The sequence below is a fragment of the Caldibacillus debilis DSM 16016 genome (assembly GCF_000383875.1).
Taxonomy (GTDB): domain Bacteria; phylum Bacillota; class Bacilli; order Bacillales; family Caldibacillaceae; genus Caldibacillus; species Caldibacillus debilis.
Genome location: NZ_KB912881.1, coordinates 1 through 105,737 on the forward strand (window position 1 = coordinate 1; position 105,737 = coordinate 105,737).

At 51.2% G+C, this 105,737-nt stretch carries 89 protein-coding genes and 1 pseudogene; 13 read left to right on the plus strand and 77 right to left on the minus strand.

Annotation, left to right across the window (positions count from 1 at the left end; translation table 11 throughout):
* The 6 genes from A3EQ_RS20640 to A3EQ_RS0104985 form a co-directional block, all read right to left on the minus strand.
* Positions 1–207 (minus strand): transposase (locus tag A3EQ_RS20640; protein ID WP_020154086.1); only part of this gene is annotated, 207 nt, incomplete at its 3' end.
* A gap of 114 nt (positions 208–321) precedes the next feature.
* Positions 322–1,725 carry a sugar phosphate nucleotidyltransferase gene (locus tag A3EQ_RS0104965; protein ID WP_020154087.1) on the minus strand — a complete coding sequence of 468 codons (1,404 nt, stop codon included), beginning with the start codon at positions 1,723–1,725 and terminating at the stop codon, positions 322–324.
* Between the two features lie 230 nt (positions 1,726–1,955).
* Positions 1,956–3,188 carry a glycosyltransferase family 4 protein gene (locus tag A3EQ_RS0104970; RefSeq protein WP_020154088.1) on the minus strand — a complete coding sequence of 411 codons (1,233 nt, stop codon included), beginning with the start codon at positions 3,186–3,188 and terminating at the stop codon, positions 1,956–1,958.
* The gene (locus A3EQ_RS23085) at positions 3,185–3,820 is read right to left on the minus strand and encodes a CatB-related O-acetyltransferase (RefSeq protein ID WP_020154089.1); all 636 of its coding nucleotides are present in this window, start codon (positions 3,818–3,820) and stop codon (positions 3,185–3,187) included. Before A3EQ_RS23085 ends, A3EQ_RS0104970 begins: the two co-directional genes overlap by 4 nt.
* On the minus strand, positions 3,810–4,739 hold the full coding sequence (locus A3EQ_RS0104980; RefSeq protein ID WP_020154090.1) for a glycosyltransferase family 2 protein: 930 nt from the start codon (positions 4,737–4,739) through the stop codon (positions 3,810–3,812). The genes A3EQ_RS23085 and A3EQ_RS0104980 overlap by 11 nt, the downstream gene beginning before the upstream one ends.
* Positions 4,739–5,893: an O-antigen ligase family protein gene (locus A3EQ_RS0104985; protein ID WP_020154091.1), complete on the minus strand. Its 1,155-nt coding sequence runs from the start codon at positions 5,891–5,893 to the stop codon at positions 4,739–4,741. The genes A3EQ_RS0104980 and A3EQ_RS0104985 overlap by 1 nt, the downstream gene beginning before the upstream one ends.
* 1,203 nt (positions 5,894–7,096) lie before the next feature.
* Between A3EQ_RS0104985 and A3EQ_RS20645 the strand changes: the two are divergent.
* A pseudogene (locus A3EQ_RS20645) lies at positions 7,097–8,083 on the plus strand (IS30 family transposase).
* 132 nt (positions 8,084–8,215) lie between these two features.
* On the opposite strand, the gene murJ reads toward A3EQ_RS20645, so the two are convergent.
* From murJ to A3EQ_RS0105040, 8 genes are all read right to left on the minus strand, one after another.
* Entirely contained in the window at positions 8,216–9,754 is a 1,539-nt protein-coding gene (gene murJ / locus A3EQ_RS0105000; RefSeq protein WP_020154092.1) for a murein biosynthesis integral membrane protein MurJ, read from the minus strand.
* 64 nt (positions 9,755–9,818) lie between these two features.
* The gene (locus A3EQ_RS0105005) at positions 9,819–10,841 is read right to left on the minus strand and encodes a glycosyltransferase family 4 protein (RefSeq protein ID WP_020154093.1); all 1,023 of its coding nucleotides are present in this window, start codon (positions 10,839–10,841) and stop codon (positions 9,819–9,821) included.
* 443 nt (positions 10,842–11,284) lie between these two features.
* Positions 11,285–12,364, minus strand: coding sequence for a GDP-mannose 4,6-dehydratase (gmd, locus tag A3EQ_RS0105010; protein ID WP_020154094.1), 1,080 nt, complete (start codon positions 12,362–12,364; stop codon positions 11,285–11,287).
* 16 nt (positions 12,365–12,380) lie between these two features.
* Positions 12,381–13,322 carry a GDP-L-fucose synthase gene (gene fcl, locus A3EQ_RS0105015; RefSeq protein WP_020154095.1) on the minus strand — a complete coding sequence of 314 codons (942 nt, stop codon included), beginning with the start codon at positions 13,320–13,322 and terminating at the stop codon, positions 12,381–12,383.
* Positions 13,323–13,334: 12 nt separating this feature from the next.
* Entirely contained in the window at positions 13,335–14,027 is a 693-nt protein-coding gene (locus A3EQ_RS0105020; RefSeq protein ID WP_020154096.1) for a sugar transferase, read from the minus strand.
* Positions 14,028–14,916: 889 nt separating this feature from the next.
* Positions 14,917–15,681 carry a tyrosine-protein phosphatase gene (locus tag A3EQ_RS0105030; RefSeq protein ID WP_020154097.1) on the minus strand — a complete coding sequence of 255 codons (765 nt, stop codon included), beginning with the start codon at positions 15,679–15,681 and terminating at the stop codon, positions 14,917–14,919.
* Between the two features lie 151 nt (positions 15,682–15,832).
* A complete protein-coding gene (locus A3EQ_RS0105035; protein ID WP_020154098.1) occupies positions 15,833–16,528 on the minus strand; it encodes a CpsD/CapB family tyrosine-protein kinase in 696 nt (231 codons plus the stop codon).
* A gap of 2 nt (positions 16,529–16,530) precedes the next feature.
* Positions 16,531–17,259, minus strand: a complete 729-nt coding sequence (locus A3EQ_RS0105040; RefSeq protein WP_020154099.1) for a YveK family protein — start codon at positions 17,257–17,259, stop codon at positions 16,531–16,533.
* A gap of 544 nt (positions 17,260–17,803) precedes the next feature.
* On the opposite strand from A3EQ_RS0105040, the gene A3EQ_RS20650 reads away from it, so the two are divergent.
* The 4 genes from A3EQ_RS20650 (at position 17,804) to A3EQ_RS21660 (ending at position 25,835) form a co-directional block, all read left to right on the plus strand.
* The gene (locus A3EQ_RS20650) at positions 17,804–18,631 is read left to right on the plus strand and encodes an SGNH/GDSL hydrolase family protein (protein WP_020154100.1); all 828 of its coding nucleotides are present in this window, start codon (positions 17,804–17,806) and stop codon (positions 18,629–18,631) included.
* A gap of 476 nt (positions 18,632–19,107) precedes the next feature.
* Positions 19,108–19,719, plus strand: a complete 612-nt coding sequence (locus A3EQ_RS20655; protein WP_020154102.1) for a stage II sporulation protein M — start codon at positions 19,108–19,110, stop codon at positions 19,717–19,719.
* A 760-nt stretch (positions 19,720–20,479) separates the two neighbouring features.
* Positions 20,480–22,099, plus strand: a complete 1,620-nt coding sequence (locus tag A3EQ_RS0105075) for an SWIM zinc finger family protein (RefSeq protein WP_020154105.1) — start codon at positions 20,480–20,482, stop codon at positions 22,097–22,099.
* Positions 22,089–25,835 carry a DEAD/DEAH box helicase gene (locus A3EQ_RS21660; protein WP_020154106.1) on the plus strand — a complete coding sequence of 1,249 codons (3,747 nt, stop codon included), beginning with the start codon at positions 22,089–22,091 and terminating at the stop codon, positions 25,833–25,835. The genes A3EQ_RS0105075 and A3EQ_RS21660 overlap by 11 nt, the downstream gene beginning before the upstream one ends.
* A gap of 1,074 nt (positions 25,836–26,909) precedes the next feature.
* On the opposite strand, the gene A3EQ_RS22430 is transcribed toward A3EQ_RS21660, so the two are convergent.
* Both A3EQ_RS22430 and A3EQ_RS0105110 read right to left on the minus strand, forming a co-directional pair.
* Positions 26,910–27,062, minus strand: a complete 153-nt coding sequence (locus tag A3EQ_RS22430; RefSeq protein ID WP_020154109.1) for a hypothetical protein — start codon at positions 27,060–27,062, stop codon at positions 26,910–26,912.
* 303 nt (positions 27,063–27,365) lie between these two features.
* On the minus strand, positions 27,366–27,755 hold the full coding sequence (locus A3EQ_RS0105110; protein ID WP_040369151.1) for a single-stranded DNA-binding protein: 390 nt from the start codon (positions 27,753–27,755) through the stop codon (positions 27,366–27,368).
* A gap of 1,079 nt (positions 27,756–28,834) precedes the next feature.
* Here A3EQ_RS0105110 and A3EQ_RS0105130 point away from each other — a divergent pair.
* Positions 28,835–29,269: a YwpF family protein gene (locus A3EQ_RS0105130; protein ID WP_020154114.1), complete on the plus strand. Its 435-nt coding sequence runs from the start codon at positions 28,835–28,837 to the stop codon at positions 29,267–29,269.
* Between the two features lie 273 nt (positions 29,270–29,542).
* Here A3EQ_RS0105130 and A3EQ_RS0105135 read toward each other — a convergent pair whose 3' ends face one another.
* The 8 genes from A3EQ_RS0105135 to A3EQ_RS0105205 all read right to left on the minus strand — a co-directional run bounded on the left by A3EQ_RS0105135 (position 29,543) and on the right by A3EQ_RS0105205 (position 36,715).
* On the minus strand, positions 29,543–29,923 hold the full coding sequence (locus tag A3EQ_RS0105135; RefSeq protein WP_061568668.1) for a hypothetical protein: 381 nt from the start codon (positions 29,921–29,923) through the stop codon (positions 29,543–29,545).
* 556 nt (positions 29,924–30,479) lie between these two features.
* Positions 30,480–30,905 (minus strand): 3-hydroxyacyl-ACP dehydratase FabZ, encoded by a 426-nt coding sequence (gene fabZ, locus A3EQ_RS0105145; protein WP_020154117.1) that lies wholly within the window; start codon positions 30,903–30,905, stop codon positions 30,480–30,482.
* A gap of 166 nt (positions 30,906–31,071) precedes the next feature.
* Positions 31,072–31,344, minus strand: a complete 273-nt coding sequence (locus tag A3EQ_RS0105155; RefSeq protein ID WP_020154119.1) for a DNA-directed RNA polymerase subunit beta — start codon at positions 31,342–31,344, stop codon at positions 31,072–31,074.
* A gap of 39 nt (positions 31,345–31,383) precedes the next feature.
* Positions 31,384–32,226 (minus strand): flagellar hook-basal body protein, encoded by an 843-nt coding sequence (locus A3EQ_RS0105160; RefSeq protein ID WP_020154120.1) that lies wholly within the window; start codon positions 32,224–32,226, stop codon positions 31,384–31,386.
* Positions 32,227–32,292: 66 nt separating this feature from the next.
* Complete coding sequence (locus tag A3EQ_RS0105165) at positions 32,293–33,126, minus strand: flagellar hook-basal body protein (RefSeq protein WP_026499755.1); 834 nt, start codon at positions 33,124–33,126, stop codon at positions 32,293–32,295.
* 302 nt (positions 33,127–33,428) lie between these two features.
* Positions 33,429–34,430 carry a rod shape-determining protein gene (gene mreB / locus A3EQ_RS0105180; RefSeq protein ID WP_020154123.1) on the minus strand — a complete coding sequence of 334 codons (1,002 nt, stop codon included), beginning with the start codon at positions 34,428–34,430 and terminating at the stop codon, positions 33,429–33,431.
* Positions 34,431–34,565: 135 nt separating this feature from the next.
* The gene (gene spoIIID, locus A3EQ_RS0105185) at positions 34,566–34,847 is read right to left on the minus strand and encodes a sporulation transcriptional regulator SpoIIID (protein WP_020154124.1); all 282 of its coding nucleotides are present in this window, start codon (positions 34,845–34,847) and stop codon (positions 34,566–34,568) included.
* Between the two features lie 1,055 nt (positions 34,848–35,902).
* On the minus strand, positions 35,903–36,715 hold the full coding sequence (locus A3EQ_RS0105205; RefSeq protein ID WP_020154128.1) for a M23 family metallopeptidase: 813 nt from the start codon (positions 36,713–36,715) through the stop codon (positions 35,903–35,905).
* Positions 36,716–37,517: 802 nt separating this feature from the next.
* On the opposite strand from A3EQ_RS0105205, the gene A3EQ_RS20670 reads away from it, so the two are divergent.
* Complete coding sequence (locus A3EQ_RS20670) at positions 37,518–37,949, plus strand: VanZ family protein (RefSeq protein ID WP_020154132.1); 432 nt, start codon at positions 37,518–37,520, stop codon at positions 37,947–37,949.
* 219 nt (positions 37,950–38,168) lie between these two features.
* Here A3EQ_RS20670 and spoIID read toward each other — a convergent pair whose 3' ends face one another.
* The 22 genes from spoIID to A3EQ_RS0105385 form a co-directional block, all read right to left on the minus strand.
* On the minus strand, positions 38,169–39,185 hold the full coding sequence (gene spoIID / locus A3EQ_RS0105235) for a stage II sporulation protein D (protein ID WP_020154134.1): 1,017 nt from the start codon (positions 39,183–39,185) through the stop codon (positions 38,169–38,171).
* Between the two features lie 323 nt (positions 39,186–39,508).
* Positions 39,509–40,807: a UDP-N-acetylglucosamine 1-carboxyvinyltransferase gene (gene murA / locus A3EQ_RS0105245; protein ID WP_020154136.1), complete on the minus strand. Its 1,299-nt coding sequence runs from the start codon at positions 40,805–40,807 to the stop codon at positions 39,509–39,511.
* A gap of 32 nt (positions 40,808–40,839) precedes the next feature.
* Positions 40,840–41,592 carry a YwmB family TATA-box binding protein gene (locus A3EQ_RS0105250; protein WP_020154137.1) on the minus strand — a complete coding sequence of 251 codons (753 nt, stop codon included), beginning with the start codon at positions 41,590–41,592 and terminating at the stop codon, positions 40,840–40,842.
* Between the two features lie 134 nt (positions 41,593–41,726).
* Positions 41,727–42,029 (minus strand): DUF1146 family protein, encoded by a 303-nt coding sequence (locus tag A3EQ_RS0105255; protein ID WP_020154138.1) that lies wholly within the window; start codon positions 42,027–42,029, stop codon positions 41,727–41,729.
* A 628-nt stretch (positions 42,030–42,657) separates the two neighbouring features.
* Entirely contained in the window at positions 42,658–43,068 is a 411-nt protein-coding gene (locus A3EQ_RS0105265; protein ID WP_020154140.1) for a F0F1 ATP synthase subunit epsilon, read from the minus strand.
* 21 nt (positions 43,069–43,089) lie between these two features.
* A complete protein-coding gene (gene atpD / locus A3EQ_RS0105270; RefSeq protein WP_020154141.1) occupies positions 43,090–44,511 on the minus strand; it encodes a F0F1 ATP synthase subunit beta in 1,422 nt (473 codons plus the stop codon).
* Between the two features lie 48 nt (positions 44,512–44,559).
* Positions 44,560–45,417 (minus strand): ATP synthase F1 subunit gamma, encoded by an 858-nt coding sequence (atpG, locus tag A3EQ_RS0105275; protein ID WP_020154142.1) that lies wholly within the window; start codon positions 45,415–45,417, stop codon positions 44,560–44,562.
* A gap of 36 nt (positions 45,418–45,453) precedes the next feature.
* Positions 45,454–46,962, minus strand: a complete 1,509-nt coding sequence (atpA, locus tag A3EQ_RS0105280) for a F0F1 ATP synthase subunit alpha (protein ID WP_020154143.1) — start codon at positions 46,960–46,962, stop codon at positions 45,454–45,456.
* A gap of 22 nt (positions 46,963–46,984) precedes the next feature.
* Positions 46,985–47,524 (minus strand): F0F1 ATP synthase subunit delta, encoded by a 540-nt coding sequence (locus A3EQ_RS0105285; RefSeq protein ID WP_020154144.1) that lies wholly within the window; start codon positions 47,522–47,524, stop codon positions 46,985–46,987.
* A complete protein-coding gene (gene atpF / locus A3EQ_RS0105290) occupies positions 47,521–48,033 on the minus strand; it encodes a F0F1 ATP synthase subunit B (RefSeq protein WP_020154145.1) in 513 nt (170 codons plus the stop codon). Before atpF ends, A3EQ_RS0105285 begins: the two co-directional genes overlap by 4 nt.
* A gap of 161 nt (positions 48,034–48,194) precedes the next feature.
* A complete protein-coding gene (gene atpE / locus A3EQ_RS0105295; RefSeq protein ID WP_020154146.1) occupies positions 48,195–48,407 on the minus strand; it encodes a F0F1 ATP synthase subunit C in 213 nt (70 codons plus the stop codon).
* Positions 48,408–48,478: 71 nt separating this feature from the next.
* Positions 48,479–49,189 carry a F0F1 ATP synthase subunit A gene (atpB, locus tag A3EQ_RS0105300; RefSeq protein WP_020154147.1) on the minus strand — a complete coding sequence of 237 codons (711 nt, stop codon included), beginning with the start codon at positions 49,187–49,189 and terminating at the stop codon, positions 48,479–48,481.
* Between the two features lie 5 nt (positions 49,190–49,194).
* Positions 49,195–49,584 (minus strand): ATP synthase subunit I, encoded by a 390-nt coding sequence (locus A3EQ_RS0105305; RefSeq protein ID WP_026499758.1) that lies wholly within the window; start codon positions 49,582–49,584, stop codon positions 49,195–49,197.
* A gap of 656 nt (positions 49,585–50,240) precedes the next feature.
* Positions 50,241–51,383, minus strand: coding sequence for a non-hydrolyzing UDP-N-acetylglucosamine 2-epimerase (gene wecB / locus A3EQ_RS0105320; protein ID WP_026499759.1), 1,143 nt, complete (start codon positions 51,381–51,383; stop codon positions 50,241–50,243).
* A 297-nt stretch (positions 51,384–51,680) separates the two neighbouring features.
* Entirely contained in the window at positions 51,681–52,310 is a 630-nt protein-coding gene (gene upp / locus A3EQ_RS0105330) for a uracil phosphoribosyltransferase (protein WP_020154152.1), read from the minus strand.
* Positions 52,311–52,742: 432 nt separating this feature from the next.
* A complete protein-coding gene (locus A3EQ_RS0105340; protein ID WP_020154154.1) occupies positions 52,743–53,978 on the minus strand; it encodes a serine hydroxymethyltransferase in 1,236 nt (411 codons plus the stop codon).
* A gap of 334 nt (positions 53,979–54,312) precedes the next feature.
* Complete coding sequence (locus A3EQ_RS0105350) at positions 54,313–54,873, minus strand: TIGR01440 family protein (RefSeq protein ID WP_020154156.1); 561 nt, start codon at positions 54,871–54,873, stop codon at positions 54,313–54,315.
* A 15-nt stretch (positions 54,874–54,888) separates the two neighbouring features.
* On the minus strand, positions 54,889–55,335 hold the full coding sequence (rpiB, locus tag A3EQ_RS0105355; protein ID WP_026499761.1) for a ribose 5-phosphate isomerase B: 447 nt from the start codon (positions 55,333–55,335) through the stop codon (positions 54,889–54,891).
* Between the two features lie 586 nt (positions 55,336–55,921).
* A complete protein-coding gene (locus A3EQ_RS0105360; RefSeq protein ID WP_040369142.1) occupies positions 55,922–57,214 on the minus strand; it encodes a methyl-accepting chemotaxis protein in 1,293 nt (430 codons plus the stop codon).
* 13 nt (positions 57,215–57,227) lie between these two features.
* Positions 57,228–57,677 carry a low molecular weight protein arginine phosphatase gene (locus A3EQ_RS0105365; RefSeq protein WP_020154159.1) on the minus strand — a complete coding sequence of 150 codons (450 nt, stop codon included), beginning with the start codon at positions 57,675–57,677 and terminating at the stop codon, positions 57,228–57,230.
* Between the two features lie 213 nt (positions 57,678–57,890).
* Positions 57,891–58,445: a manganese efflux pump MntP gene (locus A3EQ_RS0105375; protein ID WP_020154160.1), complete on the minus strand. Its 555-nt coding sequence runs from the start codon at positions 58,443–58,445 to the stop codon at positions 57,891–57,893.
* A 351-nt stretch (positions 58,446–58,796) separates the two neighbouring features.
* The gene (locus A3EQ_RS0105385) at positions 58,797–59,846 is read right to left on the minus strand and encodes an L-threonylcarbamoyladenylate synthase (protein WP_020154162.1); all 1,050 of its coding nucleotides are present in this window, start codon (positions 59,844–59,846) and stop codon (positions 58,797–58,799) included.
* A gap of 336 nt (positions 59,847–60,182) precedes the next feature.
* Here A3EQ_RS0105385 and spoIIR point away from each other — a divergent pair, with 336 nt between their 5' ends.
* Positions 60,183–60,848 carry a stage II sporulation protein R gene (gene spoIIR, locus A3EQ_RS0105395; RefSeq protein WP_020154164.1) on the plus strand — a complete coding sequence of 222 codons (666 nt, stop codon included), beginning with the start codon at positions 60,183–60,185 and terminating at the stop codon, positions 60,846–60,848.
* Positions 60,849–60,977: 129 nt separating this feature from the next.
* On the opposite strand, the gene prmC is transcribed toward spoIIR, so the two are convergent.
* From prmC to A3EQ_RS0105465, 10 genes are all read right to left on the minus strand, one after another.
* A complete protein-coding gene (prmC, locus tag A3EQ_RS0105400) occupies positions 60,978–61,841 on the minus strand; it encodes a peptide chain release factor N(5)-glutamine methyltransferase (RefSeq protein ID WP_020154165.1) in 864 nt (287 codons plus the stop codon).
* A 1-nt stretch (position 61,842) separates the two neighbouring features.
* The gene (gene prfA / locus A3EQ_RS0105405) at positions 61,843–62,916 is read right to left on the minus strand and encodes a peptide chain release factor 1 (protein ID WP_026499763.1); all 1,074 of its coding nucleotides are present in this window, start codon (positions 62,914–62,916) and stop codon (positions 61,843–61,845) included.
* A gap of 403 nt (positions 62,917–63,319) precedes the next feature.
* Positions 63,320–63,937 (minus strand): thymidine kinase, encoded by a 618-nt coding sequence (locus tag A3EQ_RS0105410; RefSeq protein ID WP_026499764.1) that lies wholly within the window; start codon positions 63,935–63,937, stop codon positions 63,320–63,322.
* A 203-nt stretch (positions 63,938–64,140) separates the two neighbouring features.
* Positions 64,141–64,341, minus strand: coding sequence for a 50S ribosomal protein L31 (rpmE, locus tag A3EQ_RS0105415; RefSeq protein WP_020154168.1), 201 nt, complete (start codon positions 64,339–64,341; stop codon positions 64,141–64,143).
* Between the two features lie 485 nt (positions 64,342–64,826).
* Positions 64,827–66,092: a transcription termination factor Rho gene (gene rho / locus A3EQ_RS0105425; protein WP_040369158.1), complete on the minus strand. Its 1,266-nt coding sequence runs from the start codon at positions 66,090–66,092 to the stop codon at positions 64,827–64,829.
* A 498-nt stretch (positions 66,093–66,590) separates the two neighbouring features.
* Positions 66,591–67,553 carry a class II fructose-bisphosphatase gene (gene glpX, locus A3EQ_RS0105440; protein WP_020154173.1) on the minus strand — a complete coding sequence of 321 codons (963 nt, stop codon included), beginning with the start codon at positions 67,551–67,553 and terminating at the stop codon, positions 66,591–66,593.
* 115 nt (positions 67,554–67,668) lie between these two features.
* Positions 67,669–68,955 carry a UDP-N-acetylglucosamine 1-carboxyvinyltransferase gene (locus tag A3EQ_RS0105445; protein WP_020154174.1) on the minus strand — a complete coding sequence of 429 codons (1,287 nt, stop codon included), beginning with the start codon at positions 68,953–68,955 and terminating at the stop codon, positions 67,669–67,671.
* 303 nt (positions 68,956–69,258) lie between these two features.
* Complete coding sequence (gene fsa, locus A3EQ_RS0105455; protein ID WP_020154176.1) at positions 69,259–69,903, minus strand: fructose-6-phosphate aldolase; 645 nt, start codon at positions 69,901–69,903, stop codon at positions 69,259–69,261.
* A gap of 82 nt (positions 69,904–69,985) precedes the next feature.
* A complete protein-coding gene (locus A3EQ_RS0105460; protein ID WP_020154177.1) occupies positions 69,986–70,846 on the minus strand; it encodes a class II fructose-bisphosphate aldolase in 861 nt (286 codons plus the stop codon).
* A 197-nt stretch (positions 70,847–71,043) separates the two neighbouring features.
* Entirely contained in the window at positions 71,044–71,406 is a 363-nt protein-coding gene (locus A3EQ_RS0105465) for a response regulator (RefSeq protein ID WP_020154178.1), read from the minus strand.
* Between the two features lie 169 nt (positions 71,407–71,575).
* On the opposite strand from A3EQ_RS0105465, the gene A3EQ_RS0105470 reads away from it, so the two are divergent.
* Complete coding sequence (locus A3EQ_RS0105470) at positions 71,576–72,115, plus strand: DUF2529 domain-containing protein (protein ID WP_020154179.1); 540 nt, start codon at positions 71,576–71,578, stop codon at positions 72,113–72,115.
* A 15-nt stretch (positions 72,116–72,130) separates the two neighbouring features.
* Positions 72,131–72,706 carry a GNAT family N-acetyltransferase gene (locus A3EQ_RS0105475; protein ID WP_020154180.1) on the plus strand — a complete coding sequence of 192 codons (576 nt, stop codon included), beginning with the start codon at positions 72,131–72,133 and terminating at the stop codon, positions 72,704–72,706.
* Positions 72,707–73,176: 470 nt separating this feature from the next.
* On the opposite strand, the gene A3EQ_RS0105485 is transcribed toward A3EQ_RS0105475, so the two are convergent.
* The 10 genes from A3EQ_RS0105485 to A3EQ_RS0105560 all read right to left on the minus strand — a co-directional run bounded on the left by A3EQ_RS0105485 (position 73,177) and on the right by A3EQ_RS0105560 (position 86,521).
* Entirely contained in the window at positions 73,177–74,079 is a 903-nt protein-coding gene (locus A3EQ_RS0105485) for a DUF4097 family beta strand repeat-containing protein (protein ID WP_020154182.1), read from the minus strand.
* 280 nt (positions 74,080–74,359) lie between these two features.
* Complete coding sequence (locus tag A3EQ_RS0105490; protein ID WP_020154183.1) at positions 74,360–75,979, minus strand: CTP synthase; 1,620 nt, start codon at positions 75,977–75,979, stop codon at positions 74,360–74,362.
* Positions 75,980–76,239: 260 nt separating this feature from the next.
* Positions 76,240–76,791 carry a DNA-directed RNA polymerase subunit delta gene (gene rpoE, locus A3EQ_RS0105500; protein ID WP_020154185.1) on the minus strand — a complete coding sequence of 184 codons (552 nt, stop codon included), beginning with the start codon at positions 76,789–76,791 and terminating at the stop codon, positions 76,240–76,242.
* Between the two features lie 110 nt (positions 76,792–76,901).
* Positions 76,902–77,096 carry a hypothetical protein gene (locus A3EQ_RS20675; RefSeq protein WP_026499767.1) on the minus strand — a complete coding sequence of 65 codons (195 nt, stop codon included), beginning with the start codon at positions 77,094–77,096 and terminating at the stop codon, positions 76,902–76,904.
* 483 nt (positions 77,097–77,579) lie between these two features.
* A complete protein-coding gene (gene icmF / locus A3EQ_RS0105520) occupies positions 77,580–80,864 on the minus strand; it encodes a fused isobutyryl-CoA mutase/GTPase IcmF (protein WP_020154188.1) in 3,285 nt (1,094 codons plus the stop codon).
* Between the two features lie 428 nt (positions 80,865–81,292).
* Entirely contained in the window at positions 81,293–81,934 is a 642-nt protein-coding gene (locus tag A3EQ_RS0105535; RefSeq protein WP_040369145.1) for a TetR/AcrR family transcriptional regulator, read from the minus strand.
* Positions 81,935–81,983: 49 nt separating this feature from the next.
* Positions 81,984–83,117 (minus strand): acyl-CoA dehydrogenase, encoded by a 1,134-nt coding sequence (locus A3EQ_RS0105540; protein WP_020154192.1) that lies wholly within the window; start codon positions 83,115–83,117, stop codon positions 81,984–81,986.
* Between the two features lie 22 nt (positions 83,118–83,139).
* Positions 83,140–84,282, minus strand: coding sequence for an acyl-CoA dehydrogenase (locus A3EQ_RS0105545; RefSeq protein WP_020154193.1), 1,143 nt, complete (start codon positions 84,280–84,282; stop codon positions 83,140–83,142).
* Positions 84,283–84,463: 181 nt separating this feature from the next.
* Complete coding sequence (locus A3EQ_RS0105555; RefSeq protein ID WP_020154195.1) at positions 84,464–85,315, minus strand: 3-hydroxybutyryl-CoA dehydrogenase; 852 nt, start codon at positions 85,313–85,315, stop codon at positions 84,464–84,466.
* A gap of 18 nt (positions 85,316–85,333) precedes the next feature.
* Complete coding sequence (locus A3EQ_RS0105560) at positions 85,334–86,521, minus strand: acetyl-CoA C-acetyltransferase (RefSeq protein ID WP_020154196.1); 1,188 nt, start codon at positions 86,519–86,521, stop codon at positions 85,334–85,336.
* 555 nt (positions 86,522–87,076) lie between these two features.
* Here A3EQ_RS0105560 and adhP point away from each other — a divergent pair.
* Positions 87,077–88,093 (plus strand): alcohol dehydrogenase AdhP, encoded by a 1,017-nt coding sequence (gene adhP / locus A3EQ_RS0105565; protein WP_020154197.1) that lies wholly within the window; start codon positions 87,077–87,079, stop codon positions 88,091–88,093.
* A 280-nt stretch (positions 88,094–88,373) separates the two neighbouring features.
* On the opposite strand, the gene A3EQ_RS0105570 is transcribed toward adhP, so the two are convergent.
* The 5 genes from A3EQ_RS0105570 to speE form a co-directional block, all read right to left on the minus strand.
* Positions 88,374–89,540: a TraB/GumN family protein gene (locus A3EQ_RS0105570; protein WP_026499768.1), complete on the minus strand. Its 1,167-nt coding sequence runs from the start codon at positions 89,538–89,540 to the stop codon at positions 88,374–88,376.
* A gap of 790 nt (positions 89,541–90,330) precedes the next feature.
* A complete protein-coding gene (locus A3EQ_RS0105585) occupies positions 90,331–92,445 on the minus strand; it encodes a (Fe-S)-binding protein (RefSeq protein WP_026499769.1) in 2,115 nt (704 codons plus the stop codon).
* Positions 92,446–92,689: 244 nt separating this feature from the next.
* Positions 92,690–93,130, minus strand: a complete 441-nt coding sequence (locus A3EQ_RS0105590) for a DUF1934 domain-containing protein (protein WP_020154202.1) — start codon at positions 93,128–93,130, stop codon at positions 92,690–92,692.
* A gap of 781 nt (positions 93,131–93,911) precedes the next feature.
* Complete coding sequence (speB, locus tag A3EQ_RS0105605; RefSeq protein WP_020154205.1) at positions 93,912–94,790, minus strand: agmatinase; 879 nt, start codon at positions 94,788–94,790, stop codon at positions 93,912–93,914.
* A gap of 35 nt (positions 94,791–94,825) precedes the next feature.
* Positions 94,826–95,656, minus strand: a complete 831-nt coding sequence (gene speE, locus A3EQ_RS0105610) for a polyamine aminopropyltransferase (protein WP_026499770.1) — start codon at positions 95,654–95,656, stop codon at positions 94,826–94,828.
* A gap of 1,122 nt (positions 95,657–96,778) precedes the next feature.
* Here speE and A3EQ_RS0105630 point away from each other — a divergent pair.
* Entirely contained in the window at positions 96,779–98,869 is a 2,091-nt protein-coding gene (locus A3EQ_RS0105630) for a transglycosylase domain-containing protein (protein WP_020154210.1), read from the plus strand.
* Between the two features lie 261 nt (positions 98,870–99,130).
* Here A3EQ_RS0105630 and A3EQ_RS0105640 read toward each other — a convergent pair whose 3' ends face one another.
* The 5 genes from A3EQ_RS0105640 to A3EQ_RS0105670 form a co-directional block, all read right to left on the minus strand.
* Positions 99,131–99,658: a YwhD family protein gene (locus tag A3EQ_RS0105640; protein WP_020154212.1), complete on the minus strand. Its 528-nt coding sequence runs from the start codon at positions 99,656–99,658 to the stop codon at positions 99,131–99,133.
* Between the two features lie 23 nt (positions 99,659–99,681).
* The gene (locus tag A3EQ_RS0105645; RefSeq protein WP_020154213.1) at positions 99,682–100,362 is read right to left on the minus strand and encodes a site-2 protease family protein; all 681 of its coding nucleotides are present in this window, start codon (positions 100,360–100,362) and stop codon (positions 99,682–99,684) included.
* Between the two features lie 184 nt (positions 100,363–100,546).
* Positions 100,547–101,089 (minus strand): YwgA family protein, encoded by a 543-nt coding sequence (locus tag A3EQ_RS20680; RefSeq protein WP_040369162.1) that lies wholly within the window; start codon positions 101,087–101,089, stop codon positions 100,547–100,549.
* Between the two features lie 32 nt (positions 101,090–101,121).
* Entirely contained in the window at positions 101,122–102,423 is a 1,302-nt protein-coding gene (locus A3EQ_RS0105660) for an HD domain-containing protein (RefSeq protein WP_020154215.1), read from the minus strand.
* A gap of 147 nt (positions 102,424–102,570) precedes the next feature.
* Positions 102,571–102,795, minus strand: coding sequence for a DUF1450 domain-containing protein (locus A3EQ_RS0105670; protein WP_026499772.1), 225 nt, complete (start codon positions 102,793–102,795; stop codon positions 102,571–102,573).
* Between the two features lie 317 nt (positions 102,796–103,112).
* Here A3EQ_RS0105670 and A3EQ_RS0105680 point away from each other — a divergent pair, with 317 nt between their 5' ends.
* Positions 103,113–103,817: an RsfA family transcriptional regulator gene (locus A3EQ_RS0105680; RefSeq protein ID WP_020154219.1), complete on the plus strand. Its 705-nt coding sequence runs from the start codon at positions 103,113–103,115 to the stop codon at positions 103,815–103,817.
* Between the two features lie 97 nt (positions 103,818–103,914).
* On the opposite strand, the gene ltrA is transcribed toward A3EQ_RS0105680, so the two are convergent.
* Positions 103,915–105,177 carry a group II intron reverse transcriptase/maturase gene (ltrA, locus tag A3EQ_RS0105685; RefSeq protein ID WP_020154220.1) on the minus strand — a complete coding sequence of 421 codons (1,263 nt, stop codon included), beginning with the start codon at positions 105,175–105,177 and terminating at the stop codon, positions 103,915–103,917.
* Positions 105,178–105,737 lie beyond the last annotated feature (560 nt).

The window sequence follows — 105,737 nt, forward strand, 5'->3', positions numbered from 1 at the left end:
TGTGTCAAAGCGTCGGACTCGATAACCTGATCGATACCCTTGACGTGAATCTGTCCGTTCTGACTTTTGCGCTTTAATTTTTGCCGATACCTCAGCTTCCATCAATTGCTCACAAAGCCATTGAAGCATGGACAACATGGGGTCTTGTTCAGACATAAACTGGAGTAGCATTTGTTCGAAAGATAAGGTAGAATTCTGGTAAGCCATCGGTTTCAACTCCTTTTGGTTTGCTGGACACTTACCTATTCGGAGTGACCGATGGCTTTTCCTCTTTTCACTTTTTGCGAACTTAATTATACGTGACCAATAAAAAACAGCGGTTCAAACTTCCCGCTTTTTTTTACAATATAGATTTGGATTTGATTTTTGTATATGACGAATCACATCATCCCAATCGAAATAAAGCCTCTCAAAATCTTCATCGCTAATACCAGAACCCGTCTGCACTTCAATAAACTCCAATTCTGTAATCGCCCGAATCCCATGTTTGCGGCCCGCCGGAAGGTGAATGATGTCTCCTGCTTTTACATGAGCAATCGATTCATCTAACGCCAACTCTCCTTCACCGCGGACAATCGTCCATACTTCATCCCGCAAATGATGGTAGTGGTAGCTTGAATTTTTCCCTTGATGAATACAAATGCGCTTCGTGACCATTTCCTGTCCATCTTCATATTTCGCATAGTCCAGAACGCGCGACCAGCCCCAAATCCGTTCCTCGTACATGGGCGGCTGATTAAACCCATTGATCAAATCTTTAATTTTCGGGCTGGAAGCTTTATCGGCGACCAAAATTCCATCCGGGCTTGCCGCGACGACAAGATCTTTGGTACCGATTACTGTCACAGGAATGTCTAATTCATTCACCAAGTGGGTATTTACCGTATCGTCCGCTAATACGCCCTTCCCAATCTGCCTCGTTGCCATTTCCTCCGTCAACGTATTCCATGTACCCAGGTCTTTCCAATACCCGTCATACGGGAGGACCACAATATGGTTCGCCTTTTCTACGACTTCATAGTCGAAACTAATTTTCGGCAATGTGTGATATTGGTTTACCAGCTCATTAAAATAAAGAGGGATACCTTTTTTCTCAAGCAGATGCACCATGTACTTCAATTTAAAAGCAAATACCCCGCAATTCCAAAAGGCATTCATGGCGATTAATGCTTCCGCTTTTTCTTCGCTCGGTTTTTCTGTAAAATAATGAACGCTAAAATACTCTGTACCATTCACCTTCTCTTTTGGAACGATGTACCCGTATTTCGAAGAAGGATATGTTGGTTTGACACCGATTAAAGCTAATTCTGCATTCGAATGTTCGAGAACCCGCTCCAACTCTTTGACCCGTTGGAAAAACGAATCTTCCACATACGGATCGACCGGCAAGACAACGACCGTTTCCTCTTTTGTCAGATTCTTGGTATATAAATAGGAAGTCGCCAACGCAATCGCCGGAAACGTGTCCCGACGTTCCGGTTCAATAATAAGCGGGACTTCCGTCCCCAGTTGGCGATAAATCATATCGCGCTGCATTTTCGATGTGGCAATCACCGCAGAATCGGCAAGCCCGACCGCCTTCAGCTGCCCCCACACCCTCTGCACCATAGACTGTTTCTCGCCATTCTTTCCCTGCAACACTTTTAAAAACTGTTTCGAGCGCGTATCATTCGAAAGTGGCCAAAGGCGTTTTCCGGAACCTCCGGATAAAAGAACTAGTTTCATCATAACCCTCCATAAAAAAATCAGATCTTGAACGATCTGATCTTTGCATTGATTATAGGACTGCTTTGGAGTCGATATTATAAATGAATTTGTGGACGATGGAATGGTACTCTATTAGAACCTATCCACTTCAGCTATAACAATTCCTTTCTTTAGTAAAATAATAGTTTTTATTAGTGCTCATCATCTTTTAAATCATCCTGTAATTGAACCACTTTTTCCTTCCAACATTAAATAGATTTTAATAAATCACGATATTTATTAATAGATGTTTCACGCTTCAGGTACTTCTCTAAATAAGCTCTTCCATTAAGACCCATTTGTTTTCGTTGCTCTGGATCTAAGCGATAAAAATATTTAATAGCCTTAACAATTCCGTTGTAATCTTTTGGCTCGACTACTACCCCACAATTACTCTTATCAATTAATAATTGAGCTTCACTGCCTTGTTCTAACACTCCAAGAATGGGTTTTCCAGCTGCCATAACTCCGTAAATTTTACTTGGCACAGAAACTCCTTTGATTCCTTTTTGGTTTACCACAAGGTGAATATCCGCTACGTTTAATGAATACTTAATAAACTCTTTTGGTTGATAAGGCAAAAATAACACATTTTCAATATGGTTTTCTTTTACATATTGTTGCATTTGTTTTTTAACAGCGCCTTCCCCGATAAAAACAAATACCAAATCTTTATAGTGTCGAAACTCATTTGTTACCTTAATAATATTTTCAAGGTCATAATATAACCCTAAATTACCTGAATACATGACAATAAATTTATCGGTTAAGTTATGTCTTTCTAAAAACTCCGCTACATGCGGCTCATTTTTATCTAAAGGAATAATTTCCTTTTCGTTTGTCCAGTTATTGATAACAACATGATTAGGTACATTTTTATTATGAAAGCGTTTCTTTAAAGTCTCTGCCATATCATGGCCAACCACAACAATTTGATCCGCATAACGACAATTCAATTTATCAATCGCTCTTGCGATGTTAAAGATAAACTGTTTATTTGTATAACTAATTGCTTCTGCTTGTTCCGGGTTAAAGTCTTGAATATTGTATACGTGTTTTGCACGTTTAATAAACTTGCCAATTGTTCCAATCAAACCACCCAAAATCGGTGGTTGAGAGATGGTATAGATAATATCTGCCTTCTCCTTAAATAAAGCAATATTAGCTAAAATAAAATAGGAGAATATATATTTCATCCGACTAAACTTTGACGTCTTATCCACCATAGGCAAGCGAAGTCGGACGACTTTAATATTCTCCAAATAATCCGTTTCAAATATCTTTTTCGCTTTGACTTCTTCTCCTGCATATCCCGGCTGAGCAGCGATAACAGTGATATCAAAATCATTCTGTAAATCTAAACAAAGTTCGGTCATTAATTGACCAGTTGAAGCTAAATCGGGATAAAAATAGTTAATAACAAAACAAATAGATTTCTTCAATTTATATCCTCTTTCTCCATAATTTTGTTTAAAAATAGCTCAATATTTTCAAATTCTCTTTCATACTTATTTAATCTATTTAAATCCATTTCCCACCATTTAACCGTTTTTAGTTTCTGGATAATACTTTCTTCAAATCTATATTTAATAATCTTAGCTGGCACTCCACCTACAATGGCATAATCTGGAACATTTTTTGTTACCACGGCTCCCGCAGCCACTATAGCACCATCTCCTATTTTGACCCCGTCCATTATAATGGCATTAGCACCAATCCAAACATCATTTCCAATACTAACTTCCTCAAACTCTTTAAAAGTATTTTGGCTTACTAAATTTATCCGCAATGGATTCTTTGTGCTATAAAAAATAGGAGATGTTGAAAAACGGTCTACCGGATGTTTACCTAAACCTATTTTTACAAAAGGACCTATGGAACAAAATTTACCAATGCTACAGTTAATTAAATGAGAATTATTAGCTATATAACTATAATCTCCAACTTTAACATTAATTAACTTACAGAATCGCTTAATTCTTACTATATTGCTAATTTCACACTTCCTAATATAACAAAAAGGGGATATTCTCCCACGAAATATCTGTTTAATTAGTTTTAGGCTATTTTTCACCCCATTTTAGCTTCATCTCCATTTTTCTTTTCATGATATACAAAATAGTTTTCATCCTCTCAGAAAGCTTCTTCCCCATAAAATATCTCCTAAATTCCTTTATTAAATCTTCGTTTACCACAGTATTTTCTTCAAACACTATCTTTTCATTAATTTCTTTATCGGATTCTAATTTTTGATTAAATCTATCAATTTTATTACCGTGTACACCACTACCATCGAACCCTTTATTGTTGATGTATGAATGGTAACTCCATACACATAATCCATTATTCTGAAAAATATGGAAATACCATCTTATTAACCAAGAATTAATTTGACCATTCAACTGCATCTCTAAAAACTCTGAAAAGGCTTCACCTGCATAGTTAAATTTTTTTCGCAGACTCTCATTCTGCAGTAACATCTTATAATTTTCGTACTGATAAAAATCACAAGCTTCCCAGTACTTTCTCCAGGTTCCCCATCCCCAAGAACAAGGATATGGAGTAAAGTACACATCTGATTTAGTATACTTCTTTATAGGCAAGCCAAAACCGGATATATGCATTACACTATCATAATCCTCATAAAACTCAAAAGCTTCCCTCATAAAATTCATAAAATTAGGAGAAGGTACACAATCATCTTCCAAAACTACTAATTTATCATAACCAAATTTAAAAACTTTGCTCACACCGTATATTATAGATTCAGCTAATCCTCTGTTTTTTTCAGCAAACTCAAATTCAACTTCACACCAATTAATGTTACATACTATTTCTCTTATCTTTTTCACTTTTGGTAAATCGGCTTCTGTCCTGGGGCCATCCGAAAATACATATAACTTTTCCACATTATTTCCCTTTAATCCTTCTAAAACCTTTAAAGTATGTTCAGGTCTATTGTAAACAAACAACACAACTGGAATTGGAGTCATTATTTATTTTCTCCTTTTTTTATATTTTTTATATAATAATATAAACTTGTAATCATCCCTGCAAAAAGAAACACACTCTTTGAAGTTGACAAAGTAAAACTCGTTTGTCTGTAAATAAAAACAAACAAAAAAAGGCAAATTAACCAAAACCCAAATTTTTCTTTAATTAATAACTTAATATTTAAAAATATAGTAGTAAAGAAAAGCAGCATTATAGAAAAACCCATAATACCAGTAGTCGCCAACAACTCCAAAAAAACATTATGGGAATAAACTTTATTTATCCCAGCTCCAAATATAGGGTTTTCTTTAAAAAATCTAATGCTCTCTGAATAAACATCAAAACGACCAATATACTTATGTGAACCAGTAACAGAAGGGTCATTAATGATATTGTATAAAGAAAATCTTGAAATTGTTGGGAATTTAGTTAACAAATAGGGGTTGGTGGTTATTGTTATATAAGTATATATTAAGAAAACAGTTAACAATAATAAGTATATTCTCTTTTTTAAAGGTAAGAGAACAAATAGAAAAAGTAAGATAGATAAAATTGTAGAAAAGAAAGCCCCCCTACTACCTACAATAGCGATCATCGTAAATAACCCTATAATTACATTTGTAATTCCCCATTTATTTTTGCTTATCCCTTTTTCATCAAATAAATTTATCAAGGAAAAAATACCCAAAAGTTCTCCTATAGCTACAGGATGTGTATCACCAACAGTTACTCTGTATTGGTTAGAACCATTCAAAAAATTTATAATAATAGCTATTAAAAGTACATATCCACATATATTAATTATTCTTTTTATAAATTCGTAATCTCTTTCTCTCTGTATATTTACATAACGGCCGATAAAAAAAGCAGCAAGGGATCCCAATATTACCTTGATTGCTTCCATTGGTTCTGATATGAAAATAGAATGAATTAATATATATATTATAAATGTTAAAATTAAATAGTCTTCCAATCTCAAGATTTTTACATTATTATTTTTTAATACTAGGAAAAGAATCACTGAACATAGAATAAAAAAGGTGGGTATCGTCATCTCAACATTATTAGAAAGAATAGCTTCTATAGCGTAACTATAAATAAATATGACTATTAAGATTAGTACAACTCTATTTTCAAATTCTTTAAATTTCATATCGTAATACTCCCTCAAAAATTTATGCAAACCATGCAGCGTTTAAAATCACACATTCCAAAAATTCATGAAAAGTTTGATACTGTAACGAACCATTTGGATGGTCCTCAGTATAAATACATGAATTCCTCTACGTCTTTCTGTACATATAATACTTGCTTCAGGATAAATCCTTTTATTAAAAACATAGATCATCTTGGTATTATGTCAAAAATACAGGTACATCAAATAGATATTTTTTCCATCTTTTTATTTATCATTATGAACGTGTTGCAAAACGTATAATAAGCGCATAAACGAACTAAAAATCCCACCCTTTTGGAAATAAAATATAGCAACCCAAAAATACAATCCAAAGGGTAGGCCATTCTAGTTATTTTAAATTTTATCACATAATATACAATGTCTAGCACAATGATCTCTTTTACAGATTTTGTTCTAATACATCAATCATTTTTCTTTATCCAGATCACCTTATGTGACAAGTCTTTCTCCAATTTTAAGAAAATTGATGTTGAAATCTTTGTTTATAAAACTTATTTTTATTCTATCTTTACGTAAATTAGTACAACTACTTGAATAGATTCTGCTATTTTCATTGTATCTGTGGGTTAACAAAAATTCTACGCATTTTTACGTTTTCGCATATAGGTACATCGTTTCAAGAAAAAAGATTTTCTGCTTTCAACGCCTAACCTCTCAAAGATTTAGGCGTGCGGTACCACAAGTAATCATATCGACGATACAATTCTCCAAAGCAGTCTCTAGGACTCTACAGGTGGTGAAAAACCAATCGATACAACTTGATTCAAAGGCTATAAATTGCATCTATGTACGACAAAAGAGGGAACTATCAGCCGTTGCTTCAAAAAATTCCACAAATTGCAGAACAAACAAAAATCCTCTTCGTTTTCTCTATCCATCGTTGAAATGGAGGGAGAAAAAATGTCCATACTCGAGTTATCCCTCAGTTTCTGGAGATAGAATGGGAAAATAACTTTTTCAAGTCTTCAACAAAATTCAACATACGTCCAATTAGTGAAAGAATGCTGAACTAGAAAGGCTATGTTGTTATAAGGTTAATCGACCTATTTATTGTATGGTTCATTGTAAAATTAAATGCAACAAAATAAATATACAAAAGCCACGATAATTCCGTTATGATGAAGTCGACACAAACCCATACATAACAGGAGGAATACCATGGCTCGCTCTCATCATAACACAACTCGTACCTTTTCGCATCTCACCGTTTTTGATCGTGGTCAGATCCAAGTGCTTCGCAATCAGGGAAAGTCATTGCAGGAAATCGCGGACATCATCGGCTGTCATAAGTCTACGATCTCCCGAGAGTTGAAGCGAGGAACTGTGACAGAGCGACAGGCTGATCTGACCAAGTATCAAGCATACTTTGCCGATGTGGCCAACGTGTCTATGAATCGAACCGTTCCCGTTGTTGTGCGAAGTATAAGCTGATCCAGACCACGGATTTCATTCATTTCGCCGTGCGAAGATCCGTGATGATCATTGGTCTCCTGATGCCGTTTGCGGCTATGCCAAGACCTTGTACCGCTAAATCGACCTTGGTCTGCTTCCAATCAAGAACATTGATCTACCTTTAAAAGTGTCCCGCAACACCAAGAAAAAGCGAACACGGCAACATAAGAAGAGGCTAGGCACAAGCATTTAACAGCATCCCCGACATATCAATGAACGTCTGGAATTCGGCCACTGGGAAATCGATACCGTCTTAGGCACCAACAAAAAAGGAGCGGCGCTACTCACATTGACCGAACGCAAGACGCGCAAAGAACACATCCTGAAGATCGATCGCATGACGGCGGAATGCGTGAAGCAAGCCATACAGGAAGTGAAGCAACAGTATGGANCCGTATTCTNAACCGTGTTCAAAACGATCACATCAGACAATGGAGCTGAATTCAGTGAACTCAGCCAGGCTATCGAATCCGAGGTGTATTACACACATCCTTACACATCATGTGAACGAGGAACCAATGAACGCCACAACGGACTCATTCGTCGATTTATTCCAAAAGGCAAGCCCATTGAGGATATCGATCCATCGCCATTATCGATGTAGAGAACTGGTGTAACACCCTCCCCAGGAAGATCCTGGAATATCGTTCACCAAACGATGCGTTTCATGAAGAGTTTCGAAACATCGCTTGATCATAACCATATTTTGGATTACTGGGAGATGTTGCATTTATTATTGCAAATTAAGCTATTTATTGTATCCACAATTTTAAGTCTTTAGTGTAGCTTTTCAACACCATATACTATATATAGAAGTCGTTTACATTAGTTTCCAAACTCCATAACCTTTTTCTTAAAAAACAGAATTATCTTATCTATCTCCTGTATTTTTAACATCTTAAGTAAGAAAATGTAAACTACTAAACTACAAAAAATTGTAAGAAAAAATCTCAAAAACTCATTAAAATCATAAATACTGATAGATCTATAAATCATATACCCCAATATATTGGCTACAACACTCGAAGATATTATCTTCAAAATATAGCTGATACTAATAAGTACTTTATACTGAAAATTTAGCTTTAAGTATGTTTTTAGCAAATATATAAACGAAAAAAACATCCCAATTGTATTAGCAATTGCTATAGATATATGACCAATATGTGGAATTAAAACTACACAAATAATAACAAATGAGATTACAAAAATAGTAGATGCTATTATTGTATTTTTATAGACTTGATGACTAAACATTAACCTATTAAGGAAGTCTTTTAATACAATAAATACTATACCACATGCGAAATAAAATAATGCATCAGAAGTCATTATAGTTGCATTTTGATCAAAGGCGCCCCTTTCAAAAATTATCTTTACTACTTCTCTTTTATACATAACTAATATTGTTATTACTGGAATTAATGATAGGACTATAAATTTAAATGTATTAGTAACAATATTGTTTATGTCGTGAACATTTCCTTTATCCACACTATTAATAATTGTTGGATAGCTTGCATTTATGATTGAAGCTCCTACAACAGTCACAGGTAACATAATTAACCTTGTTGCGTAATTCAAAGCTGCAACACTTCCTGTTTGCATTTGGGAAGCGAAGAATCGAGATATAAGTATACCTAATTGATCCACCAATGTTATTGATAAAATCGGTAGAAACATATAAAATGTACTACTTACTTCAGACTTAGATAAATTTATATGAAAATAATATCTAAATCCATGTTTTTTTAGTTTTGGATATTGTATAAATAATTGTACAATAGTACCAAATAAATACCCTATAGCTATTGCATACACGCCGATAGACTTTGAAAATACTATAATAAATACAATTACAATAACATTATTAACTACTGGTAAAAAAGCTGGAATAGTAAAAGAATTATAGGTATTTAGAATACTCGTTTGCATAAAAGAAAGCGCATAAAATAAGAGAGCAAGAAATAATATTAACGTTAAATGCTGTACCAGTTTTAAGTTTGATAAATCATTAACAAATATCATCAATATTTGTTTACTAAAAAACATAAAAACAACACCAATACAAAATAAAGATACAAAAATTAAATTTGCAATACTACTAATGAAATTCCAAGCTTCTTGCTCACTAGATGAATTTCTTTTCTTTATATAAACAGGAATAAATACCCCAATGAAGATACTACATATTATAGATTGAAAAAAATTAGGAATTGTACTAGCTATTAAATAAGCATCAATTTCTTTTCCAACCCCTAAAAATGAAGCTACATAGACCTCCCTAAGAAATCCTAACAAACTGCTCAAGAAACTTCCAATTAATAACACAAAAGCACTAGATACGATAATATTATTTTTCATTACTATTCACTCTTAACAGTTTTTTATTTTTTATTTATAAAGACAAATAACTTTAATTTTGAAACTATCTTAAAATCACTCTAGAATAAGCTTCTAATGTTTTACTTGCCACATGATCCCATGTAAAGTTATTTAAAATGTGCCATTTTAAGTTCTCATCTTTTTTCTTATTCAAAGAACTTAACACACCTCTTTTTAATGACTCGTAGTCTCGTGGCTTTACATAATCAGCATAATCCCCAAAATATTCTTTAGTCCCTCCAACTTCAGTTATAACAATTCTTGAACCTGCTAAACCTGCTTCAAGTGCTACTAATCCTGGTGTTTCAAAATCTGATGGTAACACTAAAGAATGTGCTGCAGCATAAGCAGATGCAAGAAGGTCATGATCATGATTTAAATGAGGGATGTGTATAATATGTTTACATCTTTGCATATAATCATATATACTTTTTGATTTTTTTGTATTCCCCAACTCTCCAATAAGAACTAGTGGAATTTTTTCCTCATAAGCTAATCTTGCTAACAAATCATAATTTTTTCTATGTGATAGTGTTCCCACACCTAATAAAAAATCTTTTATTCCATACTTCGAATAAAAATAATCTGGATTAGCGTCTTTAAATTTTGTATCAACCCCATTAGGTACAACAAATATCTTCTCAGGACTTACTCCCCATGCTTTTTGTATATAATTTGCTTCTGCTTTTGAATTTGGTAATATAATCTTAGCTATCATTGATAACTTTTTCCCCATTTTATTTGAAGAATATAAATGATTGATTTTATTTAATATTTTATTCTGAAGTCGTAAAAAATACGGATTAATCTCTCTATAATAAACTGATGATAATATGACATTTCCACCTTTTCTATGAACAGCTTCCCCTAAATAATACGTTCTTAAATCTGCTCCAAATAGATGGAAGTATTGTAGATCTTCACGTTTATATTCCTTCCATTGATCAAATAACTCTACCTTTACACCTTTTTTTTCAAGAGCTTCTTTTGTTTTTATTAACTGAGTATATATTCCGCCTTTAAAAATAGAAATACTATGAAAACTACCAAATATCACCCGATCCATTTTTGAATATCCTTTCTAGATTATGATCATTTCTCTAAAAATTCGCTTAATTCTATTTAAATCCCCATCCACCATCATCTTTACTAATTCCTTAAAACTCACATCCTACTTCCAATTCAATTTCTTCTTCACTTCATACAGTCCCCCTAATGGAAGATCTACCTTCACTGGTCTCATAAAACTTTGATATTATACCACAAATCCTTACAATCTAATCCTACATAAGAGAACATAATTTCCACTAACTCACGTACTGTGTGTATCATCTGTCACAATGACATAGTCATTTGACTCGTCTTGTTACAACATTAACCACATTGCATTTACATAATCACCGATAATCCCCCGGTACGTTTTACATCCAAGTGACCGGGGAGTTCTCATAAAAGTCTGTTAAGTTTATTACTTAATTTTTAAGTTTTCATGAATCTATTCATGTACTCTTAATCAAACACCTTCTTGAACTTATCTTCCTTTTCGACCTTCTTCATATCCGCTTCCACCATAATACGGACTAACTCTTCAAACGGAGTTTTTGTCGGATTCCATCCCAATAATGTCTTTGCCTTTGTTGGATCTCCTAATAATTGATCCACTTCAGCCGGCCGGAAATATTTCGGATCAACTTCGATTAATACGCGACCGGTGGCTTTGTCAATCCCTTTTTCGTTTAATCCTTCGCCTTTCCACTCAAGATCAATTCCTGCATATTTAAACGCCAAAGTCGCAAATTCCCGTACTGAGTGCATCTCTCCTGTAGCTATGACGAAATCTTCAGGAGTATCATGCTGCAACATTAACCACATGCATTCCACATAATCTTTTGCGTATCCCCAGTCGCGAAGGGCATCCAGATTGCCTAAATATAATTTGTCTTGTTTTCCTTGCGCGATGCGTGCTGCAGCCAAGGTAATCTTACGCGTGACGAATGTTTCGCCGCGCCTTTCTGATTCATGGTTAAACAAAATTCCATTCACCGCAAACATTCCGTATGATTCACGATAGTTTTTCGTAATCCAATACGCATAAAGTTTCGCCACACCATAAGGCGAACGCGGATAAAATGGCGTTGTTTCCTTTTGGGGAACTTCCTGTACCTTTCCAAACAATTCGGAAGTAGATGCTTGATAAATGCGTGTTTTTGCTGTCAACCCCAAAATACGTACGGCTTCCAGAATACGCAATGTCCCTAATGCGTCTACATCGGCCGTATATTCCGGCATGTCAAAAGATACGCGAACATGTGATTGAGCGGCTAAGTTATAAATTTCATCCGGACGAATTTCGCTGATTAAACGTATGACATTGGAGGTATCCGTAATATCACCGTAATGTAAGTGGAAATTTTTATTGCGTTTTAACGCATCTGCCTCTTCTTGAGACAGAATATCTTCTAAACGCTCTTGGTTATAGGATGAACTGCGACGAATAATGCCATGTACTTCATATCCTTTTTCTAGTAAAAACTCGGCTAAGAAAGATCCATCTTGTCCTGTTACCCCTGTAATTAATGCTCGTTTCATTGTATCCTCCATTTTTTTAATTTGTTTGTCCTGCTACATTTTCTAAGAACCATTGATACACTTTCTGCAAACCTTCATCCAACGAAATGCTTGCTTTCCAGCCTAATGCATTGATCCTTGACACATCTACCAGTTTCCGCGGCGTGCCATCCGGTTTTGATGTATCAAATTTTATTTCACCTTGATAGCCAACCACATTTTTTATTTTTTCCGCTAATTCTTTAATCGAAATATCCTTGCCGACACCAATATTGATAATTTCATTGCCTTCATAGTTTTTCATTAAAAAGATACATGCATCTGCCAGATCATCCGAGTACAAAAATTCACGTCTCGGTGTGCCAGTTCCCCATACTTCGACATAGGGAGCATTATTTTCTTTTGCTTCATGGAACTTGCGAATTAATGCCGGTAATACATGAGACGTATGTAAATCAAAATTATCATTTGGTCCATATAAATTCGTCGGCATGACTGAAATATATTTCGTACCGTATTGGCGGTTATACGACTGGCACATTTTAATACCGGCAATCTTTGCAATGGCATATGGTTCATTCGTTGGCTCCAATTCGCCTGTCAATAAATATTCCTCTTTTAACGGCTGTGGAGCAAATTTCGGATAAATACAAGTGCTTCCTAAGAACAACAGCTTTTTGACACCATTACGATATGCCGCATCAATAACGTTCGTTTGGATCATCAAATTGTCTCGGATAAAGTCAGCAGGATATTCATTATTGGCAACTATTCCTCCCACTTTTGCCGCTGCGAGAAACACATAATCCGGTTGTTCCCTCTCAAAAAATTCATCCACTTGGTTTTTATCCCTTAAATCTAATTCTTTTCTCGTTCTATAAACGAGGTTTTGGTAACCTTTTTCCCTTAACTTCCTCACTATGGCAGATCCTACCAAGCCTCTATGGCCAGCCACATATATTTTTGAATTTTTTTCCAACTTTTTCACCCTTTAGTATGCGTTTTTTGACCCAAACAGGACAAAAACAGTCCTTAAAATTAATTTTATATCTACTATTAAATTCCTTTCTTGTATATATTTCAAATCAAGTCTTACCCATTCTTCAAACGGAAGACTGTTTCTCCCATATACTTGCCAATAGCAAGTGAGCCCTGGTCTTACACTTAATCTTTGCCACTCATAAGAAGTATATTGGGCAACTTCTTCCGGGAGTGGCGGCCTTGGTCCCACTAAAGTCATTTCACCTTTTAATACGTTAAATAATTGCGGCAGTTCATCAATGCTCGTTTTTCTGATGAATCTGCCGACTTTAGTGACTCGCGGATCGTTTTTTATTTTAAATACGGGACCTGTCACTTCATTTTGGCTCATCAATTTGGGCTTTAATTCTTCCGCGTTGGCAACCATGGAGCGGAATTTATACATTGTAAATTCTTTTCCGTCTTTACCGACCCGAACTTGTTTAAAAATAACGGGCCCATTCCTATCTTCAAGCTTAATTAGTATGGCAACGATAATAAACAAAGGAGACAAAAAAATTATACCAAGAACGGATAATGCGATATCTAAGATTCTTTTGGTTACTAAATATGCTCTACTATCATTAGGTTTTACTTGTTGAAAGATTAAACTATTTGAATTCTGTTTTACGATGGTAGATTCATTAGAAGTTGTCACTTCCAATCACAAATCACATCCTTCTTTTTTCTTTTCATTTTCTTGAGCAAAAAATTTTGTTCCTTAGGATACCTCATAATTTCTGTTTCCTGTTTTTACTAGTCACTAATTTTTATATTTTCAGGCGCAAACACATCCGTTATTTCAATAAAGCCGAATAAAGCCGAGTTTTTCTATACCAACCGTTCAGTTTCAAATTTACAGGAGACAGATTCGTTGGACCGGATGAATCCTTGAATAGCTTGATGAGATAAATATTACCGTGTATGACTATTTCACATAGCATTTTTTAAAACAACAGATTTTCGAGTATTCCAATTAGCAAATCGATAATCGTAACGTCGGGTTTTTTCATCCGTCGTCCGTCCGACATAAACGATTGATGACAGGATTCACGTTAACCTTATTTTGAAAATTCTTTTAACGACTAAAAAAACCATCAATACTTTAAAAATCTCTTAAAAGAAATATGTAAAAATTCACAGATCATCCGATATAAAAAAGGAAATCTGCCCACATTGCCTTTAGAAAAAGGCCAGCAGGGCAGTTTTCTCCCGCAAAACGAACAATGGACGGACAGGTTGCTTTTCCAAGTATGTATTTTTGCGGGAAAAAGAAAGAAGCCATAGATAAACCGGATTGGTTTATGGGCTGGCGCATTAAATCGGTTTATCTATGGCTCTCAATTTGTGATGTATTTCATTTGGCATGATACACACTCAAACATCGGGCATCGAACCCGCCCTCACGCCACACTATCGACGACGAGCGTCTAAGGCAGGCAGATCCCTCTGCCGCCCACAGCATGGCCGAGTGCCTCCGTTGATAAAGGTAAGGAGACATCACCCTAAGTGATGTTCGCACCTTCCCAACTTCCCCTTCGATTACCCTCTGTTTAAAAAATTCCAAATAATCTCTTTCTCTTTATCTTTTCCGGAATTTCTTTATATACGGTCTGATTTTCTGCGGCCAGCCGGCCATTTTCCAAGAAGATTCCAAGGGTGTCCAAGCCGAACTTTTTCTCGATCGCATCGAACGCTTCCGCCATCCGGAAGCCTCGGGAACCGGTATTATGGGCGTCGGAAGCGACGAAATGGACCAGATTCGCTTCGATCAGCCGGAAGGAAAAATCCTGGATCTTTTTCCCGAACAGCCCGCAAACGCTGGCGGCGGTAACCTGGGACAGGGCACCCTTTTCCACCAGATCGTACAGTTTATCCGGCTGCTCGGTCAATTGCTGGTTCCGTTCCGGATGGGCGATGACCGGAACATATCCTTTCAATTGCAGTTCGTAAAAAAGACGATCGGTATAGGAAGGGACATGGTTGGAAGGGAATTCGATCAGGAGATACCGGGAATCGTTCAGCGGGGCGATTTCCCCCGTCTCCAGTTCCTCCGGCAGCTCCCCGAAAATCCGGATTTCCTGCCCGACAGACAAGGAAAGCGGAATGCCTTCGTCCGCAAAAACCGAATTCAATTCCGCCGTTTTCTCCGAAACTTTCGATCTCGGATTATCGAAAGCTCGCAATTTATGGTGAGGGGTGACGATGATTTTTTCAATCCCCTCTTTGACCGCTTCCCGGGCCATTTCGACGGATTCTTCCAAGCTTTGCGCCCCGTCGTCGACTCCGGGCAGGATGTGGCAGTGGATATCGATCATGGCCGTTCCCCCTCACCCGTTCATTCCCGCGGCTGGCACCGCCGCATTTCTATTCCGAATAGGCCGAAAGGCCTGCCATTTGTTTAATTTTGGCAATACGCATAATGCATATCCATCATATCATATTCTGGATTTTAAATAAAGGAGTCTCTTAGCTTCCGTAATAATAGTAATAGCTTTGTTTCACTTCTTTTTTATTGTTTAAAATGGCCCCCAAGAGCTTCCCGTTGGCGGCCAGCAGCAATTCCTTCGCCTTGACCGCGTAATCCCGCTCCGTTTTTCCGCTCGAGACGACAAAAAGGGTCCCGTCGCAAAGATTGGCCAAGATTTGCGCGTCGGTGACGGCCAAGATCGGCGGCGCATCGAACAGGACATAATCGAAATGTTTCTCCGCTTCCTTCAGCAGGTCGTGCATCGATTGGGAGGCCAGGATTTCCGCCGGGTTCGGCGGGATCGGGCCGCTCGTCATGACGTATAAATTTTCCACATCCGTCTTTCGGACGGCCTCGAGGACACTCGCCTGTTTCGTCAAAACATTGGTCAAGCCGATGGTGTTGGTGAACTGGAAGGTGATATGTACGGTCGGTTTTCGCATATCCGCGTCAATCAATAACACCCTTTTTCCCTGCTGGGCGAAAACGATGGCCAAATTGGCGATCGTCGTCGATTTCCCTTCCCCGGGCGCGGTGGACGTGACGACGATGGACCGGATTTCTTGGTCCACCGCGGAAAACTGGATATTCGTCCGGATCGTCCGGTACTGTTCGGTGATCGGCGATTTCGGATCCTGCTTGGCGATGAGCCCCCTGCGATGCTGATGCATGCCTTTTCTTTTTGCCTTCGCCATGTTTAACCCCTCTTTCTGCTGTGCGAACGGCTCTTTATGGTTTGCCCGTTCGCGGAAGATGAATCAAAGGTGGAAATGACCCCGAGAACCGGGAGCTCCAAGTATTTTTGGATATCCTCTTCCGTCTTGATCGTATTGTCCAGATATTCCAACAAAAAGGCGAGCCCGACGCCAAGCATCAATCCGACGACAAAGGCGATCGCCATGTTGAGCAGCGGTTTCGGTTTGACCGGCGTCAATTCTTTCGGCAATTCCGCCTTCGCCAAAATGCTTACGTTATCCACCTTCATGAGGGAAATGACTTCCCGTTGAAACACTTCGGCGATTTTGTTCGCGATCGTTACCGCCCGCTTCGGATCCTCGTCTTCCACGGAAACATTGACGACCTGGGAATCCTTTTCGCTTTGCACATTGATCTTTTCCTTCAATTCGTTTACCGACAGATCCAAATCCAGTTCGTCGATAACCTTGTCCAGGATTCTCGGGCTGGTGATGATCACATTGTAGGTGTTGACCAGCTGCAGGTTGGCCTGCACTTCGCTTATATTGTAGTATTCATTCGTCTGCGAGCGGTTCACGAGCAGTTGGGTGGAAACTTGGTAAACGGGGGTGATGAAAAAGTAGCTGATGATTCCTGCAATGGCCGTCGAAAGAAAGGTGATGGCGAGGATGAGCGCCAGTCTTTTCTTTAGTGTTTCAAATAACTCTTTCAGACTGATTGTTTCTTCCATGAAGTCCTCCTGAATCCCAAATTTTTTCCGGAACCGGTCAAAAAAACGAATCGGGATCCATGGCCGTTCGCCGGGACATCCTTTTCGTTTTGCCGGCCCTGGGCATTTTGACATCATTTAACAATTCACGACATTAATATACCATTTCTTTTCAAGTTTGTGTTTATTTTAAACTATTTTTATACAAGAATAATGTCATGGGCGGAATTTTCTTCCTTGAATTCTTCCGTAATAATAAAACATATTCCTATATTCAGAGACTTATCCTTGCTGCCATCCATGCTATTTGGATAAAATGGCCGTTTGATCGCATTTTCGGGATAGAAAAACCAGGAAAAATTTAGTACGATACGGATATAAGGCTGCGTTGGCCAAAAACCCTTGCTTCGCCATCGTCCGCTATCATTAATAGAAATCATAGTGAATTTATCGAATTTTGGCAAGTCGTATCATGTAAAATTTTCATTAAATTTGCCGCAGGGTATTTTATAAATCGATCAGCCGGCGGTCTTGCGATGCCAAAAATTTGGGATGGAGGTTCGATATGGTTCAGCGTCTCTTCGCGTTGCTTTCCTTTCTTTTATGTGTGGCGATCATTTTTGTCGGCAGTGCCCACCTGCGGGCAACTATTCAATCAATGGAAGAAAAAGCGGCGGAAACCGATGAAACCGGAACGCAAGAGGCGGGGAATGGGAATGGGGACGGATCCGCCGAAACGGGGGAATCCAATCCTTTCAACTTGCTCCCCGAACAGTTGGAACTGTACACGGAAACCATGCCGGAACATTTGAAAGACCGTTTCCTCCAAGCCTACGAACAGGGCGAACCGTTGGACATCGTCTTCGCCGGTTCCCCGGCATTGGGCAGTTCCGCGGACGGTTGGAGCGTGCAAGTGAAAAAAGCGCTGGAAGACCGTTTCGGTTCCGATTTTGTCCATGTGGAGATCGTGGAATTTGACGGGACGTCCACCGCCTTTGTGGAAGAGGGGAAAGCGGAGGAAATCGCCGAAAAGAAACCGGACATCGTTTTGTTTGAAGCCTTGACGTTGGAAGACAACGGCCTTGTGACGATCGACGATTCCTTGAATAACATCCGAACCTTTGCCGAAGCTTTGGCGGAAGAAAATCCGGACGCGCTGTTCCTCCTGCAGCCGCCGAATCCGATCTACAACGCCAAATACTATCCGGTGCAGGTGGAAGAATTACGGAAGTTCGCAAAGGCGCAAAAATATGAACTGCTCGATCATTGGAAGGCCTGGCCGGATCCGAACAGCGAAGCGATCCTGGATTATCTGGATGACGGCGGCCTGCCGAACGAAAAAGGGCACGAGTTGTGGGCCAAGTTCATCAAGGAGTATTTCGGGTTGAAGTAAGTCCGAGGCCGCCTTTGTACCGGGGAGCGCTTTAGCCTTGCGGACAGGAAAGTGCTGGCTCAGGTCCAAAAGTTCCGCCCTTCCCGGCGCCCGCAGGGGCGCAAGCGCCCTGTCCCTGATCAACACCTTGGATCCGCGGAAAAAATTCCGGTTCCCGCCGGGACAGCGAATATGACAACGTTCCTTTCCGAAAGGGACGTTTTTCTTTCATTTCGGGAAACTTCCGCACAAACACCGCCGCGGCTTTGTTTCGTTTCTCCGTGCGCACAAATATCCCAATGATTCGCTGACGGGATTCCATTTCGTCGCACCGCCGGCATCCTTCGGTTGCTTTGCCGGCGGATTTTTGCATATATAATGGATATAGATCCGTTTCCGAATCGGTTCGGGCTCCGGCTGCGGTTTCGTCCGGGCGTATAGTTTGGATTTGATCCGTTTCCGATCGTTTTCGAGAAAATGTTTAAGGTGGTTTGGTCATGAAAAACTTGTATGCGGAGCAATGGCGGCTCTTCAAAACGAAATACGGGATCCATTTCCTTTGGATCTTCATTCTTTTCTTCCTCAGCGGTTTGACGGCCTATTTTTACCTCCTGAGGGATGAAAAGCTCCTGGTCATCCTGGCGAAATGGGTGACGGCGATGTTCAATCAAAAGGATATCGCCCATCTTGACGCCCAAACCGGCGAATTGGCCTTCGGGCTCTTTTGGAACAACAGCGTGGCTTGCCTCCTCATTTTTTTGTCCGGGTTCATCCCCATTTTCCTGCCGACACTGGGGATCATTTGTTTTAACGGGGCCATTATCGGGATCATCATGGCTTATTTAAAATTCAACGGAAATTCGGTGATGGAATTTTTGCTGGCCGGGGTCGTCCCCCACGGCATCTTTGAAATCCCCGCGATCATTTTGGCCGGCGCCCTGGCCGTGACGATCACCCTCGGCGTCTATCAAAAGCTGGATAACCGCCGGTTTCCTTTAAAACCCGTCATTTTGGACGCTTTAAAAACCTTCCTTTTCGTCTGCCTTCCCCTCCTTTTGATCGCGGCGCTGGTCGAGTCTTTCATCACCCCCTGGTTTTTAGGCGTTTAATCCTTCTGCGCCGCGGGCGTGCCGCTTCCGTCCGGACGTGTTCCGGATGGGGCGGCTTTTTTGCTGGGGCCGACCGACTTGCCGAAGGGAATCTCTGTGCCGCCTCCGTTTCCCGCACTTTTTCGGAGGCCGGCCATCGAAAGTCTCTGCGCTGAAGCCCTCTTTCCTGTGGATGATCGCTGAGGCCGACTTGGCCGCCAGGAAAAAAGGAGTCGGTTTTCCGCGAAAAAGGGAGGATTTTATCGTATGCGGAAAAATTTTCCTGAGAGTGGTGCGCATGTGTAAATTTTCCCGGACAGGAATATCCGATAGGCATAAAAGAAGGTGTCTAAAAAATAAAAGGGACCGCAACCGCAACCTTCTTGATACGGATTAGAAATCTACAAATCCCATCCCGACTATCTCGAACCGCAACCCCGCAACCTTCTTGATACGGATTGCCTTTCGGGCAGAGCCGAGGCCCGTCCGAAAAGAAAAGCGTCCGTAACCGTCTTTCCGCCCGACGCAATACTCCCCGACGTTGACGGGGCATACGTCGAAAACGACATCTCCACTTTCTGACCGGGGCAATGCTCCCCAGGCATAAATTTATCCTAAAAAGCGTATTCGGCCGAAAATTACCAAGAAAGGCGCCTTCTCTCTAGTAACATGGCAATGGCCACAAAATTGATTTACAATAAAAATACGGTTCGTTTTGCGGGAACGGTACGGGAAGGCGGACCGGTGATCGACAAACAGGAATGACTGGAGGGATCGAAGGATGGATGATCTGGAATACTTGATTCTCCGTTTTGGCGACCATTTGAGCCAAAACCTTCATTACCGGGATGGCAGCGATCAACACACCGTACAGCGGGGTTTGTTTCTTTACCGGCAAAACCGGGTCCGTTCCCTCCGCTTGTCCGATGACATTTTGTATGCGACCGTTCAGGATGTCGTTCCCGCCCAAGTAGAGCTGGACCTTTATTTGAAACATGGGTCCTGCACCTGTCCGGAAAAGAGGATTTGCAAACATCAGATGGCCGCCTTTTTCGCCGTCTACGGCCGTTTTTTCCCGGTCAGCGAATGGCTGGAAACCTGGCGGGACCGATCGGAACAGCTTTCCCTCGGCATCTTTTCTTCCGCTTCCCCGAAAAAAGGTCCGGTAGCGGAGCCGAAAGGGAAAGGAAGCCGGAAGGAAATTTTGGAATCGACCGCCAGAAAAGCGGCCAAATCGTTCGTCCAATCCGTTGTTTCCGGAAAAAACGACATGTCTTCCCTCTTCTTTCAAATATACGCGGACATGGCGATTCAAAAGATTGACGATTCCCTTTCCTCGGATTGGGAAATGACTCCGGTGGAAATGGTGTTCGCCTGTACCGTTTTTCTGCAGGGAGTTTTTGAGGAACTGGAAAAGGTCCCCGCCCTTTCCTCCGAGACGGCCGAAAACTTTCTTGACTTGTTTGATGTCTTTGTTGGAAAGATCGAGAATGCCATCGCTCGCATGCCCCGTCCCCTTCCTTTCAAGGCGGAACCGCTGTTGAATCGGCTGGCTTCCATTTCGGGAAAATTTCTGGAGCGGGAGGAACCTTTCTTTACGGTCCGTCTGTATTTGTACTGGAAGATCTGGGCGGACTTGTTGAAAGACAAATCCCGGCGGAAAAAGGAATTCGACCGGCTGTCCCGTTTGTTTAAAAAAAGCGGCGAAAACGAGCTGCTGGCACAAGCCTTTCTTTGCCACTTTTTCCTTGCCGGACGAATGAAAGAGACGTTGACAGCCCTCAATGCGTCGGATGACGGGTACTATTTTTTACACCATATTTTCCTTTCCTATAGCCTGGATAACGGGGATTTGCGCACGGCGGAAAAAATTTTGGCTTCCATTCTTCACATTTTGCCTGGCGTCATTGAAAACAGATCCCCCGATGAAATCCGCAGATTCCATTCCTGGTTGGAAGGGAAGTTGTTTTCGTATGCGGAGGAAAGCGGGGACTACGATCTGGCGGAAAAGCTGTTCAGCGGGCTTTTTCCCCATTCCGCCCGTTCCCTCATCCGTCTGTTCCTGAAAACGGAACAATACGGGAAACTTTCCGATCTTCTCTTGGCGGCCGGCTACGGGGTGGACAATATCGAAGGGAAGCTGTTGAAGGAAATTTCGCGGAAAGACCCGGAGTCGCTCCTTGCGATCTATCATTGGTCGATCCTCCGCGAAATCGAAGCGAAAAATAGGAACCACTACCGAAAGGCCGTCAGCCATTTGAAAAAACTGAAGGCGATCTACAAGAAACTGAAGCGGGAAGAAGAATGGAACCGGTATTTTGACCGTTTGCTGAAACAATTCCGCCGGCTTTCCGCCTTCCGGGAAGAATGCAAAAGGGGTAAGTTGATCCATGAGGCATGATAAACATTTTTCCATCCGCGCCTTTCCGACCGAAAATCACCATTTTTACCTGTACTGCCTGAACGAACGCGGGGAGCTTGTGCCACCCGCGCAATGGGTGCCTCCCCTCTTCCGGGGGCATGCCGGTTCCTTTTACGGCACGCTGTTGAATTACGCCGAGATGCCCGAAGAGCTGCAAGCGGCCTTGCCGAAGGGCAATCCGTTGAGGATGACCGTCCCGTTCCTCGATCCTTATGAGGCCCTCGAACTGTTTTCCCAGGACAATTTTAATCCCTTTATCGCCTGGCATTTTGACGAATTCACGGAAACGTTATTGGCTGTCGCGCCGGTTATATATGAGCAGGTAAAAAGTTTCCGCTGGCTGCCGGATTGGGAAAAGTTCCGGGAGACGGGAGATTTTTCCTGGATCGTGCCGGACCGGGTCTGGCAGGAGTTTGCGCCGGCCTTTTGGGAAGGAAGGGTGGAGAAGGGAGATTCTTTCGGGACGCCGGTCACCCTCCGGACCTTTGCGGAACAGTGGTTCCGTCAAGGCATTCACGCGTTTTTGAGCCGGGATGAACGGCTGGCTGCCAAGCGGGAACGGCTGAGGCAGACTTTGGCCGATTTATTGCGCCAGGAAGCCGACGTGGCAGCGGTTTGGCAAAACATCAGCCTGAAACATTGGTTTATGGGAACGGACGATCCTTCTCCCCTCGCCGTCGCCCTCCGGCTGGAAGAACCGAAGGAGGAAGGGGAATATTGGCGCCTGGAAACGGTCTTCCGCACTCCGTCCGGGAAACTTTGGACGCCTTTTTCCGGGACACATAAGTTGAGGAAACCGTGGAAAAAGTACGGCGAAGCAATCGAAGCGATCGAGATACGGATCGCCCGCGCCCTTCCCTGGCTCGCCAATGAAGAATGGCTGATGGAAAAAGAATGGGCAACGGAAGGGGGCATGTCCGATGGCCGGTCGGCGGAAAACCGGACCGATGGGCCTATAACCGATGGTCAGCCTGAGAAAATTCCGGCAGAAACGCACATGATCGAAGGTCGTGCGGCGGAAAGCCGCACGGATGACCGCATGACCGATGACCGATTGGCGGAAAGCCGATCGGAAGGACAGCCGATCGAAGGTCGACTGGCGGAAAACCCAATGGATGACCGCATGACCGATGGCCGGCTGGAGAAAATCCCATCTGCCGGGGAGGCGGAAAGCGGAACGAAAACGTCTGAAGGGGGCCCGGCCTCCGCTTCCCGGGAAAACAGGATCGTCCCCGATTCTTCCCGGACGAAAAGGGGCCCGTCCGCGGTATCCCCGGATAAGCCGCAAGTCCTTGCCGGCGGGTCCGATCTTTCCGGCAATCCTGTAAGAGAGGCGGCCGGCAAAGAAGTCGGCCTTTCGACGAAGGAAAAATGGGTTCCCATCCTGAAAAGGGAATTGACGGACGACGAGGCCTGGGAATTTTTAACGAAGGCAAGCCAGGTCATCATGCTGCTCGGCGTGGAGATCCTCCTGCCGTCCTGGTGGGAGGCTTTAAAGGAACCGGAGGTCCAGTTGAAGGCCCGGGTCAAAAACCCCGCCGTCTCCTTCCTCGGTTTGGACGCCCTCGTCGATTTCGAATGGCGCATCGCCCTTCAAGGGGTGGAACTGACGGAGGAAGAATTCGAACAGCTCGTCCGGGAAAAGCGGCGCCTGCTGCAAATCGGCGGCCGCTGGATCGTTTTGGATCCGGCCTTTATTAAAAAAATCCAAAAGCTGATGGAAAAGGCGGAAAAGCAAGGGATGCGGGTGCAGGATCTGATCGAACAGGAAATGCGGCGGGATGCGCCGGAAGGGGAATCCGGCGAAAGTTCCGAAGAAGAAGCGGACGAACGGATCTTTTCCCGGATTCAAATTGAAATGGCGCCCCGCCTGAAAGGAATGATCCGATCCCTTACCGACCTGAAGGATTTGCCGCTCCTGGAACAGCCGAAAGGTTTGCGAGGAACGCTCCGGCCCTATCAAATCAGGGGGATGAGCTGGCTTTATTTCCTCCGCGGGCACCGTTTCGGCGCCTGCCTCGCCGATGAAATGGGCCTCGGGAAGACGGTCCAGCTCCTTGCCTATCTTTTGCTTGTGAAGGAAAAGGAACCGGAGGCGGGGCCCGCCCTGATCATCTGCCCGACTTCCGTCCTGGGGAACTGGCAAAAGGAAATCGAACGGTTCGCCCCCGGCTTGAAGGTTTATCTGCACTACGGGCCGAATCGGGCAAAGGGGGAAGAATTCGTCCGGAAGGTGCTGGGCGCTCCTCCGGAACCGGCCCGTGCCTTGGAATCCGTCGGGAAAGCCGGAGGAAAAGACGGGTCCGGGGCAGACAAGGCTTTCTTGGAAATGGCGGGCACGGTCGAAGCGGCCGCGCGGGCGGATGGAACGCCCGGACAAGCGGATGAAACGCTCCGCCATGTTCGAACGGCTTCGTTGCCTGATGAAACGGCGGCACAGCCTGTCGGGAAGGCCGGCCGGACGTCCGGGGGGACCGGCCCGGCGGAAGGAGCGGCAATCCGGGCGGATGATACGTCCGCGGGGCCTGATGAGGTGATCTTCCGGCCTGGTGATCTGGCCGAGGAGAAGAACGGGGAGAAGCCCGACATCGTGTTAACGACCTACGGGCTGAGCCACATCGATTTCGCCGAACTTTCTTCCGTCTACTGGGGGACGATCGCCCTCGACGAAGCGCAGAACATCAAAAACGCCGGGACGAAACAATCCCGGGCCATCCGGAAATTAAAAGGGGCACATCACGTGGCGATGACCGGCACCCCGATGGAAAACCGCCTGTCCGAGCTCTGGTCGATTTTTGACTTTATCAACAAAGGCTATTTGGGGAGCCAGGCCCGCTTCCAAAAACGGTTCGCCATTCCGATCGAACGGGATCGTGACGAAAAGAAATCGGCGCTGCTCCGCAAGCTGATCTCGCCCTTTTTGCTGCGGCGGACGAAAAAGGATGAAGAGGTCGCTTTGAACCTGCCGGAAAAACTGGAGCAGAAGGAATACTGTCCGTTGACTCCGGAACAGGCCGCTTTGTACGAACAATTGATCCGCGACACGATGGAAAAACTGGCCCATCTGGAAGGGATCGAACGGAGAGGCCGTGTCCTGCTTCTGCTCAATCAATTGAAGCAGCTTTGCGACCATCCCGCCCTGTTTTTGAAGGAATGGAAAGAGGGAATGGCCGTCTCCGACAGACTGATCAACCGTTCGGCGAAGATGATGAAACTCGCGGAACTTTTTGACGTCATCCTCGATGAAGGGGAACGGGGCCTGATCTTTACCCAGTATATCGGCATGGGGGAAATGATCAAGGCGGCGCTGGAAAAACGGTACAAGATCGAAATCCCCTTTTTGAACGGCAGCCTGAACAAGGCGGCGAGGGACAAGATGATCGAAGATTTTCAGCGGGGAAAATATCCGGTCTTTCTCCTGTCTTTGAAGGCGGGGGGAACCGGCTTGAACTTGACCGCCGCCAACCACGTCGTCCATTACGACCGCTGGTGGAATCCGGCCGTTGAAAACCAGGCGACGGACCGGGCCTACCGGATCGGGCAAACGAAATTCGTCCATGTCCATAAATTGATTACGACCGGCACCCTGGAAGAGAAGATTGACGAAATTTTATCCCGCAAGCAAGCATTAAATGACGAAATCATCCAAGGCGAACAATGGATCGCCGATTTGACGGACGAGGAACTTTACCGGCTCGTCCGATTGGAAGGCTGAGCCCTTCGGCGGTTTTTCCCGTTGGAATGGCGGAAAAATCATTCGGATGCCCGACCGTTCGGTGCCCCGCCTCTTTCGGGCATTCGCCGGGGCGATTGCGGCTGTCCGGCTGCAACCGTCCCGGCGTTATTTTTCAGCCGGTGCCGAAGCATCCCCCGGGATTTGCGTTCATGATCAAGCGTGGCGCTCCCTGTTCGGCTTTGGAATGGGTTTCCCCTGTTTTCCTGGTTATTGGAACAATGCGAAGATGCAAAGAGGGCCGCAGGATTTCCGCCGTCATTTTTCGCCGGCGATTTTTTTTTCCGGCTCCGGGCGGAACCTTTTGTCCGAAAGATGACGGGACGATTTCTTTTTGCATCATTTTCTCGGATGCCGGGCGGACTATTCCCGTACGCATATTTTTAACTTGTGCCCGACGGACGGATCTTCTTTTGTCCGGCGCCGCCGGCATCGGGCGGATCCCCGTCCCCGCGGGGCTCACGCTTCGGCCCGCTCCCTCCCTTCTGTTAGCCGGGGTCTTTCTTTAATTCAGATTTCAGCCCGGGGAATGGAGGCGGTCCTTTCCTATTCCTCCCCGTTTTCCGCAAAAAGAAAGCTATTTTTCATGGTTGTTCCCGCCTTTCAAAAAAACTGAGATGTTTATACGGCCCGTCCATTTGCCAATGGACAAAAAAAGATCCGGCAGGCCAGTGCGCCGGATCATCCGATTCGGGAGAGGTGTTGTCGTGAGGGGATCCTATGGGGATTTTTTCGGAGGGGACAATGTTCTTCTTTATGGGGATTTGGGAGAGGAAATGAATTCCTGAAACTGTTGTTATTGCAAGCGGCCTCCATCACCTCCTTTAGTGCCCGCAAGTTAAACGAAGATTTTACGATCAACGTCTGGATGCAAAACCGCCATGATCGGGATTTTAATAGGTTCGTTGTCAATTTTGCGATCAACGTCTGGACGCAAAACACCCGTGATAAATTCATCAGCATGTCGCAAGTATCAAACCTTGTCGTCTTCGCAGTTCGCCGCAGCGTGAAACGTTCCATGTTTTTTTCATTATCTTTTGAATCCGAATGAATGCCCTACTGTCTCATGCTTTTTTCCGCCACCGCTTCTTCCAGCCTTTTGATCCGCTCCTCGAGTTCGATCATTCTTTCATTGGCTTTACCGATGATGCGGATCAACAGCTGCACCGTTTCTTCCAGCCGCAGGCGGGAATCCTGATGCCTTTGCAAAAACTTCCCTCCTTTCTGCAATAGTTGAAGGCGGCCGCATGCACTTTTCTTTTGCCTTGGAAGAAGGGCTTATAGGCGCCAACCGGACATTGCCCCTGCGAACCTGCAGACTCTCCCGACGTGCGAAAGCGTTTTTCCAGAAACGATCCTGGTAAATCGGAAAATTGTTGCGCCCCGCGAACCGGCAGGCCTTGCCGATTTTTCCCGACGCATGCCGTACCCGCCGGATGGTCATCATTTTGTCGATGGGCGTTCTTCCCAAGGGCTGCTCCTGCCGTCACAGCGGCTGCCCGAGCCTTTCAGTCACTGGCTGACGGCGGCCTTGTTCTCTGTAATCGCCTTGTTCTCTGCAATCGCGGCCTTGTTTTCCGCGGGTTTCCCGCCGAGAAAACGGACCGTATCGGCAACCACTTCGGTGACATACACCTTCTTGCCTTCCCGGTTCTCATAGCTCCTCGTCTGGATCCTTCCGGTGATGCCGATCATCGAGCCTTTCCGGCAATATTCCGCCGCGTTTTCCGCCGCCCGGTTCCAAAGGATGCACGGAACGAAATCGGTCTCGATTTCTCCCGCGCTGTTGCGAAAGGAACGGTTCACCGCCAACGTTACGTTCGTCACCGCAGTCCCGTCCTTCGTGAACTTCAGCTCCGGATCTTTCGTCAGCCTTCCCACCAAAATGACTTCATTAATCAACCCCACATCTCCCTTCCTTCTTGTCGTGTCTCCATATTAGGAAAAAATGGCGGGGAAGTAAAAAGGACAAAAATCCCATTACTTCCCCTCCTTCCGGCAAATTTTTTTGTTTCTGCGGGAAATTTTGGCTTTTTTCGATTCTACGGAGGCCTTTTTTTAAGAAATGTCCAATGGAACAAATTTTTTTCGACAAAATTCGCCCTGCCCGTCCTCTCTCCCGATGAAAAAACAGCCGAGCCTGGCGGAGAGCGGCCTGTTCCGCGATTGTATTCTGCAAGACATGGGCAATGATTTTTCGGCCCTGACGGGAACGGCTGACATTCGTTTTGTGCCCGCGATTTGACTGTCCGACGCCGGAACGGCCGACACCCATCTTGTACCCGCGATTTGACTATCCAACGCTGGAACGGCCGGCATCCGTCTTGTACCCGCGATTTGCCTGCCCGATGCCAGAACGGCCGACATCCGTCTTGTACCCGCAATTTGACTGTCTACATCGGAACCTCCGATATCCGTTTTGATTCCGCGATCGGTCTGTCAAACATCTGAATGTCCAACATTCGTCTTGTCCCCGCCACCGGATTGTCCAACATCGGGGCCCGATGATTCCACATTTTTTCCCAAATGTTCAACATTCGATCGAGTTTGTCCAACATTTCAGGAAGTTGGTCCAACATCCTTTTAGACCGGAAGATCGATTTGTCTAAAATCGGGTCCGAACGGTTCAACATTTGAAAAAAATTGTCCAACATCGCCTGACACTGTCCATCATGAAGAGAAATTTGTTTAACATTTGAAGATTTTTGTCCATCATAGAAAAAAATATGTCCAACATGGAAGAAAATTTGTCCATCATCGCCAAAAAAATGTCCATCATCCCCTCATTTATGTCCATCATCGATCGGAGCGTCCAAAATCGGCAACGGAATGTTCAACATGTTCCCATATCGTCCATTTTTCCCCGCATCGGGATGAACATCGGACGGCCGAAAAGAAACACCGCATCCAAAAAACTTAGAAACCGTTTGCGAAAGCATGTATAATGGTACTAAAACGGACAATTATCGGAGTGTATGCAAATGAAGACATTCAAATTGGCGGATTTTCAACTCATCGGCGAGGATGGTTTGACCCCCATCCCCTTTGAGGACGGCTTGGCCATCAACCAGGAAAACGAGGAAAACACGTGGCTGATCGAAATCTTTTTGAAAAAAACGGACGCCGAACGGTTTCGGCTGGCAAACAAGGACGAGATATTCCGCGTGCAGGCCATCATTACCAAAAGGGAAAATGATCCTGCCTATTTTTCGGTGAAACTCGTTTCTTATACGGAAATGGACGATTTCGCCACGGTTCTGTTCAGGGGAAAACTCTCCGGATCGAGGAATTATTACGCCGTTTCCCTGCTGGAATGTCTGTTGAATCAAAACTTGCAGGGTGAAGAGCTTTTGGAGGCTTTTAAAGAGGGGATGAAAAAGAAACTGGCCGTCCGTGCCCCCCGCTCGGAAGATTAATCGGGAGACACCGGGGTTCCGCTCTTCCGGTTCCTGTCAGTCAGCGCAGGCGGATTTTGTTGTACGGTTGTTTCTCGATTTGATGGCCTGGAGTCCTTCTGACCAATATAGGAAATTCTTCCTTTTCCTGACGAGAAAACAAGCCCCAACTTCCGGACCTGTCAGCTTCCCCGGCGGCCTTGGAGGGGGCAAGGCATTTCCAACAGCCGCCCTGCCCTCCGGGATTTGCGCGGGGGCCTTTTTCTCCAGGAGCTGGCCTCCCTGACTCGGCCGTTATTGCTTCTGATTGTTGCGGTCATTGTATTCATCGATCACATCTTTGCGCGGGGTGTTGGAATTGATTCTTAAGTTCCCCTTCTTCGGTACGCCGGGATCTTCGACGCCGGGCCGGTAGCCGTTCGGAATTTTGTCCTTGACCCGTTCGCCGCCGTCTTCTTTCGGATAGTTAACGTTGTCCCGGATGCCGTCGTTGTTCCTGTCGTCATCCAAAATATTGCCGTCGTTCCGGTTCGGATCGTTCACGTTCCTGGTATTGCCGATGCCGTCATCGTCCCCGGAATTGTTTTTCCCGACGGGGCTTCGATCCAAGTTGTTGCAGGCTGCCAAAAGGAAAAATGCAAGAAGGGAAAACCCGATCCGGCGGATCAACCTCATTTTCCCGCTCCTTTCCTCATGATTTTCCCGAAAGGCCGTTTGCGGCGCGCAAAAAACGGCCAGTTGACCCCAATTTTTATGGGTGCTGCCGTTAGGTTTCCCGAAAATCGCGGAGAACTTGCATCCGGACAGATCCCTTTTGTCCAAAAGCCGTTTTCCTTTTGTCCAAATAATGCCGGCACGCCTTTAATCCGCACGGATTCCGGTCCGCCCTAAAAAATCGGCGGCCGGCCCGGCCGCCTTCCGATCTTCCTTCCGGCTACGGATTTTCCCTTCCGCGCAAAGAAGGAAAAAATCCCCCTCGCCGGCCTTTTCAATCCCCTCCCATTCACAAAAGCCGTCCGCCCTTCCATTACAAACGGCCGCCCTTCCGTCCTCATCCCGCTCCACCCTTTTGCGGCAAAAAAATGGCGGCCGTCCACCCCGGAAGCTCCGCCGCCCGGCCAAATAAAAAACGCCGCCCGCTTCGGGCAGCGTAAAACCGAAAAAATCCGGCACGCCATGGAAAAAGGACGGGCCGGCCCTTCCGATCGTTTTCCCAAGGAAGGTTTCCCCATTATTTCCCCAAGGCAAACATGATCTCCGTTTCGCAGGCCACTTCGCCGTCGACGGTGGCGACGCCCTTCCCTTTGCCGACGGGCCCGCGCAGGCGGAGGATCTCCACTTCCAGGCGCAATTGGTCGCCGGGCTTCACCTGTTTCTTGAACCGGCAGTTGTCGATGCCGGCAAAAAAGGCGATTTTTCCGCGATTTTCTTCCTTTTTCAAAAGGGCGAAGGCGCCCACCTGGGCCAAAGCTTCCACGATCAATACGCCGGGCATCACGGGATATTCGGGAAAATGGCCGGCAAAAAAGGCTTCGTTGGCGCTCACGCTCTTCAATCCGACCGCCCTTTTCCCTTCCTCCACTTCCAAAATTTTATCGATCAATAAAAAGGGATAGCGGTGGGGAATCACCTTTTGAATCTCCTGAATATCGTACATCCTTCGCTCTCCTTCACCGTCTTGATTGCCATTTTTCCTTCCCGGAGCGGCCGCAAGCCCCCTCGGAAAAAACGCCGGGCAAACCGCATGCGGGCGCAAAGCGGCCGGCCGGAAAAAAGAGCCGGGAAACCCCCGGACCGGCAGCTTCCGCCGGCCCGTTTTCCGGTCAATCGGGCGATTCTTTGTTCACGATATCATAAATATGCGTCCACGTCGATTTTTTAAACACGTCGAAGGGGTTGCCGTCCCCGATGACGCCGTAGCCGATCATCGCGCCGATGAAGAAGCAGACGATGATCAAAAAGAGGACGATAAGGATGCGGAGCCAAATGGGAAAGAGGCGGATCCGGATTTTTTTCTTTTTCTCCCGCTTCTCCCTTCTTGCCTCCCGTTTTTCGCTCCTTGAAAGGGTCGCCTTTTGCGCTTTCAGTCCTTCCATGCGTATATACCCCGCTCTATTGGACTCCTGTGCGATCTGTCAACGCAGCCCGTTGATCAGTCCCATCATCTGATCGGCCAAGGTAATGGAACGGGCTTGAAACTGGTATGCCCGCTGGACTTGGATCATTTTTGTCAGCTCCTCGCCGATATCCACATTGGACTGTTCAAGGGCTTGCTGTTCCAGCCCGATCCCGATGCGGGCTCCCCCCTGGAGATTCGTTAAAATCTCCCCCTCCGGGACATTCAATTCGGCGAAATTCTCCGGCAGGCTTAACAGATTGTCCCCGATCTGCTGCAAAAGTTGGGGTTTATGGACCTCGACGATGCCCAAAGGAATTTCCCTGACGGTCCCGTCATCATAGGTGACCGAAAGCACCCCGCTGTCCTGGAGGCGGATGTCCCGGAAATCCCCGTCGAAGACGATCGGGTTATCGTTTTCATCAAGCACCGGATCGCCCTGGCCGTTGACGAGGATGACTTGATCCTCGTTGACCGGCGAAAGGTAAAAGGCGCCGGCTCTCGTAAAGGAAACCGTCTCTTGATTCCCCCGGCGGGCGAGCACTTTAAAATATTGGTTTTCCACCGTCAAGGCGAAATCCAGGTCGCGGCCGGTATGGACGATACTGCCTTGGGCGAGGCTGATCCGCACCTGGGACAGCTTCGCGCCGACGCCGTAGCGGATGCCCCCCGGCGTCAGGCGGCCGGCTTCCGCATCGATGTTCGGCTGATTTTGAAATTGCTGGACGAACATTTCCGAAAAGGAGGCTTGCCGTTTTTTGAATCCCGTCGTTTGGGCGTTGGCGATATTGTTGCTGATGATGTCCAAATGTTTTTGCAGCTGGTTCATCGTGTTGGCCGCGGTAATCATCGTCCGGTTCAAAAGCTTTCACCCCTGACCATTGGCGATTCCTTTATTCCTTTTCCCGAGCGGTCTTCCGGATCAACTTTAGCCGATTCTTCCGATTTCATTGACCGCCTTGTCCATGCTCCTGTCGTAGGCCTGGACAATTTTTTGATTCGCTTCGAAGGTGCGGTAGGCCGTCAGCAATTGGGTCATCGTTTCGGCCAAGTCCACGTTGGAACGTTCGATGTGGTTCTGTTTGACGAGGAAGGACACGTTCCCTTGCCCATAGGCGGAGGGGAGCACCCCGTCTTCCCATTGATAGTTGCCGTCTTCCCTTTTCACGAGCGCCAGGGGATTTTCGGCAAAGGCGACGCCGATTCTGGCGACGGGGGCGCCGTCCTGGATAATCCAGCCGTCCTCATCGACCTGGAACCGGTCGCTGTCCAGGCGGATCCGGTTTCCCTGGTCATCCAGCACATACAGACCGTAGGCGTTCGTCAAATAGCCCGCCCCGTCCAAAGTAAAATTGCCGTTTCTCGTATACAGGATCCCCCCGGCGGGATTTTCCAAGGTAAAAAATACCGTTCCTTGAAAACCCGCTTCGTTTTCCGGCATATTGATGTTCACCAGAGCCATATCGGTGGAAAATCCGGTCTCTTCCAAGTCTCCCTGTTGAAAGCGGGGGATCGTCTCCTGCACGTATGCCCCCGTATTTAACGGGCCGACGTAGGAAAGCCTGGGCAATCTTTTGTCGGCCGTCCCGGGCAAAGCCTGATTTTCCAAGCGTTGGATCAGCATTTCCGGAAAAGCCCGGAGCACCGTTTCATCCGCTTTATATCCCGGGGTGCTGACGTTCGCCAGATTATTCGTCAAAATTTCCGTCCTTCTTTGTTGGGCAATCATGCCGGATGCGGCCGTGTAAAACCCTCTGAACAAAAGGATCACCTCGTTTTCCGGCGGAAATTTTTTCCCGTGAAAAAAGCTTTCATTTATATTTTTCGGCATCCGCTCCGCCATTTTTTATGGATTCCGGTCTTTCTTTATGCATGAATTTTTTCCGGATCGGCCCGCCATTTTCCTGCGGCCGCCGGGCGAAAAAATCTTTTGGAGGCAAGGAAATGTTTTTTTATATCATACCACAAAATCTGACATTGCCGCGGAAAAATTTCCGGGGAAAGGGGAAAATTTTCGCGGAATAAAAAAGAATCGCCCGCGAATATCGGCGATTCTTACCGGTTTTAAACGAGTTTCCGTCCTTGGATTTTATCGATGCTTTCCAGCAAAATGCCGGTTCCGTTGGCCACGCAATCCATGGGGTTTTCCGCCACATGAACGGGCACTTTCAATTCTTCGGCGAGAAGCTTGTCGATGCCGTTTAACAGGGCGCCGCCCCCGGTCAAAATGATCCCTTTGTCGATGATGTCGGCGGATAATTCGGGAGGCGTCCGTTCCAATACGTTTTTGGCGGCTTGGACGACTTCCGAAATCGGCTCCCGCAACGCCCTTTCGACTTCGGCGGATTTGATCGTGATCGTGCGGGGCAAACCGGTCACCAGGTCGCGGCCGCGGATGTCCATTTCCTCGTTTCTCGCCCCCGGAAACACGGTGCCGATGTTGATCTTGATTTCTTCGGCCGTCCGGTCGCCGATCAACAGTTTATATTCCCGTTTGATATACTGCAAGATTTCCATGTCGAATTTGTCGCCGGCCACCTTGATCGACGCGGACGTGACGATATCGCCCATGGACAAAACGGCGATATCGGAGGTCCCGCCGCCGATGTCGATGACCATGTTCCCGCTCGGCTGGTAAATGTCCATGCCAGCCCCGATGGCGGCGACTTTCGGTTCCGCTTCCATGAAAACTTTTTTCCCGCCGCATTTAATGGCCGCATCCCGGATGGCGTTCTGCTCCACGCTGGTAATATTGGTGGGACAGCAAATTAAAATTCTCGGCTTGGCAAATAATCCCTTCAGTTTCAACTGGCTGAGAAAATATTTCAACATCGCCTCCGTCACTTGGAAATCGGCGATGACACCGTCCTTTAACGGACGCAAGGCGATGATGTTGCCCGGTGTACGCCCGACCATTTTTCTCGCCTGGTTGCCCACCGCGAGGATGGAATTGGTGTTTTTGTCGATGGCGACGACGGAAGGTTCATTGAGGACAATGCCTTTTCCGCGCAAAAAAATTAATACATTCGCTGTCCCTAGATCAATACCGATGTCTCTGGCGAACATATTCCTTTTTCTCCCCCTATCCAGACCCGTTCAACACAGTATTCTAATTGTTTATTCTATCATATTGAAAGGGGTTTATGGATTATTTTTTGCTATTTTTTCTTAATTTTGGAATTGAAAGTCCATGCCCGCCCTTCACCGCCTCGCCACCTGTTCCTGCGCCCGCTCGGCCGCCTTTTTGTATTTCAATTTCGTCGCCTCTCCCCCCCGCAAATGGCGGATCGATTTATGGTAATTTAAAATTTTTTTCACTTCGTTGGCCAGTTCGGGATTGATTTCCGGCAACCTTTCCGTAAGATCCTTGTGGACGGTACTTTTGGATACGCCGAACTCCTTCGCGATGACGCGGACCGTTTTTTTCGTCTCCACGATATACTTTCCGATCTTGACCGTTCTTTCTTTGATGTAATCGTGCACACCACTCGCCTCCCGCAATTTGGATGTGAGAAGTGTGAAATGAGACTCGCGTTTGTCCGGAAACATGCTGCATCCACCCGCATAAAGAGGGAAATGTTTTTCTTGCCCATCCGTGCCTTTGGCCGGAAACAGCCGTTCCTTTTCATCCAATGAAAGCGGAACTTTATGCGGCAGAAAGCCAAAGGCTTTCTGATTACTTGTACGCTTCACGTCCAGCGCAACATCTGAGCTGCCTTTTACGGATCCTCACCTCAAACACTCTCTTTGTCAGGTTTGTAACATTTTATTAACTTGGCAGGGGAGATATGCACGATAAGCGCAATAAGGACAAGGGCTGGCGGGAATTTCCTTCCTCCGGGAAAAGCGGAGCGGAAGAAAGGGGGGTCTTTCGGCATGGCCGGAGCAGGATATCCGGGATTTTTTCCTCCCGGAACAGCCGCCGGGGGAACGGTCTTTTCAACGGGGCGTCAACGGGATTTTTCGCGCTTTCGGGGGGCGGATTTTCGGCAGCTCGGCGCCGGGCAGGAAGCCGGGCGGTGCGTTCCGTTCGGAAAGAAAGATATCCCGGACCGGGCGTCCGGGAGTGTCCGTATCCGGGTTTCGGATTTTCCCGCGGTTTCAGCGATCGGGACAAGCCGGAGGGCCGTCCCCTTGGCCGGCGAGGTTCCAATACCGCCTGCCCCGGAAAGGCCAGGTGAACCGAGGCTTGAAGGATAAGAGGCCCGACCCGAGCGCCCCTTTGCCGCAGGGGCCTTCCGGGCAGCGAAATCCCGTGGCTAGACTCGCCGGGACTGCCCGTTTCCTTGTTCATCGGCGAACCCCAAATGGACCGGTAAAAATGCAAAAAAAATTTGGGCCGATGATTCGGATTTCGGCCCATGGTTCAAAAATCTATTCGAGATAAAGGGGGATTCTTCCGTAAGAAAGCCGGCCGATGACCGGCAGCCGGATGATGCAAAATCTTCCGGATTCCGGCGCCGTCCGGTTCAAGCTGCCTTCCCCGGAGATTTTCGCGTCCGCGCCTTTTTCGCATCGGCGGTTTTCAGGCACGGGAATTAATTCGTCGGTCCCTGGGTTTGATCCGGACTCGTTTGTCCTGCGTCCGACCCATCGGATTGAGAAGAATCATTCGCCTCTTCATCGACCTTTTCGCCGGTTCCCGTGGAATTTTCGCCTTCCTTCAGCGAAGTGGCCGGTTTTTTGAAATACTCCACCGGATTGTATGCGACACCGTCTTTGCGGATTTCGAAGTGGACATGGATGCCCGCGTCTTCATTGATCAGGCTTCTTCCCGCCTTGGCGATCACTTGCCCCTGCTTCACCTTGTCTCCGGCCTTCACTTGGATGTCACTCACCGATTGGTAACGGGTTTCGACGCCATTGGCATGTTCGATGACGATCGTGTTCCCGAGGAGGGCGTCTTCTTCCACCGCACTCACCGTTCCGCTCATGGCGGCGGTCACGTCAAAGGTTTCCCCGTTCTTTGCCACGATGTCGATGCCGGTATTGGGCTGGAAGCTGTTTTCATAGGAGACGAGCGCCGATTCCTGTTCCTCTTGGGATGCGTTCGCGTCATAGAAAGGCGTCTTGATTTCGACTTCGTCCGCGTTCGCGACGGGCCATTCGAAATTTTCCACAGGCATGTTGACTTCCATCGCATCCTTATCCGCAAGATTCATTTCCGGATTGGATTCATAGCCGATATTTTTCGGGTTTCCCTCGTCGCCTCTACTTTGGAACCATAGGAATGAGGCCAAGATGATTGCTGCCGCTCCAATGTAGACCGCGGGGTAAACCCACCGTTTTTTGAAGAAGCGTTGGATGCCGGTTTTCCGGATCAGTTTCTTTTCTTCCTCTTTCATTTCCATCACCTCAGCATCCATTTTGAACAGAAAACCCCGATTCTATACATGAATCCCTTATTTTTTGTAAAAAAACCGGGGTTTATGCAAGATTTTTTCCCTTGGTTCGGACCGGAAAGTTTTCCCGGTTTTTCGGGGTTCCGGTTTCGGGAAACCGGGGAGGGGCGGAAGGGATGTTCCGGGATCGTCCGGGGAAGGATCGCCCAATAATAAATGTCCGGCACATTCACATAGTCGTAAGGTTTACCGAGTTGGAAGGAAGGACCGCCCAATAAAAAATGCCCGGCGCCCCGCCGGACCGTCCGAGTTCCTTGATTCAGTTTGGAAATTCCATTCTGAATGGACGTCTATCAGCCTATGAAAAAGGATCGGCAACGATCCGAATGGGATCGTCAGGACCGGCGCCTGCCGATTTTTTCAAGACTTTCGGCCGGCCTTCCCGGCTGCGGCGGAAGGTCGGCCTTTAAAGCCCGCCCGGTAATTTTCCAAAATCGGGTTCAAGGCTTTCATATGGTTGCCAATCGGACGGGGCTTCCTGTACGATTCCGTTATTGCCGGCCATCGAAAGGCAAAAGGAGGCGGGTAATCAAGAATAGAAGTATCCCACAACAGGAGGATACCTCTTCTTGAATATCCGGATTCCGCCAAACTGCGGCTTTCGTATCCTTGCGGATGCCCCGGAATAGGGTCCCGGCTTGACAAGGTCCGGTATCATATGGCCCGATCCCCCGTTCTTTTGTAAAATAAGGGGGAGCAAAAATCGCTGCCTCCCCCTGTTTAAGGGGGAACAAACGGAAGGAAGTGCCGCATGAGAAGGTTCGCGAGAATTTTTTTGAGCGTCCTGCCATTTGTTTACATGGTTTTCATCTGGATCCTTTCGAGCCTCCCGGCGGATGCGGTGATCCGGTTTTCCTTTTACGACCGGATCATCAAGGAGTCGCTTCACCTGATCGAATTCGCCATTTTGTACGGCCTTTTCGCCGTCGCGCTGGCCGCAAACGGCAGGCTGACGAAAAAAGGGAATCTCATCGCCGCCGCCATTTCCGCCCTGTACGGCGCGATCGATGAAATCCATCAATCCTTCGTCCCGTACCGCTCCGCAGATATTTTCGATTTCGTCAAAGACATCACCGGGATCCTCATCCTGTACGTGCTGACCGTCCGCGGATATTTTGCCCCGGAAAAACGGGGGATCGGGCGTTTGTACGGCTTTTTGGAAAAATATGCGGCCCCGCGGTAAATGCGCCGCGGCTGCCTCACCGGAGGAAAGGGCGGCCGGCGCCGCGGGCTGCTGAAAACTCCGTTTCCATTGTCGCTTCCAAAAAAAAACGAAAGGTTCCGCCCCCTTTCGTGCAAGCGCCATTTTTCCTGCCGGCCCCGCCCGCCCGCCCCCGAACCGTTTTTTCCGCTCCGCCTTGCCCGGCCTGCGGATCGTTGCCGCGGATTGGGGCCGGCCGCCTTATTTTTTGACGACCTGCTGTTTTAAAAACGGATCATCGTCGGCGATCTCGACCCCCCGGTAATAGTATTTGATGATTTCCTCGTACGTTTTGCCTTCCTTGGCCATTCCGTTGGCCCCGTACTGGCTCATGCCCACCCCGTGGCCATAGCCCTTCGTCCGGATGACAATATGATCCCCCTCCCGCGTCCATTGGAAGTCGGTGGAGCGGAGATTCAGCTTTTCCCGGATTTCCCGGCCGGTGAATTCCTTTCCGGCGATCTGCACCTTCTTCACCCTTCGTCCCGGGGTGAGGGAAAGGATTTTGCCCACTTCGCCGGAAGCCAAAGTGACCCCCAATTTCTCCTCAAATTCCTTGATGGGGATGACCGTTTCGTAGGCGAACTTGGGGGATTCGCTGTCCCAGGGGCTTTTTACGCTCTTCAAATAAGGGATTTCGTTGCTCCAATAATCCTCCGCGTTTTCCGTATATCCGTTGCTCGTGGAAAAATAGGCGGGCGTAATCGGCTGGCTGCCGTAGACGATGATCTTTCCCCGCGTTTCGTATACGGCTTGGCGGATTTTATTGATTTTCCATTGATAGTCCTTTCCCCAAATTTTTTTCAGTTCTTCATCGTTTTTATAAACCTGATCCAATACGCTGTCGCCGATATCCGCCCCTTCCGGGATACCCTCTTTTTTCCCCGCCAGCAAATTTTTTACGAGGTACGTCCTGGCTGCGACGCTTTGCGCCTTCAGCGCCTCCTTTTCAAAATCCGCCGGCATCTCGGAGGCGACGACTCCGGCCACGTATTGTTCAAAGGGGATTTCTTCCACTTTTTTTTCGCCCGTCCGGTAAACCGAAACCCGGACGGGTGAACTTTCGGCGATTAATTTCCCCAGGTCCATTTGACCCAATTTTTCCGCCACCTTTCCGGTGCTGCTCTTCGAAAAAGGGAGAACGAGGATGCTCGGGATCAATAATGTGGCGATCAGTACAAACATAAGCACGGCTCCAACCGGTTTTACTTTTTCCAACTGCGACTCCTCCCCAACGCAAGGTTATCTTCCTTTTCGTTCTATATATATGGGGGTGGACAACCCTTTATGCCTTGACTGGGAAAACCTTGATCTTCCGCAGAAGGTTCTATTTTTTCCGTTTCCTTCATAAAAAGAAATAAAAAAGCCGAAGAATCGCCATGCCCCGAAAGGGCACATGCTTCTTCAGCTTTTTGAAAATCCGGGCCGGATCCGGGAGGAATCGGGGAAAAAATCCCGTCCGTCCTTTCGCGGGGCAGGTTGGAGCCGAAGGGAAAAACTTTCCTCATCTTCGCGGCAGAAACCGTTCGGGCCTTAATGCCTTACTTCATATTGGCGGCCAGTTTCGGAACCCCCGCCTCCTCCGTTCCGATCCGTTCAATATCCGCGCCCAGTGCTTTCAATTTTTCATGGAACCGGACGTATCCGCGGTCCAAATGTTTCAGTTCCGTCACCGTCGTAATGCCTTCCGCCGCCAGCCCGGCAATGATCAGCGCGGCCGCCGCCCGGAGATCGGTGGCGCAAACTTCCGCCCCCTGCAATTGGCAAGGGCCGTTGATGATCACCGTCCGTCCCTCGATTTTCAGGTTGGCGTTCATCCGGCGAAATTCTTCCACGTGCATGAAGCGATTTTCAAAGACCGTTTCCGTAACCATGCTCGTGCCTTCGGCACGCAGAAGCAATGCCATCATTTGCGCTTGCATGTCCGTGGGGAAGCCGGGGTATGGCATCGTTTTGACGTCGACGGCTTTTAATTTTTCGGGGGCGATGACCCGGATCCCGTCGCTTTCTTCGACGAAGGTGACGCCCATTTCTTCCAGCTTGGCGATGAGGGCGGAGATATGTTCGGTGACCGCCCCTTTCACATAAACGTTCCCGCCGGTGATGGCGGCAGCGGTAATGAAGGTTCCCGCTTCGATCCTGTCGGGAATGATGGTATGTTCGGCACCGTGCAAAGATTCCACGCCTTCGATGCGGATCGTTTCCGTTCCCGCGCCCTTAACGACGGCGCCCATCTTCGTCAGGAAATTGGCCAGGTCCACGATCTCCGGTTCCTTGGCGCAGTTTTCGATGATCGTCGTTCCTTCCGCCAAAGTGGCAGCCATCATAATGTTTTCCGTGGCACCGACGCTGGGAATATCCAGATAGATTTTCGTTCCTTTCAGCCTGCCTTCAACCTTCGCGTCGATAAATCCGTTTCCGACCTTGACTTCCGCCCCCATGGCTTCAAAGCCTTTTAAATGCTGATCGATCGGCCGTGATCCAATTGCACATCCGCCGGGAAGTGCAATTCGAGCACGACCGAGACGGGCAAGCAAGGATCCCATAACGAGGACGGAAGCGCGCATTTTCCGGACGTATTCAAAGGGCGCCTCATCCTTTAACGGACCCGAGGCGTCAATAAAAACGGAATTATTTTGGAAAACGACCTTCGCGTTCAAACAGCGCAAAACTTCATTAATGGTATAGACATCCGAGAGAGCCGGTACGTCATGAATCACGCTTTTTCCATCTTCAGCTAACAGCGATGCGGCGATGACAGGCAAAACGGCATTTTTGGCTCCCTCCACTTTGACCGTGCCGCTCAGTTTTTTCCCGCCGCGGACGATGATTTTTTCCAAGAGTATTCCCCTCCGCGTCCATTCTCTTTATATTAATACTCAGCCGTGATAATCGGTGTGCCGATGGCGAAATTCGTTCGATTTTCCTTTTCATCCAACCGCAGAGCGATCTGCACATTAAACGGACCGTTTAATGTGCGCAATTGGCCGGCGAAAAAGGGGCTCAACCCCGTCAATGCGATGAAATCTTTTTCATTGATCAGCTCGACGATTTCCGCCCGGAAATCCAGGGCGAATGAACGGATATTTTCCAAATCAACAAAATCAATCTTATCACTGAAAGTTCCGTTTAAACAAGTGAAAACTTCCGCGTTTTCATGAAAGATGCCTGTTATTTTTTTCCTGATTTTCGAGTCCACATGTTTACGGATGGCTTGGTTCCAACTTGTTCCTTCGATCTTGTAGGAGGAAAAACCTTGCGCTTCTTCTTGGGTGAGGCCGGCGACCACTTGGAGGGTTTCCGTAAATGGTCCTTCGCGGTATGTTCCTTCCAGCTTCCAAGTGGTTGCTGTAACGGTTTTATCCCAACGAAAATGAGGGTAACGTGATTTCCAATGTTCTGCAGTCTTTTCGAGGTCGTAAACGGTAGCGTGACCGGGGATTTCTTCCCGAAGGAGCAACAACCAGCGTTCCACTTTACCGCCGCGGGTCTGGATCACATTAAACATTGTATTCAAATCGCCGGTTTTTGCCACCGGCCGTTCATCCCGGGCAAATCCGTGGATAAAAAGAACCAAAAGTGCGAGTGCGAAAACTGTCCATGATTTGGAAATCCAACCATGCATAGGGCTCCCCCTCTCCCGTCCTTGTATTAACATTTTTGGTCAACGGCTGGGGAAGCATACATGGTAAAAGTCGTCATCCTTTGACAAATTCCGCGTAAAAACGGATGAAAGATGGAATGGAAATTTGCCTTGCCCTACTCGTATATGTAAGGAATCTGTTGGGACCAGGACAAATAGTCGAGGAAAAATTGGGCTGTCAACGATCCGATGATGATCGCCAAAAAGATGAAGAGAAGCCTTGCCTGGATCGTGCGGTTTTTCCGGAGAAATTTTTCATAGTTCAAGGCCTGCAATGCCCACCATGCCAAACCGATGAAGACCAGGTTGGCAACGATATGCAGGATGGCCATTGCACCGAAATTATTGAACATACAGCCCTTCTCCTCCCTCGCCAACCATTCGCAGGGGCCCGGGAGATCCGTTTCAAAACGTTTCAACGCCCCCCTCTCCACGGGCTGTCCACTTTCAAAAAAACAAAAACCCTTGCGGGAGAAAGGAATTCCCGCCTCCAAACCGGCGAATAATTGGCCCTAAAAGATATTTTATCACATTTTTTCGCTTTACCTTTTACAATTTTATTGCATTGATAAAAATTTAGCAACTTCGGCGATGCCGCCCGAATGGTTTCATTAATAAACGGCATTGGCGTCTCTGCCCGAAGCAAAACCGGATCACGGCGGAAGCGCCGCGGGACGCGGTGCCGTCAAAAAGGTTTTTGGCCGCCATGGAATCGGAACATCCGAAAAATCGGCCCTTTAAAGGAAGCGGTTTTTTCTTAAGGAAATCCCGCCAGATGCGGCCGATGTCTGCCCGGCTGAATGGGACTGCGGAAGGGATTTGCCGGATCCGGGCCTTGCCGCCCGGAATAAGCGGATCGGGGAAAGCCTCCGTTTCGTCCATCTGCCGGATCCCCGGCTCCGACGCTGCGATTCCGTAACATTTCCGTAAAAAAAGCGGCATTCCGACGGTTTTGCCGCAAAAATCACCCGCCTTCCCTCGGGCTCCATCGATTTGGATCTTGGCCAGAAAAAAATCCGAGCACCCCAAAGGGAGGCTCGGATGCCATCATTTCCGCACCATGTTTGCCACTTCGATCCGATTGATGGCCCGTTTCAGCGCCAATTCCGCCCGTTTAAAATCGATATGTTCCTGCTTCGCCTGCTTCAACCGTTCTTCCGCGCGTTGTTTGGCGCGCAGCGCCCGGTCCACGTCGATATCCTCCGCCCGCTCGGCGGACTGGGCAAGGATGGTCACCTTCTTCGGCTGGACCTCGAGGAAGCCGCCGCTGACGGCGACGTATTCGGTCTCATTCTTATTTTTGATCCGGACGCTTCCGATCGCCAAGGGGGCGACCATCGCGACGTGTCCGGGCAAAATGCCCAATTCACCGCTTTGCGCCTTCGCAATGACCATTTCCGCTTCCCCGTCAAACACCTGCCCGTCCGGCGTTACGATGCTCACCGCAATGGTCTTCATTCCTTATCCTCCTCGGTCCGTTTACACCTTCACGCCCATCTTCTTCGCCTTTTCAACCGCATCTTCGATGGTGCCGACGAGACGGAAAGCCTCTTCCGGCAGGTGATCCCATTTTCCTTCCAAAATTTCCTTGAAACCGCGGACGGTTTCCTTCACCGGAACATAGGTTCCGGGGATGCCGGTAAACTGCTCGGCAACATGGAAGCTTTGGGACAGGAAGAATTGGATGCGGCGCGCGCGATGGACGATCAGCTTATCTTCGTCGGACAGTTCATCCATGCCCAACATGGCGATGATATCCTGCAGCTCGCGGTAGCGTTGCAGCGTTTGCTGGACTTGACGGGCGACTTGATAATGTTCTTCGCCGACGATTTCCGGCGCCAAGGCCCGGGAAGTGGATGCCAGCGGATCCACGGCGGGATAAATGCCCATTTCCGACAATTTCCGCTCCAGGTTCGTCGTCGCATCCAAGTGGGCGAAGGTGGTCGCCGGAGCCGGATCCGTATAGTCGTCGGCCGGCACGTAGATCGCTTGAATCGAGGTGACGGAACCGACATTCGTCGACGTGATCCGTTCCTGCAGCTGACCCATTTCCGTAGCCAGCGTGGGCTGATAACCGACCGCCGAAGGCATGCGGCCCAAAAGGGCGGATACTTCGGAACCGGCCTGGGTGAAACGGAAAATATTGTCGATGAAGAACAGGACGTCCTTCCCTTGTTCATCGCGGAAATATTCGGCCATCGTCAGTCCGGACAGGGCAACGCGCATCCGGGCGCCGGGCGGTTCGTTCATCTGCCCGAAAACCATCGTGGTTTTGCTGAGAACGCCCGATTCTTTCATTTCAAAATACAGGTCGTTCCCTTCCCGCGTCCGTTCGCCGACCCCGGCGAAGACGGAAATGCCGCCGTGCTCTTGGGCAATATTGTGGATCAGTTCCTGGATCAATACCGTTTTTCCGACGCCGGCGCCGCCGAAGAGGCCGATTTTGCCCCCTTTGATATACGGAGCCAGCAAATCGATGACCTTGATCCCCGTTTCCAAAATCTCCACTTTCGTGGAGAGATTTTCAAATTTCGGCGCGGGTTTATGGATCGGGTCGCGGCGGACGTTGTCCGGAATCTTTTCTCCCAAGTCAATCGGTTCGCCCAAAACGTTGAACACCCGGCCCAGGGTGATTTCCCCGACGGGGACGGAGATCGGCCCGCCGGTGTCCACCACTTCCATGCCCCGGACCAAACCGTCCGTCGAGCCCATCGCAATCGTCCGGACCGTATCGTCGCCCAGATGCAGGGCAACTTCCAAGGTCAGGTCGATATCCACTTCCAAGGACGATTGGGCCTTGTGGGTGACCTTCAGCGCGTTGTAAATGGGCGGCAGCTGTCCGCTTTCAAACTTGACGTCGACAACCGGACCCATCACTTGCACGATATGTCCTTTATTCATCAGTTTCCCTCCGATTTCGTCAGATTGGGCTGTCCGGGCGTCATGCCGTCAGTTCAAGGCATTCGCCCCTGCCACAATTTCGGTAATTTCCTGGGTTATGGACGCTTGGCGAGCACGGTTATAGCTCAAGGTCAATTGGTCGATCAATTCAAGGGCGTTGTCGGTCGCGTTCTTCATCGCCGTCATCCGGGACGCGTGTTCGCTGGCCTTGCTTTCCAGGAGCCCCCCGTAAATCAGGCTTTCCGCATATTGGGGCAGAAGCACTTCCAAAATTTCCTCCACCGACGGTTCAAATTCGTAGCTGAGCATCCGCTCCGTCCGTGCGATGTCCGTCAGCGGCAGCAGCTTTCTATTTTCCACCTTATAGGTTATTTTGTTGATGTAGCGGGTGTAATAGATGTAAATCTCGTCGAACGTGCCGTCGGAAAAGAGATCGACGGTTTTTTTCGTGATGTTCTGGATGTCGGCGAAACTCGGCTGGTCGGGCAAGCCGACGATATCCAGCACGACGTTCATGCCCCTTTTCACGAAGAAGTCGCGGCCCACGCGCCCGATGGCGATGATGCCGTATTCTTCGGCGGACTTGTGGCGGTTCAAAATGGTTTGGTACAATTCGCGGATCACGTTGCTGTTATAGGAGCCCGCCAGCCCGCGGTCGCCGGTGATGATGAGGTACCCGGTCCTTTTGACGGGCCGGCTGACGAGCATCGGATGCGTGACGCCGGTCACGCCATGGGCAATGCTGGACACCACGTCCTGAATTTTTTCCATATATGGCTCAAAGGACTTTGCGTTCGTTTCCGCGCGGGTCAGTTTCGAAGCGGAAACCATCTGCATCGCCTTTGTGATTTGGCTCATTTTTCGCGTCGCGTTGATGCGCTTTTTGATATCTCTCAGGGATGCCACCGGTTCTCACCATCCTGACGTAAATTTTTCCCGCGCTTACTCGGACTTCACGAAGATCTTCTTGAATTCGTTGATCGTCTGCGCCATGTCTTCGTCCGCGGGAAGATCCCCGGTGCTCCGGATATGTTCCAATACCGGCGGGTTTTTGCTGTCCAGCCAGGTGTAAAATTCCTTTTCAAAACGGCGGATGTCCGACACGGGAATATCGTCCAGGAATCCGCGGGTCAAGGCGTACAAAATCATTACCTGCTTTTCGACGGGAAGCGGCTCGTGCAAATCCTGTTTCAGGACTTCCACGGTACGCATCCCCCGGGCAAGTTTTTCCTGGGTCGCTTTGTCCAAATCGGACCCGAATTGGGCGAAGGCCTCCAGTTCGCGGTAGGACGCCAGGTCCAAACGGAGGGTACCCGCCACTTTCTTCATGGCTTTGATCTGCGCGGCGCCTCCGACCCGGGAAACGGACAAACCGGCATTGATCGCGGGACGGACGCCGGAGAAGAACAGATCCGATTGCAGGAAGATTTGTCCGTCGGTAATGGAGATGACGTTCGTCGGAATGTAGGCGGAGATGTCCCCGGCCTGCGTTTCGACGAAGGGAAGGGCCGTCAAGGAACCGCCGCCCTTCGCGTCGCTCAATTTTGCCGCGCGTTCAAGCAAGCGGGAGTGCAGGTAAAAGACGTCCCCCGGATAAGCTTCCCGGCCCGGCGGACGGCGCAGCAGCAGGGAAAGCTCCCGGTACGCGGCCGCCTGTTTGGACAGATCGTCGTAAACGACGAGGACATGTTTTCCGTTGTACATGAATTCCTCGCCCATGGCGACTCCCGCATACGGCGCCAAATACAAGAGCGGCGCGGGTTGGGACGCGGAGGCGGTGATGACGATCGTGTAGTCCATCGCCCCGTATTGGCGCAGCGTTTCCACGGATGTGCGCACCGTCGATTCCTTTTGCCCGATGGCGACGTAGATGCAGATCATGTTTTGATCCTTTTGGTTGATGATCGTATCGATGGCAATCGAGGTTTTCCCCGTCTGCCGGTCCCCGATGATCAATTCCCGCTGGCCGCGGCCGATCGGGACCAATGCGTCGATCGCCTTGATGCCGGTTTGCAGCGGTTCATGCACCGATTTCCGGTCCATGACCCCCGGCGCCCGGCTTTCAATCGGGCGGAATTTTTTGGCGTTGATCGGGCCCAGGCCGTCGACCGGCTGTCCCAATGGATTGACGACGCGGCCGATCAATTCCTCGCCGACGGGAACTTCCATGATTCTTCCGGTGCGGCGGACTTCCATGCCTTCATGGATCCCGGTGTAAGGGCCCAGAATGATGATACCGACATTGTTTTCTTCCAGGTTTTGCGCCATCCCCATGACGCCGTTGGCGAATTCGACGAGTTCACCGCTCATGACTTTATCCAAACCGTGCACGCGGGCGATCCCGTCGCCAATTTCAACGACCGTGCCCACGTCCGCAACTTCGATTTCCGCTTGGTAATTCTCGATCTGCTGCTTCAGCAGCGCGCTGATTTCCTCAGCTTTCAAGCTCATTCCTTTTCACCCCTTCATACGTTTACTGCCCGATAAGTTCCCGTTTGAGGCGATCCAATTTTCCCTTCAGGCTTCCGTCGAAGATCCGATTGCCCACCTGGACCTTGATGCCACCCAAAAGGTCCGTGTCGACGATGTTTTCGATCGTCAATTCGTTTTTCCGCAATTTTTTCGCGAAAAATTCGGAAACGGCCTTCGCTTCTTCTCCCGTCAATGGGCGCGCGGAAAAAACCTTCGCTTCGGCGATGCCTCTTTTCTCGTTCCTTAATTCGTGGTACTTTTCGATCATCGGCAATAAATTGCCGATCTGGCGCTTGTCGATCAAGAGGAAGAGCGTATTCAAAACATATTGCGACAAATCGGGAAAAACCTGCTTGACGGTATTTTTTTTCACGTCCGCAGGGATGTTCGGCGTCTGCAGAAAGCGGCCCATTTCCTTCACTTGCAGGAAGGCTTGCTTCACCGTCTGCAAATCCTGCTCGATTTTTTCCGTTTGGCCGTATTTCTCGGCGATTTCAAACAGGGCAATCGCGTAACGGTTTCCGACGACCGTCTGCTTCATCGTTCTTCTCCAACCTTTTTCAGCATTTCTTGAACAAGGGCCTCATGGTCTTTTTCGTCGATTTCTTTTTCAATGACTTTCGATGCGATCAATACCGACAGGGAAGCCACTTGCTCACGCAGCGCGGCCACGGCCTTTTCCCTTTCCTGTTCGATTTCGGCCTTCGCCGCTTCCTTCAGCCGTTCGGCTTCCAGCCTGGCGGCCTCGATAATATTTTCCTTTTGGATTTCCCCTTGCCTTTTCGCTTCTTCGATGAACTTTTGGGTTTCCAATCGGGCTTCCTTCACCATTTGCCGGTGTTTTTCGAGCAATTCGTCCGCCTCTTTGCGGGCCTTTTCCGCGTTTTCGATTTCATTGGCGATGTAATTTTCCCGGTCTTGCATCACTTTCATTAACGGAGCCCAGGCGTATTTTTTCAATAACAGCATTAAAACGATGAACGCCACCAGCTGGTAGAGGCTGTCCAGCCAGGTAAATTGGGCGGCTCCGACTGCGAGGTTGGTCAACACCCTAATTTTCACTCCCTTCAACGCGACAACAGAAATCCCGGTGTATTGGAGGGCCGATCTATCTCAACCCGGTGATCAGGAAATTTTTACATAAAGGAATGGCGAAGTTTTTCTTCTTTCCTTCGCCATCTTTCCATAGATAAACGGTATGGGTGTTCCTGTTACAGGAATAACATAATGAAGGCAACAACAACGCCCATGATCGGAATCGCTTCTACGAAAGCAATACCGATGAACATCGTCGTCCGCAATAATCCGCTCGCTTCCGGTTGACGGGCCATCCCTTCAACGGTACGGGAAACGATCAAGCCGTTGCCGATACCCGCCCCAAAAGCAGATAATCCTATCGCAATTGCAGCTGCCAACAAATCCATGTGCATTTTCCTCCTTCAAATTTATCGTAATGGAAATTGAGTGAGCGCTTGTTCAACTGAACGGATGTATTTCAATGGTCATGGCTTACTTTATGAGCCATGTAAACCAAGGTTAACAACGTAAAGACAAAAGCTTGGATGGCGCCGACGAAAACGCTGAACGCCTGCCATACGATCATCGGGACGACGGCGAAAATCCCGCCGAGAATCCCGCTTGTTCCCAAAGTGACCAGCAAGGAAAGCAATACTTCCCCGGCGAATATGTTCCCGTAAAGCCGCAATCCCAAGGTCAAGGTGTTGGAAAACTCTTCGACGATCTTCAGCGGGAACATAAAACCGACCGGACGGAAAAAGTCTTTTCCGTATTCTTTGACCCCTTTGAGCTTGATCGCATAATAATGGGTCAATGCGACCATCGTAACCGCCAAGGTCATCGTAATGATCGGATCGGCCGTCGGGGACTTCCACCACAGCTCATGGTCCACGACGATGGCCATGGGCAGGCCGAGCATATTGGCCACAAAGATGTACATAATCAATGTCATGGCCAACAAGTGAAACCGTCCGCCGGTTTTCCAATCCATGGAACTGTTGATCAATCCCCGGACAAAATCCATGACCCATTCCAAAAAGTTTTGCAGCCCCGTCGGTTTCATCTGCAGCCTGCGGGTGCACAAAACGGCGATGACAAACACGATGACGCAGGTGACGGTGATCATCAGAATGTTTGACGGGTTGTAAGGCATGCCGAGGAAATAGCGGACCGGCGCTTCATGATTCACTGCATTCACCTCTCTTCCCGTTGAATCAGCCGGTAAATCAAATGGATCAGGGAATCCAGGAAAAGGATGATATACAAGGAAAAAACCCCTATGGCCGTCGACAGCAGGTGGAAGTGCTCGGGAAAGCGGATGGCGACCAAGACGGCCAGGACGGCAGCGGCCATCCGCGAGAAAGTTCCCATATCGGCCATATTCCGCCCCGCCTCCACCGCTTCCGACAGCCTGACCGCCTTCCGGACCATCAGCCGCAAATTGTAAAAGCTGAACAAGGTTCCGAGAAGGAGGCCTGCGAAAACCGCCCGGTAAGGGGTTAAAGCGATCCCGAAAAGATAGATTCCCGTCAAAAACAATAAAAGCCGCCGATACCGTTGGTAAAGTTTATGTATATCATCCATCAGGAAAACTCCCGAATACAGGAATAACATTGGAATAGCATTATTTTACATCAACATTGGCAAGGAGAATTGAAAATATTATTAAAAGAAAATGACAAAATGGAGATCGCGGATGAACGTTGGGATCAAAGGGCGAATAGATGGCGATTCAGAGACTATGGGGAATACCGATAAAATCCTTTGAAACGGGCGGCGGAAACATAAAAAAAATTTCTATTCCAGAAAAGTGAAAAAATATTGAAAACCCTATCATCCTATCCCTAATGAGGATACAATAGGTCATACGGTTTGTCAATTATTTTCCCCAAAAAAAGTTCACATCCATGCAAAAAACGGAGGAATTATTCATAAAATGTTCAAATTTTTCCCTTTTTACACCGGATGTCTAGTCATTTTCGGCAAAACTTTTAAGAAAATGTAACGGTCCATTGTCCGTTTTTTGCCGGACCGGCGAAAGGTGGTCCCCCTTTGCCGTTTGCGTCCGTCACCGGATGACGCCCCAAAGCAAACGCCCTTCCGGCGACGCCCTTTCGCCGGGCGGTTTTGCAAGGTTTGCCGCGAAAAAAGAAAGGCCGGGCCGGGGATGTTTCATTTTAAAAAATCCCCGGCCGGCCGCAGGACGCCCCTTCCGTCCCCCGCTCCGGCAATCCCTTCCCTCAGCTGAACTCGGCGGGGGGAGAGGGGATGCGCCGAAAATGGTAAAGGATGGCGTCGGCGATCCTTTCGGAAGCCCGGCCGTCGCCGTATGGATTCCGCGCCTTGGCCATTTTTTCATAGGCCGCCTTGTCGGTGAGCAGTTCCCGGGTCATGGCGTAAATCGCATCTTCATCCGTTCCGGCTAGCTTCAACGTCCCGGCCCGGATCCCTTCCGGCCGTTCCGTCGTGTCCCGCAAGACGAGGACGGGGACTCCGAGGGAAGGCGCTTCCTCCTGCACGCCGCCGGAATCGGATAAGATCAGGTATGACCTCGCCATGAAATTATGGAAGCCGATGACATCCAACGGCTCGATCAAATGGATCCGCGGGTGGCCCCCCAACACCTCATCGGCGATATCCCGGACGGCCGGATTCAGATGGACCGGATAAACGACGTGCACATCACGGTATTCGTCGGCGATCCGTTTTACCGCCCGGAACATGCGGCGCATCGGTTCCCCCAAATTTTCCCGCCGGTGGGCGGTCAAGAGCAGCAGGCGGCCGCCGCCGATTTTTTCGAGAAGCGGATGGGCGTATTCCCGCCTGACGGTCGTCTTCAAGGCGTCGATGGCCGTATTCCCGGTGACAAAGATCGAATCGGCCCGCTTGTTCTCCTTCAGCAGATTTTCCTTCGCCTTCATCGTCGGGGCGAAGTGGAGATCGGAAAGGACCCCCGTAAGCTGCCGGTTCATCTCTTCCGGATAGGGGGAATACTTGTTCCGCGTGCGCAGGCCCGCTTCCACGTGGCCGATCACCGTCCGGTGATAGAAGGCGGCCAGTGCGGCGACGAAGGTCGTCGTCGTGTCCCCGTGGACGAGGACGAGATCGGGCTTTTCTTTCTCCATGATGCCATATAGCCCGGAAAGGGCATTCGTCGTAATATCGGCCAAGGTTTGCCGGTCCTTCATGATGTTCAAATCATAATCGGGCTCGATGGCGAAAATTTCCAGGACCTGGTCAAGCATTTGCCGGTGCTGCGCCGTTACGGCGACGACCGGCCGGAATTGGCCCTCCCTCTTTTTCAGCTCGTGGACGAGGGGGGCCATCTTGATCGCCTCCGGTCTTGTTCCGAAAACCGTCATCACTTTTATTCGCCGTTCCATCGTAACAGAGCGATGGAAATCAAGCGGAGCCGGGGCGGCCGCCTAACATGCAGGCGAAAGGCCCGGCCGCCGCAAAACACCCCGCTTCCACCGCTTCCTCCTTTCCCGTTCATGTCGGACGGCGGGTTGAAGGCCGCCCATCCCGCCAATTTTCGCGCCAAACGGACGTTGAAGACAGCCTCCCGCCCGTTTTCCGCAGCCAAATGGACGCCCCTCCGGCTTTTCGCATCGGATTCCTTGCGGAGCCGTTTGCCCCGTTTTCGGACAAATGGGGCCGGCCTTTTGCCGTCAATGCCCTTATTTCGTTCCAAACAGCCGGTCGCCGGCGTCTCCCAATCCCGGCACGATATATCCCTTCTCGTTTAACCGTTCATCCAGGGCCGCTATGTAAATATTGACATCCGGGTGGGCCTTCGTTACCGCTTCGACGCCTTCAGGGGCGGCAATCAGGCACATGAACTTGATATTTTTGGCGCCTCGCTTCTTCAGACTGTTGATCGCTTCGATGGCCGAACCGCCGGTGGCCAGCATCGGATCGACGATGATAAAATCCCGTTCCGCCACGTCCGTCGGCAGTTTCACATAATATTCCACGGGCTTTAACGTTTTCGGGTCCCGATACAAACCGATATGGCCGACCTTTGCCGCGGGAATCAGCTTCAGGATGCCGTCCAGCATCCCCATTCCCGCCCGAAGGATGGGCACGATCCCCAATTTTTTCCCCGATATGACCTTCGCTTTCGTCTTGCTGATGGGGGTTTCGATTTCCACCTCGTCCAAAGGCAGATCCCGCGTCGCCTCGAATGCCATTAACGTGGCGATCTCATCCACCAATTCGCGGAATTCTTTCGTCCCGGTATCCTTTTGGCGGATATGCGTCAGTTTGTGCTGAATCAACGGGTGGTCCAAAATATGGACTTTTCCCATCGATACCCTCTCCTTTCCCGATATTCAATTTTTCCATTCGCTTCATTTTACAAAAAATACGGGCATTCATCAACCGATTGCGGGGCTGAAAAAGCAACGGCCGCTTGCGGCCGCAAACCGCAAATTCTCCGGTACACTTTTTCACCGGGCTGAAAAAAAGCCGCCTGCGCCCCGTCTCCCGCGAAAACCCGAAATCCCGTCATTTTTGCCGGGAAAAGGCTCCCCCCTTTTTTTTCCAAAAAGGAAAAAAGAGGATGCCCCTTGGAACTGTCAGGGCATCCTCCTCCCGTTTCCGGTCCGTGATTCTCTTTTGCGAATGGATGATGTGCCGCTTTGCCTCGCCCGCCCGCCGGGCCTCCGGCCGGATTCCGGACTTCGGGCATAATCACCGTTCCCTTCCGAAACCTTTGCTCATGCATTTCAGAGGCCGCTTCATTCGTATAAAGGATGTTTTTCCGTCAGATTCCGGACCCGGTTTTTTGCCTCACGGCGCACCGCCTCATTTTCATGGTCCTTCAATACCGAAGCGATGATTTTTCCCACTTCCTCCATATCTTCCTCGGTAAATCCCCGCGTCGTCACCGCCGGCGTCCCGAGGCGGATGCCGCTCGTGACAAAGGGGCTTTCCGGATCGAAGGGGATCGTGTTTTTGTTCACCGTAATCCCGACTTCATCCAGTACCTTTTCCGCCGTTTTTCCGGTTATGCCGAGGGAGCGCAAATCGACCAGCAGCAAATGGTTGTCGGTGCCGCCGGAAACCAGCCGCAGGCCTTCCCCGGTCAAGGTTTCGGCCAATCGCTTGGCGTTTGCGACCACCTGTTTCGCGTAAGTTTTAAATTCTTCCCGCATCACTTCCCCGAGGGCGACCGCTTTGGCGGCGATCACATGCATAAGGGGACCGCCTTGAATCCCAGGGAAAACGGCTTTGTCGATCGCTTTCGCGTACCGTTCCTTGCACAGGATCATGCCGCCCCTCGGCCCGCGCAGGGTTTTATGGGTGGTCGTCGTCACAAAGTCCGCGTAGGGGACGGGGCTCGGATGAACGCCGGCCGCCACCAGCCCGGCGATGTGGGCCATGTCGACCATCAGATAGGCGCCCGTTTCATCGGCGATCTCCCGCAAAATTTTAAAATCGATAAGGCGGGGATAGGCGCTGGCCCCGGCCACGATCAGTTTCGGTTTGTGCGCCCGCGCCTTCTTCCTCACGTCTTCGTAATCGATCATTTCCGTTTGCGGATCGACCCCGTAGGCGACGAAGTTGTATTGGATGCCGCTGAAGTTGACTGGGCTCCCGTGGGTCAAATGGCCGCCGTGGGACAGATTCATCCCTAAAACCGTGTCGCCCGGCTTCAAGACGGAAAAATAGACCGCCATGTTCGCCTGGGCGCCGGAATGGGGCTGAACGTTGGCGTGCTCGGCCCCGAATATTCGCTTTGCCCGCTCCCTGGCGATGTCTTCCACGACATCGACGAATTCGCAGCCGCCGTAATAGCGGCGCGAGGGATATCCTTCCGCGTATTTGTTCGTCAATACGGAACCTTGCGCCTCCATCACCGCCTTCGAGGCAAAATTTTCGGAGGCGATCAGCTCAATATGGTCTTGCTGCCTTTTTCTTTCCTGTTCGATCGCTTGAAAAACTTCCGGATCCTGTTCGAATAACGCGCTCACGCTCGATTCCCCCTTTTTATCGTTTGCCCGGCAAAAAAACGGCCCCGCCGCTTCCTTCCCGGAAACCGCAAAAAAACTCCCGCCCCCGCCGGTGAAAGATCCTTCCGGCGATCGGCCGCCTTTTCTTCGTATTTTTCTATTTTCGGAGACTTGCCATGTCTCCGTCGTCCTTCGGACGATGCCACGCCTTCGGGACCGCCGTTGCAAAGGCCGGCCAACTTGCCTTCGGCCTTGCAACCGATGCGGCCATGGCTCCTGCCGGTTTCGGCCGGAATGTCCGCCGCAACAAGGATTTCAGGTCTGGACCGGATAAGGAAAGTCCCCGAAAACGGGTTCATTCCCCGGGCCTGCGGTAAACGGCCCGTTCGCCGCCGATCAGCTTCGGCCGAACCTTCGCCAAAGTAACATGGGCGTGGCCGACCTTGTTCAAGGAAGTGCGCACCGGGACAACGACCGGTTTTAAATGCATGCCGATAAAGGTGTCGCCGATATCGATGCCGAAATCGGCCCGGATCGATTCGACCACGACGGGATCACGAAAATGCTCAAAGGCGTAGGCCGCCATGGAGCCCCCCGCCTTCGGGACCGGGACGACGGTCACTTCCTCGAGCCCGTGCCGCTCCATCACATCCCTTTCGACGACGAGCGCCCGGTTCAAATGTTCGCAGCATTGGTACGCGATGGCGATGCCCGTCGCTTTCGAGAATGCTTCCATCCGCTCGAAGATCATCGCCGCGATGTCCAGCGATCCCGATGAGCCGATCTTTTTTCCGGCCACTTCGGAAGTGGAACAGCCGACGACCATGATCTGGTTCTTCTTGATCTCGATTTGCTGCCGGAACTGATGCAAGATTTCCGCCAATTCCTTCGCCCATTCGTCCACAGGGTAAGCCAATCGGATTCACCCGCTTTACAAATTGGTCTCTTCGTATTTGGCGATCTTGTCGATCCGTTTCGCATGCCTGCCGCCGGTAAACGGCGTCGTCAGCCAGACCTTTGCGATTTCGCGGGCAAGCCCCGGGCCGATAACCCGTTCGCCCATGGCCAAAATGTTGCTGTCGTTATGTTCACGGGTGGCTTTCGCGCTGAAGACGTCGTGGCAAAGGGCGCAGCGGATGCCCTTTACCTTGTTCGCCGCGATGCTCATGCCGATTCCCGTTCCGCAAATTAAAATGCCCCGGTCAAATTCCCCCTTGGCCACCTTTTCGGCAACGGGGAAAGCATAATCGGGATAATCGACCGAAGTTTCGCAATTGCAGCCGAAATCTTCGTATTCAATGTTCAATTCTTCGAGCAGTTTTTTGATCTCTTCACGGATATGGATGCCCCCGTGATCCGAAGCGATTGCCACTTTCATTTCGCTCACCGCTTTCTTTGTGGATTCTGCTTTTATTTTGGCATAAGTTCGAAAAATATACAATTGAAGGAACCCTTCGTTTCGAACGGCCGCGGGACATTGGCTGAAAACGCATTTTATGGGCCTGCGGCCCCGGGCGGAATCCCCATCGTAAAGAGGCCCGCCCGGCGGCGGCCAAAAAGACCCTCCGGAGACAGATTCCTTCCCTTTTTCCCCCGCGGTGCCAGGCGCCGGAAAAATCCCGGCGGAAATCCGGCGATGTTTGGCACCGGAAGCCTTGCCGCTTGCCTTTGCCAAGCCGGGGCCCCGGCCGGATGCGACATTCCCGTTCTCCCGGCCGGCGCGGCCCGGGCATAATCCGCCGTTTGACAAGGGAAGGGCCCTTAAATGGGCACGGGATGTCCGGCGCAAAAGAAAAACCGGGTTTGATGGACCCGGTTCCCCGTTTTTTTAATTTGACAACTTTATCACGCTCGTTAACTTGTTTTCGCCTCAAAAAAATAAACCAAAGCAAAGCTCTTATTTCCAGGGACGCATCGAAAACGGGACGCTGCAACGGAAAAAACTTGCGGCGGACCGTCCGCTCCTACATTTTAAACTGGACGACCGTCTTCTGCAGTCTTTCCGCTTGTTCCTTCAATTCGGCCGCCATTTTTTCCACGTTGGCCATGACTTCCGTCTGCCGTTGGGTCGATGCGGCCACCTCCTGGGCCCCCGCGGAAGTTTCCTCGGCAATGGCGGCCACTTCCTGGGATTGGACGGAAGTGCTTTGGATGCTTTCCATCTGCCTGTCGACCAGCTGGGAAATGGTTTGGACCGATTTTGCCACTTCGTAAATCGTTTCGGCCATTTCCCCCATTCTTTCATTGGTCGAGGACCCTTTTTTGGCTTCTTCGTTCGCCTTTTCGACCAGCAGGGAAATCTGTCCGACGACGTTATCCACATCGACTTGCATATTTTGAACGAGCTCAGAGATGTCCTGGACGGCTTTGGCGCTTTCATCGGCCAAATTCCGCACTTCATCGGCGACGACAGCGAATCCTTTGCCCTGTTCCCCCGCCCGGGCCGCTTCAATGGAAGCGTTCAAGGCGAGCAAATTCGTCTGATTGGCGATATCCCCGACGAGCTGAATGATGTGTTCGATTTTTTTCGCGTTTTCTTCCAGGCGTTTGACCGCCTGCAAAGAAAGCTCGTTCTCTTCGGCCAGGTTTTTGATGCCTTCGACAAGGGAAGTGATGATTTCCTGGCTTTTGTGCAACTCATTCAGCATCTCGTTCGAGACTTGCTCGGATTTCTTCGCCTTTTCCTGCACTTCCTTGGCGATTCGGGTCACCTGCTCGATGGCTTCCACCGTCGACTGGATCGAATGGGCCGAATTTTCCGCGCCCTGGGAAATTTCGCCGATCGTCTTGGAAATATATTCCGCCGTCTCCGACGCCTTCGTCGCCTCGCTGGAGATGGCCAGCACTTTATCGTTGGTCGCCTTCACGTTTTCATTGATGTGGGAGACGATCGACCGGATGTTTCGGATCATCTCGTTGAACGCGATGCCGACGGACCGGATCTCGTCATCCTGTTTGGAAACCTTTACATCCGTCCCGATATTTCCGCTTGCGACATGCAGGGCGGCTTCCTCCAAATTTTTTAACGGATTGATCAGCAGGCCTGCGGCGATAAAACTCAGGATCCCCGTCCAAATTACGCCCAAAAGCAGCGTGATGATGGCGAAGAAAAACTGGTCGATGGTCCCTTTAAAAAACATCGGATATAATATGTAAATAAAAAATGCGCTTGTGGAATAGGTGATCAGCGCCAAGATGGTGACGAACAGCACGAGCTTTTTCCGCAGGCCAAAACGGTATCTTCTTTTTTCCACGATTTTCCCCCCTAATTTATGTATCGTCAGCAGGCAACATTTTTTTCAGGGACAGGCGGATAAATTCTTTTAATACGGAAAACGTTTCCCGATACGTTTCCAACGGGCCGCCGTAAGGATCCGGCACGTCTCCCTCTTCTCCCGTGGCATATTCTTTGATGGTGTAGATCTTTTCCTTGGCATGGGGGTATTTCCTCACCAATTCCGCCTTATGGGACTTCGTCATCGCCAAGATCAGGTCCGCCCACTCGATTTCCCGCTCGGTTAAAGGTTTGGAAACATGGGCGAATTCCATGTCGTTTTCCTTCAATACTTCCCGGGCGTTTTCGGAGATTTCCATTCCCGGCACGGCAAAAATGCCGGCCGATCTCGCCTCGATCCCCTCGACGCCCATATGGTTCAAAATCGCTTCCGCCATCGGGCTGCGGCACGTGTTGCCCGTACAGACGAACAATACTTTCGCCATTCCACACCCTCCATTGTTTTATTATAAGGAAATTTTTCCATGATTGAAATGCGGGAAAAGAAATTTTCCTCATGATCCGCCGTTTCTTCCGGCCGCTTTTCAGGCGGGGAAGGGAAGGGGGCCGGAAAATTCCGAAAAACCCCGGGAACGGGCCGGCGGATCCCCGGAGCGGACGCCGGCCGGCCGTACTCCTTCGGCGAACAGCGCCCGTCGTCAAGGAAGCAGCAGTTTCAGGCCCAAAAAAAATAAGATGCTTCCCCCGAAGGCCTGGCTGTAATGGCCGAACCAGCCCTTCATCGTCTTCGCGAACAAAATGCCCGTCCAGGTGAGGATGCAGGAGAAGAAGCCGAAAAGCAGGACCGCCAATGCCGTTTTCGAACCGAAAAGCCCCAGCGTCAAACCGACGGGCAAACTGTCCATGCTTACGCTCAAGGCGGACATGATCATCCCGATCCCCTTCGGGAACAGCATCTTTTTTCGCCTGTTCCGTCCGAAACTTCCGAGGAACATCTCCAGCCCGATCGCGATCAGCAGAACCGCGCAAACTTGGGTGGTGTAAAAGCCGAGCTGATCGGAAAGAAGCCGCCCGGCGAAAATGCCGGCCAACGGAAGGAAAACGTGAAACATGCCGACGGTCAGGCCGAGGCGGAAAACCTGTTTGATTTTCAACGGAGCCAAACCGAGGCCGAGTCCGACGGAAAAGGCATCCATGCTGACGGCAAAGGCCATGATCGATAAGGTGACCAGCTCTTGGATCAAGAATTCCATTCCCCCCACTCCCCGATGGACAGACCTTATTCCAGCATATGCCCGGAAGCGGGGGTTTAGAAGGAAAGTTTTCGCTTCTCCTTGAATCTGTCCGCCCGCCGAGCCGCCCATAAGGGAGGCCGGGCGAAAGGGGTTTTTCCGCCGAAAGGGGGAAGGCCGGTTTGTGCCGGAAAGGGGCTCGGTCGGGACCCGCAAGGGGAAAGCCCCGGCAAAGGGATTTATCGGAAGAAAAAATTTTCTCCCGGAAGCCGGCAGGCTATCGCCCCGCTTTTCCCATCCGGCGGCCGTTTGCCGTCAAGTCCGAAAAAGGAGCCGCGGATTGCCGCTTTCCGCCCCTTCCGGGACCGCCGATCATCCTTCCCGGATCACCTTGCCCCCCGCCGCTTTGAAGAGCCGGTTCATAACGGCGGCACCGATTCCTTCTTCCTCGAAGGTTTCGGCGAAGATCACATCCACCCCTTCTTCGTCAAAATATCGCAGGCAATCGTACAGCCGCCGGGCCACGGTCGCCAAATCCGCCCGCCTGCCGCAGAGAGCGGCGGCGTCCGCTTCGTAAAAACCGTTCCGCTCCTCCGTCGTTAAGACCCCCACCCGTTTCCCCAAGGACCGCTCCTTTTTGATCAACCCTTGGATGTATTCCTTGCTGCCTTCGACGAGATAAAGGGGAGCCCGGGGGGCATAATGGGTGTACTTCATCCCCGGAGACCGGGGCGCCTTTTCTCCCTCCGGGGAAAAATTCGAACCGCTCCGGACCGGGCCGATGACCTCCTCGATCTTCTCCTTGGAGATGCCGCCGGGCCTTAAGATGGCGGGAAGATCCAAGGTGCAGTCAATGACCGTCGATTCGACGCCGACCCCCGTTTCCCCGCCGTCGACGATTCCGGCGATTTTTCCTTCGAGATCCATCAGGACGTGTTCCGCCTTCGTCGGGCTCGGTTTCCCGGAGCGATTGGCGCTCGGGGCGGCAATCGGAAGCCCGCTCGCCCGGATGAGGGCAAGGGCGACCGGATGATCCGGCATGCGCACGGCCACCGTCGGCAAACCGGCGGTGGCCGCCTCCGACAAAACCCCTTTCCTTTTTTGAAAAACGACCGTCAGCGGTCCCGGCCAAAATGTTTTCATTAATTTTTCCGCTTTGGCGGGCACCTTTTCCACATATTTTTCAAGTTCGGACAGGCTGCTGATATGGATGATGAGCGGATTGTCCGAGGGCCTTCCCTTCGCCGCGTAAATTTTGCCCACGGCGCCGTCGTCGCAGGCATTGGCCCCCAATCCGTAAACCGTTTCCGTCGGGAAGGCCACCAGCTCATTTTGCTGCAGCAAGCGGGCCGCTTCCCGGATGGCTGGATGCCCGGCCAAGTTTTCCACAGATTTATCCACTTTCCATCGTTTCGTTTCCATCCTTCGGTCTCCTTCTGAAGCTTCGCTGAAAATGCCTTTTATATTAGAAATTATAAGCCTTTTTTCGGGGAATGGAAAATCCGGCCCGCCTTGAAAGGAAAAGGAATTGTCCACAATATGTGGATATATTTGCAAATTTTGTGCATAACTCTGTGGATAATTGCCGTTCCGGGAAGATTTATCCACAAAACCCCCGCTTTCCCGCAACGGTTATCCCTGTTTACGAAAAGGGAAAAGCGCTCATCCCTATCCCCGTTCCTCCCCGGAAACCGGAATTTCAATGTATAAGATTGATAGATTTTGTTCATAATGGGTGACGGAAGGGAGAGGAAGCGTATGTGGGGCAAAAAAATACCGGCATTGCCGTTCTTTTTTCTGACCTTAACTTTGGCCGCCATCCTGCAGCTCTATGCGCCGAAGCCGGCCTACGGGGGCCGGGAAGTGATCATCCCGGAGGATGCCATCCGCCTGCGGATTTTGGCCAACAGCAATTCGGAAGAAGACCAGCGGATCAAACGGAAAATCCGGGACGAAGTCAATGCGGAAATCACCCGATGGACGAATCATTTAACTTCCCGCGAAGAAGCGAGGAAGGTCATCGCCGAAAAGCTTCCCGAGATCCGGGCGATCGCCCGGAGGGTCTTGAAAAAGGAAAACCCGTCCCAGGACGTGCAAGTCGTATTGGATAAAGTCTATTTTCCGACAAAATTGTACGGAAACTTTCTGTATCCGGCAGGCCGTTACGAGGCAGTTCTCATCACGATCGGGGAAGGGAAAGGGGCCAATTGGTGGTGCGTCCTGTTTCCGCCCCTCTGCTTTTTGGATTTTTCCAGCGGCGCCGCGGTGAAAAAACCGGACGAAAAGACCGGGGTAAAGGACGGCGGCCGGGAGGAGAGCCGCGGCGAAAAGGCGGAAGACGCGGGCCGGAAAGAAGATGAGGTGGAGGTCAAATTCTTCGTCGTTGAACTGTTTGAAAACATCCGGGATTTTTTCAAAGATTGAAAGCCGCAGCAGGCTTCCTTTCCTGCCGCGGCTTTATACTTGCGGCAAACCCCGGCGGCGTTCCGGTCCCCGGGAAAACGGCAAAGCGGGTGTCCGAATTTGGCAAGGGATCCGGACACCCGCGTTTTTTCAAGACGATTCCCCATGCAAAAAAGCAAAAACCATTCTTTCCTTTCGATTGATGTCCCGTTCGATTTCCACAATCGCTCCGGGAAAAGCCCGTTCGATCAAATCCTTCACCTTATCCCCCTGGCCGTCGCCGATCTCAAAGGCGGCCAGCGCCCGGCTATTGATGACCATAGGAAGCTGGCCGATGATCTTCCTGTAGGCGTCCAGCCCGTCCTCCCCGGCGAAGAGGGCGATCCCCGGCTCATGGTCTTTCACGACATCCGGAAGCTTTTCTTTTTCCCCAAGGGGAATATAGGGCGGATTGGAGACGACCACGTCGAAGGCCTTTTCCCCGAAAAAGGGGGCGAGGAAGTCCCCCTGCCGGAAATCGATGCCGGCGCCATGAAGCTCCGCGTTTTTTGCCGCCACTTTCAGCGCCTCTTCGGAAATATCCGAAGCCGAAACTTCGAGGGCGGGCATCTCCAGGGCGAGGGTGACGGCGATGGCGCCGCTTCCCGTCCCGGCGTCCGCCGCCCGCAAAGGGGAGGTCCCGGAAAAATATTTCCTGATCCTTTCCAACGTCCCGGCCACCAATTCTTCCGTCTCCGGCCGCGGGATCAGGACGTGCCCGTTCACGAAAAATTTCCTTCCGTAAAAATATTCGCAGCCGGTCAAATATTGCACGGGAACCCCGGCGGCATGTTTCCGGACGAGCTCCCGGAATTCTTTTTGCCGCTCCTCCGGCAACTCCATGCGCAGATGGGCGAGCAATTGGTATTTTTCCATTTTCAAGACGTGCTGCAAAAGGATTTCTCCCGCATTTTCGTCACGGCCGCAGGATTTGAACACGGAAGACGCCCAGCGGAGGGCTTCAAAGACCTTCATATTAGCCGAGGTTTTCATTTTGCAGTTTTTTCGCCTGCTCGTCGAGGATCAGCACATCGATGATTTCGTCCAGTTTTCCTTCCAGCACCTGATCCAATTTTTGCAGGGTCAGGCCGACCCTGTGGTCCGTGACGCGGTTTTGCGGAAAATTGTAGGTGCGGATCCTTTCCGACCGGTCGCCCGTTCCGACGGCCGATTTCCGTTTGGCGTCGTATTCGGCCCGGGCTTCTTGCCGATATTTGTCCAGGATGCGGGCGCGCAACACTTTCATGGCCTTCTCTTTATTTTTAATTTGGGATTTTTCGTCCTGGCAGGAAACGACGATTCCCGTCGGGATATGGGTCAAACGGACGGCGGACATGGTCGTATTGACGCTCTGTCCCCCGGGGCCGCTGGAGGCGAAGGTGTCCACCCGGATATCCTTTTCGTTGATCTCCACTTCCACCTCTTCCGCTTCGGGAAGACAGGCGACGGTCGCCGTGGACGTATGGATCCGGCCGCCGGATTCCGTTTCCGGCACCCGTTGGACCCGGTGGGCGCCGTTTTCGTATTTCAATTTGGAATAGGCCCCTTTCCCGTTGATCATAAAAATGATTTCCTTGTAGCCGCCGAGACCGGTCGGATGGGCATCGATCACATCGATTTTCCAGCCCTGGGATTCGGCGTATTTCGTGTACATCCGGAACAAATCGCCGGCGAACAGGGCCGCCTCTTCCCCGCCGGCCGCCCCGCGGATTTCCATGATCACGTTTTTCTCGTCATTCGGATCTTTCGGGATCAATAACAGCTTCAGCTGTTCTTCCAGTCCGGCGATCTTCTCTTCCAAGTCGCCGATTTCTTCTTTCACCATCTCCCGCAGTTCCGGATCCAGTTTTTCTTCCAGCATCGATTTGGCGTCCTGCAGCTGTTTCTTCGCTTCCTTATATTGCCGGTAGGTTTGCACCGTTTCTTCCAAATCCGATTGTTCTTTCGAATATTTCCGCAGCTTTTCCGGATCATTGAGGACTTCCGGGTCGCTCAACAATTCCGTCAGCTTGTCGTATCTGTCCTCGATTGCCTTCAACCGATCAAACATCTGTTTCACCTCCCCGGTTACTTTCCCCCAACAGATCGGAACCGGCTCCCGAACCTTCCCGGCTCCTTCCTGCGAAAGGATGCATCGGCCGCCCGAAAACCGGTCTTTTTCGCAAACGCCCCCTCGGAGGAAAAAATGCAAGGGCAAACCGCCGATGGAAGATGGGGGCCGGCGGATTGCAAACAACAGGAAATAGGATGAAAGGCTGCCCGCTTTGCCGGCGATCCGGAGGAACCGGCCCGATGCCAAAGCCCGGCACGGCGGCGCCCCGTGACCGGGAAGGCGGCGGGGACCCTTCGCCTTTTCCTCCTGCCGAAGTCTCTTTAAGGCGGGAACGGCCCAAAGCCCCCGGTTTTTCCGGCGTCCGTCCGCCGGCGGAAAACGGCCGCCCGCTTTTTTTCGGTCAACGGCCGCTTTCTTCCATGGCCGGCACATTCCGTTTCGGGGCATGGGGGACGTCATGATGGAGCCGGCACCTGGCTTCATAGCTCTCGCTCGCTCCGACAAGAATGACCGGATCGTGGAAGGATGCAGGCTTTCCGTTGATCAGCCTTTGGGTGCGGCTGGCCGGATGTCCGCAAACGGTGCAGACGGCCTGCAGTTTCGTCACCTGTTCAGCCACGGCCATCAGTTTGGGCATCGGACCGAAGGGCTCGCCGCGAAAATCCATGTCCAATCCGGCGATGATCACGCGATACCCTTGATCGGCGAAATCCTGGACGATGGGAACGATGGAATCGTCGAAAAATTGGGCTTCATCGATAGCAATGACATCAATATCCTTCGTGACCAGCGGGATCATTTCTTCCGGACGATTGATCGGTTTGGCGGTCACGGAATTGCCGTTGTGGGAAACCACTTCTTCCTTCTTGTACCTGTCATCGATCGCCGGTTTGAACACGAGGGTCTTTTGCCTGGCCAATTGGCAGCGGCGTATCCTCCTGATCAGTTCCTCCGATTTTCCGGAAAACATGCTCCCGCAAATGACTTCGATCCAACCGCTTTCATTTTTTAAATACATTTTGCCGACTCCTTCCATTATCACGATCCGTGGTTCGTCCGCCGGATTCGCACCGCCGCATTCCTTACCTATCATATTAATCCAAAATTTGAAAGGGCGATACGCCTTTTCGGCGGATTTCAAGAAAAAACAGGCAAGCCAAATCTCCTTGCCTGTTTCATCCGTGCATCTTTAGACGATTCGTCCGCCGCAATATTCGGACGTTATTTTATGCCGTATTTTTTGTTAAAGCGTTCCACGCGCCCGTCTGCAGCAACAAATTTTTGCCGGCCGGTGAAAAACGGATGGCAAGCGGAGCAGACTTCAACCCGCACTTCTTCCTTTGTCGACCCGCTTTCAAATTCGTTGCCGCAAGCGCATCGAACGATCACGCGATGGTATTTGGGATGGATACCCGGTTTCATCCGCACTCAACTCCTTCTGCCCTGGTTTCCTGCAAAACCAGAGTTTTTTCGCTTTTTCGCACACTGCAACTATTATAGCAGGGGGCGGCCCGATTTGCAACAGCGCGCGACCGCCCATGGAAAATCTTACAGAAAAGGATTTGGTTCCCTCGCAGCAAAATCTTGCTGAGCATCTGCAAGGGGATGGGTCAGCCAAAGAATGGGCGGCCCTCCGTCCCCGGCAGGAATTCCCATCGCCGCGGACCCTTCCCGCGGGAGGAAAGGAGTCTTTCCTCCGCCGACGGACCGCCCCAATTGCAATTTCCGCCAAAGCTCCGGTCAAAAAAGAATAAACCTTCGGTGCAAAACCCCGGAGTTTTTCCTCATCCGCGTTCCGGAACCTCGCCGGCCTTCGGAAAGCTTCCGGCAAGGCGATTTCCTGAAAGGGCCGCCAAGTCCGGCCCCTTCCCCGGGAACCTCCGCCGGACTCCGGAAAGGCAGGGGGTTCAGGCCCCGTTCCGCCTGCCTTTTAATTCTTCGCTGACGACTTCGATAAATTCCGCATTGGATTTGGTCGCCATCAGCTTCCGGATCAGCTTTTCGGCAAAATCCGGGGAGTCGCTCATCGATTTCCGGATCGCCCAGACGATCTCCAAATGGGATTTGGGGAGCAGGAGTTCCTCTTTCCTCGTTCCCGAACGGCGGATGTCGATGGCCGGGAAAATCCGCCGTTCCGCCAGGGAACGATCCAAATGCAGCTCCATGTTTCCCGTCCCTTTAAACTCTTCGTAAATGACATCGTCCATCCTCGATCCGGTGTCGATCAGCGCAGTTGCCAAAATCGTCAGGCTGCCGCCTTCCTCGATGTTTCTGGCGGCTCCGAAAAACCGCTTCGGCCGGTGGAAGGCGGCCGGATCGATCCCGCCGGACAACGTGCGTCCGCTCGGGGGGATCACCAGGTTATAGGCGCGGGCCAGGCGGGTGATGCTGTCCATCAGGATGATCACGTCCCGCTTATGTTCGACGAGGCGCATCGCCCTTTCCAAGACGAGCTCCGCCACTTTAATGTGGTTTTCCGGAACTTCATCGAAGGTGGAGCTGACCACTTCCGCGTCCACGGAACGTTCGATGTCCGTCACTTCTTCCGGCCGTTCGTCGATCAAAAGGACGATGAGTTCGGCTTCCGGATGATTGGTGGTGATGCTGTTGGCGATCTGCTTCAGGAGCATCGTTTTCCCCGCCTTCGGCGGAGCCACAATCAATCCACGCTGGCCGAAACCGACCGGGGTAATCAGATCCATGATCCGGGTGGAGATGATGTCCGGTTCCGTTTCCAGCTTGATTTGCCGGTTCGGATAGAGGGGGGTCAAGGCCGGGAAGTGGACCCGTTCTTTCGCGACTTCCGGATCTTCGCCGTTCACCGCTTCCACGTGAAGAAGGCCGAAGTACCGTTCGTTTTCCTTGGGGGGCCTTACCTTCCCCGACACCTTATCCCCGTTTCTTAAATCAAACCGGCGGATTTGCGAGGCGGAGATATAAATATCTTCCGAACTCGGAGAATAGTTGATCGGCCGCAAAAAGCCGAACCCTTCGGTAGGGATGATCTCCAGAACGCCCTCCATAAAAAAATATCCTTCTTTTTCCGCCCGCGCCTTCAATATGGCGAAAATCAGTTCTTTTTTCGTCAATTTGCTGTAATAGGAAATTTGGTATTTCTTCGCCAATTCGTACAATTCTTTTAACTTCATGTTTTCCAAGGTGGAAATATTCATATTGGCATCTTCCAAATCGTTCACCACACTTTTATTCAATTGTTACAATCCGTTTATGGAATAGGGTTTTCGGAATGATGAAGGGAAAGGGAAGCAGGTCTTTTGAATCGCTTTCGGAGGCAAGTTCCGGCAAAGGATCGGCCGCCTGTCAGTAAAATTTCGGAAATGAAAAAAGAAAACAAACATCATGGGAACCGTGCAGCAGAGGGATAACCGTTCTTTTTCTTTAATCACCATTTCATTATATAAAGCAAACATGGCCGTGTAAAGGACAAAGATCCAAAAAAATTATACTTTTTCAGACAGTATTGCACAATTCCCGCCATTTCATCCCAAAGGCCTTGTCAAAAATTCCGCGGCCGCGGCAAATCGGTCATATTTGTAGGAAGGATCCTGTGGAGAAACGGCATGGCGGCGGAGATGGGGAAAGGGATCCCGGCGTCGGAAACACCGGCATCCGGAAAGGAAAATCCGAGGAAGGGAAATCCAAGGGAAAGATTATTTCATGACGAGGTTCGGTTTCTTCTTTAAACTGTGCCTGCCTTCAATGAACCGGACGGTGCCCGATTTCGCCCGCATGACGACGGAATGGGTCAACCCGTAGGAGCCTTTGTATTGGACGCCCCGCAGAAGTTCGCCGTCGGTGACTCCCGTCGCGGCGAAGATGGCGTCGTCGCCGGAGACGAGATCCTCCATCCGCAGCACTTTGCCGACGTCAAGACCCATCCGTTTGCACCTTTCCACTTCCTGGTCGTTTTGCGGCACGAGGCGGCCCTGAATTTCACCGCCGAGGCATTTTAAAGCGACCGCGGCCAATACCCCTTCCGGCGCGCCGCCGATGCCGAATAAAATGTCCACGCCCGTATGGTCGAAGGCCGTATTGATCGCCGCCGCCACATCCCCGTCGTTGATCAGTTTGATCCTCGCTCCGGCATCCCGCAGCCGCTGGATGAGTTCCGCGTGCCTCGGGCGGTTTAACACGGTGGCGACCACGTCTTCCACGTCCTTGTTTTTCGCCTTCGCCACGGCCTTCAAATTGTCTTCCACCGACGCGTCAATGTCAATTTGCCCGACCGCTTCCGGCCCCACGGCGATCTTTTCCATGTACATATCGGGGGCATGGAGCAGGCTTCCGTGATCGGCCACGGCGACAACGGCCAGGGCATTCCAGCCCCCCGACGCGACGATATTGGTCCCTTCCAAAGGATCGACGGCCACATCCACCCGGGGACCGTAGCCGTTGCCCAGTTTTTCGCCGATGTAAAGCATCGGTGCTTCATCCATTTCCCCTTCGCCGATGACGACCGTGCCCTTCATCGGCACCGTGTCGAATACGTCGCGCATCGCCTTGGTGGCCGCATCATCGGCCTCATTCTTCTTTCCCCTGCCCATCCACCGGGAAGAAGCGAGGGCTGCGGCTTCCGTGACGCGGACCAACTCGAGGGATAAACTTCTGTCCATCTTTTTTCCTCCCCCACCAAAAAACAGTATAACACAATCGTATATATATTGTACCACAATTAGAAAGGGGGAGGGGAAAATATCTCCCGGATTTTGAAAAAATTTCAGGGAGGGATCAGGAGCTTTGCATCTGCTCCGCTTCCTGTTCCGTCATCTCTTCCCGCCAAATTTCCGCGCCGATGCCTTGCAATTTTTCCACGAGATTGCTGTATCCCCGGTCGATATGTTCCACGCCGGAGATCTCCGTCACCCCCTCCGCCATGAGCCCGGCGACGACGAGGGATGCCCCGGCCCGCAGGTCGGTGGCCCTGACTTTCGCCCCGTGCAGCTGGACCGGCCCCTTAATGAGGGCGGATCCCCCTTCCACCTTGATGGATGCGTTCATTCTCCGCAATTCGTCCACATGCTTAAACCGGGAAGGGTAAATGGTATCGGTGACCACGCTTGTTCCGTCCGCCTTCGTCAAAAGGGCCGTGATCGGCTGCTGCAGATCGGTGGGGAATCCGGGATATACGAGGGTTTTAATATCCACCGGCTTCAACTTTTCCGGCCGGGCGATAAAGATTTGATCGTTTCCCGTTTCCACATGGACGCCCATCTCCCGCAGCTTGGCGATGACCGATTCCAAATGGAGGGGTATGACGTTGTCGATGACGACGCCATCGCCCATGGCTGCCGCAAGAATCATGTATGTACCCGCTTCGATCCGGTCGGGAATAATCGTATGGCGGCATCCGGACAGCCGTTCGACCCCGTCGATCCGGATGACGTCCGTCCCCGCTCCTTTTATTTTCGCCCCCATGTTGTTCAACAAAGTGGCCACATCGATGATCTCCGGTTCTTTCGCGGCGTTTTCGATGATCGTCCGCCCTTTGGCGCGGACGGCCGCCAGCATGATGTTGATCGTGGCGCCGACGCTGACCACGTCCAAATAAATCCGGGCGCCGGTCAGCTCTTCCGCCCTCAAATAGATGGCGCCTTGTTCGTTCGTCACCTTGGCCCCCAGCGCCTCAAAACCTTTGATATGCTGATCGATCGGACGGGGGCCGAGGAAACATCCGCCCGGCAGGCCGATGACCGCCTGCTTGAAGCGTCCGAGCATGGCGCCCATCAAATAGTAGGAAGCGCGGAGTTTTTTCACCCTTCCGTTCGGGAGCGGCATCGGGATCATGCGGGCAGGGTCGATAATCATATCCGAACCGCGGACTTCCACTTTGCCGCCGATTTCTTCCAATAGCCCCTTCAAGATCTCCACATCGGATATCTTCGGCACCCCTTCGATGGTGACGGGGGAATCGGCAAGAATGGCCGCGGGAATCAGCGCGACAGCGCTGTTTTTCGCTTCGCTGACCCGAATATGTCCTTTTAGCGTCCGCCCTCCAACGATCTTTAGTTTTTCCATGGCAATCTCCCTTCGTCTATCATCCGAACCGTTTTCAAAATGCCCGCCGGCCGTGCGGCCGGTCCGGGCCCGTATCTTCCGCATCGTCCAGAAAATCGGTGAAAGGCAAGGAAATTTGCGAAAAACTTTGCCTCTTCTTAATATAGAACTTTTTAAAAAAGGAAGCAATCGGTAATGTTGGAACCGATTGCTTCTGCTGGAAACGGGCGAAGATTGAAAAATACAACGGCATCGAAATATATCTTTGTCATCTCCCGACCCGGCCGGCCGGAAGACGGATCATCCGCAGCCGGATCCGGAGGCCTATTCTTTCGCTTTTTCCCAATCCGCCAAAAATCTTTCAATGCCGATATCCGTCAGCGGATGCTTGATCATTTGCATCAGCACCTTATAGGGGACCGTGGCGATGTGCGCCCCCCGCTTTGCGGCTTCGGTCACATGGACCGGATGGCGGATGGATGCGGCGATGATCTCGGTTTCGATATCGTGCAGGGCAAAAATTTCCGCAATGTCGGAAATTAAGTCGAGCCCGTTATGGCCGATGTCGTCCAGGCGGCCCAGGAAAGGAGACACATAGGTCGCGCCGGCCCGCGCCGCCAGGAGGGCCTGGTTCGCGCTGAAAACGAGGGTCACGTTCGTCCGGATCCCTTCTTTGGAAAAGGCGGAAACCGCCTTTAACCCTTCCGCCGTCATCGGCACTTTGATCGTGATGTTCGGGGCGATGGCCGCCAGTTCCCTGCCTTCCCGCAGCATCCCTTCCGCATCGAGGGAAATGACTTCCGCGCTGACCGATCCGCTGACGATGGCGGTAATTTCCTTCAACCGGTCGTGGAACGAAACGTTTTCCTTGGCGACGAGGGAAGGATTGGTCGTCACCCCGTCGATCACGCCCAGCGCGTAGGCCGTCCGGATCTCGTCAATATTCGCCGTGTCGAGAAAAAATTTCATGGTCATCAGCCTCCGTTCGTTTTGGGTTCCCCTTTCGGAAGACCTTTGCAGGGTGCGAAATCCGCCGCCTGCTTTTCCGTCTTTATTCCGCTTTGCCGCTGGATCCGAATTCCCGCATCTTTCCGATGACCGTTTCTTTGATGGCTTCCCTTGCCGGACCCAGGTATTTCCGCGGATCATACAATTCGGGATTGGCCGCCAGCACTTCCCGGACTTTTTTCGCGGATGCGATTTGGTTTTCCGTGTTGACGTTAATCTTTGCCGTTCCTAAAGAAATGGCCTTTTGAATATCCTTCGTGGGGATGCCCGTACCGCCGTGAAGCACCAGCGGCAAACCGGTCCGTCTGCTGATTTCTTCCATTTCTTTAAAGCCGAGTTTCGGTTCGCCTTTATACGGGCCGTGAACGGATCCTAAAGCGGGCGCCAAGCAGTCGATCCCGGTGCGTTTGGCAAGGGCCTCGCACTCATCCGGATTGGCGTAAATAATCCCTTGTCCGACCACATCATCTTCCTGCCCGCCGACGATGCCGAGTTCCGCTTCCACGGAGACGCCGTGCAAATGGGCCAGCTCCACCACTTTGGAGGTCAATGCCACGTTTTCTTCAAAGGGTTTGTGGGAGGCGTCGATCATCACGGAAGTGAATCCCGCGTGGATCGCCTTGGCACAGGATTCGAAACTGGAACCGTGATCCAGGTGAAGGGCGACCGGGACGGTGATCTTATATTCTTCCATCAGGGCTTTCACCATCGCGGCGACGACCTTGTAGCCCCCCATGTAGCGTCCGGCCCCTTCCGACACGCCGAGAATCACCGGGGATTTTTCCTCCTGGGCCGCCTGCAAAATCGCCTGGGTGAATTCCAGATTGTTCAAGTTAAATTGTCCGACCGCATACTTTTCGGCTTTTGCTTTTTTCAACATTTCCGTCATCGAGACTAAAGGCATCCTGGTTCCTCCTTATCGAGATTTCCTAATGATTCAAGCCGAAGGGGTGGCTGGGAAAAAATTAAGAATATTATTATTATTTATCATACCAAACCCTTTATCATTTTACCATGGATCCCGTGTTTTCATGAAAGAAACATTTGAACAGTTTGAGAAAAGGGCAGATGATGGAAGAAATAAGCGTGCCGGCGGGCGGATCAGGCCCCCAGGCGATTTTTTACTTCCCGGACCAGCTGATCGATGTCAAAGGGTTTCGTGAAGGACGTGAGGGCGCCCAGCTCCAGCGCTTCTTCGATGATGTCCAGTTCTTCGTAGGCCGTCATGATGATGACTTTAATATCCGGGCTGATCTTTTTCAAGTTCTCCAAAATTTCCAAACCGTCCATGCCGGGGATTTTCATGTCCAGCAAAACGAGGTCGGGATTTTCCGTTTTCACGAGTTCGATCGCGTTCGGCCCGTTGGCTGCCTCGAAGGTCCGATAACCCTCCCTTTGAAAGACTTCTCTCAATAAAATCCGGATGCCGAATTGATCATCGACAATAACGATTTTTTTGCTCATTCTCCATATCCTTTCCGTAAAATGCGTTTTTCCAATTTGAACAATTCGACAAATCCGGAAAGATAACCTGCAATTCCGGCAATAATTCCTACTTTTTCTAATCATTCTTGCATCCTCCCGGATATTTTTTGCTAAAATACTTGATAAAATATGGAGGGAGGGGTCTACCGTGCTGAAAATTTTTACCACCCAATTGATCGGACGCCTGAAGAAGATCGAAGACAGCGCAGAATTTTCATTGGAAGATGCCGCCAGACTGCTGGCCCAGGCCCTTGTCGGCGAAGGGCATATCTATCTGTATGGGGATAAGGAAATGAAGGGCGTATATCATGAAGCTTCCCAGGGACAGGAACCTTTGGCGAAATTGAAGGAACTGACGCCCGAATCGGTCCATGAACTCCATCCGGCGGACCGGGTCATCGTGTTCACCCGCTACGCCAACGACGAAGAGGCATTGAAAATCGGGCATGCCTTGGCGGAAAAGGACATCCCGTTTGTGGCCGTATCATCCCATGCCTTGCAGCCGAATCCGGCCGCGGACAAGGATTTGTCGACCATCGCCGACGTGTTCATCCCCCTCCATGTGGAAAAGGGGCTCGTCCCGACGGAAACCGGAGGAAGAACCGGATACCCGCATCTGATTTGCGCCCTTTATGTTTATCATAATATCAAATTGCTGATCGACGAGATCCTGGAAGAATCGGAATGACAGGAGGCCGTACATGTGGGAAGAATCGAGGGGAAAAAGGGAAGCCTGAAAGACGGAAGGGTTTTCGCCGTCCGCACCGCCCTTCCTTCCGACGGGGAAAAGGTTTTGGCCTACATGAAGGAAATATTGGCGGAATCTCCCTTCCTTGTCACAACACCGGAGGAATTGATGATGTCCGTCGAAGAGGAAAAACGGCATTTGCAACAGATGGCGGATGATCCGGACCGGCTGGCCATCGTGGCCGAATGGGAAGGGGAAATCATCGGATTTTTGGATTTTCACGGTGGGAAGAAAAAGCGGCTGAACCATCAAGGTTCCTTCGGGATGAGCGTCCGTTCCGGCTTCCGCGGCCAGGGCGTGGGCAAAGCGCTGCTGGGCTGCCTCATCGGCTGGGCGGAAAACCATCCCCGCTTGGAAAAGATCAATCTCGAAGTTTTCGCCCGGAACAGGGCAGCGATCGGCTTATATGAATCTTTCGGCTTTACGGTGGAAGGAAAAAAAAGAAAGGAGATCAAACGGGAAGACGGAAGCTACGAGGATCTCATCCTGATGGCCCGCTTCTTGGATCCGAAGCCGGGCGCGGCGGATTGAACGGCAAACGCCCAATAATTTCTTGCGGCTCAAATCCCGACGGTGAAGGCCGACGGTTTCCCGGGATCTTGCGGATTCCGGGGAATTTTTTTATCCGGACCCGCCCTTTCCGGACAAAAAACGGTTCCGGGCTGATGAACCGAATGGCAAGGGCATTTTTAAACGCCCCCCATCACGCTTCCGGCCGGCGTCCGGAAGCCCCTATCAAATCGGGGGGTCCCTGGTTTTTCAAGCCTGATGGCCGTCCGCGCCGGGAAAGCCTTCAAAAGAAACCGGAAACTTTTCTTCGGCACGGGGAAACCCGCCGATGAAGTCTCTTCTTCCCGTTGCCGCGCGGGCCCGAATCCTTTCCGCGGGTCCCTTCAAAAAGGGAGAATCCTGTCGAAAGCTTTGAAGCTGCATGAGACGGTATTTTATTGGCTTATACGCTTGTTACCTTGGTGCTGGTTGAACAAACTAGCACCAAGAGATTATTTAGATGATGAAAATTTAAGATTTCCTGATTTTGATATAACTTTAACGCTTGCACGACCAGAACCTATTACTCCTTGAACCTGGTTTTCTTTTTGGATCATGTATTTAAAATTGTCTATATTTACAAAAGACACTTCACCGGTATGACTAGAGAAATCCAATTTAATATCATTAGGTTTCTCCTGCGAAATTAAATATATGTTTCCACTATCTGTTTGTATATTTATGGAGTTCTTGATTTTTTCGCTATTGATATCTATATCTCCAGAACCACTCTCTACATGTAACGTTTGTGTATTCACATTTGATATCATCATATCACCTGAACTAGTTTTCATCTTACTATTTCCGGCAATGCTTTTATCTATAACAATATTTCCAGAAGATGTTTTAAGTAATAAATCATTTTTTGCTACAATGCCACTCATGTCAATCGTCCCGGATTTTGTATGAATGTCTATTGTTCGGCAATTAATATCTTTTATCTTGATATCCCCAGATAGAGAACTAACTATCAAGTTAACCAATTGAACAGGTACAAATATTTTAAGTTCCAGCTCAGTTCGATCTTTCGAAATTTTAAAAGAATCTTGATATTTTGCTTCTACTTTTAATCTCCTATGATCTAATTTAGAAGAAAAATATATATCTTTTTTATTTTCAACTTTACCACTTAGATACAACTTAATATTTTCCTTATCGTTTTGAACAATGACATGGGTGTTAATTGAATTAGTATCAATCTTTAAAGAGCTAACCTTACTCGCCTCAACGATTTTATGCTCATTGATATGATAACTTTTTTCACTAGCTGTAGAATATTTATACCATGTAACTAGCGAACCAATACAACCAACAAGAATTAACAAGACGATTATTCCCGTCTTTTTTATCTTCACTCTTCACTCACACCCTAACAAATAAAAGCTCCTAATTTGAGGCCTTTTTGACGACGCGGCGGGATTCACTTCATGTTACGGCCTGGCATGTTGCTCGCCCTGTCTCCGACAGGTACTTTCGTCGATGCGCTTCTGCGCGCAGATTTCTCCGTACCTAGGCTCCCGGTTGCGGGGGGCTTGGCCCCTCCCGCGACCGGACTTCCGCCGGCCAGAAGATGCGCACTTTTCTGGGCACGCGGCGCAAAAAATGGGCTTCCTTTCGGAAGCCCGCATGATGGCGTCATTCGCCCGCCGTCCGGTTTTCTTTATGGTTTAATGCGGAACGGATAAACTCCCGGAACAAGGGATGGGGCCTTGTCGGCCGGGATTTGAATTCGGGATGGAACTGGCAGGCCACGAACCAAGGGTGGTCCTCCAATTCGATGATTTCCACCAGGCGCTCATCGGGACTCAGTCCGGAAAAGACGAATCCCTTGCTTTCGAAAAGTTCCCGGAATTCATTGTTAAATTCGTAGCGGTGGCGGTGGCGTTCGTAGACCACCTCATCCTGGTACGCCGCAAAGGCCTTCGTGTTTTCCTTCAATTTGCAGGGATATAAGCCCAGCCGCAGCGTTCCTCCCTTTTCTTCAATCTCCTTCTGTTCGGGGAGCAAGTCGATGACCGGATAGGGGGTTTCCGGGTTGATTTCCGAAGAATGGGCCCCTTCCAAGCCGGCCACGTGGCGGGCGAATTCCACGGAAGCCATCTGCATGCCCAAACAAATGCCGAAGAAGGGGATTTTATTTTCCCGGGCGTATTTGATCGCCAAAATCTTCCCTTCGATGCCCCGGTCGCCGAATCCGCCGGGAACGAGGATGCCGTCGGCTCCCTTGAGCTCGTCCGCACAGTTTTCCTCCGTCAAAAATTCCGAATTGACCCATTGGACCTGGACGTCGGCGTCAAACCGGTAGCCGGCGTGGCGCAGCGATTCGACAACGGAAATATAGGCGTCCTGCAGTTCGACATATTTCCCGACGAGGGCGATGCGAACGGTTTTCGACAAGTTTCTTATTTTTTCGATCAGCTGCTCCCAGTCGCGCAAATCCGGTTCCTTCGTGGCCAGGCCGAAATGCCGGCAGACGATCTCATCAAACCCCTGTTCCTTCAAGGCGAGGGGGACGGAATACAGGATGTCCGCATCCCTGGATTCAATGACCGCTTCTTTGTCGATGTCGCAAAAGAGGGCGATTTTGTCCCTCATGTCTTCAGAGATCGGATGTTCCGTCCGGAGGACGATGATGTTCGGCTGGATGCCGAGGCTGCGCAATTCTTTGACGCTGTGCTGCGTCGGCTTCGTCTTCATTTCCCCCGCCGCCTTAATGTAGGGAACGAGGGTGCAATGGATGTACAGGACCCGATCCGGCCCCACATCGCTTTTCATCTGCCGGATCGCCTCCAAAAAGGGCAGGGATTCGATGTCGCCGACGGTGCCGCCGATCTCGGTGATCACCACGTCCGCCTTCGTCTCCTTACCCGCCTGAAAGACCCGATCCTTAATTTCATTGGTAATGTGGGGAATGACTTGGACCGTAGCGCCCAAATAATCGCCGCGGCGCTCCTTCTTCAAGACCGAAGAATAAATTTTCCCCGTCGTCACATTGGAATATTTGTTCAGATTGATGTCGATGAAACGCTCATAGTGGCCGAGATCCAAATCCGTTTCCGCCCCGTCGTCGGTGACGAATACTTCCCCGTGCTGATAGGGGCTCATCGTGCCGGGATCGACGTTGATATAAGGGTCGAATTTTTGGATGGTGACCTTGAGCCCCCGTTTTTTCAACAGCAATCCCAAGGAAGCGGCGATGATCCCTTTTCCCAATGATGATACGACGCCGCCGGTTACAAATACATACTTCGTCATCCATGTTTCCTCCTTTTCATTCATCGCCCGCAATGCATGCAAAAAAATAAAAAACTCCGCTTACTCATCGTAAGGGAGCATATCCGTTTTTCATGCCGATAGGTTTTAAAAAAATAGTGCCCAGTCCAAATAATACAAACAGAATGAAAAAAAGTCAAGGCAAGGATAGGATAAGGCGCCTCCCCGTTGAATGGCCCTTGCCGGGAAAAATTTTCCCGCGGGAATCCTTCCGTCATCAAAGCGGTCCGGAAGGCGCCGGATCATTCCTCTTCCTCTTCGCCGCCGATCAAAAGGTCATCGTCCAGGTCCTCATCCAGCAAAAGATCTTCGTCTTCGTCATCGAGGCCGGCGGGGAAATCCTCGTCTTCCGCTTCGGGATCCAAAACATCATCGTCATCCAAATAGTCTTCGTCCAATTCGTCATATTCGTCCAGTTCTTCCTCATAGACGAGATCTTCTTCCTCATATTGATCCAGATCGTCGAGGCCTTCATCCTCATCGAGTTTCGCCTTTTTCTTCGAACGGACGGTCGGGACGATTTCGTCTTCGATCTGGTCGACCGGAAACCAGCTCTTGATCCCCCATGTGTTGCCGCCGATGTTCAGGAATTTCCCTTCGATGTTCAGATCGGTGTAAAATTGGGCGGCAATTTCTTCCTTTTTCTCTTCGGGCATCCCGAGGAGGGCGGCGACTTCGTCGAGCAGCTCCCGGAAGGGCAGGGGCTGTTTCTTCTCCGACAAGATTTCGTAGGCGATTTCCGTCAACGACATTTCTTCCAATTCTTGTTTATCCAATTGTTTGATGCTCACCATTCACACTCCCTTTCGTTTCGGTTTCCGTCAGGCGGTCATCCGCGCATCATGAAACAAGCGAAGGATAATACCCATTATAAACAAACGGCAGGGGTTTATGCCAGTTGCACTCAGGTTTTTCCATTTTTTTCGTACCATCCGTCCTTCTTTTGTTCGTTTGATTTATTGTTCCAAACTTTCCAGGCCAATCCGATAAAAACAATGGACAAAAGAAGAAAGGGAATGGCCCCCAACTGTTTATTATAAAAAAATGAAACGAGAAAGAACAACGAAGACAAAATGATGATGGTGACGATGATTTTCAACGTTCCTTTCACTTCCTGATCAACAAAATGGCCGTCTGGCGACAGGCGGTTTATCCGGAAAACGCTCCGTTCATGCCGCAATATGTAAGATCGGAAAAAACTTCAATGATGCCCGGTCAAGGACGGACGCCCGTGGGCATCGGCCTTCGGCCGGGCGGACGAAAGCATCCGCGGACAGCGGACAGGCGCTCTCTTTCACTTCCCGGACTCCGTCCGATGCCATATTTCTTCTATTTATTATAATGAAAATCGCAAACTTATAGTATATTTTTCTCGCGGAAAAAGGGAAGCCGGCGGACGACGCCGGCCGGAAAACCTGGAGGGACGGCCGATCCCCCGGATCCGCGGGGATCGGATGGCCCATTATGCTCGATTTTTGTTTCCTTTCTTTAATTGTTTACGCTTCTTGGAACACTCGCCGCCAAAGCATTTCGCCGCGGGAGAAGGCATCGTCATTGGAAAATTTGATGGTTTGTTCCTTCATCAAATATTCCGCCGGTATTGGCCGCCGACCTCGTACAGGGCTTTCGTAATCTGGCCGAGGCTGGCCACCTTCACCGTCTCCATCAGCTCGGCGAAAATGTTTCCGCCGCTTCTGGCCGTCTCCTTCAGCCGTTCCAGGGCCGCTTCTGCTTCCCCCTTATGTTTTTCCTGGAATTCCCGCAAATTTTTAATCTGCAAATCCTTTTCTTCCTTCGTCGCCCGGGCGAGCGGCAATTCGTCCAGCTCTTCCTCGGCCTCCCGGTTCGGGTTCAAAAAGGTATTCACCCCGATGATCGGCAGCTCCCCGGAATGCTTCTTCGTTTCGTACAGCATCGATTCGTCCTGGATTTTCCCGCGCTGGTACTGGCTTTCCATCGCGCCCAAAACGCCGCCGCGGTCGTTGATCCGCTCGAATTCCATCAGCACCGCTTCCTCGACGAGATCCGTCAATTCTTCTATGATAAAGGATCCTTGCAGCGGGTTTTCGTTTTTGGCGAGGCCGTATTCCTTCGTGATGATCAGTTGGATGGCCATCGCCCGGCGCACCGATTCCTCCGTCGGCGTCGTGATCGCCTCGTCGTAGGCGTTCGTATGCAGGGAATTGCAGTTATCGTAAATGGCCATCAGCGCCTGCAGCGTCGTCCGGATGTCGTTGAAGTCGATCTCCTGGGCATGCAGGGAACGTCCCGAGGTCTGAATATGGTATTTCAACTTCTGGCTCCGCTCGTTCGCCCCGTATTTTTCCTTCATGACGATGGCCCAAATCCTCCTGGCGACCCGGCCGATGACGCTGTATTCCGGATCGAGGCCGTTGGAAAAGAAGAAGGACAGGTTCGGCGCGAAATCGTCCACATGCATCCCGCGGCTCAAATAATACTCCACATAGGTGAATCCGTTGGCCAGGGTGAAGGCGAGCTGGGTGATCGGGTTCGCGCCCGCCTCGGCGATATGGTAGCCGGAGATGGAAACGGAATAATAGTTCTTCACTTTGTGATCGATGAAATACTGCTGAATGTCGCCCATCATCCTTAAGGCGAACTCCGTGGAAAAAATGCACGTGTTCTGCCCCTGATCCTCCTTCAAGATATCGGCCTGGACCGTCCCCCGGACCGTCGACAGGGTCCTCGCCTTCACTTCCTCGTATTCTTCCTCCGTCAGCTTCCGGCCCAATTCCTTTTCCCTCTTTTCCACCTGCTGGTCGATGGCCGTATTCATGAACATGGCGAGCAGAATGGGAGCCGGCCCGTTGATCGTCATGGAAACGGAGGTCAGCGGATCGCACAAATCGAAGCCGGCGTACAATTTTTTCATGTCGTCCAGGGTGCAAACGCTTACGCCGCTCTCCCCGATTTTCCCGTAAATGTCCGGCCGGGTGTCGGGATCTTCCCCGTACAGGGTGACCGAATCGAAGGCGGTGGAAAGGCGTTTCGCCCGGTCGTCCTTGCACAGGTAATGGAACCGGCGGTTCGTCCGTTCCGGCGTCCCTTCCCCGGCAAATTGCCGCTTCGGGTCCTCCTCCTTCCGCTTGAAGGGGAAAACCCCGGCGGTATAGGGGAAAGCCCCCGGCACATTTTCTTTATAGACCCAGCGCAAAATTTCCCCGTAATCCTTAAACTTCGGCAGGGCCACCTTCGGGATGAAAAGCCCGGAGAGGGTTTCGCTCTTCAATTCGGTGACGATCTCCCGGCCGCGGATTTGGGTGACGAACCGGTCGCCGTTGTATTTTTCTTTCAAATCCTCCCAGTTTTCCAAGATCCGCTTCGATTCCGGAGACAGCTTTTCCTCCGTCTCCTTCCGCATCTTTTCCAGTTCTTCGATGACGAGGGGATTCGTCTTCCTTTCCCTGGCCAGGGCCAGCGCCCCTTCGATTTGGAACAGCCGGCGGGCGATCCGTACCTGCTCCTCCGCCCTTTTATGGTAATTCCGGACCGTGTCGGCGATCTCCCGCAAATAATAACGGCGGTTCGGGGGAATGATCACATGCCGGTTCCGGACATCCTCATTTCCGGAGTAACGGGTTTTGTAGCTCGTGCCGAAGGTTTCATTGATCTTGTCCACCAGCGCCTTGAACAAGTTGTTCACGCCCGGGTCGTTGAATTGGCTGGCGATCGTTCCGTAAACCGGCATTTCTTCGTAGCTCCGGCCGAACAGGCCGCGGCTTCGTTGATATTGCTTCTGCACAAGGCGTTTCGCGTCCTCGGAACCCGTCCGGTCAAATTTGTTGATGACGACAAAATCGGCATAATCGATCATGTCGATCTTTTCCAGCTGGGACGGCGCGCCGAACTCGCTGGTCATCACATACAGGGAAATGTCGCTGATCGCAGCGATTTCCGCGTCCCCTTGGCCGATGCCGCTCGTCTCGACGATGATCAAATCAAAATCCGCCGCTTTGACGATCGACAGGGCGTCCTTGATCGCCAAAGAAAGTTCGCTCCGCGACTTTCTCGTGGCCAGGCTGCGCATGTAAACCCGGGGATTGAAAATGGCGTTCATGCGGATCCGGTCCCCGAGCAGCGCCCCGCCGGTCTTTTGTTTCGTCGGGTCAACGGAGAGAATGGCGATCTTCATAGCTTGGATTTCATTGAGGAACCGGCGGACGAGTTCGTCCGTCAAAGAGCTTTTTCCCGCTCCCCCGGTGCCGGTAATGCCGAGCACCGGAATCTTTTTTTCCATGCGTTTGATTTCCTGCAAAACCGCCGGCGTCTCCCCCGGCTCCTTCCCGGTTTCCAGCTCGGCCAAGGTGATCAGTCTGGCGATCACCCGCGGGTCGCCCCTTTTCAATTCCTCCGGCCGGAAGGAAATTTTTCCGGAGACCGTCGGGAAATCGCATTTTTCCAGCATGTAATTGATCATGCCTTGCAGCCCCATCTTCCTCCCGTCATCGGGGGAAAAAATCTTTTCGATGCCGTATTCTTCCAGCTCGCGGATCTCCCTCGGGATGATCACGCCGCCGCCGCCGCCGAAAATCTTGATGTGGGAAGCGCCCTTTTCCCGGAGCAGATCGTACATGTATTTGAAAAATTCCATATGCCCGCCTTGATAGGATGAAACGGCGATGCCCTGCACATCTTCCTGGATGGCGGCGCTGACGATTTCCTCCACGGAACGGTTATGACCGAGGTGGATCACCTCCGCTCCGCTCGCCTGGAGGATGCGCCTCATGATGTTGATCGCCGCGTCATGGCCGTCAAAAAGGCTTGAAGCGGTCACGAAACGGACCGGATGTTTCGGTTTGTAAACCTCCGGCTGATGATCTTCCGTTTTATAAGCCTCCGTTGCCATCGCTTTCTCCTCCCCTTTGTCCGTCGTCGGTCGCGATTCCGTTTTTTCCGGATTTGCCGGTGATCCCGGCTTTTCGCTTCCCCTTTGTAATGGAAAAATACCCCTTTGTCTGACCTTTTGGAAGCGGGTCCGACGGGAAGCCAAAAACCTCCTTAAGACCCGCAATTTGCAGTCCGGATCCGATCGGGCCAGCCCGTTTTTGCTTGCTCACCGCTTATGACCCGCAATTTACCAGTCCGGATCCCTTGGAAACGGTTCGATCCGGTGGAAACCCCGTGCCCCTTCCTTTGCCTTCCCCGCGGAAATCCCATGACCCGGCGGAAGGTTTTTTTCATGGTTTTCGGCGTTCATCCCTTGATCCGGCGGACGGGTTTTAGCCGCCGCAAGATTCCGGAAAAGGGACGTGCCCTCCTTTCCCCGCAGGCGCCTTACCCCTTTTTCGGCGGATCCGGGCACAGGGCGTTGAGCAAAAAACGGGTTTGCAGCTCGGTGTATTCCTCCAACGTATATTGCTTTCTTAACGCCCAGCGGCGGAAGGCCCACATCTGCCCTTGGACGACGATGTTATGGGCGGCAAGCCGCACGGCCGGTTCCGGGACGTCCAATCCTTCACTCCGGACGAAGGCGCGGATCATGTCGACGAAAATCTCCACCATCTCCAGCTCTTTGTTCAGCACATGGGGCAGGGCTTCCTTCGACAAGGATTTCGCCTCCTGGTACATGACCAGGACCTCGTCCTGCATTTCATCCATGATCTTGAAATAAGCGGCGATCCCCTTTTTTAACGTTTCCGCGGTCACCCGCCGATACTGCAGCCGCCCGCGGAGCCGCCATTGCACCTCATCGTAAATCTGGTCGCAAACGAGGTACAAAATGTCCTCCTTTTTCCGGATGTATTCATAGAGGGTACCGATGCTGAAACCGGAGGCATGGGCGATCTCCCGCGTCGTCGCCCGGTGGAATCCCTTTTCTTTGAACAGGGATACGGCCCCCTTGATCATTTGTTCCCTTCGGATCCGGATCAATTCTTCGTTTTTCACCGTAGCCTGGACTTCCTGTTTATTCGGCAAAGACAGCACCAACCTTCTCTAAAAATCGCTTGTTCCCGCCGCCGGCCCGTCACAGCATTCTGGAAATGACGAGCCGCTGGATTTCCTGGGTTCCTTCGTAGATCTGGGTGATCTTCGCGTCGCGCATGAAGCGCTCCACCGGGTACTCCTTCGTATAGCCGTAGCCGCCGAAGATCTGCACCGCTTCCGTCGTCACTTTCATCGCCGTATCGCCGGCGAACAATTTGGCCATGGCGGAAGCCTTTCCGTAGGGCAGGCCGTTGGATTCGAGCCAGGCCGCCTGGTAGGTCAACAAGCGGGCCGCTTCCACCGCGGTGGCCATGTCCGCCAGTTTGAAGGAGATCCCTTGATTGGCGATGATCGGCTTTCCGAATTGATGCCGTTCCTTCGCGTAGGCGACCGCCGCGTCCAAGGCCCCCTGGGCGATGCCCACCGCCTGGGCGGCGATGCCGTTTCTTCCCCCGTCCAAGGTCATCATGGCGATTTTGAAGCCTTGCCCTTCTTCCCCCAGCAAATTTTCCGCGGGAACGATGCAGTCTTCGAAAATGATTTCCGTCGTCGGCGAGGAACGGATGCCGAGCTTGCTTTCCTTTTTCCCGACCTTAAAACCGGGAAAATCCTTCTCCACGATGAAGGCGCTGACCCCCTTGTGCTTCCGCTCCGGATCGGTCAGGGCGAAGACGATGTAAATCTCGGCGACGCCGCCGTTGGTGATAAAAATCTTCGAACCGTTTAATACGTAATGATCCCCCTCTTTTTTCGCCGTCGTTTTCATGGCGCCGGCATCGGATCCGGAACCGGATTCCGTGAGGCAATAGGCCCCGATCTTCTTCCCTTGGGCGAGCGGCTTCAAATATTTTTGCTTCTGTTCCTCCGTGCCGAATTTATAAATCGGCCAGCTGGCGAGGGACAGATGGGCGGACAGGGTGACCCCCGTCGACGCGCAAACCCTCGACAGCTCTTCCACCGCGATGACGTAGGCCAAAAAGTCGCTGCCGATGCCGCCGTATTCTTCCGGCCAAGGGATCCCGGTCAATCCGAGTTCGGCCATCTGCTCGAAGATCCCCCGGTCGAACCGTTCTTCCTCGTCCCTTTCCGCCGCGCTCGGCGCCACTTCCTTTTCGGCAAAATCCCGGACCATTTTCCGGATCATTTCATGTTCTTCCGATAAACGAAAATCCATGGTTTTTCCTCCGTATCCCGATTTATTTTCCCTTCATCAGCCATTTGGTGATGACGTTCCGTTGGATTTCGCTCGTACCTTCGTAAATTTCCGTCACCTTGGCGTCGCGGAAATAGCGCTCCGCCGGATAATCCTTCGTGTAGCCGTACCCGCCGAAAATCTGCACCGCCTCCGTCGCCGTTTCCACCGCCGTTTGGGAAGCGAAGAGTTTCGCCATCGACGCTTCCTTGACGCAGGGGAGTCCCTCGGCATACAGATTGGCCGCCCGGTAAACGAGCAATCTCGCCGCTTCGATTTTCGTCTCCATGTCCGCCAGTTTGAAGGCGATCCCCTGCTGGGCGGCGATCGGCCTGCCGAATTGATGCCGTGTTTTGGCATAGGCGGCCGCCTTTTCAAAGGCGGCTTCGGCGATGCCCAAAGCTTGGGCAGCGATCCCGATGCGTCCGGCATTCAAATTCGCCATGGCGATCCGAAACCCTTCCCCTTCGTCGCCCAGCCGGTTCGCGGCGGGCACTTTCATGTTTTCGAAGATCAAAGAAACGGTGCGGGATCCGTTCAGGCCCATTTTTTTCTCGTCCTTTCCGACGATGAAGCCCGGCGTCCCCTTTTCCACGATAAAGGCGGTGATTCCGTCCTTGCCGAGCCCGGGATCGGTTTTCGCGAACAGGATGTAAAGATCCGCTTCGCCGCCGTTGGTGATGAATATTTTTCCGCCGTTGATCACGTAATGATCCCCGTCCCGCACCGCCCGGGTCCGGATCGCCTTGGCGTCGGATCCGGCGTTCGCTTCGGTCAGGCAAAAGGCGGCCAAATATTCGCCGCGGGCCAATTTCGGGACGTATTTTTGCCTTTGTTCTTCCGTGCCGAAGGCCAAGATCGGATACGTGCCGACGGACGTATGCACGGACAAAATGACCCCGAGGGCGGCGCTCACCTTGGAGATTTCATGAATCGCCAGGATATAGGAGATGAAATCCATCCCTGCGCCGCCGTATTTTTCCGGGATCGGGATCCCCATCAGGCCGAGGGAACCCATCTTGCGCAAAACTTCCCGGGGAAAGGCGCCCTTTTCCATTTCCGGGACGAAGGGGACGATTTCCTTTTCGGCAAATTCCCGGACCATCCTTTGCAGCATCCGCTGTTCTTCCGTAAAGTTCAAATTCATCCTCTCACCCCAAAGCGGTTTCCTTCCCGATTTTCCGGCACCGGCCCGTTCCTTCGACGATATTGGGAAACGTCCGGCATTCCTGAGCAGGGAACGATGACGATCCCGGCCGTTCCTTCCATTCTATTGGCTAAAGCCAAGTTCGGCGGTTTCTTTTTCATCTCGGGTCGAAACCGTTCCTTCAATGATACTGGTAAAAGCCCCTTCCCGTCTTTCTCCCCAGCCATCCGGCCTTGACGTACTTCCGAAGCAGCGGGCAGGGCCGGTATTTGTCGTCGCCGAGTCCCTCATGGAGGGTTTCCATGATCGAGAGGCAGGTGTCGAGGCCGATGAAATCCGCCAGTTCCAGCGGCCCCATCGGATGGTTCATCCCCAGCTTCATGATTTCGTCGATCGCCTCTTTCTCCGCCACCCCTTCATACAGGGCGTACACGGCTTCATTGATCATCGGCATGAGGATCCGGTTGGAAATGAAACCGGGAAAGTCATTGACTTCGACGGGCGTCTTCCCGAGCCGCACCGCCACCTCTTTGACCGCGGCAAAGGTCTCCTCCGCCGTCGCCAAGCCGCGGATGATTTCCACCAGCTTCATGACCGGCACCGGATTCATGAAATGCATCCCGATCACCTTTTCCGGCCGCTTCGTGGCCGCGGCAATTTCCGTGATCGGCAAGGAGGAGGTGTTCGTGGCCAAAATCGCATGGTCCGGCGCGGCCTCGGCGAGGGTTTTGAAAATGGACGTTTTCACTTGCATATTTTCCGTCGCCGCTTCAATGACCAGGTCGCAATGTTTCGCATCGGCCAAATCCCCGGTTCTTCTGATCCGCCCGAGGACCGCCCGCATCTCTTCTCCGGTCATTCTTCCTTTCTCCACTTGCCGGGACAAATTTCCCTCGATCGTTTGGATCCCCCTATCCAGTGCCTCGTCGGATACGTCGTGCAAATATACCGTAAAACCGGCTTGGGCGCAGACTTGGGCGATGCCGGATCCCATCTGCCCGCTTCCGACCACCATGACGTTTTTGATCTCCATCCGCCTATCCCCCCGTCCTTATTGTTTTGGCACCTCGATCATGACCGCGTCTCCCTGGCCGCCCCCGCTGCAAATCGCGGCGACGCCGATGCCGCCGCCCCGCCTTTTCAGTTCATAGGCAAGGGTGAGGATGATCCGGGCGCCGCTCGCGCCGATCGGATGTCCCAGTGCGACCGCCCCGCCGTTGACATTGACTTTTTCCGGATCGATGCCCGCGATCTGGATGGAAGCCAAGGCGACCGCCGCGAAGGCTTCGTTGATTTCATACAGGTCGATTTCCTCTTCCGCTTTGCCGGTTTTTTTCAGGATCTCTTTGATAACGAGCCCCGGCGTTTTCGGAAAATCCTTCGCCGGAACGGCGACTTCGGCGCCGGCAATGAGATAGGCGAGGGGCTTCAGCCCTTTCCTTTCCGCGTATGTTTCGCTTGCCAAAAGCATGGCGCATGCGCCGTCGTTCACTCCCGGGGCGTTGCCCGCGGTAATGGTCCCGTCCGGGTCAAAGGCCGGCTTTAACGCGGCCAGCTTTTCGAGGGACGTGTCCCGCCTCGGCCCCTCGTCTTCCTTGACGACGTGAACGGTCCCCTTCTTCCCGGGAACTTCCACGGGGACGATTTCCTCCGCCAATCGCCCCGAATCCAGCGCCGCAACGGCCCGCCGGTGGCTCCTTAAAGCCCACTCGTCCTGCCTTTCCCTCGTAATCTTCAATTCTCGCGCGGCGAGATTCCCGTAATGCCCCATATGCACGCCGGTAAAGCTGCAGGTCAGGCCGTCGTAAATCATTAAATCTTTGATCGACGAATCTCCCATGCGGTAACCGAACCGGGCATCCGGCAAAATGTAGGGCGCGTTCGACATCGACTCCATGCCGCCGGCCACGGCGACCTCCGCCTCCCCGGAGCGGATGAGCAAATCGGCGATGGCCACGCTGCGCATGCCCGACGCGCACACTTTATTGATCGTTTCCGTCCTCGTCTTCCAGGGAAGTCCCGCAAGCCGCAGCGCCTGGCGGGACGGCAGCTGCCCTTGCCCCCCTTGCAAAACCGTCCCCAGGATCACATGCTCCACTTCTTCCGGATCCGTATTTCCCCGCTTCAACGTTTCTTTAATGGCAATCCCCCCCAACTGGGCGGCGGTGAGCCCGCTCAACGCCCCCCCGAGCTTGCCGAAGGGGGTCCTCGCTCCGGCGAGGATGACTGTTCGCGCCATTCTCCCAATCCCCTTTCCAAGGCATGATGGCAAAGACTCCCGGTTTTCCTGCAACCGGGGCAAATCCGGTAAGGCAAGAAACACTGCCGGGTTTGCTGCCCGCCCGGTCCCCCGGAAAACCGGCAAAAACCGCAACCCCTGACCGTTGATCGACTGAGCGCTCACTCAATTTTTTCATACAAGAAAAGGGACAAATTCTGTCCCTTCCTGGAGTGATCTACTTTAATCTTACCCGATAAGCGGGAAATGTCAACGCTTTCATTTTCGGTCGTGCGAAGGCTGAATCCGGCTCCGGAAGGGAACTCGGGAAAGGATGGACGCCAGGGGCAGTATTGTTGAATTGTGCTGTGATGTCCCGGCGGCCTTGAAAAAATCGATCCGGCGGGAACCCCGCCTGCGGCCCTTTCCCATGGAGGAGTGCCCCATATTCAAAAAAAATTCAAGATTTACGATTATTGGAAAGAATGATGTACATAGTTTGTGAAATGTTGAACAATCACATTTTTCGAGTTATAATGAGCTTGGCTTGATTATCCCGCAAAGGAGGAATACAGAATGAGGGCAGCCGTAGTGAGCCCGGACAAAGACAAACTTGTTGAGGTGAAAGATGTCACTTTGCGCCCGCTGCAATACGGGGAAGCACTGGTCGATATCGAGTATTGCGGCGTCTGCCATACGGATCTCCATGTGGCCAAGGGTGACTTCGGACATGTTCCCGGGCGGATTCTCGGCCACGAAGGTGTCGGGGTCGTACGGGAAATCGCCGACGGGGTAACCAGCTTAAAGGTCGGCGACCGGGTCAGCATCGCCTGGTTCTACGAAGGATGCGGACATTGCGAATATTGCGTGACCGGAAATGAAACGTATTGCCGGAGCGTCAAAAACGCCGGTTACACGGTGGACGGCGCGATGGCCGAACAATGCATCGTCAAGGCCGATTATGCGGTCAAAGTCCCCGACGGACTGGATCCGAAAAAAGCGACGAGCATTACCTGCGCCGGTGTCACCACCTATAAAGCCATCAAAGTCTCCGATATCAAACCCGGGCAATGGATCGTCATCTATGGCGTCGGCGGTCTCGGCAACTTGGGGGTGCAATATGCGAAAAACGTGTTCAACGCCAAAGTGATCGCCGTCGACATCAACGATGAAAAATTGCGCCTGGCCAAGGAAGTCGGAGCCGATTTCACGTTCAATTCCTTAAAAGGCGATCCGGCGCAATGGATTCAAGAAGAATTCGGGGGTGCCCATGCCGCCGTTGTAACTTCCGTTTCCAAAACCGCCTTCAACCAAGCGGTTCATTCCGTCCGTCCGGTTTCCAAAGTCGTCGGGGTCGGATTGCCGCCGGAAACGATGGATTTGGAAATTGTTAAAACCGTCCTGGACGGCATCCAAGTGATCGGTTCCCTGGTCGGGACGAGAAAAGATTTGGAAGAAGCGCTCATGTTTGCCGCCGAAGGCAAAGTCGATCCTGTCGTTCAAACCCGCAAACTGGAAGAAATCCGGGATATCTTCCGGGAAATGGAAGAAGGAAAGATCCAAGGCCGCATGGTCATCGATATGAAAAAATAACGATGTCTGCCTTGGAGAGGATGTGCGCGAAAGGCGCGCATGATCATCGGCATAAAAATACCCCCCTTCCCGAGATAACGTTCGTGCGTTTTCGCACGGACGTTATCTTTTTTCGGGTACATAAGGAGGCATCGTTGAACCAAAACCGTCCTTCCCCTGCGCCAAACATCCCTGCGCCTTGCCGGTTCCCGGCACGGGGGATTTCGGGACCGCTTCGCCGCTTCACCGGCAGTTTTTCCCGCCTTGCCGCCATCTGCAAATTTGCCATGGGAGAGACCGGTCAAACGTTTTGGAAAAAGAGCCGGACGATATCGACGCCCGCAATGAAAGTGCCGACGGAAGTCGCGATGTTGGTCAATATCACGATCAGTAAGATCCGGGTCACCTTGTTGTTCCAAAACCCTTTTACGCTCATGATGTCTTCGGCCAAGTTTTCAAAATCCCTCACGCTCGGCCTGCGGATGAACGCCTGGACGAGCCCGGCAAACCAACCGGAAGCCAGGAGCGGATGCAAAGTCGTCAACGGGGCGGCCACAAATGCCGTCAAAATCGTGAGGGGATGCCCGAAGGCCGCGGCCGCTCCCGCCGCCGAGAAACTGCCCGTCCACAGAACCCAGCTGAGGGTTTGGTCGACCCCGGCGGAAGGATTGAGAAAAAAGGTGGCGGCGATCAGGACGACGATCAGCGCCGGAAGCAGCCAACCGAGAAGGTGGAATCTCCTCTTTTTGACCGGAACTTCCTCAAGTTCCCCCAAATCATGGTCCCTTTCAATTTCCCTGATTACGCCGGGCACGTGGGCCGCGCCCAATACGGCCACGATTTTTTCGCCGGGGGCCGTTTTGATTTTTTCCGCCAGGTATTGATCCCGTTCGTCAACAAGGGGTTTCTTCAATTCGGGAAATTGGTCGGCGAATTCCTGGAGGATCGTCTGGATCATGTCCTGCTCCTTCATTTTTTCCAATTCTTCCTCGGAAATCGTCTCCCGGGAAAAGATGGCGGAAATGACTTGGGCAAGGAGCAGGGATTTCCCTTTCCATCCCACTTGGTGCCAAATGCGGGAAAAGGTCGTTTGAATGTCCCGGTCGGCCAGCACCAGCCGAGCCCCCGTCTCTTTTGCCGACTCGATCCCCTGGATCATTTCCTGCCCGGGGCTGATGCCGAATTGCCGGGCCATCCGTTTCTGGAAAGAGGACAAGGCCAGGTTGGCGAAGAGCAGCGCGGCCTTCTTCTCTTTGATCACCTGAAAAATGTCCATGTCCTTCCAACGGTTTCCTTCGGTGATCGCCTGATAGCGCTGCCGATCCAATTCCACGCAAACGGCATCCGGCCTCTCCCTTTCGATGACTTCCTTCACCTGCTCCGCGCTTTGCCTGGAAATATGGGCGGTGCCGATAAGGATGATTTCCTTTCCGTTCCAATGGATTCTCGTCAGATTGTTTTCCGTCATTGCCTGTTCCTTTGCGTCTTGATCTGGAATACGGGTCTCCGGCATGGCTTTCCTTCCTTTTTCAACGGTATTCTTTCGGTATGAAAAGTTCGTAATTTTATATTACACGATCCTTGAACCGTCGTGCCATCCGTTTTCCGAAAATGTCCGGCGTCCGGAGGGATCCTTCGCCCCAAAGGCCGGGGGACAGGGGTTGCAAAAGGGTCAAGTCCTCATGTTTGTGTAAATTCCCGCTCCATGTCCCAGGAACACAGTCTTCCGGGAATGGATCCGCTTTGCGCCCGCTTCTTTTTACACAAATTTTTGGACTTCATCTTGCAAAAGTGCGGAAAGACGTTCCAGTAGTGGCCTTTGTTTCATATGCAGGCTGCAAATGCGAGGGATACCGTTCCGAACGTCTTTGTTTGATGTGCGAGTTGCAAATCCGCGGAAATTCGTTTCCGGCTCCTTGATTAAATATGCGGGTTGCAAATCTGCGGAAAGACGCTTCAGTCGTGTTGATCGATATGCGGTTTGCGAGGGGACAGGAACAGGCTTCAGCCGCCGAACGATTTGAAGTCCGCAAAGCATAAACGGACAGGTTTTCAGCCGTTCCAGAGCGGTCATGCGCGAAAGACGGGCAAACAAAATCCCCGCTCCGAAAAGCGGGGCAGGCCGCTGCCGTTTCTTCCCATCCGGGCAGCCGCAATCCGGCCGGAGTTTCAGGCATCCCATCTTTCCCGCAGAGGGATGAACAAGCCGGGCGGGAAGAAAGGGGTGCGCCGGCGGCTTTTAAAATCGGGATGCTTTCTTATGAAACAAGCGTTTGTCGCCCGTTGCCGCATACGGCCTTTTCCAAAATTTCGGCGACGTCGTAGGTTTTGATCCGATCTTCCACTTCCTTCGCCTTCGTACCGTCGGACAGCATCGTCAGGCAGTAGGGGCAGGCGGAACTGATAATATCCGGGTTCACTTTCAGCGCCTGTTCCGTGCGGGCCACGTTGATGCGATGGCCGGTATTCTCCTCCATCCACATGAGGCCGCCCCCGGCGCCGCAGCACATGGCGTTTTCCCGGTTCCGTTCGATCTCGACGAACTTGACGCCCTTGATCGATTTCAAAATTTCCCGCGGCGCATCGTAGACGCCGTTGTAGCGGCCCAAGTAGCAGGAATCGTGGAAGGTGACCGTCTCGTTGACCGGATATTTCGGCACGAGCCGCCCTTCCTTGACCCATTTCAACAGCAGCTCGGTATGGTGATAAACTTCTCCCGTAAAACCGAAGTCCGGATACTCGTTTTTGAACACATTGTAGGCATGCGGATCGATGGTGACGATTTTTTTCACGCCGTTTTTCTCGAACTCTTCGATATTGGCCATGGCCAATTCCTGGAACAGGTATTCATTGCCCAGCCGGCGGGCCGTATCGCCGGAGTTTCTCTCTTTATTTCCTAGGATGGCAAATTTGACGCCGGCGATATTCATCAGTTTCGCGAAGGACAGGGCGATCTTTTGGCTGCGGCTGTCGTAGGAACCCATCGAACCGACCCAGAACAAATATTCGAAGTCTTCCCCTTTTTTCTTCAATTCTTTTACCGTCGGGATATAAACATCTCCGCGGAGTTCCCGCCAATTTTCCTTTTCCTTCCGGTTCAAGCCCCAGGGGTTGCCCTGCCTTTCGATGTTTTGCATCGCCCTTTGGGCGTCCGGGTTCATCCTTCCCTCCGTCAAAACCAAATAACGGCGCAAATCGATGATCTTGTCGACGTGTTCGTTCATGACCGGGCATTGGTCTTCGCAGTTCCGGCAGGTGGTGCAGGCCCAAATTTCCTCTTCGGTGATAACGTCGCCGATCAGGCTCGGCTGATAAGCGAGCGACGCCGCCGACTGTTGGCCGCCGCTTGATCCCGCCTGCAAGGCCAGCCGGTTCCCCAGGGTATCGGAAAACATAAATCCCGGCACCCACGGCTGTTTCGAAGTGACCGCAGCCCCGTAGTTGGTCAGATGATCCCGCAGTTTCACGATCAAATCCATCGGCGAAAGCATCTTTCCGGTCCCGGTCGCCGGGCACATGTTGGTACAGCGGCCGCATTCGACGCAGGCATACAGATCGATCAGCTGGAGGCGGGTAAAATCTTCGATTTTCCCGACGCCGAAGGATTCCTGGGATTCGTCTTCAAAATCGATCTTGTTCAATTTTCCCGGTTTATCCGGCCGGCTCACGAACACGTTCACCGGCGCCATGATCAAATGGAAATGCTTCGATTGGGGGATATAGACCAAAAAGATCAGCAGCACGAGCAGGTGAATCCACCAAAACAGGTAGAACAGGACGAACGCCCCGGTTTTGTTCAAAAAGGAAAACCCGAGGGCGATGGCGGAAGCGACCGGCTCGCTCCAGCCGGCTTCCCGTCCCTCCCAGATCATCATCATGCCGTTGCCGAACAGGACGGCAAACATTAACGTGCCGATGAAGATCAGAACGAGGCCGTTTTTCAATCCCCTTTTCAAACGGACGAGCTTCTCAATATAACGGCGGTAAAAGGCCCAGGCGACGGCGGTCAAGACGAGGAGGGTGACGATTTCCTGGAAAAAAGTAAACCAGGGATATAAGGGCCCCAGCGGCAAGTGGGAGCCGGGCCGGATCCCTTTCCAGATGAAATCGACCGCCCCGAATTGGACGAGGATAAACCCGTAGAACATCATGACGTGAATCGCGCCGCTCTTTTTGTCCTTCAGCAGCTTCTTCTGTCCGAAAACATAAACGACGAACTGTTTCACCCGTTCCTTGAGACGCTTATCGAATTCCGCCTTTTTTCCAAGTTTCATATATTCGATTCTCGTCTTGACCACGTAAACGAACAGATAAACGGCGTAAGCGGTTACAAGAACGGCAGCCAGCAAATTGGTCCAAAGAAATGCATCCATCCCCATCTACCCCTTTCTCCTGTGGTCCCCGAATAACGCCTCGTCTATTACCGCAGGCGGACGAACGGGGATTCCCCATCCCCTTTGCCGCACCGAGATCGGCCGTTTTTCATCGGATTTATGTCTATTATACATCAATGAATGAGCATTCAGTCAATATTTTTTTAAAAAGCGGGGAGCCGGGGCGGCGGATTTGCGGCTGCCGGTCTTTCAACGGAAGACGGGCGCCGGAGGAGAAGGCCCCTCAAATTACCGCTTTTTCGTCCTCCTGGAAGGTAAAGGTCAATTGGTAAGTGCCCACATCCACCTGTTCCATGATCAACCCGTAATGGATTTTCAGCGTCCCCTTCTTTAAGTCCGGATCCCATTGAAAATCCAGTTCCTTCGTATTGGTCGTCAAATAAAAGGTCCCCAATTCGGTTTCGAAGGTCCCGCTCATTAACCGGTCCCTTTTATACGCCTGCCGCATGTTCAACGAACCCGACCGCAGGATGAGGACTTCATCCTCCTTGATTTTGACGGTCGTATGGATCGTTCCGGAATCGATGATTTCGTCATATTTCAAATAGTAAATCCCGTCTTTCTTATGAAAACGCCCAAAAGCGATCAGCTCATACTCCTCGCGGACCCCGTCCTGAAAAATGGACGTTTTTAACGATATTTTTACCGGGAATGAAAATGACACTTCACCACATCCTTTTTGCAGGGAAAATTCCGTATGCAGCACCGGCGGTGTCCGGCCGGTGACGGTTCCGGCAAAAAAGATCCGGCGGTTCCGCCGGCGGTTTTACGGGTTCTCCCGCCGGGCGCCGGCAGCCGATTCGCCGGCGGAATCCCCCGGGGGAATCCCTTTCCTCCAAAGAATCATTTTCCCTCGGGAACCGGGGAACCTTGTTCCCTTTCAAGATTCCCGTTTTAGGAATCCCGCCGTTTTCACCCCGGCCGAAAAACCCCTTCCGGCCGCGGACAAACCCGGCAGCCAATATCACCTGCCGAGGCGGCAGGCGATCCGGCGATAAACGTTCCCAGCAATATTTTAACAAAAGCCGGGGGGTGTTTAAAGGAAGGGGAATGGGAGCCGTTTCTTTTCCCGGGGATCATTGAAGGCGGCGGAGAAGGACCTTCTCGGCCGCGGCAAGGCGGACCCTCGTTCGTAAAAAGCGGGGAGCCGGCGAAACCGGCACTTTTCCGCAAGCGGGGTCGAGGTTGTACAGCCCGTTTCCGTTTTTGTATGCCGGCGAAACCGGCATTCCCCCGCATGGCACGGCCGTTTTCCTTTCCCGGGCGCGTCCTCCTCCGGGGGAACCGGCCATAGAAAGGGAAATCGGCGGGATTGGATCGGAATGTTGATGTATTGCTTTAAAAAAAGCGAGCCAAAGGAAGCAAAAATCGGCCCCATCATGCGGAGAACCGTCCATACGGATTTTCTTGGCGAAAGCGGCGGGAAGAGGAAGACGGGTCTTCCCCTAGGATTTTTTCACCCAGCCGAGGAGGATTTCCCGGACGAGTTTGGCGGCGACGATCTGGGTCTGTTCGGTCGGATCGTAAACCGGCGCCACTTCCACGACGTCCGCCCCGATGATACGGACATCTGCCAGGGCGAGGAGCCGGACGGTTTCCAGCAGCTCTCTCGAGGTGATTCCCCCCGCTTCCGCCGTCCCGGTTCCCGGGGCAAAGGCCGGGTCGAGCACGTCGATATCGATGGTGACATACACATGCCGCCCTTTCAATTTTGGAAGGGCCCGTTTCAGCGGTTCCGCCACGTCAAATTTTGCGAGATGCATGCCCGACCGGGCGGCAAATTGAAATTCTTCCCTCGTCCCGGACCGGATGCCGAAGGAAAAGACGTTCTCCGGCCCGATCAGATCGACGGCTTTCCGGATCGGGGTGGCGTGGGACAGCTCTTCCCCTTCGTATTCCTCGCGCAAATCGGCGTGGGCGTCAATATGGATCAGGGCAAAATCCTTTCTCCTTTTGTGAACCGCGCGGATCACCCCCCAAGTGACCAGATGTTCGCCCCCCAAGCCGAGGGGAAATTTTCCATGGTCCAAAATTTTCCCGGCGAACTCCTCGATCATCGCCAGGCTCCTCGAGGCGTTGCCGAAGGGCAGCGGGATATCCCCCGCGTCAAAGTATTTGACCTCCGTCAAATGCCGGTCCAAATAGGGGCTGTATTCCTCCAGGCCGACGGACGCCTCCCGGATCCGGGCCGGGCCGAACCGGGAACCCGGGCGGAAAGAAACGGTCCAGTCCATCGGCATGCCGTAGATGACGGCTTCACTTTTTTCAAAATCCGGGCAGCTCCCGATAAACACTTTTCCGGAATAGGCTTCGTCGAATCGCAACCAGAGTCCCCCCTCATTCATGGAAAATGGAGAAGCTATTTCGTCAAGTCTTCGACAAATTTCGGCAGAACGAACGAGGCAAAATGGTATTTTTCCGTATAATATTTCGTATCGATCGGGTAGAACCGATCCTTTTCCACCTTCAGCGGATCGTACTTTTTCGACCCGAGGGTGAAGGTCCATAAACCGCTCGGGTAAGTCGGGACATTGGCGGTATACAAGCGGGTGATCGGGAAGATTTCCTTGACATCGGCAAAGATCTTCCGGATCAAATCCCCTTTAAACCACGGGTTGTCGGTTTGGGCGACAAACAGGCCGTCGTCTTTCAGGGCGTTGGCGATCCCGGCGTAAAATCCTTTTGTAAACAGTTGGACGGCCGGGCCGATCGGTTCCGTCGAATCGACGAGAATCACGTCATAACGGTTTTCGCTCTCGGCGATATGCTTGAATCCGTCCGCGACCTTCACCTCCACCCGGGGATCGTCCAATTTTCCGGCGATTTCCGGCAAAAATCTTTTTGCGCTCTCGATGACCTTTCCGTCAATTTCCACAAGGGTCGCCTTCTTCACTTCCGGGTGTTTCAAAATCTCGCGGATGACTCCCCCGTCCCCGCCGCCGACCACAAGAACCTCTTCCGGCTTCGGATGGGTGAACAGGGGAACGTGGGCCATCATTTCGTGATAGACGAACTCATCCTTCTGGCTCGTCATCACCATGCCGTCCAATAAAAGCATGTTCCCCCATTCTTCCGTTTCCACCATTTCCAGCATTTGATATTCGGTTTTTTCCGTCTGCAAAGTTTTCTTTACCTTCATCGTGATCCCGAAATTTTTCGTCTGCAATTCCGTAAACCATAGCCCGCTCATCCGTGTCTCCACCTTTCTTTCCATTTCTATTCTATCCCTTTCGATTTTTCCCACCCTAAAAAGTAAACATGAAAAGTATAAAAACACGGGCCGAAAAATGCAAGGAGATTTTTTGTCCAAGGCCCGAGGGCAAAGTCGTCGTGTTCGGCTTCCGGAGCGGCATCCGGGCCCTTTTTGAGCGGCGGGAAAGGGAATGCCATTTTTTCCACACTTCCCGTACGAAAAGCGACGGAGAAAGCCCGCTTACGTTGGCCGTCCGAATCTTCCCGGCCGGCAAAAGGCGGGCGCGGATCGCTTCGTCCGGAATCATCAGCGCCTTTGACGCATCGCAGCGGATAGCGGACACCGGAAGGGATGACGGACATTCTCCTCGCGATGATGGACGTTTTTTCCGGGATGATAAATATTTTTTCTTTCATGGCGGACAAATTTTTTTCCATGTTGGACAAAAAATCTCCAATGATGGACCGACCGTCGAAAATGTCGGACATTCCCATGCGATGTCGGACAATTTTTTTCAAATGCTGAACCATCCGGTCGAAATGTTGGACCATCCGTCCGGAAAGCCAAAGGGAATGTCGAACGATTCATTCAAGATGTTGGACAAACGGTATCGTTTTTTGAACGTTTTGCAAAAAATGTTGAACATTTCTCCTTGTCTCCTTGGCTGTTGAACCGTCCGGTCGCGAAGAAAAATAAAATGTCGGACATTCCTGTCGGATGTTGAACACTGGGCCCCACGCCGACCGATGATCCTTTCGGCCCGCGGCCGGAAACCATGCCGCGGCTTGGGAAACGCGCAAAGGAAAAATAAATTTTAAAGCGCGGTTCCCGCGATTTTTTTCGGTTTAAGGCCGCGGAGCGCGCATCCCCGGATCCCCAGGGCGGGGAATTGTCCGGCGCGCCTCTTTTGCAGCTGCGGAAACCCGGCCCCTTTCGCCTGCCGTCCCCCGCCCTTTTCGCCTGTTCATCCCCTCCCGGTTCCCGCGTGAAGGCCGCCTCTCCCCTTGCCCGAAAAATCTCCCCTCCCCGGCCGGTTTTCCGGGTTTAATTTTTTCCCTTGTTTTCCATACTTTTAAAAAACCCTTTTTGCCCGCCTTTTTCCGGAAAGGAGGTTTTCCTGTGGAAATATTGACGGATCCCCCCGGCAACAAAAACAAAAAAATCTTTCGCATCCTGCTGCTGGTCGGGGCGGGTTTCCTCCTGTTCTCCTTCTTGAGCTATTCGGGCCTCTTCCTCTACGCCAAAATGGCCGGGCCGCCTCCCTTGACCGTCCCCCAATCCACGGTCTATTACGCCGACGACGGTACGGTGATCGGAGAAACGGACAGCGGCGGAAAAAGGTATTGGGTAGGGCTGGACGAGATCTCCCCCTATTTCAAACAAGCGGCCATCGCCGTTGAAGACCAGCGTTTTTATTCCCATTCGGGTTTCGATTATAAACGGATTTTGGCGGCGATTTTCGCCGATCTGAAAGCGATGGCCAAGGTGCAGGGAGCCAGCACCATCACCCAGCAGTACGCCCGGAATTTGTATTTGACCCATGACAAAACGTGGGCAAGGAAAATCAAAGAGGCTCTCTATACGATCCGGCTGGAAGCCAATTACGGGAAAGATGAAATATTGGAAGGCTATCTCAATACGATCTATTTCGGCCACGGCGCCTACGGGGTGGAAGCCGCCAGCCGGTTTTATTTCGGAAAAAAGGCGAAGGATCTCGATCTGGCCGAGGCCGCGATCCTGGCCGGCATTCCGAAGGGGCCTTCCCTTTTTTCTCCCGTCATCTCCTTCGAGCGGGCAAAGAAAAGGCAGAAGCTCGTCCTTAAAAAAATGGCGGAAAACGGGATGATTTCCGAAGAAGAGGCGGAAGAAGCCTTTCGGGAAGAGCTTCACATCGCGGGAAAACATCCGGTCCGGGAAAAAATCGCCCCCTATTTTCAGGATGCCGTCCAGCAGGAACTCAAACGGGTGATGGGGCTGGACGAGCGGACGATCGCCCTGGGCGGCCTGAAAGTGTATACGTCCCTGGATCCGAAAATGCAAAAATCGGCGGAAGAAAACATGGCGAAGACCTCCCCCGCCGGCTCCGGCATCCAGGCGGCCCTGGTCGCCATGGATCCGCAAACGGGATTCGTCAAGGCGATGATCGGGGGAAGGGATTACGCCGAGTCCAGCTTCAATCGGGCGGTGAAAGCCATCCGCCAGCCGGGGTCCACGGTAAAGCCCTTTCTGTATTTCGCCGCCCTGGAGCACGGCTTCACCCCGTCCTCCACCTTGCGGAGCGAAGAGACGACCTTCTATTACGACGAAGGGCGCAGGCAATACGCGCCGAAAAATTTCAACGGCCGCTACGCGGAAGGGAATTTGACGATGGCCCAGGCCCTGGCGCTGTCCGACAATATTTATGCGGTGAAAACCCATCTTTTTTTAGGGATGGAAACGTTGAAAGAATATATGGAGAAATTCGGGATCACGTCGAAGCAGGAGGCGGTTCCGTCCCTCGCCTTGGGCACCTCGGGGGTGTCCGTCATCGAAATGGCCAAAGCCTACAGCCTCTTCGCCAACGGCGGAACGGCGGTCGAACCCCGCTTCATTCAAAAGGTCGTCGGCAAGGACGGACAGGTGATCTACGAATATAAAAAAAAGACCCGGCAGCTGTTGGATCCGAAAACCGCATTTGTCATGACCCATATGATGACGGGGATGTTCGACCCGAAGCTGAACGGTTACGCCGCGGTCACCGGCAGTTCGATGCTGAAGAAGGCCACGCGGATCTACGCGGGAAAATCCGGGTCGACCAATACGGACAGCTGGATGATCGGGTTTACGCCCGACCTGTTGGCCGCCGTCTGGACGGGGTACGACGATAACCGGGCCATCGCGGGCAGCCGGGAAAAGGCCTTCGCCAAAAATCTTTGGATCGGGTTCATGGAAGACGCCTTGAAGGGGAAACCGCTCCGCTCTTTCCAGCCGCCGAAGGGGGTGACCGGGGTTTGGATCGATCCCACCACCGGGCTTTTGGCCACGGATTCCTGCCCGGTCAAACGGCTGACCTATTATGTGGAAAACACCGAGCCGACCGAATTTTGCGCGGAACATCCCCATCTCCCGCCCGATTCGGAAAAAGGCGCGGAACCCCGGCACCGGGAGATCGAGGACGGGAAAAAGGCAGGGAAGCCTTGGTACCGGCGGTTTTTCGACTGGTTCGACTAGCCTGCCCGAAAAAGTCGAGCCGGAACAGGCATCTGTTCCCGGAAAAAAATGACCGTGAAAGAAAACGCAGCCGATGGCCCCTCCCGGGGGATGGCTGCGTTTTTCGTTTCCGGAAAAAACTTCCGAAGCTTCCGGCGCTGCCGCGAATCTTTCATAGCGCGGGAACGGATGATGTCCGAACGTTCGTTTTGGGGAACATTCGGCTCTCCGACGGGCGGGAAACCCGGTCAATACCCGCCGGGCCGGATCCGGAAAACCGGCTCATTCTTCCTCCAAATCTTTTTTCAGTTTTTCATCGGAACGCTCCCACATGCCCGGATCGTGGTTTTTCAGAAAATCGGCGAGCACCTTCTTCGATTCCTTGTCCATGTGGCTGACGATAATGTGGCCTTTTAACGATTTGTCCATCCGGTTCACATGCTCGGGCAGGGATTTGTACCCCCTCCGGATGGAACGGTCGACGGTCAGCTCGCAGGCGGTCACGCCGTGATAATAGGGGCCTTCTTCCTTCCGCTCGACCGTCACCCACACCAGCCAATAGGGTTTTCCGTTCGGCACTTCCTCCTTGTTCGGGAGAAACTTGATCCCCCTTTCCACCTGGCTTCGCGCATGCATTCCGCCCATGTCGATGAAGGCCCTTCTTTCTTCCACGTCGATGAAGACCGGCGTCACGTTTTCCAGGTTCAGGACACCGGTTCCGAAGCCCCTGTGCCCGTCCGTCGGATCGTTTTTAATAATGGTAAATTGGATCTGTTTTTTCTCCTTTTTTTCTTCTTTTTCTTCCGCCATTTTTCCAACCCTCCTTGCGTCCGTCAGGCGAAGACTCCCAGGAAGATGCCGATGATGAAATGATACAGGGCGGGGACCACGTATTGGAACAAAGGTCCGATCGTCAAATGATAAAGGGGGTCGACGAAAATCAGGACGAGAAAGATGATCAGTCCGTACGCTTCCAGGGCCGCCATTCTCACCCGGACATGGGCGGGAACCAGGTCTTCCACAATCCGGTAACCGTCCAGGGGAGGCAGCGGAAGCAGATTAAACACAAAGAGAATGAGATTCAATTGGATGAACACGTTGAAAAATTGGGCCGCATAGGGGACCCACACCGATCCGGAAAAGGCGGAAAACAGGAGAAACAGGCAGGCGCCCCCGATAAAAGCCAAGAGGAGGTTGCTTAACGGCCCCGCCGCGGAAACGACCACCCCCGCCAGCCTCGGGTTTTTAAAATAAAAACGGTTGACCGGAACCGGCCTTGCCCAGCCGAACCCGGCAATGAGCAAAACGACCGTTCCGATCGGATCGAGATGGCTGATCGGATTGAGGGTTAGTCGCCCCTGGTTTTTCGCCGTCGGATCGCCGAATTTGTAAGCGAAATAGGCATGGGAAAACTCGTGAACGGTGAAGGCGATCAAAAGCGAAATGACGATAAACGGCAGACTTTGCAAATCATAATATAAAATCGAATTCAAAAATTGAATGAATCCTTCCATATCATCCGCTCCCCGAAAATGTTGCGCCTGAAAAAGTGAAGGGATGCGCCGTTTTCCGGCGGGGGCCCCGTCCCGGCGGAGCCAAAGGGACGTCCCGCCTTCCGGCTTCGTCCGGGAGGACGCCGGCTGAATGAGGGATGCTCCCTTCCATTTTCACGCGAGGTTCTTCCCGCGGCTGCCGCCGTTACATGCGGATCTTTTCGCGGCTGTCATCGTCCGCCTTGTACAGCTCCTTCAGCCGGGCAATATATTCATAGGCTTGGTCGATTTCTTCCTCCGTATATCCCTGTTTGCTTTTTAGCGAATGGATCTTTTCCGTCACCGCAAATTTCGGCAACGACTCAAAATAAAGGACGGTTGAAACGAGTTCCAAAAAACGTCCGCTTTTTTCATTCATATCCAAAAAGCAAGGTTTTAAGAACGGAAAATCCTCTTCCAACGGAAACATTTTCAAAAATTCTTCTCCGGAACCGGTGATGGAATACCTGTACTGCACGTAGCCGCCGATCTTTTCCGCCCGTTCCACGAGGAAGCCCATATTCACCAGCTCTTCGATCCGGAGGGACAGCTCCTCGGAATAGGGGCCGAAAAAATGGAAGTCGAATTTTTCCTGGAAAGGGAAGTTTAGCTTCTTGGCGATATAGATCATTTTTTGGAATTTTTTCCGGCCGGCGATTTCCCCCGAGGCCCTGACGGCAAACAAGATTTTCGCATGTTCCAACAGCATCGCTTTCCACTCCCAGCGGATGGTATCCCGGATCACGGGATATTCAGCAATTTTCTTATCGTCCGTTTCACGTTTTTCTTTGACGATTCATCCAGCAGAAAATCGAGGGGAAAATACAATTTGTGATCGGTTCGCCTTTTCCCGCTGATGGCTTCGACGATTTCCGATTCCTGGGACAATTCCCGCAGTTCCCCTCCCGGCATTAGGAGAAAGATGGGCAGCCGTTCCCCCTCCTCCCCCGGGCGGTAGAAATCGTAGGGAAGATCCGAGGAAGAATCGATAACCAGATAGTATTCCGGATCGATGCCCGCCTTTTTAAACAAGGATACGAGTTCAAGATATTTTGGGTATTCTTTCGCCGGATCGAATTCGGTATATTTGAACAGCCGGCGGTTGATAAAGCGGTCGCACAGATCCCTTAAGACCGGGTCCTCTTCCTCCTGCCAAACCTGGAAATAATAGAAAACGACCGATTCGTCCAAATGCAGGTATTCATCGAGGGAGATGCCGCCGGCGAACAACGTGAGGAAATGGACCGGCGGATGTTTGAACGGATAGCCGTTCCGGTACAGGTTTTTTGCCCGGTGCAGGATATTGTTTAAAATCACTTCCCCGCTCCTCGTTACCGGGTGGAAGTAGACCTGCCAATACATCTGGTACCGGCTCATGATGTAATCTTCCACCGCGTGCATCCCGCTTTTTTTGAAAACCACCTGGTCTTCGTAGGGGCGCATGATCCGCAAGATCCGTTCCATGTCGAAATGGCCGTAACTGACCCCGGTGTAATAGGCATCCCTCAGCAAATAATCCATCCGGTCGGCGTCGATCTGGCTGGAAATCAGGCTTACGATCAATTTGTTCGGATAGGTTTTGGCGATCACTTCCGCCACTTTTTCCGGAAAGCCGTTCCCGACGCGGCGGAGCACCCGGTTGACTTCGGTGTCGCCCAAAATGATCGCCCGGGTAAACTTTTCATGGTCCAGGTCAAAGACCTTTTCGAAGGAATGGGAAAAGGGGCCGTGCCCCAAATCATGCAAAAGGGCGGCGCAGAGGGAAAGGAGCCTTTCTTCCCCGCTCCATTCCCTTTGCCCGTCAAACACGTCGTCGACGATGCGGCGGACGATTTCGTAAACGCCGAGGGAATGGCTGAACCGGCTATGTTCCGCGCCGTGAAAGGTCAAATAGGTCGTTCCGAGCTGCCTGATCCTCCGCAAGCGCTGGAACTCCTTCGTGCCGATCAAATCCCAAATGACCCGGTCGGAAACGTGGATGTAACGGTGAACCGGATCCTTAAACACCTTTTCTTCATCCAATTTTTCCGCAGCGTACGCCATGGGCAATCATCTTCCTTCATTTTTCTCCGCCCGCGGGAAGGCGGTTTTTCGGTAAAAAAGAAACATCCCATAAACGTTCCTTTTCTGCTGAACCGGGATGTTTCGGAAGGGTTTCGCAAAACCACGAGGGATCAAAAGGACGCTTCTTCACAGCCCCAATTTTCCCTTGATCTTTTCCACCAATTCCTCTTCGGTGAAAGCGGCGACGGGGCGGTTGTTCACGAAGGCGAAGGTCTTCTTTCTCCCCGGGCCGCAATAGGATTGGCACCCGATTTGTATCTCCGCATCCGGATCGATCTTTTTCAGCTTCGGGATTAAGGTTTTTAAATGAACCGCCTGGCAGTCGCCGCACACCCTGAAGACATTGGCCATCTCCGGACATTCCTTTCCGAGGAACCGCAACGGGGATTCCCGCCGCGGCAAAAAGCGTATCCGAACAGCCGCTTCCCGGAACGCCCCTTGCGGCCGTTATGAACGATGATGTAACTAAAACGTATTTTACAGATATTTTTTTTCCATATCAAGGAATCGGGCGGCAAAACCGGAAAACCGCCGTTCCTTCCGGAAGACATGCGCCCTTTCCGAAACTAGTATCCTTTCATCTCTTATTGTATAAATCAAAAAAAAATTGTCCATGCTGATTAGTAACGCGATAAACATCCAAAAATAAAATCAGGGAGTTGAAGAAGATGAAAGTTCGCCAAGATGCATGGACGGAAGAAAATGACCTGCTTCTTGCCGAAACCGTTCTGCGCCATGTGCGCGAAGGGAGCACCCAACTAAACGCCTTCGAGGAAGTCGGGGACAAGTTGAACCGGACGAGCGCCGCCTGCGGGTTCCGCTGGAACGCCGTCGTCCGCAAAAAATACGAAAAGGCGCTGGAACTGGCCAAAAAGCAGCGGAAACAGCGGCAAAGGTACTTGGGAAAGGATCACTCCGGCAAGAAAAAACTACTCTATCAACCGCCGATGCCGTCTGAAGAGGAATTGAAGCTGCTCGCGGCTCCCGCTGTCATGGACGCGGACGAAGCCGCCGGAAGCGGAGGCGGCGGGGAAAGGCCCCAGGATGTTTCCCATCCCGGCGAAAGCCTGACGCTGCCCCATGTCATCCAATTTTTGCAAAATCTGCACCTTTCCACCCTGCAATCCGGTTCGGAGAAACTGGAAAACGAACGTTTGAAAAGGGAAAATGAAGATTTGAAGAAAAAAGCGGAAGAACTGGAAAATAAAATAAAAGAATTGGAGCGGGAAGCCGAAGCGATGAAGGAAGACTACGAAACGATCATGAAAATCATGAACCGGGCGAGAAAGCTGGTCCTGTTCGAAGAGGAAGAACGTCCGGCCACCACCTTTAAAATGGACAAAAACGGAAATTTGGAAAAAATGGCCGAATAGACGTTTATCGGCGCAACCGGGAAGATCGAGTAGGAGGGGGCGGCTAACCCCCGTCCCCTCACACCACCTAGCATGCGGGTCCGCACTAGGCGGTTCGTCAACCTTGACGGAGTTCGAAGTATCGTTGCGTCAAACTTTTGAGACCTTGGGCCTTCCAGTAGGACTTTCCCAGTGCTTGGTGCAGTTGAGGAGTTTTTGTTGTCCGCCATGCCCCTTTTCGGGTATTCGCAATCTCCAAAACCGTTCTCTCGTTCAGCCCCAGTGCCCTCAATTCGCGCATTCTCGTTCTCACCCGTTTCCATTGGAGCCATAGGCACAGTCGAAGCCGTCGACGCACCCATCCCTCCATGTTCCTGAGAATGGATGGGGTTTCGATGAGTTGGAAATACCCCATCCATCCCATGGTGTATTGATTCACGCGACGAATGCGTTCTTCCATTGGGAGACTCCAGTTGGGATTAGTTGATTGTCGAATGCGCTGTTTAAAGCGTTGAATCGACTTGGGAGCGAGGCGAATGCGTGCTTCCCGTTCCGGTGTAAAGCTGAATCCAAGAAACGTACGCTTCCACGGACGGTCCACGGCGCTTTTCTCCTCATTGACCTTGAGTTTGAGCTTCTTCTCTAAGAACCGTTGGATGCCTTGTTTCACCCGTAATCCTGCCCGTAGACTTTTTACGTAGATATTGCAGTCGTCTGCATAACGGCAGAATTTCAGTCCCCGTTTCTCCAATTCCTTGTCCAGATCATCGAGAAGGATGTTCGCAAGCAGAGGACTGAGCGGCCCGCCTTGCGGCGTCCCTTCCTCCGTCTGCACCTTCACCCCTCCGATCATGACGCCGGCTTGCAGGTACGCGCGGATCAATTTCAGCACGCGTTTATCTTTGACTTTCCGGGCAACCCGGCTCATCAGGATATCGTGGTTGACCCGATCAAAGAACTTTTCCAGGTCGATGTCCACGACATACCGGTATCCTTCCCGGATGTATCGTTGCGCTTGCCGAACGGCGTCATGGGCGCTGCGGCCAGGACGGAATCCGAAGCTGTAGGGAGAGAAGTCCGGGTCAAAGATCGGCGTCAGTTCCTGGAGGATGGCCTGTTGGATCAACCGGTCCATCACGGTGGGAATTCCTAACAGCCGTATGCCGCCGTTGGGTTTCGGGATTTCGACCCTGCGGACAGGCGTCGGCCGATAGGTTCCCTCCAAGAGTTGGGCTCGAATCGAGCTCCAGTGCGTCCGGATATAATCACGGAGTTGATCAGTCGATACTCCGTCGATTCCCGGCGCTCCCCGGTTGGCTTCGACCCGTTTGAGCGCCGTGATGAGGTTGTCTCTCGCTAAGATGCGTTCCAACAGAGCCATTTCAGTTCTTCTCCTTCCGCGGGATGAGATTCAGGTCTTGCCGGGCTGTGCTCAGCCCTTTGACTGAGGACCTCCGGGCTTCACCCATCTTTCCTCAGTCAAGTTCCTAAGGGGAATTCTGCTTCCACGCACAGCATCTCGAAAGAGTCTGATTCACCCCTGAGTTGACGTTCGGCCCTTCCTGTTTCAGGCGTCCCTTACTCCAGTACTATGGCCTCTGCTGACTCCTGTACGTTCAATAGAACCTTTCGGTTCTGGTTACCATCGTCAGAAGGCGTTCCGTACAGGCCTCCCCGGATAAGGGCGGACACTTTCCACTCATGCACCTGCCCAATATACCTCCACAGCCCTTGGCGGCTTGGGACTTCGTCTTGTTTCGCAGACTCGTCCGACTGTGACGGCCTCCGATTGGGTTCGTGTACCTCAGGTCGAGTGTTTGCCTCCAGCTTCCTTCGGATTCCGCCTCACAGCGGACACCCTTGCCTTCAGCTAACGGTAGGCGCTCGCCAGCCCCCGTTCGGGACTTTCACCCTATAGCGTCACACCCATGCCGGGCGTAC

What these genes read in the sequence shown, in the direction of transcription:
- A3EQ_RS0105135 (WP_061568668.1), bottom strand. Translation starts at nt 29,923, where the DNA reads ATGAGGTTGATCCGCCGGATCGGGTTTTCCCTTCTTGCATTTTTCCTT.
- A3EQ_RS0105645 (WP_020154213.1), bottom strand. Translation starts at nt 100,362, where the DNA reads ATGGAAGGATTCATTCAATTTTTGAATTCGATTTTATATTATGATTTG.
- A3EQ_RS0105490 (WP_020154183.1), bottom strand. Translation starts at nt 75,979, where the DNA reads ATGACGAAGTATGTATTTGTAACCGGCGGCGTCGTATCATCATTGGGA.
- A3EQ_RS0105365 (WP_020154159.1), bottom strand. Translation starts at nt 57,677, where the DNA reads ATGGCGAAAGTATTGTTCGTCTGTACGGGCAACACGTGCCGCAGCCCG.
- prmC (WP_020154165.1), bottom strand. Translation starts at nt 61,841, where the DNA reads ATGAAGGTCTTTGAAGCCCTCCGCTGGGCGTCTTCCGTGTTCAAATCC.
- spoIIR (WP_020154164.1), top strand. Translation starts at nt 60,183, where the DNA reads ATGTGGGGCAAAAAAATACCGGCATTGCCGTTCTTTTTTCTGACCTTA.
- atpD (WP_020154141.1), bottom strand. Translation starts at nt 44,511, where the DNA reads ATGAATAAAGGACATATCGTGCAAGTGATGGGTCCGGTTGTCGACGTC.
- glpX (WP_020154173.1), bottom strand. Translation starts at nt 67,553, where the DNA reads ATGGACAGAAGTTTATCCCTCGAGTTGGTCCGCGTCACGGAAGCCGCA.
- A3EQ_RS0105265 (WP_020154140.1), bottom strand. Translation starts at nt 43,068, where the DNA reads ATGAAGACCATTGCGGTGAGCATCGTAACGCCGGACGGGCAGGTGTTT.
- rpiB (WP_026499761.1), bottom strand. Translation starts at nt 55,335, where the DNA reads ATGAAAGTGGCAATCGCTTCGGATCACGGGGGCATCCATATCCGTGAA.
- A3EQ_RS0105465 (WP_020154178.1), bottom strand. Translation starts at nt 71,406, where the DNA reads ATGAGCAAAAAAATCGTTATTGTCGATGATCAATTCGGCATCCGGATT.
- A3EQ_RS0105585 (WP_026499769.1), bottom strand. Translation starts at nt 92,445, where the DNA reads ATGGATGCATTTCTTTGGACCAATTTGCTGGCTGCCGTTCTTGTAACC.
- A3EQ_RS20680 (WP_040369162.1), bottom strand. Translation starts at nt 101,089, where the DNA reads ATGCTGTTGGAACATGCGAAAATCTTGTTTGCCGTCAGGGCCTCGGGG.
- ltrA (WP_020154220.1), bottom strand. Translation starts at nt 105,177, where the DNA reads ATGGCTCTGTTGGAACGCATCTTAGCGAGAGACAACCTCATCACGGCG.
- A3EQ_RS20650 (WP_020154100.1), top strand. Translation starts at nt 17,804, where the DNA reads ATGGTTCAGCGTCTCTTCGCGTTGCTTTCCTTTCTTTTATGTGTGGCG.
- icmF (WP_020154188.1), bottom strand. Translation starts at nt 80,864, where the DNA reads ATGGCAACGGAGGCTTATAAAACGGAAGATCATCAGCCGGAGGTTTAC.
- A3EQ_RS20655 (WP_020154102.1), top strand. Translation starts at nt 19,108, where the DNA reads ATGAAAAACTTGTATGCGGAGCAATGGCGGCTCTTCAAAACGAAATAC.
- A3EQ_RS0105040 (WP_020154099.1), bottom strand. Translation starts at nt 17,259, where the DNA reads ATGGAAGAAACAATCAGTCTGAAAGAGTTATTTGAAACACTAAAGAAA.
- rho (WP_040369158.1), bottom strand. Translation starts at nt 66,092, where the DNA reads ATGAATATTTCCACCTTGGAAAACATGAAGTTAAAAGAATTGTACGAA.
- A3EQ_RS0105155 (WP_020154119.1), bottom strand. Translation starts at nt 31,344, where the DNA reads ATGGAAGGACTGAAAGCGCAAAAGGCGACCCTTTCAAGGAGCGAAAAA.
- mreB (WP_020154123.1), bottom strand. Translation starts at nt 34,430, where the DNA reads ATGTTCGCCAGAGACATCGGTATTGATCTAGGGACAGCGAATGTATTA.
- A3EQ_RS0105130 (WP_020154114.1), top strand. Translation starts at nt 28,835, where the DNA reads ATGAAGACATTCAAATTGGCGGATTTTCAACTCATCGGCGAGGATGGT.
- prfA (WP_026499763.1), bottom strand. Translation starts at nt 62,916, where the DNA reads ATGTTTGATCGGTTGAAGGCAATCGAGGACAGATACGACAAGCTGACG.
- adhP (WP_020154197.1), top strand. Translation starts at nt 87,077, where the DNA reads ATGAGGGCAGCCGTAGTGAGCCCGGACAAAGACAAACTTGTTGAGGTG.
- A3EQ_RS0105640 (WP_020154212.1), bottom strand. Translation starts at nt 99,658, where the DNA reads ATGGCGGAAGAAAAAGAAGAAAAAAAGGAGAAAAAACAGATCCAATTT.
- A3EQ_RS0105540 (WP_020154192.1), bottom strand. Translation starts at nt 83,117, where the DNA reads ATGGATTTTCGTTTATCGGAAGAACATGAAATGATCCGGAAAATGGTC.
- A3EQ_RS0104980 (WP_020154090.1), bottom strand. Translation starts at nt 4,739, where the DNA reads ATGACTCCAATTCCAGTTGTGTTGTTTGTTTACAATAGACCTGAACAT.
- A3EQ_RS0105035 (WP_020154098.1), bottom strand. Translation starts at nt 16,528, where the DNA reads ATGGCGAAGGCAAAAAGAAAAGGCATGCATCAGCATCGCAGGGGGCTC.
- fsa (WP_020154176.1), bottom strand. Translation starts at nt 69,903, where the DNA reads ATGAAATTTTTTCTCGACACGGCGAATATTGACGAGATCCGGACGGCC.
- A3EQ_RS0105570 (WP_026499768.1), bottom strand. Translation starts at nt 89,540, where the DNA reads ATGACGGAAAACAATCTGACGAGAATCCATTGGAACGGAAAGGAAATC.
- upp (WP_020154152.1), bottom strand. Translation starts at nt 52,310, where the DNA reads ATGGGAAAAGTCCATATTTTGGACCACCCGTTGATTCAGCACAAACTG.
- A3EQ_RS0105555 (WP_020154195.1), bottom strand. Translation starts at nt 85,315, where the DNA reads ATGGAGATCAAAAACGTCATGGTGGTCGGAAGCGGGCAGATGGGATCC.
- A3EQ_RS0104965 (WP_020154087.1), bottom strand. Translation starts at nt 1,725, where the DNA reads ATGAAACTAGTTCTTTTATCCGGAGGTTCCGGAAAACGCCTTTGGCCA.
- A3EQ_RS0105305 (WP_026499758.1), bottom strand. Translation starts at nt 49,584, where the DNA reads ATGGATGATATACATAAACTTTACCAACGGTATCGGCGGCTTTTATTG.
- murJ (WP_020154092.1), bottom strand. Translation starts at nt 9,754, where the DNA reads ATGAAAAATAATATTATCGTATCTAGTGCTTTTGTGTTATTAATTGGA.
- atpE (WP_020154146.1), bottom strand. Translation starts at nt 48,407, where the DNA reads ATGGATTTGTTGGCAGCTGCAATTGCGATAGGATTATCTGCTTTTGGG.
- A3EQ_RS0105545 (WP_020154193.1), bottom strand. Translation starts at nt 84,282, where the DNA reads ATGAATTTGAACTTTACGGAAGAACAGCGGATGCTGCAAAGGATGGTC.
- atpA (WP_020154143.1), bottom strand. Translation starts at nt 46,962, where the DNA reads ATGAGCTTGAAAGCTGAGGAAATCAGCGCGCTGCTGAAGCAGCAGATC.
- wecB (WP_026499759.1), bottom strand. Translation starts at nt 51,383, where the DNA reads ATGGAACGGCGAATAAAAGTGATGACGGTTTTCGGAACAAGACCGGAG.
- A3EQ_RS0105680 (WP_020154219.1), top strand. Translation starts at nt 103,113, where the DNA reads ATGAAAGTTCGCCAAGATGCATGGACGGAAGAAAATGACCTGCTTCTT.
- gmd (WP_020154094.1), bottom strand. Translation starts at nt 12,364, where the DNA reads ATGAAACGAGCATTAATTACAGGGGTAACAGGACAAGATGGATCTTTC.
- A3EQ_RS0105030 (WP_020154097.1), bottom strand. Translation starts at nt 15,681, where the DNA reads ATGATCGATATCCACTGCCACATCCTGCCCGGAGTCGACGACGGGGCG.
- A3EQ_RS0105375 (WP_020154160.1), bottom strand. Translation starts at nt 58,445, where the DNA reads ATGGAATTCTTGATCCAAGAGCTGGTCACCTTATCGATCATGGCCTTT.
- A3EQ_RS21660 (WP_020154106.1), top strand. Translation starts at nt 22,089, where the DNA reads ATGAGGCATGATAAACATTTTTCCATCCGCGCCTTTCCGACCGAAAAT.
- A3EQ_RS0105670 (WP_026499772.1), bottom strand. Translation starts at nt 102,795, where the DNA reads ATGGCCAATGTCTTCAGGGTGTGCGGCGACTGCCAGGCGGTTCATTTA.
- A3EQ_RS0105445 (WP_020154174.1), bottom strand. Translation starts at nt 68,955, where the DNA reads ATGGAAAAACTAAAGATCGTTGGAGGGCGGACGCTAAAAGGACATATT.
- A3EQ_RS0105285 (WP_020154144.1), bottom strand. Translation starts at nt 47,524, where the DNA reads ATGAAGCAGACGGTCGTCGGAAACCGTTACGCGATTGCCCTGTTTGAA.
- A3EQ_RS0105205 (WP_020154128.1), bottom strand. Translation starts at nt 36,715, where the DNA reads ATGGAAATGAAAGAGGAAGAAAAGAAACTGATCCGGAAAACCGGCATC.
- A3EQ_RS20670 (WP_020154132.1), top strand. Translation starts at nt 37,518, where the DNA reads ATGAGAAGGTTCGCGAGAATTTTTTTGAGCGTCCTGCCATTTGTTTAC.
- fabZ (WP_020154117.1), bottom strand. Translation starts at nt 30,905, where the DNA reads ATGTACGATATTCAGGAGATTCAAAAGGTGATTCCCCACCGCTATCCC.
- A3EQ_RS0105460 (WP_020154177.1), bottom strand. Translation starts at nt 70,846, where the DNA reads ATGCCTTTAGTCTCGATGACGGAAATGTTGAAAAAAGCAAAAGCCGAA.
- A3EQ_RS0104985 (WP_020154091.1), bottom strand. Translation starts at nt 5,893, where the DNA reads ATGAAATTTAAAGAATTTGAAAATAGAGTTGTACTAATCTTAATAGTC.
- A3EQ_RS0105560 (WP_020154196.1), bottom strand. Translation starts at nt 86,521, where the DNA reads ATGGCGCGAACAGTCATCCTCGCCGGAGCGAGGACCCCCTTCGGCAAG.
- A3EQ_RS0105385 (WP_020154162.1), bottom strand. Translation starts at nt 59,846, where the DNA reads ATGGAAACGAAACGATGGAAAGTGGATAAATCTGTGGAAAACTTGGCC.
- rpmE (WP_020154168.1), bottom strand. Translation starts at nt 64,341, where the DNA reads ATGAAACCGGGTATCCATCCCAAATACCATCGCGTGATCGTTCGATGC.
- A3EQ_RS0105005 (WP_020154093.1), bottom strand. Translation starts at nt 10,841, where the DNA reads ATGGATCGGGTGATATTTGGTAGTTTTCATAGTATTTCTATTTTTAAA.
- A3EQ_RS0105410 (WP_026499764.1), bottom strand. Translation starts at nt 63,937, where the DNA reads ATGTATTTAAAAAATGAAAGCGGTTGGATCGAAGTCATTTGCGGGAGC.
- rpoE (WP_020154185.1), bottom strand. Translation starts at nt 76,791, where the DNA reads ATGGTGAGCATCAAACAATTGGATAAACAAGAATTGGAAGAAATGTCG.
- speE (WP_026499770.1), bottom strand. Translation starts at nt 95,656, where the DNA reads ATGAGCGGGCTATGGTTTACGGAATTGCAGACGAAAAATTTCGGGATC.
- A3EQ_RS0105250 (WP_020154137.1), bottom strand. Translation starts at nt 41,592, where the DNA reads ATGCATGGTTGGATTTCCAAATCATGGACAGTTTTCGCACTCGCACTT.
- A3EQ_RS0105075 (WP_020154105.1), top strand. Translation starts at nt 20,480, where the DNA reads ATGGATGATCTGGAATACTTGATTCTCCGTTTTGGCGACCATTTGAGC.
- A3EQ_RS0105660 (WP_020154215.1), bottom strand. Translation starts at nt 102,423, where the DNA reads ATGGCGTACGCTGCGGAAAAATTGGATGAAGAAAAGGTGTTTAAGGAT.